Raw genomic sequence first — 107970 nt, 5'->3', positions numbered from 1 at the left:
CCTGCGGCGAGGAATCCGGAGTCGGTTACAAATGGCTAATGAATTAAGTAGGGTGGGGTGAAAGGGTGGCTGAATGGACCAGACGGGGAGCGCCGAGTCCGACCGCGCGCTCGTGCGATACTCCTCGCTCCTCCCGAGGTTGGTGTTCGTCGCCGGCGGGGTCATCTGTCTGTTCGGGATCTCGCGAGTCGCGCTGGAGCTTTTCGGCGGCGGGTCGGTCGTGACCGCGCTCTTCAACCTGGTCTTCGTCGGAATCCCGGGGACGGTCCTCATGTTCGCCGGGTACTGGCTGCCCCGCTCCGACGTCTCGCAGGAGTACTATCCGCGGGTGATCGGGTGGATCGTCGGCAGCGTCGCCGTGATGTTCGGCTTCATCCTGTTGCGTGACCTCCACCCGGGCGTCACCGTCGAGTGGTCGACGGGGACGCAGTCGATCGCGCTGATGATCGGCTCTATTGGGGGGCTGCTGATCGGCGTTCAGGAGTCGAGGGTGCGGATCCGAACGGCGGAACTCGAAGAGCGCACCCGGGAACTGGAGGAGCGCGAGCGACATCTCGAGCGGCAGAACGAGCGGTTAGAACAGTTCTCGAACGTCGTCTCGCACGACCTGCGGAACCCGCTGAACGTCGCGAGCGGGCGTCTGGAGCTGGCCCGGGACGAGTGCGACAGCGAGCACCTCGCGGACGTGGAGCGCGCCCACGGACGCATAGAGGCGCTGATCACCGACCTCCTGACGCTGGCGCGACAGGATCAGTCCCCGGAGCGTCGCAGCGTTCGACTCGCGGACCTGATCGAGAGCTGTTGGATGAACGTCCGGACGGAGGACGCGACGCTCCGTCTCGAGGCCTGCGCGACGATCCGCGCCGACGAGAGCCGAGTCAGGCAGCTGTTCGAGAACCTGTTCAGGAACAGCGTTGAACACGTCGGACCCGCAGTGACGGTGACCGTCGGGGACCTCGACGGCGGGTTCTACGTCGAGGACGACGGCCCGGGGATTCCGCCGGACGAGCGGGACGACGTGTTCGAGACGGGGCACACCACCTCCGACGAGGGGACCGGCTTCGGCCTGAGCATCGCCGAGCGGGTCGCCGAGTCTCACGGATGGGAGATCCGTGTCGTCGATGGCGCGGGTGGCGGGGCGCGCTTCGAGGTCACGGGCGTCGAGTGCCCGGCCGAGTAGCGCCCCCGGCCGACGAGACGTGGCGCCGGACGAACCAGTAGAGAGTCCCGCATACCGGTCGCAAACGACGCACCCGACCCGGGCCGACGAGCGCGGCGGCGCTAACAGCAGAACATGAACGGGTACACCAGGGCGACGCGGTCGCCCTCCTCCAGCTCCGTGTCGAACCCGTTCTCGTTCTCGTTGAAGTGACCGTTCACCAGGATCCGGGCGTACGTCGTCGTCTGTTCCCCGACCGGGTTCTTCGTCCACGTGCCGGGGAGCTCCTCGGGGGTCGGCGCCCAGCCGCTGTGGGTCGCGTCCGCCTCGGTCTCGGCGATGAGCATCTCCTGGAGCTCCGGGTACTCCTCGAACAGCTCGTCGAGGAACGCGCGGAGCGTGTCGCCCGCGAACGTGAACTCGAACTCGTACTCGCCGAGCTCCGTGCGGACGTGGCCGGTACAGCGCACGGTGACGGTCGTCTCGGCCTCGGTCTCGCTCGCCGCCGTCGGCGACGCGTCGCTCTCGGGCTCGGCCGCGGCGTCGCTCTCGGCGTCCGGGTTCTCCTCGACGACGGTCTCCGCCTGCTGACTCGGTGACATGCCCGTCCGTACGTCTTTCCGGGGCGTAAGCGCCCCCACGAACATGTTCGCGGTTCGGTCTCGACGCCGCGGGGCGCGACGGGGGTCCCGGACCGCGGGAACGGCGGCCGAACATGTTGCCGCCAAACGGATAGGACGACCGGAGACAACCCTCCGCCGATGGAGCTCACACGCAAGACCATCGCGAAGGTCATCGTCGCGGCGTTCCTGCTCAACCTGGTCGTGATGGGCGCCGGGGCGTGGTTCGCGTATCAGGAGGCGCCGCCGATCCCCGAGGAGGTCGTCGGACCGGACGGGGAGACGGTCGCGACCGGGGAGTCGATCCGGGACGGGAAGGCGGCGTTCCAGCAGTACGGGCTGATGAACCACGGCTCGATCCTCGGCAACGGGGCGTATTACGGCGAGGACTACACCGCCGACGCGCTCGACCTGAAGGCCGAGCACATGCGCGAGTACCGGGCGCGGGAGCGGTACGGCGCGAGCTACGACTCGCTCGATTCGGCCGAGCGGGCCGCGGTCGCGGAGACCGTCCGCGAGGACCTCGACAGCTCCCACGACGGCGGGGCGATCGAGTACTCCGCCGCCGAGGTGTACGCCCACGAGCGGGTGACCGAGACGTACGTCGAGCGCTACCACGAGGGCGACCACGATCGGGGCGTCCCCGCGGGCATGATCGAGTCCCGCGAGGAGGCCGAGGACTTCGCCGACTTCGCGCTGTGGACGGCGTGGTTCTCGCACACCGACCGGCCGAACTCCGACAACTCCTACACGAACGAGTGGCCCTACTCGCCGCCGGCCGGCAACGACGCCACCGGCGCCGCGATGATCTGGAGCGTGGTCGCGATGGTGCTGCTCGTCGGCGCGGCCGGCGCCGCGATCCTCCTCTACAAGTCGGTGAAGCTCCCGGAGCCGTCTGCCGAGGGGATCTCCGTGCCGGAGCCGGGCGACGTGAGCGTCTTCCCGAGCCAGCGCGCGGCGCTCCGGTTCGTTCCCGTCGCGGCCGGGCTGTTCCTCGCGCAGGTGCTGTTGGGCGGGTTACTGGCGCACTTCTACATCGAGCGGGCCGGCTTCTTCGGGATCGAGCGGATCCTCGGGGTCCACATCCTCCAGCTGCTCCCCTTCTCGATCGCGAAGACGTGGCACATCGACATGGGGATCCTCTGGATCGCGTCGACGTGGCTCGGCGCCGGGCTGTTCCTCCCGCCGCTGTTGACCGGCCACGAGCCGCGGAACCAGGCGCGGTACGTCAACGTCCTGCTCGGCGCGCTCGTCGTCGTGGTCGGCGGGGGGATGGCCGGCATCTGGCTCGGCGCCAACGGCTACCTCCCCGGCGAGCTCTGGTGGCTCCTCGGCAACGAGGGGTTGGAGTACCTCGAAGTCGGGAAGGTGTGGCAGGCCGGCCTGCTGGTGGGGTTCGTCCTGTGGGCGATCCTCGCGATCCGCGGGCTCAAGCCGCTGCTCGACCGCGAGCCGATCTACGGGCTCGCGCACATGATCCTCTACGCGGGCGGCTCGATCACCCTGCTGTTCGTCGCCGGCTTCCTGTTCACGCCGTCGACGAACATCGCCGTCACGGAGTTCTGGCGGTGGTGGGTCGTCCACATGTGGGTCGAGGGCGCCTTCGAGTTCTTCATCGTCGCGATCATCGGGCTCACCCTGGTCTCGATGAACCTCCTCACCCGGCGCAGCGCCGAGAAGGCGGTCATGCTCCAGGCGCTGCTGGTGATGGGGACCGGCGTCATCGGCGTCTCGCACCACTACTGGTGGATCGGGATGCCAGACTACTGGGTGCCGATCGGGAGCGTCTTCTCGACGCTGGAGCTGCTCCCGCTGGTCTTCATCCTCTACGAGGCGATCGGGCAGTACCGGGCGATGACGGAGGCCGGGGGGTTCCCGTACACGCTCCCGTTCATGTTCATCGTCGCCAGCGGGGTGTGGAACTTCGTCGGCGCCGGGGTGCTCGGCTTCTTCATCAACCTCCCGCTGATCAACTACTACGAGCACGGCACCTACCTCACCGTCGGCCACGCCCACGCCGCGATGTTTGGCGCGTTCGGCTTCCTCGCGCTCGGGATGGTGGCGTACATGCTCCAGCTGTCGATCGACCCCGAGCGCTGGGACGGCTCGTGGCTCCGGGCGTCGTTCTGGTGCTGGAACGTCGGGCTCGCGCTGATGGTGTTCGTCTCCGTGCTCCCGGTCGGGTTCCTCCAGCTGGAGGTCGCGTTCACCGACGGGTACGCCGCCGCCCGGAGCCTCGCGTTCTACGAGCGCGACCTCGTCCAGACGCTGTTCTGGGCGCGACTGCCGGGCGACACGCTGATCATCACCGGGACGGCCGTCTACGCCGCCGACCTGATCCGCAAGCGGTTCGTCCTCCGGACCTCCGAGGACGACCCGACCGTCGACGACATGGCCGTCGCGGAGGGGATCGTGGGAAGCGACGACGACTGACGGGGTGCCCGCTTTTTTACACTCCGTACATAGAGCGTCGCCGGGAGGTGACCGCAGGGGAGGCGTCCGCGGTTCCGGCCGCCTAGGTGTACGTCGTTGACCGCGGAGAGACGGCGAACGCCTCCGAAGCCTCTGCCTTGAGGACCCGCACGGCTCGCCGCGCTCCTCGCTCAGTCGCTAACGGTCCTTCCCTTCGTTCCGGTGGCGTCGCTACAGCACCCTCGATTTATAAACCGTCGTCGGTCCTTCCGACCCGTTCCCACGCGAGGTGCGCGACGATTCCGAGCAGGAACGCGACGCCGAGGTTCGTCGCCAGCGCGACGAGGCCGATGGCGACCGAGAGCGCGACGTTCTCCGAGTCGACCGCGTTGCGCGCGAGCGAGACGGCGACGATCGCGAGCAGCGCGCCGAGCATCGCCACCGGGAACGCGCCGAGGAGGGCCGGCGTGGCGAACGGGACGGCGAGGAGGTAGCCGGCGCCGAGGACGACGTTCGCGCCGCCGGTGCGCGCGCCGAACGCGTGCTTGCCGGCGACGCCGTCGCAGCCGTGACACATCGGGATCCCGCCGAGCGGCACCGCGAGCAGGTTCGTCGCGCCCATGCTCGCCGAGAGCTCGTCCGGCGTCACGTCGGCGTCGAACAGGTCGGCGAAGAGGAGCGAGGTCGCGAGCGCGGCGTTGCCGATCGTCATCGCGAACTGCGCGACCACGCCGTCGGCCGTCCGTCGAGTGAGCGCCGCCGAGAACGCCGAGAGCGACGGCGTCGGGGGCGCCCCGGGCCACTGCGGCGCGGGGATCCCGGCGGTGGCGAGGGCGACCGCGACGCCCGCGACCGCCACCGCGAGCGCGCTCGCCTTCGGGTGCCCGGCGAGGGCCGCGAGGGCGGCGATCGCGACGCCGACGGCCGCGAGGACCGGGTCGCCGAGCGCGAGGTCGACGCCGGTTTGGAGGAGGATCAGCCCGACCGCGAACTGCACCCCGCGGATCACCGGCTCGCCGATCCAGCGCTCCGCCCGGGCGAGCGTCCCCGTGAGCCCGACCGCGAGGAGGAGGCCCCCGAGGATCAGCCCGGCCAGCGCGAGCTCGGCGTACGTCAGCGCGCCGGCGATCGCGAGCGCCGCCAGCGCCTTCATCGGCTCGACGGACACCGGGAGCCCGTACCGGACCCCCCAGACGACCTGAAAGACCCCGAAGCCGGCGAGCGCGTGCGGCAGCGACGCGCCGGTCAGCAGCGCCAGCGCGACGACGAGGGGAACGACCGTAATCGAATCCCCTATCGCGCCGGTGAGCGCTCCCGGACCGAGCTCGACCCCGCGCCGCCGCGTTTCGTCGACGATTCCCACCGTGGGCGCCGGTTCGGGTCCGGCACGCTTGAGGCTGTTCAGAAACCGCCGCCGGGATCGCTCTGAGAAAGCGTAACTGGTATAAGTTTATCCATCGGCGTCGAACGTCGGGTCCTCCTCGGAGATCATCGGGCAGTTCCGCACCCGGAACTCGTCGAAACCGACCGCCTCGACGATGCTCGTCCCCTCGTTGTTACACGCGACCTCCGGCGGCGGGGTGAAGTGCGGGCACTGCTGGCAGTACGTCCGCTTCGAGACGACGTGCTCGGCGTCGCCCTCGCCGGGCGCGGACACTGCCTCGCCGGGCGCGTCGGCGACCCCGGCGTCCGAGTCGAGGGACTCCCAGACGTCCTCCTCGGCCGCGCCGCCGACGTCCATCCGCTCGAACGCGTCGTCGAGGTCGCCCGAGTCGGCGGGGCCGAGCTCGTCGAAGGGGTCCGAGTCGCCCGAGTCGTCCGGGTCGAGAGGGTTTCCGACGGCGGACGGACCGGATCCGAGACCGGCCGCGTCGCGGTCGGAGTCGGCGGCGTCGCGGTCGTCCGGACCGAAGCCGTCGAAGTCGGAATCGTCGGATCCGGCCCCCCCGAAGTCGTCGGAGCCGTCGGCGTCGACCCCCGCACCGAGTTCGGCGAAGGGGTCGTCGATCTCCGCGGGCTCGTCGATCCCCGCGCGGTCGTCGCCCTCGGAGGGGTCACCGAGGGCGTCGAACGGGTCGTCCTCGCCGTCCCCGTCGGCGTCGTCCCGCGGTCCGTCTCCATCGTCGCTCATCGGTCGCCTCCGGGGTCTCGGGTGCTCACGTCGCCCGTCTCGTCGTCGACGTCGCCGTCGAGGGCGGGCTGCTCCGCGGCGACGAGCCGCGAGGTGCCGAGGAAGCCGGGGTTCGGCTCCAGCTCGGCGAACTCCCGGCCGCAGTGGGGGCACTCCGGCTCCGTCAACAGCCCGACGTCGACGGTCTCGCCGCAGTCGGTGCAGGCCGCCTTCCGGACCCCGTTCCGGTTCGCGGTCGCCGACAGCGCGTCGAGCCGCTCGCGGTCGGCGCGGTCGCGCTCGGCCGCCTCCAGCCGCCGTCGGACCCGGACGACCGCGCTCGCGACGCGCGAGAGCTTGTCGTCGAGCTCCTCCGCGTCGAGCTCGTCGACGCGCGCCTCCAGCTCGGCGAGGTCGTCCACGCGCGCCTCGACGCTCGCGAGCCGGTCGTCGAGCTCGTCGACGCGCTCCTCGACCGCGTCGTCCGCGGTCGACCGCGCCGCCGCGTCCGCCTCGACCTCGTCGAGCCGCTCGGCGATCCCGTCGAGGTCGGCCGCGAGCGCGTCCAGCCGCTCGGCCGTCTCGGGGTGCGCGTGGTCGGCCGGCGCCGTCGCCTCCAGCTCGCGGTAGAGCTCGACGAACCGCTCCCGGAGGTCCCCGACCTTCTCGTCGACCTCGGCGTCGAGGGCATCCAGCCGGGACTCGAGCGCCGCCACCGCCTCGGCGTCGGCCACGTCGACCCCCTCTGCGTCCGCGAGCGCGACGATCGCGCGCTTCAGGAGCTCCTCGCGGCTCACGCCGGCCTCGTCGGCGGCGGCCTCGACCGCGGCGTCGACCGTCCCGTCGGTCGGATCGAGGTCGCTCATCGGGTGGCCTCCGTCATCTACGACTGATTTAGGGGGGAGACTTAAGTAATCTGTCGCGTCGTTCTCCGGATCGATACTCGGCGTCGGAGCCGGTCGGGCGCGCGGTCCGGTCAGGAGCCGAGACTCCGTCGGGGCCGCGATCCCGTCGGGAGCCGCAACCCCGTCGGGAGCCGTCCCGCCGATCGCCGCGTCGAGGCCTCGTCACCGGATCTTCCGCACGTCGCTGATGTCGAAGCCGCCCTCGTGGATCTCGGTCTCGAACCGGACGATGTTCTCGGCCTCCAGCCGGGACAGGACGCCGCGGAACTCGCGGACGAACATCGTCCGAGCGCGCTGCGAGCCGCCGCTCTCCCACGTGAACTGGAGGGTGCCGCCCGCGGCGTCCATCAGGGCGCCGAACTCGCGGTCGGAGATCGAGTCGGTGTTCACCAGCACGAGGATGAGCCCGCCCCACTCGTAGGCGGCCTTCTTCAGCCCCTTCATCACCATCGCCACGTCGCTCCACTCCGTGTCCTCGTCGACCATCGAGACGAGGTCGGTGACGGAGTCGATACAGACGAGGCTGCCGTCGGCGTTCGCCGAGAGGTAGTCGCCGAACGCCGTGAGCACGTCCTCGTACTCGCCGCGGTCCCCGAGCTCGGTGATCGACGCCGTCTCGTCCTCGTACCAGTCGCGGGGGATCGGGCTCAGCTGGAAGTACTCCGGCGAGAGGTCCCGGAAGGCGATCTCGCCGATCGCGGCGTCGACGATCTCGTCGGCCATCGTGTACCCCATCTCGCGGGTGAGCGCGTCGGTGTCGGCGGTGAACGAGAGGTAGTGGACCTCGCGGGGGAGCTCGGCGCCGGCCGGGAGGTCGCCGTAGTAGAGGTCGAACAGCTCCGCGTCGGCGCGTCCGAGCGCGTTCATCGCCGCGCTGGTGTAGCAGAACTCGCGCGCGCCGGCCCCGGACTCGCCGGCGAGCAGCACGACGTTGCCCGGCGGCGCCCCGCCGCCGAGGATCGAGTCGAGGCGGGCGACGCCGAACGGAACGCTCGTCATGTCCCGTACGGGGTCGCCGCCCCGCTTAGTGTTGTTGCTCGTGGGGAGACGCGGTCGACGAGGGAGGAGTGCGAGGCGGGCGACGACCTCCCTACCCATTCAGCCGCGCGCCGCCGTCGGCCGCGCGGACGACCGCGACCGACCCGGCCACGCCCGCCTCCGCCAGCGCGCGCTCGCCCGCGGCCGCCGCGGCGTCGGCGTTCGCGGCGTCCGTGACGCCGTACACGGTCGGGCCCCACGAGGACTGGCCCGCGCCGAACACCGACGCCGACGCCGACAGCGACGCCACCACGTCGCCGACCGGCGGGCGGTAGACGCCGCCCTGCTCGTCGGCGTACCAGGCGCCGTTGAGTCGGCCGATCTCCGCGACCGCGGCGCCGAACCGCTCGGCGTTCCCGGTCGCCACCGCGGGGAGCACCCGCCGGGTGACGATCCCGCCGATCCGGTCGGCGAGCCCGGGGTCCGCGCGCTCGACCGCGGTCCGCATCGCGTCGTCCTCGGCGTCGCCGCTTCGGCCTGGGGCGACGTCGGGACGCACGAGCAGGAACCGCCAGTCGTCGGGCACGTCGTGGCGGGCCGCCACCGGCGGGACGGTCCACTCGCCGTCCGCGGGGCGGTCGGTCGTGAACCGGGCGGTCGGGTGGCCGGCGTCGAGGACGAACCCGCCCGCCTCGAAGGTCGCGACGCCGACGCCGGAGCGCCCGCCGCGGCCGAGCGCCGGCGCGCGCTCGCGGACCTTCGGTTCCTTCCCGTGAGCGACCGCGATCGCGGCCAGGGTCGCCGCGGCCAATTGGGTCCCGCTCCCGAGGCCGGCGTGACGCGGGAGCGACTCGCGGACGGTGACGCGCGCGCCGTCGACGCCGAGTAGGTCGACGGCGGTGCGGGCGTAGTCGCGGACGTCGGCGGCGATGACTGCGTTGGTAGGATCTGAGTCCGTGGAACCGGCCGCGGGGTCGTCCCCATCGACCGTTTTGACCGTCACCGACTCGGCCGGCTCGGCGTCGACGACGACCCGCGGCTCCGCGAGCCCGAGGCCGAGGGCGCCGTACAGTCGCTCGTGCGAGAGGCTGAGGTTACAGAAGCCGAAGTGGAGCCGGGCCCCGGCGCTCGCGCGTGCCATTGCGTTTCGTCCGCTACGAGAGCGACCGGTAAAGGGGGCGCGACAGTGGCGGGCGTTGCCCCCGACTGCGCTCACCACAATTTGGTCGATCCGGGAATAGCGGGGAATGCCGAATCGGTGACCGCTCGTTTACAAACAGTTGACGACGGATCGACTGTGAACACCTCCAAAGCCCCAGCCGCGACGGCTCGCGCGGCTTGCTGCGCGCTTCGGTCGCTCGCTGCGCTCGCTCCCTGCAGTGCTTACTGCGCCGTGCGTCGCCCTCGCGGCTGCCCCTTTGAGTCCCGCCCCGCACCGCAACTGCACAGCGCCTCACACCTCCCCAGCCTCGCGGCTCACGACTCGCGGCTTCGCCGCTCGCGTTCGCCGCGTCCCTCGCGCGTGCGGTTCGCGGCCTCTCGGCCGCTCACCGGCACGCGCCACCGCACCGCCGTCTGTTAATAAATGGCCGCCTCGTTACTTACTCCTGCCAGTCCGGGTTCGCGCGCGGCGGCGAGAAGATGTCGTACCCCACGACCGTCTCGTCGCCGTCGTTGCGCGCGGCGTGCGGCTCGCCGCCCGGGATGGCGTACGTGTCGCCGGCCTCGACGACCAGTTCCTCGCCGTCGACGACGAAGGTAAGCGCGCCCTCGGTGACCGCGCCGACCTGTTCGTGGGGGTGGTCGTGCTCGGGCACCGTCGCGCCCGGCTCGATGACGAAGCGCTGCACGCTGGTGTCCTCGCCGACCGCGCCCTGGGTGAGGAACACGTCGTCGACCGCCTCGACCGCCTCGACGTCCGCGTCGGGTACGACGTCCATAGGAGAGCCGGCGGCCGGGAGCGACTTAAACGGGACGGGTAGGGGGTGAGTCGGCTACGGGAACGGGTGGTACTCTTTCTCCAGCTCGGGCTCGAACCCCATCGACCGCGGCACGTCGCGGGCGCGGTCGCCGAAGAAGGCGTCGGCGGTGAAGAGGGGCTGCGCGCCCGGCACCAGCACGCGGACCGCCTCGAACCCCATCCCGGCGAGGTCGCGGGTCGTGACGCGGGCGACGAACGGCTCCAACCCGACGGTCTCGACGCGGTCGACGACGGCCTCCAGCTCGTCGATCCCGGAGCGGTCCGGCTCGCCGAGGGCGTCGGCGGCGACGCTCGCGTCCGGGTCGAAGAACGCCCGCGTCTCGTCGGGGAAGTCGGCGTGATGGCCGATCGCGGCGCCCTCCTCCGCGGCCGCCTCCGGCCCCATCGACCGGAGCTCCGTCCAGTTCTGGAGCGCCTCCGCGAGCGCGCTCCGGGCCGCGGCGACCGGGTCGAGGTCGGCGCCCGACCCCGCCGCGAACCGCGGCCAGTCCCCGTCGCGGTGAACGCCGACCGCGACGACGGGCACGTCGACGTCGGTCGTCACGAGCAGCGGCGTCACGGAGAGCGACTCGGCCCGCGCGCGCTTCTCCAGCTCGGCGAACGTCGGGTCGTCGACCGCCAGTCCGAGCGGCTCCGTCGTCGAGTACCAGCTGATCATCGTCGCGTCGCGCTCTATCGCCTCGTACAGCCCCGACAGCGCGGCCTCCGGCCCGGAGTTCCCGAGTCCGAGCCCGGTCGTGATCGCGGGGCGGTACCGGCGCTCCGGCGGCGGGAAGTGGACGAACTCCGCCGGGAGGCTCGCGGGCTCGCCGGTCCCGAGGGACTCGCCAGTCACCCACGCGAGCCGGTCGTCGCGGTCGTACGCCTCGCGGTCGTCGGGGCGCACGAACGCGTCGGGCGTCACCGGGTTCGCGACGTTCGCGGCCGGCGCGCGCGTGAACGACGCCTCGCGGTAGACGCCCGCCGCGTACCGCTCTAACCCCTCGCCGAGCGCCTTCATGAACGCCGCGTCCCAGCCGGCGGCGACGCCGCCGCCGAACTCGGCGGCCCGGGCGTCGGAGAAGGGGGTCGTGTCCGCGACGCGCGCGACGTAGTACGGCACCGGGAACGACTCCCGCTCGCCGACCTCGGAGAGCGCCCCGATCCGGGGGTCGACCGCCCGCTCCGCGCGGTCGATCGACTCGTCGAGCGCGCGGTCCGCGCCGTCCCGCGGGAGCGCGTCGCCGGGGTCGTCGCCGCAGTCGCAGCCGGGAACCGGGAGGAGGGTCCGCTCCGCGCCGGGCACCTCGACGACCGCGTCGGCGACCCGGTCGCCGGCGAGGAGCCGGATGACGCGGCGCCCGGCGAGCGCGCCCGCGTAGCGCACGGCCGACCGGCGGCCCTGCGCGGCGTCCGCCGGCTCCGCCCCGCCGCTCGCGACCCGAGCGCGGAGGCAGTCGTAGCAGGCCTCGTCGAAGACGGTGACGGCGGCGTCGACGCCGTCGAGGGGGACCCCGCCGAGCCCGCCGACCTCGATCGCGACCCAGCGGTCGAGGGCGTCGTTCGCGGCCGCGAACGCGGACGAGCCGGCGGTGTCGGCGACGACGGCGAGGTCGAAGCCGTCCAGCAGCCCCGGCTCGACCGGCATCACGTTCACGTCGACGTCGCCGAGCGCGGCCCCGACGGCGTCGACCGCGGGGCCGTCGCCGACAAGTGCGATGTCCATGCCCCGTCCGACGCGAAGCAGCGAAAAAAAGGCGCGGGTCGCGGCGTCGGCGGAAATCGAGGTCCTCTACGCCAGCAGGTCGCTCGCGACCGCGGCGAGCTCGTCGGCGTCGACGCCGTGGAGGCGCTCGTCGCCGAGCTTGAGCCGGAGCCGCGGGCGACCGACGTCGATCGGGACCTTCTCGGTGTCGATGACCCCCTGGTCCTCCAGCCGGGTCTTCGTCCGAGAGAACGTCGCCTTCGAGGCGATCCCGACGTCCTCGCCCCACTTCGAGATGTCGTAGAGGAGCACGTCGTTCTTCGCGGCGACGAGCAGCGCGACGGTCACCTCGTCGAGCGCGGCGTCCGCCGACTCCATCGACGCGAGCACGGCGTCGAAGTCGTCGCGGGCGTCCTCGCCGATCTCGGCCGCCATCGTCTCCCGGACGCGGCCGAGCGCCGGGGTCCGGAGCCCGTACTCCTCGGCGGCCTCGAAGGCGTCGCGGTGCGTCGCGAACACCTCGTCGACGAAGTCGCCGTCCTCGGTCGAGAGCGCGGCGACGTGCTCGCCCGCGCTCACGAGGACGACCACCCGCGAGGGCGAGACGAACAGCGCGTTGTCGACGTCGGCCGAGAGCACGCGGAGGCCGAGCGAGCCGTCGGCGACGAGGTCGGCCGCCTTCGACGCGACGAGGAAGTCGTCGGTCACGTCCTTCAGCGTGCGTTCGTCCGCCAGCATCGACAGGGTCGGTAGGTCGTCGCGGCCGGTCGCGGCCTCGACGAGCGATACGATCGTCTCCGCGGACGGGTCGACAACGAGGAGCTCCTCGTCGGCGCCGGCGAAGGCCGTATCGAGGACGTTCTCGACGTCCGTCTCCAGTAAATTCGATACCATATTTATCTCTCCGGATAAAAGCCAGATGTCTATTTAATATTAACGGGATTCGAAGAGTGAACAACGGGCTTTCAGCCTCTGAGCCGCCCGAAAACGGCGGATTCGCGGATTAGGGCTGATATCGGCGGGAGGGGTGGGTCGGAGGTCGGGAACCGGGCGGCGCGCGGCGAGAGCGGAGACGGCGCGCGGCGGGGGAGGGGACCCCCCGAGCGCGGCGAGGGCGACGCCGCGACGGAAGGATTAATGCGCGATCGCACCCGCGTTCGTACATGGACAACGAGCACGTCCGGGAGGTCGATCCGGCGGTCGCCGACGCGCTGGCCGGCGAGCGCGACAGACAGGAGCAGACGCTCGCGATGATCGCCAGCGAGAACCACGTCAGCGAGGCGGTACTGGAGGCGCAGGGGAGCGTCCTCACGAACAAGTACGCAGAGGGGTACCCGGGCGCCCGGTACTACGCCGGCTGCGAGTACGCCGACGAGGTCGAGGAGCTCGCGATCGAGCGCGCGAAGGAGCTGTGGGGCGCCGACCACGTCAACGTCCAGCCGCACTCGGGGACGCAGGCGAACCAGGCGGTGTACTACGCGACGCTCGACCCCGGCGACAAGATCCTCTCGCTGGAGCTGAGCCACGGCGGCCACCTCTCACACGGCCACCCCGCGAACTTCACCGGCCAGATGTACGAGGTCGAGCAGTACGAGGTCGACCCCGAGACGGGGTACATCGACTACGAGGGCCTCCGGGAGACGGCCGAGGAGTTCGAGCCGGACATCGTCGTCTCCGGCTACTCCGCGTACCCCCGGACCGTCGACTGGGAGGAGATCCAGGCGGCCGCGGACGCGGTCGACGCCTACCACCTCGCCGACATCGCCCACATCACCGGGCTCGTCGCCGCCGGCGTCCACCCCTCGCCGGTCGGCGTCGCCGACTTCGTTACCGGCTCGACCCACAAGACGATCCGGGCCGGCCGCGGCGGGATCGTGATGTGCGACGCGGAGCACGCCGACGACATCGACAAGGCCGTCTTCCCCGGCGGGCAGGGCGGCCCCCTGATGCACAACGTCGCCGGCAAGGCGGTCGGGTTCAAGGAGGCGCTCGAACCCGAGTTCGAGGACTACGCGCGCCGCGTGGTCGACAACGCCGAGGTCCTCGCCGAGACGCTTCGGGGGCACGGCCTCTCTCTCGTCTCCGGCGGCACGGACAACCACCTCGTGCTGGTCGACCTCCGCGACTCGCACCCCGACCTGCCGGGCGGCGACGCCGAGGACGCGCTCGCGGCCGCGAACGTCGTGCTCAACGGGAACACCGTCCCCGGCGAGACGCGCTCGCCGTTCAACCCCTCGGGGATCCGCGCCGGCACGGCCGGCCTCACGACCCGCGGGTTCGACGAGGCGGCGATCGAGGAGGTCGGCGACCTCATCTACCGCGTCGTCGACAACGTCGACAGCGACGACGTCATCTACGAGGTCGGCGAGCGCGTCGTCGAGCTCTGCGAGGCGAACCCGCTGTACGAGTGAGGGCCTCGTCGGGGTCGCCGACGCGTCGCCGTCGGGCGAGACCGCTCCGCCCGACCGAATCCGTGCGTACAAAGTAGGGGCGTCTCGGACTGGTCGACATGGCCGACTCGTCGTTCCTCTCGAACCGCCTCGACCGCGCCGCCGCCCCGTTCGTGATCGGCGACCTGCTCGCGCTGATCGTCATGCTGACTCTCGGAACGTTGAACCACACCTCGGTCGAGTTCCTCGCGGCGAACCCGTTATACCTGCCCGGCGTCTACGCGCCGTTCCTGATCGCCTGGGGCCTGGTCGCGCCGGTCGTCGGCGCGTACTCCGCCGGCGCCGCGGAGACGGCGAAGTCGTCGGTGCCGCTCGCGGTCCGGTCGTGGATCCCGGCCGCCGTCCTCGGGCTGGCGCTCCGCGCGTTCGTCTTCCGGGGCGGCGCCGAGCTGAGCTTCGCCGTCGTCATGCTCGTGGCGGGATCGGTGTTCCTCGGCGGCTGGCGCGCGCTGTACTTCCGCCTCCGGTAGACCGCCGGGATCGGCGGCTTCGACCGTCGACCGCGCGGGTTTCGGATCGGCCCGCTGCGTCGCTTTCGGACTTCAATTCTCGCGTCGCTCTCGAACTCCATTCCCCGCGTCGGTCCCGAACGCTATCCCTCGGGTCGGCCCCGGCTCAACCCGAGTGTAGTCCCCACCTCTCTGTCGCCGCTTCGCGAGGAATACGTCTGCATAACTTATGAGAACGTTTGAAGTGATCACGTGAGGTGTCACGGGGAACCCTGAGAAAAATTTAATAGTGATTCCGTAGTAGTGTCAATCGGAGCATGACTGGGTACTACGACTACGTTCTCGGGCTCATTCCGGCCGCGTTGATCGGTGTGACCGCCTTCCTCAACCTGGTCGGGCTGTCGTTGACGGCCGCGCTTCCCGGGGGCGCGCTCGTCGCGGGGGGCGTCATGGTCCACGCGATGTTCGTCCGGAACCCAGTCGAGGACGTTCGCGGCGGCGTCGACCGGTCCGCGGCCGGCTCCGTCGGCGACTCGCTCGACCGCGCGGTCGAGGGATCGCGGACCGGCCGGTCCGGGGCCGGCGGGTCCGACTGACGGGCTCGGGGCCGCGTGTCGACGAGCGCGCTCGATAGCGACCGGTCCCCGGCGCGCTCGACCGCCGGGCCGGCGACGCCGCCTCGCGTTCCGGTTCCCTGTACGGTTTAGTCCCCCGCACCCGAGGGGACCGGTATGACAGAGACGCTGTTCCTCACGAGCGCCGACGTCGACGACCTCGCCGAGCCGGCGGAGTACGTCGCCGCCGTCCGCGACGCGTACCGCCAGGTCGGCGAGGGCGCGCCCGCGGAGCCGCGGACGAAGCTGCTCAACCGCGACCCGCCGGGGATGCTGACGACCTACGCCGCGCTGCTGCCGGAGACGGGCGCGATGGGCGGCTACACCTACTCCGCGGGCTTCGGCGCCGGCGACGCGTGGTTCGTGACGCCGCTGTTCGACGCGGAGTCAGGCGAGCCGCTCGCGGTGCTCGACGGCGCCTCGATGAACCCGTTCAAGACGGGGGCCGCGGGGGCGACCGCGGTCGACGCGCTCGCCCGCGACGACGCGACGGAGGTCGCCGTGATCGGGAGCGGCGCGCAGGCCCGCGGCCAGCTCGCGACGACCGCGACCGTCCGGGAGTTCGAGTCGGTCCGGGTGTTCTCGCCGACCGCCGAGCACCGCGAGGCGTTCGCCGAGGAGTTCGCCGACCGGATCGACGCCGCGGTCTCGGCGGTCGACAGCGCGAGCGCGGCGGTCGCCGGCGCCGACGTGGTGATCACGGCGACGAACGCGAGCGGCCCCGTGATCGACGACGCCGACGTCGAGCCCGGGACGCACGTCACGGCGATGGGGCAGTACCACCCGGAGAAGAACGAGCTCCCGCCCGAGCTGGTCGCCCGGGCGACGTACGTCCCCGACATCCGCGAGCGGGCGGCGCAGGACGCGGGGTCGTTCCTCGCCGCGGTCGAGGCCGGGCTCGTCGACGAGGACCACGTCGCGGCAGATTTGGGTGAGGTCGTCGCCGGCGAGCATCCGGGCCGGACGAGCGAGGAGGAAATCACGGTCTTCGACTCCGGCGGGACCGGAATCGAGACCGTGGCCGCCGCGCATATGCTATATAAGCGGGCGAGCGAGAGGGGACGGGGTCAGACGATCGAGCTCGCGCCCGCGAGCGAGGCGCTTACTGGAGAGTGAACTGACGGGGATGTCGCTTCGGTGACTGCGAGGCCGCTCCGAGTGCTCATTTACAAATAACCGACAATGAGTTGACGGTGAACACCTCCAAAGCCCCAGCCGTGAGGCGTGCGCACGCTCGCTGCGCTCCTCGTCACTCGCGTTGCTCGTTCCTGCGGTGCTCGCGTCGTCATCAGAACGCGAAGCGTTCTGATTGGCTCACGAGAGCGGAGCTCTCGTGAACGCCTCCGCACGCCTCACGGCTGCCCTTTGAGTCCCGCCCAGCACCGCCCCGCACCGCTCCGCACGGCACCTCACTCCTCCCCAGCCTCGCGGCTCCCTTCGGTCGCCGCGTCCCTCGCGCGGGCGGTTCGCGGCCCTACGGGCCGCTCACGGCACGCGCCACCGCACATCATATATAAACAGGCGTTGCGTCGCTCTCGACGCTCACTCCAGCCGATATCGCAGGATCGCGGCGATCCCGCCGAGGTTCGAGAGCTGCTCGCCGGGGGCGAACTCCGAGGAGAAGACGACCACGTCGCCGCCCTGCTGCTCGACCGACTCGATCACCTCGTTGACGTCGATCGGCCAGTCGCCCTCGTTCTGTCGCTCCTGCCGGAGTCGCTCGTCGACCACGAGGAGCGTTTCGATCGCGCCGAACTCGGCGGCCTCGGCCACGTCCTCGGGGCCGTACGTCGCCTTCGCCCCCTGCGCGATGTTCTCGGTGAGCTCGTCGATGAGGCTCGCCTCCTTCGAGATCCGCGTCTCCTTCTGCACCTCGTCGACCGCGCCGCGCTTCAGGACCTCGTGGACCCCGCGGTCGCCCGCGGCCGAGGTGTCGACGGTGGTGATCCGGTCGGGGAGGTCGCGGTACTCCTCCTCGACGTAGTCGCGCGCGTCCTGCTTCGTGAACCCCGGCCCGGCGAGGATGACGGCGTCGGCGTCGAGGTGCGCGAGCGCCTCGCCGAGCTCCGCGAACAGCTCCTCGCGGGGCCGCGAGTACTCCCCCTTCCCGGTCGGCTTCGTGAACGAGGCGTACTCCTCGGTGCCGTACTGCTGGACCGTGTGGACGTAGGCGGCCCCCTCCTCGACGGTCGCGATGGCGACGTCGGGGTTCTCGGCGGCCTCCGTCGCCTCCTCCAACCGCTCCGTCTGGTCCGGCTTGAAGTGCTTCTCGACGGTTATCTCGTCGTGCGCCTCGACGTTGAGCGTGTGGTGGGCGTTGAGCTGGTCCTCGCGGGAGCAGGCGACGATCACGCCGGAGACGCGGAGCCGGTTGGCGAACCGGGCGAACTCCACGTCGTCGACCTCCAGCGTGACGAACAGGTGCTCGCGCTGGCCGCCGGTGTCCCGCATCTGGTCATCGTTCCGCTGGATCCGGCGGGTGGTGTCGCCCTCGACGAGGTCCCCCGGTTCGAGGACGTGCGCGAGGTGCCAGAGGTCGTCGACGTTCTCGGGGACGAGCGTGAGCCGCTCCCGGCCCTCCTCGCCGTAGCCCCGGTCGGAGATGCGCATACGCGACCGTTCGCCGCCGCTCGTATCAACTCTTGTCTTCCGGGCCGACGCCGGCGCCCCACTCGAAGCCGCCGTCGACCGGCGGTCGCCGCCTCTCACCGTCGCCGCCGGTCGAGGGGCCGCGCTCCTCGCCGTCGACCTCGACGTTCCACTCGAAGCCGTCGGCGTCCCCGACGCCGCCCGCGTCGCTCGGCGGCGCTCGGTCGTCCCCGAACGGGACCGTCCGGCCGGTCTGTACCGACGCCGGCGCCTCGGACATCGCCCGGCGGAACCCGCCGTCGAGGCGGTCCGGAGCGCGTTCGACGACCGGTGCGGACGACGCCGAAGGGGCGGCCGTCTCGACCGGCTCCGCGGCGCCGAACCCGATCGCTCCCGCGGCGCCGCGGCCGTAGAGGGCGTGCGCGACGACCCGCGCGGCGAAGACGAACGCGACGCCGACCGCGAGCGGGACGAACGGCGCGGCGAGCGCGTACCCCGCGCCGAGCGCCGCGACCGCGACGGCCCACGCCGTCGCGTACTCGCCCGACCCGGCGACGGCGGCGACCCGCCCCGGACGGAGACCGTCGCGGAGCCGCCCGGACGCGGCGAACGCGGCCAGCGCGGCCGGCCTGACGTACGCGAACGCGAGGAGGTACGCCGCGGCGGCGACCGCCAGGGACCCGCCGCCGGCGACGGCGACGGCGGGGGCTCCGGCCGGGCCGAGCGCGCGCTCCGCGAGGTCGAGCGCCGGCCCGAGGTCGACGAGCCCCGCTTCGGCGACGAACCCGGCGAGCGCGGCGGCCGCGACGAACAGCGCCAGCGGCGCGAGCAGCAGCGCGCTCAGCAGGGCCGACTTGAGCCCGTGTCGGTAGAGCTCGTTCCACCCGACGAACGGGGGCGCGCCGTCGCGGTTCCCGGCCGCGCCCCCGGCGGCGACGACCCGGGCGAAGTACCCGCGGGCGACGAAGGCCGGCGCGAGCGCGAGCGGCGCGAGGACGGCCAGCGGGGGGAACAGCAGGGCGCCCGCGACCCACGCGGGCGTGACGACCCACGTCAGGAGGGTCAGGAGGCCGCCGACGACGAGGACGCCGAGGGCGTCGGGAGACCGCGACAGCGCCGACGACACGCCCCGGATCATATCCGATCCTGTTTCGCGACGGCAATAAAGGATGTCCGGTCGGCGACCGCGTCGGGTCGACGCCCGTTCCGATCGCGTCGGATCGGGGACCGTCCCGGCCGCGTCGGGGGGCCGTCCCGATCGCGTCGGCTCGGCGAGTCCCGGAGCAGCGAACCCGAAACGCTGCCTCCCGAGCGTTTATATGATTTCACGGAGTACGACAGACCGGCCGCGCGGGACAATCGTGTGCCTCTGACAACTCCGATTACGGCCGCCGTCCGCGGCGGCCGCTCCCCGTCCGCGGCTTTCGCCGGACCGGCCCGCTCCCTCCCCCCGCGAGCGACGCCGGTAGCGATTTATCCCGCCCGGTCGACCGTCCCGTATGACCGGCGACGAGCAGACGGCCGAGGTGGAGCCGGCGCTCCGCAGCTACGGGATCAGCGTCGAGGAGATCGACGGGGGGGACCCGCTGGATCTCACGTACATGACGGCGTTCCCCGGGCGCGAGGTGCACCACGGGGAGATCGGGCGCGCCCTCAACGCGCTCATCGACGAGGCCGAGGCCGACGAGTGGGAGCCCGTCCGGGTCGAGGCGACGGTCGTCCGCGCGCCCGGCGACGTCCTCGGGACGTGGCGCGCCGAGCCGGAGTGGTTCGAGGCGCTGGCCGCGTACGAGATCTCGGAGACGGAGTTCTCCTCGCGCGTGCTGGAGACGCTGTCGCACGCGGACGAGCCCGCGGAAGCGAACGGCGACGCCGACGACTCCGCCGCGGCGGACGGCGACGTTGACCCCGCCGACGGCAACGACTCCGCGGCGTCCGGGGACTCGACGTGACCCGACGGAAGCCGGTGAACCGCGCGCAGCGCCGGCTCGACCGGCCGCCCCGCGAGCGGTTCGCCACCCGCGCGCTCGCCTTCGAGGTCGACGGCGACACCTGCCGCGGGACCCTCTACCTGCCGGGCGGCGACGCCGGCGATCCGCCGGCGATCGTGATGGCCCCCGGGCTCGGCGCGGAGCGGACCTTCGGCTACCCGGCGGTCGCGGAGCGGTTCGCCGACGCCGGCTACGCCGCGTTCTGCTTCGACTACCGCGAGTTCGGCGCCTCCGACGGCGACTCGCAGGCGGTCCGTCCCGCCGCCCAGCGCGCCGACTACGCGGCCGCGATCGACCGCGTCCGCCGCGTCGACGCCGTCGGCCCCGACCTCGTGCTCTGGGGCGCGTCGCTGTCGGCCGCGCACGTGCTCACGCTCGCCGCCGAGCGCGCCGACGTCGACGCCGTGATCGGCGCGGTCCCGATGCTCGACGGGCGGGCGATCGCCCGTCGCCGAGGCTGGAAGTACCTCGCGCGGTCGGGGGCCGCCGGGCTTCGCGACCTGATCGGGAACCGGTTCGGCCGCGGTCGGACCGTCCCGATCGTCGGGAGCGCCGAGGAGCTCGCGGCGATCACGGAGCCGGGGACGAAGCGGAAGTACCTCGACCTGGTCGACCGGGAATCGACGTGGCGCAACGAGACGCCGGCGCGGTCGCTGCTGCGCGTCGCGAGCTACCGTCCGGTCGAGCGGCTCGGCGAGATCCGCGCGCCGACCCTCCTCCTGGCGGGGACCGACGACGCGATCGTCGACAGCGAGGCGGTCGTCGACGCGGGCGAGGCGCTCTCGCGCGGGACCGTCGTCACGATGCCCGCGGACCACTTCTCCCCGCTCGGCGAGGACTTCGAGCCCGCGGTCGGGCATCAGCTGTCGTTCCTCAAAGACGCGCTGGAGTGACCCCCTCCAGTGGTTCGACCCGAGTCAATCCCCGGCGGTGGCGCGTGCCTCCGAGGCCGCCTCGCGGCCGAGGCGCGACGCGCCTCTGGCAGCCGGCGGCTCCGCCGCCGGCGACGAGGCTGGGGAGGCGTGAGGCGCGGTGCTGTGCGGGCGGAACTCAAAGGGGCACCGCGAGGAGTGCGCAGGCGACGCAAGCAGCGTGGCGCTACGCGCCACTGGCAGCCGGCGACGGAGTCGCCGGCGACGCCGCAACGAGGGCGCGAACGAAGTGAGCGACCGAGTGAGGCGCACAGCGAGCGTGCGCACTCCTCGCGGCCGGGGCTTTCGGAGGTCCTAGCAGTCTCGTCGGTAGCAACGGTGTATCGCCGAGCAGTCGGGGCTTTTGGAAGTATTGACCGCCGATCCGCCATCACTCACGTATAGTCGACCGTTCGTGACTCGTTCGCGTGGTCGCTCCCGTCTCTGACGACCGCTTAAGTGCTCGGACGACGCACTCACGCCCATGACCACGGTCGCGCTGCTGAGCGTCGCACCGGTGATCGAGGGGAGCATGGCCGGCGAGGTCGCGAAGGCCGTCGCCGCGCTCGACGAGTTCGACGTGAGCTACGAGACGAACCCGATGGGCACCGTGATCGAGGCCGACGACGCCGAGACGGTGTTCGCCGCGGCCGCGGCGGCCCACGGCGCCGTCGACGGCGACCGCGTCTCGACGGTGCTGAAGATCGACGACAAGCGGACCGCGGAGACGAGCGCCGACCGGAAGGTCGAGGCCGTCGAAGAGGAGCTCGGGCGCGAGGCGAAGCGGGAGCGCTGACCGGGTCGGAACTCCGACCGCGACCGAGCGAATTCGCCGGTGTGTATTCGTTAGTGGTATTAGTAAGTAATTACACGTGCGGGTATGGCGATACTGGTCACCGGCGGCAGTCGCGGAATCGGACGGGCGATCGCGGTCGAGCTGGCCGAGCGCGACGTGGTCGTCGACTACCGGTCGGACGAGGAGGCCGCGGCCGAGACGGCGGAGCGCGTCCGCGAGGCGGGCGGCGAGGTGGTCACGGTGCGGGCCGACGTCTCCGAGCCCGCGGCCGCGGACCGGCTGATCGAGCGGGCGGTCGAGGCGTTCGGGTCGCTCGACGCGGTCGTCAACAACGCCGGGATCGCGCGCCCGAACCGCCTTGAGGAGACGAGCGACGCGGAGTGGGAGTCGGTGATCGACACCAACCTCTCCGGGGCGTTCCGCGTCACCCGCGCGGCGGCGCCGCACCTCCGCGAGAGCGGCGGCGACGTCGTCTTCCTCTCCAGCGTCGGCGGCACGCTGGGGACGGTCGACGCGAGCTACGCGGCGAGCAAGGCCGGGCTCCACGGGCTGACTCGCGCGCTCGCCCGAGAGCTCGGCCCGGACGGCGTGCAGGTCAACGCCGTCGCGCCGGGCCCCGTCGAGACCGACCTCAACGACGTCATCTTGGAGTACCTCGAAGCGATCGAGTTCCGCGGCCACGAGAACGTCGACACGCACCTCCCCGAGTACGCCTGCGAGCCGGACGACGTGGCCGACGCGGTCCGCTACCTGATCGACAACGGGCACGTCCACGGCGAGATACTGGAGGTCGACGGCGGGATGCACCTCTGACGGCCCGGGGGGACTGGCCGGACCGGATCGATGCGGACCGCACCGACCGGATCGATGCGGACCGCACCGACCGGATCGATGCGGACCGCACCGACCGGCCCGATCCGGCCCGCCGATCGGTCGAGTCGCCGCGTCAGCCCTTGATGTTACAGACGGGGAACGTCCGCGCCACCTTGTCGCCGATTCCCAGCTCGTCGCTCACGCGGATCACCTCGTCGATGTCCTTGTAGACGCCGGGCGCCTCCTCGGCGATCGTCGCGCCCGACTGCGCCTTCACGTAGATCCGCTGTCCGTCTTCGAGGTCGTCCTGCACGTCGCCGCCCCAGAACTCCTGTTTCGCCTGCGTCCGGCTCATCAGCCGGCCGGCGCCGTGGGCGGTCGAGCCGAACGAGACCGACATCGACTCGTCGCCGCCGCGGAGGACGTACGACCCGGCGCCCATGCTGCCGGGGATGATCACGGGCTGGCCGACGCCGCGGTACGCCTCGGGCACGTCCCCGTGGCCCGCGGGGAACGCGCGCGTCGCGCCCTTCCGGTGGACGTACAGTTCGCGCTCCGCGCGGTCGACCGCCTCGTCGCCGACCGCGGGGAGCCCGTCGGCGTCGACGCCGACCTCGTGGGTCTCCTTCTTCGCGATGTTGTGCGCCACGTCGTACAAGAGCTCCATCCCGAGGTCGTCGATCGGGTCGGCGTCGAACACCTCGCCGAACGTCTCGCGGGTCTGATGGGTGATCAGCTGGCGGTTCACCCACGCGAAGTTGATGCACGCGCCCATCGCCCCGTAGTACTCGTCGGCCAGCTCGGAGCCGGCGGGCGCGGCCGCGAGCTCCTTGTCGGGCAGCGAGTCGAGCAGGTCGCCGTGCTCCTTCTCGATCCGCCGCAGGTAGTCGTTACACGTCTGGTGGCCGAGCCCGCGACTCCCGCAGTGGATCAGGACGACGATCCCGTCCTCCGCCAGGCCGTACGCCTCCGCCACGTCCTCGCGGAACACGTTCGTGACGCGCTGGACCTCCAGGAAGTGGTTGCCCGAGCCGAGCGATCCCATCTGGTTGCGCCCGCGGTCCATCGCCTTCTGGGAGACGTACTCCGGCCGGGCGTCGGGGCGGCGTCCCTCGTCCTCGCAGCGCGCGAGGTCGCTCTCGATCCCGTACCCCTCATCGACGGCCCACTCGACGCCGCGTTCTAAGGCGCCCTCGATCGCGTCGGCGTCGCCGCCGATCACGCCGCCGCCGCCCAGCCCCGAGGGGACCGCCTCGAAGAGGGCGTCGACGAGCTCCTCCTCGCGGCCGCGCACGTCGTCGTAGGTGAGGTTCGTGTTCACCATTCTGACGCCGCAATTCACGTCGTAACCGACCGCTCCGGGCGAAATACAACCGATACGGGCGTCGATGGCTCCGACGCCGCCGACGGGGAAGCCGTACCCCTGGTGGCCGTCGGGCATACAGAGCGCGGGCTCGACGATCCCCGGGAGGTGCGTCGCGTTCTTCAGCTGCTGGAGCGAGTCGTCGTCGCCGATCGCCTCCAGCAGCGACTCGCTGGCGAGAACCCGCGCGGGAACGTTCATGTCGCCCTCGCGGGGGATCTCCCAGACGTGCTCGCGCACCTTCTCAAGCCGGATCCCGTCGAACTCGCGCGTGGTCATACCCCGCCGTTCGACGCGGGGGGGCAAGGGCGTTGCGAGAGGCGGACGCGGGTCGACGGCCGTCACGGGTCGCTCGCGTCGAGCGCGGCGACCCGCCTACCGGTCGACCGGGTCGAACGGCAGCCAGCCGATCGCGCCCTCGGCGAGCGTGAGCGCGGCGAAGACGCGACCGAGCACGAGCCCGTAGATCAGGTGCGCGACGGCGATCACCGCGCCGAACTCGAAGCTCGCCGTGAGCCCGGGAACCGGCAGCGTGGGGACCGGCAGCGACGTGGCCCCTTCGAGCGCGATCGCGGTCGGCAGCAGCAGTCCGCCCGTGATCACCCCGAGCAGCGCCGAGTGGACGACGCCCAGTGAGAGGCAGCCGCCGACGTCGGCCCGGAGGTCGTCGAAGAACGCGCGGTCGAAGACCGCGGCGAACAGGGCCCCGAAGAGGGCGCTGTTGAACAGGTGGACCGCCCAGCCGACGAGGACCGCCTCGACGCCGACGAGCGCGCCGATAGTCGGCATGAGCCCCAGTATCCCGTGTAACACGACGCCCATCGCGACGCCGGCGACGAGGCCGCCGAGCGCGCCCGCCCGCCAGCGCCGGTCCGCCGTCGCCGTCGCTCCCGTTTGTGACATACGGTAACAAGGAACTCGGTACTGAAAATCGTTTCCACCGATCTCCGTTCTATCGGGGTTCCGTCCCCGTTCAGACGTCGAACACGACGTATGCGTACCACCCGTCGTCGCGGCGGTCGAGGGCCATCTCCGAGTAGGTGACCGCCTTGATCTCGCGGGCCGCGACGTCGCCGAGCGGGACGCCGCGGGCGGACGCCTCGACGGTCCAGGCGTCGGTGTCGTCCGGGTCGTTCGGGTCGTCGCTCTCGGAGCCCTCGTCGTCGGGCCCCGAGACCGCACACCGGTGGTCGGCCGGGAGGACGAGCCGCACGTCGCGCTCGTAGATAAGACGGTCGAGGTAGTCGAAGAGGAGCGCCTCGCGGCCCTCGGCGGTCACGGTGAACTTGAACCGCTCGCCGGTCTCCGGGACCGCCTCACAGCTCGCGGCGGTGAGCCCGTCGGCGACCGACTCGAACAGCGCCGCGAGGGTCGGCGCGGTCGCCTCGACCGCGACGTCGGCCGTGTGGTCCCGGAGGTCGAAGGTCACGTCTCGTCACCGGGCTCGTCGGGCGCGATCCGCTCGTCGCTCCGTCCGCTCCGACCGCCGTCGCGGGGACCGCGACCGCCGCCCCGGTCGCCGCCCGGCGCGTCGCTCGGTCGGTCGGTCTCGCCGCCCGACCGCTTGGCGACGTCCGACGTGGAGGAGTGGTACGAGCCGATCGGGCCCTCCGGATCGGGCTCGCGAACCTGCGACGGCGACACGCCGTCGGCGTCGGCGGCGGCGCGTTCGAGGGCGACGCCGCTCGTCACCAGCGCCCGGATCCCCTCCTCGACGCTCAGGTCGACCTCGACGATCCGGCGCTCGGGGACGAACAGGACGTGCCCGCCCATCACCGGGTTCGGGGCCATCGGCATGAACAGCGTCCGCATCTCCCCGCCCTCGGCCGGACCGGCGACCCTGTCCGGGGTGTCGCTCGTGACGAACGCGAGGGTGTAGACGTCCTCGGTCGGGAACTCGACGAGGACCACCTCCTGAAAGTTGCCGCCGTCCGACTCCAGCATGGCGTCGCTCATCTGCCGGAACCCCTGGTAGACGGAGCCGACGCCGGGGATCTGCTCGATGGCGTAGTCGGCGTAGTCGACCGCGCGCTCGCCGTACCGCGTCGACTCGACGGCGAGGCCGATGAGGAGGATCGTCCCGACGAAGACGACCGGCGTGGCGACCTCGATGGCGACCTCGCGGTCGACCGGGAGCGCCGACGGCGGCAGCAGCGGCAGGATCGCGGTGGAGAAGGCGTCCAGGTAGTCGTAGATCGCGTTGAAGACGAACCCCAGCACCGCGAGCGTGATGACGGAGGGGACGATGACGGCGACGCCGGTCAGCAGGGCCCGTCTGAGGCGCCCGCGGTCCGGCGGGGACTCGGCGGCCATTATCAGCTTCCACGAACGACCGACTCAAAACGCTTCCGTCGGTGAGCGGGGCCACGAGGGCGCTCCCCGGAGCGGTCCGACCGCAACCCCACCCGGGTCCGACGCGCCTTTTTAATTGATGACGCGGTGGCGCGTGCCGGTGAGCGCCGCAGCGCGGCGCGAACCGCACGCGCGAGGGAGTCGGTCGCCCGGAGCAACGCGGAGGGCGACCGACGAGGCTGGGGAGGCGTGAGGCCGCGGTGCTGTGCGGGGCGGGGTGGGACTCAAACGGGCAGCCGCGACGACTCGCGCGGCTCGGTGCGCTCCTCAGTCGCTCGTTTCACTCGCTTCTTGCGGTGCTATCGTCGCCGTGCTTCGTCGTCGCGGCCGGGGCTTTGGAGGCGTTCACCACCGATCCGAAGTCATCTATTTACGAATAAGCAGCCGGGATTTCGTGGGCGTTCTCCGCATCGTCGTCACCGGTTACTCTTAAATAAACAGCATATGCGATCGAGCGCAGTCAGGGAAGCTAAACCGCTCGACACCCTATCGCGACGCATATATGCAGTTCTGCGACGACTGCGGCTCGATGATGGTCTCCGTCGACGGGGAGATGGTGTGTCAGAACGACGACTGCGGCGCCACGACCGAGCGCGACGAGTCGCTCGCCGCCGACTTCGAGTCGACCACGGAACAGACCGGCGACGAGGTGATCGAGACGGAGGAGGGCGCGAACTTCGAGGGGAAGCCCACCGCGACCGACGTCGTCTGCGACGAGTGCGGCCACGGCGAGGCGTGGTACACGATCAAACAGACCGGCGCCGCCGACGAGCCGCCGACGCGATTCTTCAAGTGCAAGGAGTGCGGTCGCCGCTGGCGCGGCTACAACTGATACGTTCCGACCCGCCGCCCTCGGCGGCACTCAGTCGGGGCATCGTCTCGATACCGTCACGCGATCGCTCTCGGTCCACGAGGCGATCCCCCGCTTAGCCGAGCCGGCCGACGCCCTCCCTCAGTCGAACCGACCGCGCCGGTACTGCACCGGCCACTCGACGTCCGCGCCGAGCTCGTGGGCCGCCTCCAGCGGCCAGTACGGGTGCCGGAGCATCTCGCGGCCGAGCGCGACGAGGTCGGCCCGCCCGTTCCGGACGAGAGCGTCGGCGTGCGTCGGCTCCGTGATCCCGCCGACCGCGGCGACGGGCACGTCGGTGCCCTCGCGGATCGCCTCGGCGTACGGCACCTGGTATCCCGGACCGGTTTCGGGGAGCTGCTGGTCGGGGTGGATCCCGCCGCCGGAGACGTCGACCAGGTCGGCGCCGGCCTCCGCGAGCAGCGGGGCCAGTCGCACGGAGTCGTCGACGTCCCACGAGTCGCGGTCGGGCAGCCAGTCGGTCGCGGAGATCCGGACGAACACCGGCTTGCCGTCGGGCCAGACGTCCCGCACGGCCGCGACGACCTCGCGGACGAGCCGCGTCCGGTCCGCGAAGCTCCCGCCGTACTCGTCGTCGCGGTCGTTGGTGACCGGCGAGAGGAACTGGTGGAGCAGGTAGCCGTGGGCCGCGTGGACCTCGGCGATCTCGAAGCCGGCGTCGAGGGCGCGCGCCGCGGCGTCGGCGAACGACTCGATCACCTCGTCGATATCGCCGTTGTCCATCCGGCGCGTCGCCGCGGGCTCGCCGGTCTCCGCGCGGTCGCCGTCGGGGTACGGCGCGTCGCTCGCCGATATCGTCTCCCACCCCGCCGGGTCGTCCTCCGGGATCGGGTCGCCGCCCTCGGCCGGCGGCCGATGCGACCCCTTGCGGCCGGCGTGCGCCAGCTGGATCCCGGGCGTCGCGCCCTGCGACCGAACGAAGTCGACGATCGGCTCGATCGCCTCGGCGTGCTCGTCGGACCAGATCCCGAGGCAGCCCGGGGTGATCCGGCCGCGCTCCTCGACGGCGGTCGCCTCGGTCATCACGGCGCCGGCCCCGCCGACGGCGCGCGAGCCGAGGTGGATCCGGTGCCAGTCGTTCGCGAGCCCGCCGTCCGCGGAGTACTGGCACATGGGCGACAGCATCACGCGGTTCCGAAGCTCGGTGTCGCGCAGCGTCAGCGGCGTGAAGAGCGAGTCCGTCATCGTCAGTGTCGAGGGGCGCCGCCGGGTAATGGGCTCCGATCCCCCGCGCGGGTCGCCGCGATCGGACCGGACCGCCGACCGCGGCGCGGCGGACCGCGGCGCGGCGGGCCCGGCTCCGCGCGTCGCGGTCGCGGCGCGCGGGGTTTAGGTCGACCGAAACCTATAACCTCCCGTACCCCTGACGAGGTGGTAATGAGCACTGGGGACCGGATCGAGCGCGGCGCCGAGGAGTCGGCGGACGCACGGCCGATCGTCGCGGCGAGTCGCTGCTCGCCCGACCGAACCGTCTTCGCGGAGCAGGGCAACACGGACGCGTGGATCGCGACCGACCTCACGGTCGATCTGGAACGGTAGCGCGAGCCGAACGGAGCGGCCTCTCTTCCCCTTCCGACCGACCGATCGAACGGTTACTCGGCGGCCTGAGGACCCCGGGCGACCGCTCGACGATCCCCGTTACTCGATGTCGGGCGCGCGCTCGCCGGCCGGCACGACGATCTCCAGCCAGTTCTCCTCGGGCGGGAGCGGGCAGGCGAACGCCTCGCTGTACGCGCAGAAGGGGCTGTACGCGAGGTTGAAATCGAGGGTGACGACGTCGCCGTCGGCGAGCTCGCCCTCCGGCTCCAGCTCCATGTACCGGCCCCGATGGTACGTCTGCTGGCCGGTCGTCTTGTCGCGGAAGGGGACGAAGATCTCGCCGTCCTCGCCCGCCTGCCGGTAGCCGGCGAGCGCGTGTTCCTCGCCGTCGACCTCGAACGCGAAGGTGACGACCCGGAGGTACCGGACCGGGTTGCTCGCCGTGGTCTCCATCTCGACGGGCTCGGGGTCGTCGTGGACCGTCACGGTCGCCTCGACGCGGTACGTCTCGTCCGGCGGGAAGTAGTCGAGCCCGTCGAACCCGTCGCGGTGCTCGGGCGGGATCGGCGACTGCGGGTGGTCGGCGAAGAACTCGTCCTTCTCGCGGCGGTTGGCGCGGAGGCGCTCGGCGTACTCGTCGGTCATACCTGGCCCGAGAGGCGCCGGCGGCTTCAGGGCCGCGGTTCGGGCGGGCCCGGAGGCTCACGGGGTGCGCCGGCTCTCAGGGTCGCCCCCGCCGGATCCCGGAGTCGCCCTCGCCGACTCCCGGAGTCGCCCTCGCCGACTCCCGGAGTCGCCCCCGCCGGATCCCGCGCCGTCCCGCTCCCTCCGAAGGAGGGCGGCACCGCGTTTTTGTCTCCGAAGCGCGTAGATTCGAACGGTGGTGGTACCATGATCGGCGACCAGTGGCAGTTCGGGATCCTGATCGGATGGATCGCGATCAACGCGCTGCTCGCGTACTCCGGGTATCGCCTCCGCGAGCGACGCGCGGCGACCGGAACCGGCGCGCCCGGCGGCGGCGCCGACCCCGTCGACGCCGACGACGGCGTCGTCGAGTGCCCCGACTGCGGCACCGCGAACGAGCTCGGCTATCGCTTCTGTCGGTCGTGCGTGAGTGAGCTGCCGGGGACGATGGCGTTCGACCGCGACGCCGACGGCCCGCTCGGTCGCGTCGCCCGGTGACGACCCGTCGCCGTCGTCTTCTTCGTCGCGGACCGACGACGGTCAGAGCGTCCGCCGGCGGTCAGAGCGCCCGGCGGCGGTCAGAGCGCCTGCAGGTCGGCGAGGCAGTCGTCGAGGTCGCGGGTCGACGTCGCCAGCGAGAAGCGGTCGACGCGCGCGAGGTCGGCGGCGTGCTCCCACAGGTCCTCGGCCTCGATCCCGTGGAGGACGACCGCGTTCGGCGTCGGGCTCACGACGCGGAGCGCGACCAGCGGCGACTCGCCGCGGGTCACGCCCGTGAACACGAGCGCGCGGTCGGTCGACTGGCCGTACAGCCGGTAGAACTCCTCGCTTGAGAGCCGCGTGATCGCCTCGATGGAGTTGATCACGGTGTGGCCGTTGACGGTGTCGCGATCCCCGCGGACGACCTCCGTGGCGTCCATCGCCTCGTAGAACTCCCCGACCGGCACCGCGGTGGCGTACTCGCGGAGGTCGTGGACGATGTCGCTCTCGAAGCCCGCCGAGAGCACGCGGGCGTACTGGCGGAGGCGCCCGCCGCCGCGCCGCTCGTCGATGTCCAAGAGCCCGTCGACGATCCGGCGCACGACGCCGATCCCGGGGCTCTCGCGTCGCCCGCTCTCGTAGTCGGAGATCACCGACGAGGAGACGTCGAGCTGGTCGGCGAGCTCGGTCTGTGAGACGTCGAAGTCGGTCCGCCACTTCCGGAGCGTCGCCCCGGGGTCGTCGCTGAGCGTTATCTCGCCGGCGATCCGGCGAGAGAGCTCCTCGCGTGCGTCGCTCATTACCCGGTCCGAGGGCGGAACGCCGCAAAAGGCTACCGAAAACGGGGTTCGTCGGACGTCGACATCCCTCCGCGGACTCGACGGTGGTCCCGGGGCGAAACCACGCCCCCCAAGAGCGACGCCGACGGCGTCACTCCACGTACAGCGAGTAGACGATGACGCCGAAGCCGACCGCGGTCAGCAGGCTGTTGATCGCGATCCCGACCGCCAGGGACGCGCCGATGACCTGGTGGGAGACGCCGCCGATCAGCGCGCCGACGGTCACGATCCCGAAGCCGATCCCGAGCGCGCGCAGCGAGGGGTCGCCCGTCCTGCCGTACGCGCGGAGCGCGTAGTAGGTGATGCTGCCACCGAGCACGAGGATGGCGGTCTTTGCCACGATGATGGCGAGGTCGATGTGCGTTGTCATGTTTCCTCTCGCAGTTCCGACCACAGGTCGGCCAGCCGTTCGTCCCGCGTGCGCTCCGGGCGGGAGAACTCGACGGTGAGCTCGCGGGGGGCGTCTCCCCCCTCGTCCGCGTCGTCGATCGAGACCGTCACGGCGTCGAACGAGACGGAGTAGCGCGTGGTGTGCTGTCCGTCGCGGCGGATGTCCGTCGACTCCCGGAGCAGGGAGGCGTCGGTGAGCTTCTCTAGCTTCCGGTACGTCGTCGACAGGGGGATGTCGCACTCCTCGGAGAGGTCGCTCGCCGTCTTCGGCTCGGTGAGCGCCGCCACGATCCGGCGCGCGGCGTCGTCGGCCAGCGCGTCCAGCACGTCGTCGACCGACGGGGGGTCCTCCTCGCGCGACGGGTCCCGCACCATGGCTTCCACTTGGATCCCCCCGCGTCTTAAACCATCGAACTTCGGCCGTGCCGCGCGCGGCGCGGCGTCGAGCGCGCGCGGCACCGTCGGCGACGCCGCCGGACCGCGGCGTCATTTGACCGCGGCGTCGCCGGACCCGCGACGACGCCGGACGCATCCCGTTTTTGTGAGTGGGTCGCGTACGTCGGGTCGATGGACTCGTGGAAGCGCCGCGTCGGCGGGTACTTCGGCTTCGTCCTCTTCGTGCTGATCTTCACCGCAGTCGTCTACCGCTACGGGATGCGGGTTTACGAGGGCGACGCGGTCACGATGATCGAGGCGCTGCGCTTCTCGGTCGAGATGTTCACCACCACCGGGTTCGGCGGGGACGCGCCGTGGGAGAGCCAGCGGATGAACGCGTTCATCGCCGTGATGGACCTCGTGGGCATGGTCCTCCTCATCGGCGCGCTCCCGGTGGTGGTGACGCCGCTCCTGGAGGAGGCGTTCTCGACGACGGCTCCCGCGTCGCTGGACGACGGCCTGTCCGGCCACGTCGTCGTCTGCTCCGACACCTCGCGGTCGGCGGCGCTCATCGCGGAGTTCGACTCCCACGGGATCCCCTACGTGATCGTCGAGCCGGACGGCGACCGGGCCGCGGCGCTTCAGGAGGCGGGCCGGACGGTGATCCGCGCGGACCCGGAGTCGACGGAGGGGCTGGCGGCCGCGAACCTCGCCGACGCGCGGGCGCTGGTGACGGACGTCTCCGACCAGGTGGACGCGAGCATCGTGCTCGCCGCCAAGGAGCTGTCGCCGGACGTGCGCGTCATCAGCGTCGTCGAGGACCCGGACCGCGAGCGGTACCACCGGCTCGCGGGCGCGGACGAGGTGCTCTCCCCGCGGTCGCTGCTCGGCGAGAGCCTCGCCGCGAAGGTGACGACCGCGCTCCGGACCGACCTCGACGAGGCGGTCGCGATCGGCGACTCCCTGCGGCTCGCGGAGGTGGCGGTCCCGCACGGGAGCCCGCTCGCCGGCTCGACGCTCGCCGACAGCGGGATCCGCGAGCGCGCCGGCGTCAACGTGATCGGGATGTGGGTCGACGGCGAGTTCGACGCGGCGCCCCCGCCGGACGCGACGCTGTCGGCCGGGACGGTGCTGCTCGTCTCCGGGCGGTCGGACCAGCTCGAACGGCTCGTCGAGCTGACGAACTCCGCGACCCGGCGGTTCGGCGCCGGCGAGACCGTGGTCGTCGGGTACGGGCAGGTCGGCCGCGCGGTCGCCGAGACGGTCACGGCGGCCGACCTCCCCGTCACGGTCGTCGACCGCGAGGACGCGGAGGGCGTCGACGTGGTCGGCGACGCGACCGATCCCGAGACGCTGCGCGCCGCGGGCGTCGAGGCGGCGCAGACGGTCGTGCTCGCGCTCCCCGACGACACCACGACGGAGTTCACGACGCTCGTGGTCCGCGACCTGGCGCCGGACACGCAGGTGCTCGCCCGGGTCGAGGAGCCCGCGAGCGTCCGGAAGATGCACCGAGCGGGCGCCGACTACGTGCTCTCGCTCGCGACCGTCACCGGGCGGCTGTCCGCCTCCACCGTCATCGAGGACCGCGACGTGCTCTCGCTCGACCAGCGGATCGAGGTCGTCAGGAGGCGCGTGCCGCGCCTCGCCGGCCGGACGATCGGGCGGGCGAACGTCCGGGAGGCGACCGGCTGCACCGTCATCGCGATCGAGCGCGACGACGAGACCGTGACGGAGATCGGTCCCGACACCCGGGTCGGTCCGGACGACGAGCTCGTCGTCGTCGGCACCGACGAGGGGATCCGCGAGTTCGAACGACGGTTCGCGTGAGCGCCCTCCGCTCCCGAGGGCCTCGCGCCGCGCCGTGACGGGGCGTCGACCCGTCACGCGGCGGCTCGGCGCCGGGGCGAGTCGAACGCTTCAAGTATTCGCTGGCTGTTCGTCCCTGTATGAAAGACCAGGGACGCTCCACGCGCAAGCGGACGGGCGGCCGACTCAAGCACGCCTCGAACAAGAAGCGCCACCAGCTCGGCCGCGAGCCCGCCGAGACCACGGTCGGCGAGACGCGCGTCCAGTACATCGACTCCCGCGGCACCGAGAAGAAGGTCCGCGCGCTCTCGACGAACGTCGCGCAGGTCGCCGACGGCGGCGAGGTCAGCGAGGCCGAGATCGAGAACGTCGTCGACAACCCATCCAACGTCAACTACGCCCGCCGGAACATCGTCACCAAGGGCGCCGTCATCGACACGTCCGCCGGCCGCGCCCGCGTCACCTCCCGCCCCGGCCAGACCGGCCAGGTCAACGCGGTCCTCATCGACTGAACGGCGTCCCGGTCGACCGCCGCCGACCCGCTTTCTGAACGTATTTACCCCTCGACGACGACGAGCGACGCGTGTACCTCGGCGTCGACGAGGCGGGGAAGGGCCCGGTGCTCGGGCCGATGGTCGCCGCGGCCGTGCTCGCGGCCCCGTCGAGCCTCCCGGCCGACGTCGACGACTCGAAGCGGCTCTCCTCCGAGCGGCGCGAGGCGATAGCCGAGGCGGTCCGCGGGAGCGACCGCGTCGCCGTCGGCGTCGCGACCGTCGAGCCCGCGGAGATCGACCGCCCCGACACCGACATGAACACGCTCACGGTCCGCGGACAGGCGCGGGCGGTGCGGGCCGCGCTCGCCGGGATCGGGGGACTCGCCGGCGGCGAACGGCCAGAGCGCCCCGTCCGCGTCGTCGCCGACGCGGGCGACACGAGCGAGGCGCGGTTCGCGCGGCGGCTCGCCGAGTTCGTGGAGAACGGCGACGGTTCCGACGACGGTGACCCCGAGAGCGACGACCCCGGCGGCGGTCCCGGGGGCACCGCCGGCCCCGCGGTCGACGTCGAGGCCTTCCACGGCGCCGACGAGGCGGACCCCGTCGTCGGCGCGGCGAGCGTGGTCGCCAAGGTGGCCCGCGACGCCCGGATGGCGGCGATCGACGACCGATACCCGGCGTACGACGGCGTCGGGAGCGGCTACCCGAGCGACCCGACGACGCGGTCGTTCCTGCGCGCGTACGTCGCCGACCGGGGCGACGTTCCCGACTGCGCCCGGCGGTCGTGGGCGACCTGCGACGACGTGCTGGAAGCGGCCGAGCAGTCGGCGTTAGACGAGTTCTAGCCGGGGGTCGACCCGGGCCCTACGCCAGCGTCGAGACCGCCCCGTTCACGGCGCCGATGAACGTCTCCCAGACGGAGACGCCGGCGACGATCGAGAGGACGGTGTCGGCGCCGAAGAAGGCGAACAGCGCCGCGGACGCGATGTGCGCCCGCCGCACGTCGAACCGGTGGGCGAACGTGTGGAAGAAGTAGGCGTTCGCGAGGCTGATCGGGATGATCGCGAGCATCTCGCCGACCCAGATGGCGGAGGTCACGCCGTACTGCGCCGCCAGTCCGATCGTGACGAGCTGCGTCTTGTCGCCGAACTCGCCCGTGGCCATGAGCACAAAGATCGGGAGGAACCCCCCGAGAGACCCCCGGTACCTGTCGAGCGGTCCCGGAAGCGTCACCGAGTCGAGGTCGGCGTAGTCGGCGTCGGCCGCCGAGGGGCTCGGGGCGTCGGCGCCGGCGGCCGGTGCCTCCGTGCCGCCGTCGCTGGACGCGATCCGGGCCGCGTCGCGGTCGGGCATCGACCGGTACAGCAGGTACGCGAACGCGAAGAACAGGGCCGCGGTCACCGCGTCGAGCACGACCCCCGGCAGCGTCGCCTGCAGCGCCTGTCCGAAGGCGATCTCGACGGCCGTCCAGCCGGCGAACGCCGACGCGGCGGCCGCGACGACCACCTTCGGGTCGTACCGCGTCGACAGCGCGGCGATCATGAATTGCACCTTCTCGCCCGGAAGCACGGCCAGCTGAGCCGCGAAGGCGACGATCAGTATCTCGGCGTATGTCATGCGTTCCCGTCCTCCCGACGCTCGTCGGTCGAGCCCCCCGCTCCGGGGCGGCCGCCGGTCCTCATGGGCGGTTTAGAGGAGTCTAAATTAAGAGTTTGTCGGCTCTCTATTATCGGTGGTGACCCGATCGACATGGTCGAAACGCGACGGAGCGGCGACGGGGCGGTCGACCGCTCCCGCGACGCCTCACCGGATCGTCAGCAGGCGGCGCAGGATGTCGCCGTACGCCGGTCGGGTGATCAGGACGCCGATCAGGACGCCGAGGATGGTGAAGATCGCGAACCCGGAGAGGTCCCCGAGCGAGAGCACCATGAGCGGCGACATCGCGACGATCGTCGTCGCGGCGGCGGCGCCGATGACCCAGAAGGCCCGGCGGAACCGGGAGTTGAACACCTTCCGGGAGTTCACCTCGCCCTCGCTCATCACCTCGTCGGCGATGATCACGAGGTCGTCGACGCCGGTCCCGACGACCGCGATGAAGCCGGCGATGACCGCCAGCTCGATCGGGTAGCTCACGAGGGCGGCGAAGCCGAGCAGCGCGTACACCTCCGCGAGCGCCGTGACGATCATCGGCAGCGCCACCGCGGGCTCGCGGTAGCGCAGGAACACCATGCCCGCGACCGCGAACACCGCGAGGATCCCCGTCACCAGCGAGTAGTTCTTGTAGTTCTCCCCCTGCGCGGCCGAGATTGTGCTCGACGTCCCCTCGCCGCTGATGTCGAGCTCCGCCGGCAGCGCGCCGGCGCGCAGGTTGACCGAGATCTCCTGGGCCGTCGAGAACTCGGGCGTGGTCAGCCGGAAGTTCGGGGTGTCGGCCCACGAGCCGCTCGCCATGCTGTCGGCGAGCTCCGGGTCCATCCCGAAGGAGTTGACGACCTCGCCGTCGACGGTGAGCAGGAGGCACGGGTTCGAGTTCTCGATCTCGCCCGTCTCGGGGTTGTACTGACAGCGGTCCGCCTCGGACTGGTACGCCGAGGGGAAGCCGCGGTCGACGACCGCCTGCTGGAACGTCGCGGCGGGCGACTGCTGACCGCCGGAGGCGGTGTTCCGCACGTTCACCGGCACGTACGAGCCCGTGCCGCGGTCCCGCTGGGAGGCCGTCCCGATGTTCTCGAAGTCGTCCTGCGTGAGCACCCCCTCCTCGACGGCGGTGCCGTTCCCGCTCGGGTACGCGATGTCTATCTGCACCGTCCCGCGCTCCTGGAGCAGCGAGACCACGTCGCTCCGGTTCTCGCCGGGCACCTCGACGAGGATGAAGTACTCGCCGCCGAGGGACTGGACCTGCTGGACGCTCCCGCCCGAGAGCCCCGCCTCGTTGATCTTCCCCTCGATGATGCTCTGCGTGAGGTCGCGGGTCTCCGCGGTCACGCCGGGACGGATGCTCTCGTAGGAGTACCCCGAGGCGTCCATCGCCGCTCGGAACTCCTCCTCGCTCACGGACGGGTCGGTGACCTCGACCGCCCGCACGTCCTCGCCGACGCTCGACCCCACGTCGCGGAGCTGCACGCCGTCGAGCTCGTCGGCGACCGCCTGCTCGACCGTCACGGGATCGTCCCCGCCGAAGTCGACGCCGGTGGCGGTGTACCCTTCGAGCGGGGCCCGGACGCGGGTGCCGCCCTCCAGGTCAAGCCCGTACTGGAGGTTCGTGATCCCCTGGCTCACCTCGCTCTGGTTCTCGCCCGGCGCGGTCTCGGGACCGAACTGCGGGGCGAACAGCGCGACCGACGCGCCGACCACGACCACGACCAAGAGCAGGATGCGCCAGTTGTTCCTGATCGGCTCAAGCATTAGCGCTTCACCCCCTCGAACTTGTACCAGCGGAGCAGCGAGACGTTCAGCAGGTACGTGTTCATCAGGTCGGCACAGAGCCCGACCGCGAGGATGATGCCGATGTTCCGCAGGAGGTCGACCCCGAAGACGGTCGCGACGATCGCCATCACGATCATCGCCGCCATCGAGGTGAGCGTCATCGTGACCCCGGTCCGCATCGCGCGGCTCACCGACTCGTAGAAGTCGCCCGTCCGACGCAGCACGGAGTTGTTCAGCAGGATGTCGGAGTCGACGCTGTACCCGATGATCATCAGCAGCGCGGCGATCGTTCCCAGCGTCATCTGGATCCCGAGGAGGTTCATCACGGCGACGGGGATGACCAGGTCGGAGAACGCAGAGGCGACGACCGCGAGCGACGGGACGAACGTCCGGAACAGCGCGAACACGAGCACGCTCATCCCGAGGAACGCCAGCGCGACCCCGAACACCGCGGTCCGCGCCGTGTCGCCCGCGAAGCTCGGGGACACCTGGTCGATCGCCGTCGTTGTCAGTCCCGCGTCGTCGGCCTGTTGCGAGAGCCCCTCGGCCAGCCCTTCGGGGTCCTCGTCGGCCGCGCGGAAGGTGACGACGAACACGTCGTCCGCGGGGATCGACCGGATCGAGTCGGGCTGCCTGTCGAACTCGGTCTCGATTCGTTCCTCGACGTTACCACCGTCGTCGGCGATCCGGAGCTCGACGCCGCCCGTGAACGCCAGCCCGAGGTTCGCCGGCGCCCCCGTGACGAGGTACCAGCCGAGGATGATCGCGAGCGCGAGAACGAGGACCGCGAGCGGGATCGCCACGAGCTGCCGGTTCGAGTACTCGGTGTAGTTGACCTCCGGTACGTCGATCGCTACCATAAATAGCGGTTCCTGCGCGGGCGCGAATAAGCCTTCTCACTCGCCCGCGACCCGACGCCCCCGAGACCGCCTCACGGCATGTACCGAACGCTGACGATCCCCGGCTCGGAGCGGACCTCGACGCGGTTCACGCCGAGCCGGGCGGCCCGGGACAGCGTCGCCTCGCGGTCCTCGATCACGTCGGCGACCGCGTCCTCGGTGTCCGACTCGGGCGGCGTCAGCACGTGGACCTCGCCCTCGCCCGCGCGGGGCTCGCGGGCGAGCTCCCCCGTCGGCGTCTCCGCCGCGAGCTCGCGCTCGTGGACGGTCGGCGGCTCCTCGCTCTCCTCGATCGAGAGGGGTCGCCGCTCCGTCACGTCGACCACCCGGTACGTGACCTCCATCGGCGGGTCTGGGGCGACGGTCGCCTCGACCGCGTCGTCGACGTCGAGTCCGGGGTTCGAGCTCAGCGTGTGGACCTGGCCGTCGTGAACGTCTTTCAGCACCGCCGAGTCGCTCTCGACGTGCGTGACGAGGAAGGTGCTCTCCTTGCCGTCCGTCCCGTCGCTCGTTTCCGTTCCGTCGGCCGTCTCCGTCCCGCTCGCGCCCTCCGATGCGTCCGCGTCGGTGCGCTCTGGCTCGTCGGTCATTGCACCGTGGTATGCGACCGACCCTTTTCGGGGTTTCGAGGCGCGTCAGTCGTCGACCGCGGGATCGTCGGCCGCGGTCGCCGGCTCGTCCGCGGCCGCCGCGTCGGCTGCCGCGCCGCCCGCGCCGCCCGCGTCGTCGGTGCCGTCGCCGGTCACGCGAAGCCGGTAGTGGACCGCGAACACGACGAGCGCGGCGGCGACCGGCGGGACGATCCCGACCGGTTGCGGGAGGGCGTAGAGCGCGCCGACGACCGCGGACTCGGTCGGGTCCCGGAGCTCCGCCGGCGCGGAGATCACGAGGCCGACGTACAGCGAGCAGAGGAAGAGGAAGCCGCCGTACGCCAGCTTCCGGTCGTACCCCGGCTTCACCGGGTCGCCGCGGCGGTGGCGGCGCGCGACGAACAGCAGCGGCGCGAGCAGCGGCGCGACCGCGGCGAAGCCGGCGATCACGTACAGCGAGCGCGAGAACAGGAACGTGCCGCCCTGCACGTCGGCCGTCTCCGCCATCCAGACGACGAGCGCGAGGGTGACGACCGTCGCGATCAGCCCGGCCGCGAGCGCGCCGACGACGCCGTACACGCGCATGGTCCACGAGTCGGTGTGGCGGATCGCGTAGGGGATCGCGCCGAACACCCCGCGGTAGCTGTCTGCCATCGCCGCAGTTAGGGCCGACGGCGAATTAAACCCCTCGTCGGTGGACGTGAGCTTTTAGCCCCGGCGACGGGACCACCCCACGTGGGCCTGTACGACGCGTACCTCGCCGTTCGCCACCGGCTCCACGACGGGGAGCCCCCGGAACACGTCGCGATCGTCGTCACCGAGCGCGACCTCCTCGCCGACGGGGCGTTCGACACCCTCGCCGAGGCGCTCGGGTGGGCGCTGGAGTACGGCGCCGAGCGAGTCACCGTCTCGGTCTCGGTGCTCGACGAGTCCGTGGTCCCCACGCTCATCCGCGAGCTCCGTCGGCTCGACGCCCCCGTCCCGTTCGTCGTTCGGGGTCCGGACGACGTCGACGGCGGGAGCAACGACCACGCCGACGGCGACGAAGGGGACGACCACGCCGACGGCGACGAGGGGGACGTCCCCGTCAGGATCACCGTCGGACTCGGCGGCAAGGCGGAGTTCGCGGCCGCGGTCCGCGAGATCGCGAGCGACGTCGACGCGGGCGAGCTCGACCCGGCCGAGATCGACGCGGACGACGTCGCCGACCGACTCGTGTTCCCGGAGGAGCCGGACCTCGTCATCAAGACCGGCGCGGAGCGGCTCTCCGACTTCGCGATCTGGCAGTCGGTGTACGCCGAGCTCTACTTCACCGACGTGAACTGGCGCGACTTCAGGAGGCGGGACTACCTGCGCGCGGTCCTCGACTTCCAGGACCGACAGCGTCGGTTCGGTCGGTGAGGGGGAAAGGGCCGCCCGCCTCACCAGACGAACCGGAACAACAGCGTGAACGTGACGAGCGCCCCGACGGTCGAGAGGATCGGGACGACGTTCTGCATCAGGACGACGCGCGCGCTCGTGCTCGGATTGAACAGGTCAGACGCCGAGGGGACGTCGGTCGGGTCCCCCTCGCCGATCGGGGCCGTCTCGTCGGTCTTCAGCGCGCCGACGGACACCTTCGGCTCCTTCTCCCCGCTGATCCCCTGTCTCACCGTGACGCTCCGCGTCGCGCGCCCCCAGCCGAGCCCGACGATCGACATCGTCGCGATGATGACGAACGAGGCCGGGATCCCGACCGCCGAGAGGCTGATGACGATCCCGGAGGAGACGCAGGCGACGACGATCGCCGCGGTCAGCGGGAGGTCGGTGATGTCGTTGCCGAGCGTGTCGAGCGTCCGCCGGGCGATCGTGAACGCGCCGACCGCGACCGCGGCGCTCCCGAGCAGGATCATCGGCGTCATCTCGACGTTGTCGAGCGCGACGAGCGGCGCGATCGCGTTCGCGATGTTCGAGGTCCCGGAGGAGAAGGCCATCAGACAGCCGATGGCGATGACGACGAAGCCGCCCACGAGCTCGCGCCGGGTCGTGTTCGGGCCCGGGACGGGCTTCGGGATCGGGCCGGAGCGATCGAACTCGAACAGCGCCCCCTCGGTGCTGTCGATCGCCACCCAGCTGTCGATGGCCGGGTAGAAGTAGCGCCCGACGACCCCGGAGACCCAGAAGCCGATGATCGGCGCGACGATCCACCAGATGGCGATCTCGCCCATCACCGCCCGGTCGAGGGTGCCCGTCGCGAGCCCGAGCCCCGCGATCGCCCCGACTGCCGTCATCGACGTCGACGCGGGGACGCCGGCGAAGTTCCCGACGAACAGCGCGCCCCCGATGAAGAAGAGGACCACGATGCTCGTCTCCAGCGTGAACACGCTGCCCCCGGTGACGAGGTCCTCCCCGAGCGTCGTCACGACGCGCTGCCCGAGCGTGCCGGCGCCGACGAAGAAGAACACCGACATCAGCGCCGCGGCACCCGACTTCGAGAGCACGCCCGACCCGACGGCCGGCCCGAACGCCGGACCGGTCGTGGCGCCACCGATGTTGTACCCGACGAACGCCGCGACCGCGAACCCGATGAGAAGTAAGGCCTCAACCATATACTCGCTACAACACGGCACGACCGGTTAAGCGAACAGGTTCGCGCCGGGGACGGAAGTTCGAGAAATGCACCGGCCGAGACTCCCGCGAGCAGAGAGGGACCGGAGATCCCTCTTGCAGCCGGCGCGTAGCGCCGGCGACGCAGCGAGTGGGAGTCAGGCCGGTGCACGACCGCAGGGAGTGCACCGGCCGAGATTTGAACTCGGGTTGCAACCATGGCAAGGTTGCGTGATACCACTACACTACCGGTGCGTGCGTCGCGTATCCAACTTGCTCGGAGGTCCACTTAAGCTTGTCACATCGGGACCGCGCCGGGGGCGGGCCGCGCGCTCCGGGGGGTTCACTCCCTCCTCGACGCCGCGATCTCCCCGCCGTGCGCCCGGACGAGGGCGGCGAACGCTTCGACCTCCGCGTCCTCCTGCGTCGCGTCGTCCCGGCGGTCGCGCACCCGCCGCTTGATCGCCCGCAGCGCGTCCGGCTCCCCGGTCGCGATCGCGTCGGCGACCGCGCGCGGATCGTCGACGACGCGGGAGACGAGCCCGGTCCGGAGCGCCTCGTCGGCGTCGAGGACGCGGCCCGAGAGCGCGAAGTCGAGGGCGTCGCCCTCGCGCATCACCCGCGGGAGTCGGACCGTGCCGCCCCACGCGCCGAACAGCCCGAACTCGACGCCGGGCTCGGCGAACGTCGCCGCCGGGGTGGCGATCCGGACGTCGGCGGCGAGCGCGATCTCGACGCCGCCGCCGCGGGCCGCGCCGTCGACCCCGCAGACGACGACCGCGTCGGCGCCCGCGATCGCCGCGGCGGTGCGCTGGCCCTCCCGGGCGAACGACGCCGGGCCGTCCGCGTCGCCGCCCTCGACGTCCGCGTCGGCGAGCCCGGCGACGGCGTCGAGGTCGGCGCCGGCACAGAAGGCGTCGCCGGCGCCGCGGAGGTACGCGACCGGGGCGTCGGCGTCGGTGACGGCGCGTCGGAGCGCGCGCAGGTCCTCGGGGCGGAGCGCGTTCCGCCGCTCGGGGCGATCGATCGTGACGACGCGGACGCGGTCGTCGGTGCGGGTGCGGATCACGGCGTCGTATCCCGGTCGTTTCCAAAGGTCTTTGCCCTTCGCTCGACTACCTGACGGCAATGGACGATGCCGCGCGAGCGCGTGAGGCCGCTCACGAGGCGCTCGCGGACGTCGAGCCCGAGCAGCTGCGCGAGGCCCTCGAACGCCGCATCCTGGACGCCGCCGTGACGCCCGGGGTGCTGGCGCTGGTCACGGCCCGCGCGGTCGACCCCGAGGTGAACCCCGACGAGGTCGTCGACCGCGCGGCCGGCGTGCAGCTCATCTACGAGGGGCTCCGGCTCACCCGCGCGGTGGCCCACGAGGAGCCGTGGGTGACCGCGCCGACGCGCGAGACCGACATCGACGCCGACATGGACGTGCTCACGGCCGACGTGCTCGTCTCGCGCGGCTTCTCGCTGCTGGCGTGCACCGAGGCGGCCGGCGCCGCGGTCGAGGTCGTGCGCGCGTTCGGCCGCGACCAGACCCTCCGCGACCGCGAGGGGACCGACCCCGCGGCGGCGACCGCGCTCGACCGGAACCTGGAGGTCGACGCCCTCGAACTGGCGGTTGTCGCCGGCACCACCGCCGTCGGCGGCGAGCCCCCGGAGGAGCTGCTGACGTACGCCCGCGAGCTCGCGGCCGACTACGACGGCGAGTTCCCGCCGCCGGGGCGCGCGCTCCCGGACGCGACCGCCGACCGGATCGCCGACATCTCCGACCGCGCTGTGAGCGCGACGGACCGGTAGGCGAGCGGAACCCGGCGACCCGTCGTCACTGCCTCGGATCGGGCGACGACTCGGCGGCGGATCGAAACCCATAAAGTCGAATCCGGTCAACGACAGGTTGCGCGCCTGGGTAGCTTAGCGGTAAAGCGCGTCCTTGGTAAGGACGAGACCCCGAGTTCAAATCTCGGCCTAGGCTCTTCCGAGTTTTGTCGTCCCGACAATGACCTTCGCCGACCTCTTCGATCGAGCCGCCGAGCACGACGCGGACGCCGACGCGGTGAGCGCGGCGCTCGCGGAGCGTCGGTCGGTCGCTGACGACTCCGAGGACTCGGCGGGCGACACCGCCGAGAGCGACCCCGACGTCTCCCCGCTCGACCGCGAGCCCAGCCCCGCCCGGGTCGTCGCCGACGCCGACGCCCTCGCGGCCGACCTCCTCGTCGGCGGCGCGGCCCGCGAGGCGCTCGACGCGCTGCGCGCGCACTCGTGGACGACGCTCGTCGCCAGCGACGCGCTCCTCGACGACGCCGAGGCGGTGATCGCCGCGCTCGCGGACGCCGCTCTCGCGGCCGACTGGCGCGAGGCGGTCGAGGCGTGGCGCGAGCCGGTCGCGCATCCCGCCGGCGACCACCCGGCGCTCGGGTCGGCGTACCGCGGCGCCGCGATGCAGGTCGTGAGCCTCGACCCGTCGCTCACGGGAGCGCGGGCCGCGGCCGGGCTCCGCGACCGACTGCCGGTGAGCGTGCGGGAGCCGCGGGCGTTCGCGACCGTCTTCTCGGCCGAGAAGCTCCACCCAGAAACGGTCGGCGGCGAGTACCCCGGCCCCGACCGCGACCCGCGCTCGATGGCGCCGGTCCGGGGCGACGGGGACCAGCACCGATAAGCGACCGCCGACCCCAGCACCGGTAATGACCGATCCGGACGCGACCGCGGGGGAGACCGGGAGGGGCGACGGGATTCCCCGCACCGACGGCGGCACGGAGGGGATCGCCGAGGGCGACGCCCCCGAGCTCCCGGCCGACCTCGACGCGGTCCGCGAGGCGCTCGTGGAGTGGTACGAGGCCGACCACCGCGACTTCCCGTGGCGGCGCACCGAGGACCCCTACGAGGTCCTCGTCAGCGAGGTGATGAGCCAGCAGACGCAGCTCGACCGCGTCGTCCCCGCGTGGGAGGACTTCCTCGACGAGTGGCCGACGACCGCCGACCTGGCCGCCGCCGACCGCGGCGACGTGGTCGCGTTCTGGTCCGACCACTCGCTCGGCTACAACAACCGCGCGAAGTACCTCCACGAGGCCGCCGGACAGGTCGAGGACGACTACGGCGGGGAGTTCCCGGAGTCGCCCGACGAGCTGCGGGAGCTGATGGGCGTCGGCCCGTACACCGCGAACGCCGTCGCCTCGTTCGCGTTCAACGACGGCGACGCCGTCGTCGACACCAACGTGAAGCGCGTGCTCCACCGCGCCTTCGCGGTCCCCGACGACGACGCGGCGTTCGAGCGCGTCGCCTCGCTCGCCATGCCCGACGGCGAGTCCCGGGTCTGGAACAACGCGATCATGGAGCTCGGCGGCGTCGCCTGCGGGACGACCCCGCGATGCGACGAGGCGGGCTGCCCGTGGCGCGGGTGGTGCCACGCCTACGAGACGGGCGATTTCACCGCGCCCGACGTGCCGGAACAGCCCGACTTCGAGGGGAGCCGCCGGCAGTTCCGCGGTCGCGTGGTCCGGACGCTCGGCGAGTACGACGAGCTGGCGCTGGACGAGCTCGGCCCGCGGGTCCGGGTCGACTACGCGCCGGACGGCGAACACGGCCGGGAGTGGCTCCGCGGGCTCGTCGACGACCTCGCGGACGACGGGCTGGTCGCGGTCGACGAGAGCGGCGACGAGCCGGCGGTTCGGCTCAGGGACTGAGTCGGTTCGGGTCGTCTCGCGGCCGGATAAGTACCCCCGACGTGTGAACCGTCACCCGTTTATCAGCGGAGCCGGAACCGACGGGTATGAGCGAGACCGTCGACTCCGACCTCTACGCGCGGACGAAGGCGCTGCTGGAGCCGGGCGACATCGAACTCCTGGGCTGTATCGTCCACACGACGCTCGGCGGGGAGGAGGACCTGGAGATGCACGAGCTCACGGTCGCGATCAACGAGGTCATCGCCGACCACGCCGGGAAGGGCGAGGCGTACATCGAGGCCGGCAACGACGACACGAGCTTCTCCTCGAACCAGTTCCAGGGGCGCACCCTCGACGGCGAGGAGTTCGTCTGGGAGTGCCAGCAGCTCCTCCGGGACGGCAGCTTCGACATCGTCTTCTACTACGAGGCCGGCGTCGACCAGGCGGCCCTCGCCGACGACCTCGCGGCCCTCAACGACGTCGACCGCGTGACGCGGGTGCCCTGAGGCGGCGGCGGTTCCTCCACTCGTGAGCGACACCGTCCTCGTTCCCGGCGGCCGCGACGTGCGCGCCACCCTCGACGCCGCCGCGAGCGACGGGGCCGGATCGGACCGCGACGACCCCCGGGCCGACGCGGTCGTCGTCGCCTGCCCGCCCCACCCGCAGCAGCGCGGCCACCGCGGCGACGAGCGGCTGCGGGCGGTGAGCGACGCCCTGACCGACCGCGGGATCGACTGCCTCCGGTTCGACTACGGCGACTGGGACGAGGGGTACGGCGAAAGCACCGACGCCGACAACGCGGTCGGCTGGGCGGCCGAGCGCTACGACCGCGTCGGGCTGTTCGGCTTCTCGTTCGGGGCGACGGTCGCGCTCGTCGCGGCCGCCTCGCGCCCCGGCCTCGCCGGCGTCTGCGCGCTCGCGCCGACGGCCCGGCTGACCCCCGACGTCGACGCGGTCGCGGCGCTCGGCGACCTGGTCGGCATGGGCGTGCCGACGCTGATCGCGTACGCGACCCGCGACTCGACGGCCGACTGGGCGCCCGTCGCGGAGCGGGCCGAGGAGCTGGGGATCGAGACGGCGGCGTTCGAGTCGGACCACTTCCTCGTGGGACGCGCGGGGGAAGCGGGCGAGCGCGCGGCGGCGTTCTTCGAGCCGCGGCTGCGGACGGATCGCGGGTGACCGCCGGTCGTCGCCCGGGAAGACTTATTCCGCTCCCGCGAGCCGACCGCGTATGGAGTACCGACCCTTCCCGGAGGAGCGCGCCGACGAGTTCGGCGCGTTCATGCGGTACGCGTTCGCCCCCGCCGAGGGCCCGTACGACCCCGACGAGGCGGAGGGCCACGACACGATCGCCGAGCGGCGCGGGCTCTTCGACGCGGCCGACGACCCCGTGGCGGTGTGCGCGCACCACTTCTTCCCGCTGCGGATCCGCGGCGCCGACCGCGAGGTCGCCGGGCTCTCGGCGGTCGCCTCGCCGCCGGAGCACCGGCGGCGCGGGAACGTCGCCCGCGTGCTCCGGGAGTCGCTGGCGGAGTACCGCGAGCGGGGCGTCGCCGTCTCGACGCTGTGGCCCTTCGAGCACTCCTTTTACGCGGGCTACGGCTGGGCGACCGCGAGCCGCTACCGCTCGCTCGCCGCGCCGCCCGATCAGCTCGGGTTCGTCGACGACCTGATCGCGACCGACGGCGACGCGGCCGGGTCCTTCCGCCGGCTCGGCGAGGGCGACTACGGGGCCGTGCGACCCCTGCTCGCGGCGACGGCGGAGCGCTACGACCTCACGATGGACTGGAGCGAGGCGTGGTGGCGAGAGCGCGTCGTCCGGGGCTGGAAGACCGACCCGTTCGTCTACGGCTGGGCGCGCGGCGGGGAGCTCCGGGGGCTCTGCCGGTACTCGTTCGACGACGACGCGGACGAGGCGGACGACACCGTCATGCGCGTCTCCGACGTCGCCGTCGCGGACGACGAGGCGTGGTTCCAGCTCCTGCGCTTCTGCCGCAACCACGACTCGCAGGTCGCCGAGGTCCGGATCCGGGCCCCGCCGGACGCCCCCCTGCTCGACCTCGTCGAGGACCCCCGCGCGGTCGACTGCGAGGTCCGGACCGGCCCGATGGTCCGGCTCGTCGACGTCGCCGCCGCCCTCGGAGCGCTCGACCCGGACCCCGGCGTCGAGGCGGCGCTCTCGCTCGCGGTCGACGACCCCCTCGTCCCGCGGAACGACGCGACGTTCCGGGTCGCGGTCGCCGACGGGAGCGTCGCGGTCGAGCCGGTCGACGGGGGCGAGGGTGACGCCCTCGACGACGCCGCGGACCCGGGCGCCGCCGGCGACGCCGCGGACCCGGACGCCGCCGGTGCCGAAATCGACGTCGGCGCCCTCTCCCAGCTGTACGTCGGCTATCGGTCCGTCGACGAGGTCGTCCGAGCGGGCCGGCTCGGAGGTCCCGGCGACCGCCCCCTCGACGGCGACGCCGCCGCCTCTCTCCGCGCGCTGTTCCCGCCGCGAACGACGCACCTCCGCGAGGGGTTCTGAGCCCCGCTTCGGCGCCCTCGCCGGCCGGGCTTTTTATTCGCGCGCCGCGTACCCCGTGACATGAGTTCCCGCGACGACCGACGCGAGGACGAGCTCGAAGAGCGGCTCGACGAGCTCGAAGACGTGCTGGGCGAGCTCCGCCGCGACCTCGAGGAGACCGACCGGGACCGCCGCGGGCCGCCGCGGCCGCCCAGCCTCTCGGACCTGGTCCGGTTCACCGAGCAGTACACCATCCCGACGGTCATCGCCCTCCTGGAGACGACGATCAAGTCGCTCGAACTGCTCCGTGGGACCCTCCGGCTCGCCGACCCCGGGCGGAGCGTCGCCGGGGACGCCGACGGGACCGCCGACCGCCTCGCCGACGTCCGCGACGGCGCGAGCGCCGGCCTCGCGCGGTCGCTCTCGGAGCTCCGGACCGCGCTCTCCGAGGCCGACCTCCCCGAGGAGGCCGCCTCGCGCTCGATCATCGCCGACGCCCGCGACCTCACGGCCGAGATCGAGTCGCGGATCGAGGAGGGCCGGAGAGAGGCCGACGCCGCGCGACGGGAGGACCGGCGCGACGACCGCCGAAGCGGTCGAGACGACGACGGCGAACGCGAGACCGGCGGACGCGAGACGGCCGACCGGGACGAGCGCGGCGGGCGCGACGACCCCTCCGCCGGCGGCCGCGGGATCCGGATCGACGTGACCGATCCCGACGCGGACTCCGGGGAGGCGGCCGACGACGAGCCCGAGGACGACCCGGCGCCCGAGGTCGACGTCGAGTCGGAACTGGAGTCGATCAAGCGGCAGATCGACGGCGACGCCGCGGACGGCGAGCCCGACCCCGACGGAGACGGCGCGGACGGCGAGGCCGGCGACTCCGCGACCGAGGGGGAGGCCGGCGGCGACGACCCGGACGACGCGGGCGACCGCGACGCGGACTGATCCCCCGCGAGACGCACCGTCACGGTCGTTCGCCCTCAGAACTCCGCGCCGAGCCGGTCGGCGACGCGCTCCGCGGAGTCGACGAGCAGGGCGTCGTCGTCGGTGAACACCTCCAGCGCGACGGTGCCGTCGAACCCGTCGAGCTCGGCCGCCACGGCCCCGTAGTCCACCTCGCCGGCGCCGATCGGGAGGTGGGTGTCGCCCCGGCGGCGCACGTCGTGGCAGTGGAGGTGCGAGACGCGGTCCCCGTGGGCGCGGAGGAACCGCGCGATCGCCTTGTCGCCGCCCTCCATGTACGCGTGGCCCACGTCGAAGCAGATCGGGGTGTCGGTGTCGCGCGCCGTCTCGCCGAGCACGGAGAGCTGGAGCCCCGCGTGCTGGTGGCCGACGTTCTCGACGACGACCTCGACGCCCGCCTCGCGGCCGGCGTCCGCGACCCGGCGGAGCTGCTCGGCGGCGACCTCGCGGAACGCGACGTCGTCGCGGTCGGCGGAGGTGGCGTGGAGGACGGCCTTCTCGGCGCCGAGGCCGCCCGCCGCTTCCAGGAGCCGCCGCTGGTAGTCGACGATGGCGTCGTTCACCTCGGGGACGTAGGTGGCCAGCCGCTGGCCGTACGGGAGGTGGACGAGCAGGTCGCGACCGTCGAGCGCGTCCGCGAGCCGGTCCGGGTCGATCTCCCCGGGCGCGAGCGTCGGCTCGCCGACGCCGAGCTCGCAGAAGTCGAACCGCGTCGGCGACGCTTCGAGCCGGTCGAGGTCGTCGCCGACGGTGAGACCGATCTCCATGTCGGCGGTGGGGACGGCGGCCACGTATAGGTGGCGCCGGGGCGACGCGTGACGAGGAAGAGCTATCCGGTCCGCCCACGGAATGGTACCATGACACAAAGTGACCGCGAGGCGGTCGAGCGGACGGTCAAGCGGCTCGTCGACGACGTCGGGTCGTGGCCCGGCGTGACCGTCGGAGAGCATCGGTTCGGGGGGACAGAGTGGCTGGTCGGACCGCGAGAGGTCGGTCACGTCCACGCGTGGGGGATGCTCGACATCGCCTACCTCCGCGCGCTCCGCGACGCGCTGGTCGAAACGGACCAGACGGGCGTCCACCACCTCCTCGACGACTCGGGGTGGACCACGTTCTACATCGAGCGTCCGGGGGACTACGATCACGCCCGGTGGCTCGTCAGGCTGTCGTACCTGTACCACGTGAACGTCCTCAAGAAGACTCCCGCCGGCGCCGAGGAGTACACCGCCGTGGACGTCGATTCCGAGCTCGACGCCCTCGACCCCTCGGAGTCCGTCCGGAGCGCTTTCGAACGTCGTCGCCCCGGGAGAGTCGGCGCACCGGAAGAGTAGCCGCGCCGGCCCGGGATTCGGGGCCTCCGACGTCACCGATCCGGAAGCTACCGAAACGGCGCCTCAGTCGTCGAGCGGATTATCCACGTCGATCGCGCCGGAATCGATCTCGGCCTCGACCTCGCGGACCGCGGTCACCATGTTCTCCGTCTTGCCGTACGCGACCTCGCGCGGCAGGAGCTTCAGCCCGCAGTCGGGCGAGACCGTGAGCTTCTCCGGCGGGACGACGCGCAGCCCCTGCCGGATGTTCTCCTTGATCTCCTCGATCGGCTCGACCTCGGCGGTGTGAGCGTCGACGACGCCGAGCGCGAGGTCGGGCTCGAATGTCGGCTCGGTGAACGTCGGGATCTGCTCGTACTCGCCGTTACACAGCTCGACGTCGAACTCGTCGATCGGGTAGTCGTTGATCTCGGGGTAGATCCGCGAGTAGTCGCCGTAACAGACGTGGAGGCCGATCCGGACCTCCTCGTCGATGCCCGAGACGATGCGTTCGAGGGCCTCGCCGACGATAGCGTGGTCCTCTGGCGTCGTCGCCAGCGCGGGCTCGTCTATCTGGATGTAGCGCGCGCCGGCCTCGACGAGCTTCTCGACCTCCTCGTTGACGAGGTCGGCGAGGTCGTAGACGAGCTCCTCGGTGGAGGGGTACGCCTCGTTGAACGCCCAGAAGCCGAGCGTGTACGGCCCCGTGATCGGGACCTTGACGGGGCGCTCGGAGACGTCGGACGTGAACTCGAACTCGTCGACGAGCCACGGCTCGTCGTACGCGACCTCCTCGACGACGCTCGGCTTGTCGAAGTAGTTGTGGCCCCACACCTTCACGGGGCCGTTGAACTCGTAGCCGTCGATGCGGTCGGCGAAGAACTCCACCATCTCGTTGCGGCGCATCTCGCCGTCGACGACCGTGTCGAGCCCCGCGCGCTCGTGCTCGCGGGTGATGAGCCGGCAGGCGTCGTCGTGGGCCTCATCGAGGTCGGACTCGTCGAACTTCGAGTCGGGGTCGTCGACCAGCTCGTCGGCGCGGTTCAGCCACTTCGGCTTCGGGTACGAGCCGACGACGGTCGTCAGCAGGAACGCGTCGTTCGGGTGGTCGTGCGGGCGGAACTGGTCGCGGTTGGCGTCGGGGTTTCGGACCATCAGTCGAGCACCTCCGCGGCGGCGGCCAGCGCGTTCAGCTTCGCGCGGTACTTGTTGGCGGGCAGGTAGAACAGCTCGGTGTTCGGCGTCAGGTAGGTCCGGTCGAACCCCTCCGCGGGGACCTGCGACTCGAACCACTCGACCCGCTCCGCGACCGTCTCCGGCTCCTCGACGAGCGTGTTCTGCCCGTCGACGAGCCCGAGCGACAGCGAGTCGGTCGCGCCGAACTCCTGGACGTTGTAGACGGTGTCGTCGCGGTCGCCGGCGACGAGGTCGAGCCCGAGCGCGTCCGCGCCCGCCTCGTCGACGAGGTGGGCGTACAGCTTCTCGCCGAGCGCGCCGTACGAGGTCTGGACGACCACGTCGGCGTCGGTCGCGTCGGCGACCGCCGCGATCGCGTCCGTCGCGGTCGACTCCTCGCCCTCGGCGGGCGGGCTCGTGACGAGCGACGGTTCGAGGAGGAACAGCGTCTCGTGGGCGGGGAACGCCGCCACCTCGCCCGCGAGGAACTCGGCGACCGCGGCCTGGAAGTCGGCCTCGTCGCCGTAGCGCTCGTCCGTCGCGAGGTCGGCCAGCGAGTACGGGCCGGGGAGCGTCGCCGCGAGGGGCGCGTCGGCGGCGCCGTCGGCGTCGGCGAGCAGACCGGCGGCCGCCTCCAGCTCGCGCGCCACGTCGCCGGAGAAGCCGAGGTCGTCGACGACGCGGGGGTCGCGGTAGAAGTTGTTGTTGTCGTAGTACCGCACGATCCCGCCGGTCTCGACGCCGTCGTGCACCGTCAGCGGGTGCGCGATCATGTCGTCCCAGCGGCCCTGCCCCTCGACGACGCGGTCGAGGCCGGCGTCCAGCTGGTCGTCGACGAACTCCGCGCGGACCTCGTCGTACTGCTCGACGATCGCCTCGCCCTCGTCGCCGCTCAGCAGGTCGCCCTTCTGGTGGCCCTTGAGGTCCGAGAGCGTCTCTTTCGCCCGGTCCGGGAGCGGGTACAGCCCCGGCGTGGCCGCGACACGTTGAGTCATCACCAGAAGTTCGATATGCCGCCGTATAATATTTGCTAATGTATTTTATGCTCAATAGTTATTTCTCCACACACGGCCGAACGGTTAAGCCGACCCTCGCGGATCCGTACCCATGACCGTCGTCTCCCTGTTTCCCTCCGCCACCGAGCTGGCGGCCGCGCTCGGCGCGGTCCCGGCCGCGGTCTCGCACCAGTGCGACCGCCCGCCCGCGGTCGACGACCGGCCGACGCTCACCGGGCTCGTCCGCGACCTCGACGGCGACCCCGGCGACCTCGACCGGGTCGCCGCCCGCGACGACACGTATTACCTCGACGGCGACCGCCTCGCCGCGGCCGACCCCGACGTGATCTTAACCCAGGGCGTCTGCGCCGTCTGCGCGCTCGACGCGGGGCTCGCGCGCCGCGCGGTCGAGCGCCTCGACCTCGACGCGGCGGTGCTCGACGTCCACGCCGCCGACCTCGACGACGTCCTCGCGAACGTCGAGCGCGTCGGCGAGGCGGTCGGCCGGCCGGCGGCCGCGGCCGCCCTCCGCGACGACCTCGACGCCCGGATCGACGCTGTCGCCGACGCGGTGCCGTCGGACGACCCCGCCTCTCCCGGCAGCTCTCGCCCCCGCGTCGCCGTCCTCGACTGGACCGACCCGCTCCGCCACGCCGGGCTCTGGGTTCCCGATCTGGTCCGGACCGCCGGCGGGGAGCCCGGGCTCGTCGCGTCGGGCGAGCGGTCGCGGAGGATCGATCCCGACGACCTGCGCGCCTTCGACCCGCAGGTCGTCGTGGTCGGTCCCTGCGCCGCCGACGTCGACGAGGCCGAGCGCGCGGCCCGCGACCTGCTGGCCCGCGAGCCGCTCGACGGCGTGTCCGCGGCGCGCGAGGGTCGGGTGTACGCGATGGACGGCACCGCCTACCTGAACCGCCACAGCCACCGCGTCGTCGACGCGCTGGAGGCGCTGGCGGCCGTGATCCACCCGGATCGATTCGAGGGATCGGACGAGAAGGTGCGGCGCGTCGACCCGGCGGCGGCCGAGGCCTCGCGCGACGCGTGAGCGCGCCTCACTCCCGGCGTTCGAGCCGCAACACGGTGAGCGTCTCGAACGGGAACGACTCCTCGACGACGGGCTCGCCCTCGAACCCCGCGTCCTCGATCAGCGCGAGCACCTCGTCGTAGCCCGTCAGCGAGGAAACGAGCAGGAGGACGACGCCGCCCGGCGCGAGCACGCGTCCCACGTCGGCGAGGAACGGCTCGATCAGCTCGCGGCTCGACTCCCCGCCCGAGAGCGCGCGCTCCATCCAGTCGCCCCACTCGTTGTCGGGGTCGGTCGGGAGGTACGGCGGGTTGAAACAGACGGTGTCGAACGCGCCCGCGCGGAACGGGGCACAGAGGTCGGCGACGACGGCCTCGACGCCGCGCTCGCGGGCCTCCCGCGCCGCGTGCGGGTTGAGGTCCGCGCCGACCACGTCCAGGTCGCGCTCCGCGGCGATCCGCGCCGCGACCCAGCCGGAGCCGGTGCCCACCTCCAGCACCCGACCGCGCGCCGCTTCGAGGGCGGCCTCGGCGAGGAGCCCGGAGTCCTCGGCGGGCTGGTAGACGACCGCGTCGTCGACGCCGCGGCGCGCCGCGAGGTCGGACCCGGAGTCGGGGGCCGCGTCCGGACCGTTCGAGTCGCTCACTCGTCCGTCCCCTCGCCGCCGTCGCCTCCGCCGTTCGCGTCGCCGCTCCCGTCGCCCCGCTCGCCGCCGTCGCTCCGCCCGCCGCCGCGCGTCGCCGCTCGCCCCTCGACCGACGCGTCGAGCTGGGGGCCGGACGTCCCCTCCTCCCGCGCCGAGAGCGTCTGCTGCGGGAACGGGATGACGATGCCCGCGTCCTCCAGCGCCGACTTGACCGCGCCCATCGCGGCCGTCTGGGTGCGCCAGCGCTTCCGCATGCTCGGGTTCCGGATCCAGTAGCGGGCGCCGAGGACGACCGCCGAGTCGTCGAACCGCTTCGTCACGACGTCCGGCTCCGGCATCGCGGCGATGTCGTCGATATCGGCGATCGCCTCCTCGATCACCGCCGCCGCGCGGTCGAGGTCGGTCGCGTAGTCCACGCCGACCTCGACCTCGATCCGCAGGCGGTTCCGGCGCGACCGGTCGATTATCGACCCCGAGCGCACGTCGTCGTTCGGCAGCGTGACGACCTCGCCGTCGAACGACCGGAGGCGGGTGCTCATGATCGAGATCTCCGTGACGGTCCCCTCGTGGTCGCCGACCTCGACCCAGTCGCCGACCTCGAACGGGCGGGAGAACATCAGCACGAACCCGGCGAGGATCGCCCCGAGCGTCTGGCGCGCCGCCATCCCGACCACGATCCCGAGGAAGCCGGCGCCGACGAGGAGGCCACCGACGTTGTCGGTGAACAGCCCGACGACGACGAGCAGGGCGAAGGTGTACACCGTCAGCTGCGTGAGCCGCCGGACCACCTCCTCCTGGTGGTCGGTGAGGACGCTGCTCTCGGCGGATATCTCGCGGATGACGCCCCCGAGGAAGTCGGTGATCGCGTAGGCGCTGGCCAGGAGCACCACCGCGATCACGACGTTCGACAGCTGGTCCGTGACCGCGGCCGCCTCGAACGCGCCCAGCAGCGCGCCGCTCCGGTCCCACACGAACAGAAGCGAGAGCGCCCCGACCGCGGTGGCGGCGCCGACGGACGCCGAGAGCAGCAGCCGCCGCGTCGAGGAGATGTCCCCGTTCCGCCGCTTCGCCCACGCGGTGAGCACCCGCACGCCGAGCACGGCCGCGACGATCAGCGCCGAGGCGATGGTCCGCCTGACGTTCTCGGTCAGCGCGCCGTAGAGGTCGCCGAGGGGACCGCCGGCGGTCCCGGCGGCGAGGAGCTCCGGGACCGGGGCGACCGAACCCGCCGCCGCGGCGAGGGACCCGATCGCGAGCGCGACGTCTGCGAGCGTCATCGGCGCGGTCACACCTCGGTCGGCGCGCCGTGCTCGCGGGCCAGCTCCGCCAGCGCGGCGAACGCGCTCGGCTCCAGCGCGCCGGGCCGCCGGCGGAGCACCGCCTCGTCGGCGGCCTCGACGACGGCCTCGGGCTCGTCCAGCCCGGAGATGTGGCCGGTGTTCCGGACCGCGTTCCGCACCGTCTTGCGCCGCTGGGTGAACAGCGCCTTCACGAACCGGAGGAAGAACGCCTCGTCGCCGACCGCGTAGTCGGGGTCGCGCGGCGTACACCTGACGACGGCGCTCTCGACGGCGGGCCGCGGGTCGAACGCCTCCTTCGGGACGCGCTCGACGATCTCGACGGCGGCGTAGTGCTGGGCGGACACCGAGAGCCGACCGTACTCCGACTCGCCGGCGGACGCCACCATCCGGTCGGCGAACTCGGCCTGAAACATCAACACGAGCGGCTTCTTCGCCGGCAGCAGCCGGAAGGCGATCTCCGAGGAGACGCCGTACGGGAGGTTGGCGACGCAGGCGGTAAAGGGCGGGAGCTCGACATCGAGCGCGTCCCCCTCGATCACGTCGAGGCGGCCGTCGTCGACCGCGGTCGCGAACTCCTCGCGGAGGAAGTCGGCGAAGGTCCCGTCGCGCTCGATTACGGAGAGGCGACCGGGGACGGCGCCGCGGTCGCCGGCCGCGTCGCGGTTCCCGGAGGCGTCGGCGTCCTCCGCGACGATCGCCGCCAGCAGCCGGTCGGTGAGCGCGCCCGCGCCCCCGCCGATCTCCAGGAGGTGACTCCGGTCCGCGTCGTCGGGGAGGTACCCCGGGATCCGGTCGAGCACGCGGTCGTCGACGAGGAAGTGCTGGTCGCGGTCCGGGTCCGCGCGCTCCCCGGCCCGCCGCGCGAGGGCGTCGGGGTCGCGGTCCCCGTACCCCGCGGTCTCACCCGTCGATAGGTCGGTCATGGCCGCGATACGCCGGCGTTCCGGGTAAAAGTCCCGTTTCGGCTCACTCCTCGCGCCCGGCGAACGTCCGGTACTTCAGGTCGTCCTCGCGGATCTCCTCGACGATCCGCTCGACGATCACCTCCCGCGGGCGGTGGAGCCCGGAGACGCGCTCGGACACCTCCTCGAAGCTCTCGAAGGGCCCGCGCTTGCGCTCGTCGAGAACGTTGTTCCGGAGCTGCTTGCCCACCCCCGGGAGGAGGTTGAGCTGGTGGAGCCGGAGCGTGATCGGGCCGGCCTCGTTGTAGAAGTCGACGAAGCGCCTCTCGTCGGCGTCGACGATCGCCTCGACGGCGTACTCCACCTCCGCGGCCGCGTTCCGGGTGAGGTCGTCGTACTCCACCTCGCGGTACCGGCCGACCCCGGGGCCGTCGAGTTCGACCCGGTCGCCCACCGACGCGTCCGCGCCCTCGTCGAGTCCGAGCTCGTACAGCCGGAACGAGTCGGTCCCGAGGCCGTACGCCACCGGCGTCTTCCGCGACGGCGGCCGGTCGTCGTCCGGCCGCCCGTTCGGGAGCACGTCCAGCAGGACGGCGACGGGGCCGCCGTCGTCGTCCGCCGCGTCGGGCGCGTCGGAGTCGGGGTCGCTCATACTCGTTTTACGCCACCGAACGGTGAAAAAACCGCTGCCGCGTCGACCTATCGCGAGAACTCGATCGCGGCCCCCTGCCCGAAGCCGACGCAGAGGGTCGCGAGCCCGCGGTCGGCGTCCCGCTTCTCCATCTCGTGGAGCAGCGTGACGGGGAGGCGCGCCCCGGAGGCGCCGAGCGGGTGACCGAGCGCGATGGCGCCGCCGTTGACGTTGTAGACGTCCTCGTCGATCTCGAGCTCGCGCCGCGAGTACTCGCACTGGGAGGCGAACGCCTCGTTGAGCTCGACGAGGTCGTAGTCGTCGATCGACCGCCCGGCGCGGTCGAGCAGGCCCCGCGTCGCGGGCACCGGGCCGATCCCCATCACGGTGGGGTCGACGCCCGCGACGTTGTTCGCGCCGACCTCCGCGAGCACGTCGAGCCCGTGGTCCTCGGCGAACGCCTCGCTCGTCACCAGCGTCAGCGACGCGCCGTCGGAGATCTGCGAGGCGTTCCCGGCCGTCACCGTCCCGTCGCCCGTGAACGCGGGCGGGAGCTCGGCGAGCGTCTCGGGCGTCGTGTCGGGGCGGATCCCCTCGTCTTCCTCGACGAGCCCCTCCTCGGTCTCCACGGGAACGATCTCGTCGTCGAACCGGCCGGCGTCGGTCGCCTCCGCGGCGCGCCGGTGGCTCCGGGCGGCGTACTCGTCCTGGGCCTCGCGGCTCACGCCGTACTCCTCGGCCACCTTCTCGGCCGTCATCCCCATCTGGAGCTGGAAGACGTCGTACTCCTCCGACAGCTCCGGGTGGAGGTGCTCGTAGGCGTCGCCGTCCATCGGGACGCGGCTCATGTTCTCGACCCCGCCGGCGATGACGCAGTCGCGGTTCCCGGCCGCGACCGCGTCCGACGCCGAGATGATCGCCTGCATCGAGGAGGCGCACCAGCGGTTGATCGAGGTCGCGGGCACGGACTCGCCGAGCTCCGAGAGCAGCGCGATGACCCGGGCGACGTTGTTGTCCTGCTCGGTGCGCTGCTGGGCGACCCCCCACATCAGGTCGTCGACGTGGTCGCCCGTCAGCCCGGTCTCCGCGAGGACGTGGTCGATGAGCCGCGTCGAGAGGTCCTCGCTGCGGGTGTCGGCGTAGACGCCCCCGTCTCTCCCCTGCGGCGTCCGGTAGGCGGCGGCGATCACCGGCGTGGTCTCGTCTGTCATGACCGATCAGAGACCGGTGACGTTCTTAAAGGGCCGTGGAACCGCCGGGAATCCGGCCGCGGTTTACGGCCCGTCCGCGAGGAGCGGTTCGCCGGTCATCTCCGCCGGGCGGTCGAGCCCGATCAGCTCCACGAGCGTCGGCGCGACGTCGCAGAGCGAGCCGCCCTCGCGGACCGCGCGCCCGCCGCCGTCGCCGTCGGGGGTCAGGTAGACGAACGGGACCGGGTTGAACGTGTGGGCGGTGTGGGGGTCCTCGGGCGTCCCCATGTCGTCGGCGTTGCCGTGGTCGGCGGTCACGACGGCGTGCCCGCCCGCGTCGGCGACCGCGTCGAGGAGCCGGTCGAGCTGCGCGTCGACCGCCTCGACCGCCGCGACGGCCGCGTCGAAGTCGCCGGTGTGGCCCACCATGTCCGGGTTCGCGTAGTTGAGGACCATCAGGTCCGGGTCCGCGTCCCCGATGATCTCGATCGCCTCGTCGGTGAGCTCGGGCGCCGACATCTCCGGCTGTTGATCGTACGTGGAGACGTCGGGGCTCGCCACGATCTCGCGCAGCTCGCCGTCGAACGCCACCTCGCGGCCGCCGTTGAGGAAGTAGGTCACGTGCGGGTACTTCTCCGACTCGGCGATCCGGAGCTGCGTGAGCCCCGCGTCGGCGACGACCTCGCCGATCGTGTTCTCGGGGACCTCCGGCGGAAACGCGACCGGGAAGTCGAACGTCTCGTCGTACTCGGTCACCGTCGTCATCCGGATCTCGGGCTGGTCGAGCTCGAACGCCCACTCGGGCCGGGTGTCGGTGAGCAGCCGGACGAGCTGGCGGGCGCGGTCCGCCCGGAAGTTGAAGAAGATCACGGCGTCGCCGTCGGCGAGCGCCGGCCCGTCGCCGACGAGGGTCGGCTCGATGAACTCGTCCGTCTCGCCCCGGGCGTGGGCCTCGGTCGCGGCCTCGACCGCCGTCTCGGCCTCGTGCGGCGCCTCGCGCTCGACGATCGCGTCGTACGCCGTCCGCGTCCGCTCCCAGTTCTCGTCGCGGTCCATCGCGTGGTACCGCCCCGTGACGGTCGCGACGTCTCCGGTCCCGCGCTCCGCGGCCTTCGCCTCCACCTCGGCGAGGAAGCGGTCGGCGATCTCCGGGGCCGTGTCGCGGCCGTCCGTGAACGCGTGGGTCGTCGCCGGCACCCCCGCGTCGGCCGCGGCGTCGATCAGCGCGAGCAGGTGTTCGACGTCGGAGTGGACGCCGCCGTCGGAGACGAGCCCCATGAGGTGGACCCGCCCGCCGGTCGACTTCGCGTGTTCGAGCGCCCCCGCGATCGCGTCGTTGTCGGAGAGCGACCCCTCCGCGAGCGCGTCGGTGATCCGGGTGTACGCCTGCTTGACGACGCGGCCCGCGCCGATGTTCAGGTGGCCGACCTCCGAGTTCCCCATCTGGCCCTCGGGGAGCCCCACGCGCCGCCCGTGGACGACGAGGCGGCCGTCGGCGCCGCGCGCGGTCGCGTCGTCGAACGCGGGCGTGTCGGCGGCCGCGACCGCGTCCCGGCCGGCCGGCCGCCCCGAGGGGTCGACCGTCTCGCCGTCAGCGCCGTCGCCCCCGCTAGCGCCGCTCCCGAGTCCCCAGCCGTCGAGGACGATGAGTGCCGTCTCCATACGCCCCGTTCCGCTCCCCGGGGTAACTACCCTTCGCTCCGGGGGCCTCCGAGCGCCGGTCGGCGGATCCCCCGACAACGAGCCGACCGCGGCCCGGAAGTCAGCCTTTTACCCTCCGGAGGCTAACCATACGTTAATGGACTCCGCGGTACTGCTCGATCTCCTCGGGAACGAGAACCGGCGGCGCATCCTCCGGCTGCTCGCGACCAAGCCCTGCTACGTCACGGAGATCTCGGAGTACCTCGACGTGAGCCCGAAGGCCGTCATCGACCACCTGCGCAAGCTGGAGGAGGCCGGCCTGATCGAGTCGACGACCGACGACCAGCGCCGGAAGTACTTCCGGATCACCCGCAGCCTCCGGCTGGAGGTCAGCGTCTCCCCGTACGGCTTCGGCGCGAAGAGCGCCTACCCCGCCAAGAACAGCCTCGACATGTCGGGCCGCTGTCCCCACCTCACCATCGAGGCGCCCGACGGCTCGGGGGCGTCGAACGACATCGCCGACCTCGCGGGCGAGTACGCCCGCCTCCAGGACCTCGACCGCGAGCTCTCGCTGGCCCAGCGGTGGGTGCAGGGCCGGGTCGAGGACACCCTCGCGCGGATCGACGAGCGGCTCGGCACCGAGGCCGACAGCCGCTTCTACGCAGCGATCCTCGCCGCGGTGATCGAGACGGACGGGACGCCCGCGGCCGTGGCCGACGAGGTCGGGGCCCGCGAGGCGGCCGTCGGCGACGCGCTCGGCCGCCTCGCCGACGTCGGCGTGCTCGCCCGCGAGGCCGACGGCGACGCCGAGCGATACCGCGTCCGGTAGCGGGCCGGCGCCCCGCGCTCTCCCTCGCCGCTCGCGCTCCCGTCGCCCGCGTCCCCGTCGCCTCCGGTCTTTCGCATCCCCGGTCCCTCGCATCCCTGTCTCCCGTGTCCCCGGTCCCTCGCGTCCCCGTCTCCCGACCCTTCCTCTCCGCACGGCCGGCCGCTTCCGGAACCTTTTGGACCGCGCCCGGAGGAGGACGCGTGTGAGCAGAGCACGGGACCTCGCGCTGTTCCTGATCCTCGCCGCGGTCTGGGGCTCCGCGTTCATGGCGATCAAGGCCGGGCTGGCGTACTTCCCCCCGGTGCTGTTCGCCGCGCTCAGGTACGATGTCGCCGGCGTCGTCATGCTCGGGTACGCCGCGTACGTCGTCGACGACCCGGTCCCCCGCGGGCGCGACGAGTGGACGGTCGTCGCGGTGGGCGCGACGCTGATCATCGCCGCCTACCACGCGTTCCTCTTCATCGGCGAGACGGACCCCGCCGTGACGAGCGCGGTCGCGGCCGTGATCGTCAGTCTCTCGCCCGTGCTGACGACCGTCTTCGCGCGCGCCTTCCTCCCCTCCGAACGCCTGACCGTCGTCGGCGTGATCGGGCTCCTCGTCGGCCTCGTCGGGGCGATCGTGCTGGCCGCGCCCGACCCCGGGAACCTGACCGGCGGCGGCACGGTCGCGAAGCTCCTCGTGCTGCTGGCGGCGGCCTCGTTCGCGCTCGGGTCGGTGCTCACCCGCGCGTCGGACGCCGACCTCCCGATCGAGACGATGGAGGCGTGGTCGATGCTCCTCGGCGCGCTGCTGATGCACCTGCTGGCGGCCGGGCTGGGCGAGTCGGTCGCCGACGTCTCGTGGACCACCGAGGCGATCGCGGCGCTAGCGTACCTGTCGATCGCCGCCAGCGGCCTCGGCTTCCTCATCTACTTCGACCTGCTCGACCGGCTCGGGCCGATCGAGATCAACCTCGTCTCGTACGTCGCGCCGATATTCGCCGCGGTCGCCGGCTGGCTCTTCCTGAGCGAGGTGATCTCGCTCAACACGGTCGCCGGCTTCCTGATCATCTGCGTCGGGTTCGCCCTGGTGAAGCGGGCCGCGCTGCGGTCGGCGCTCCGCGAGTACGGCGTCGTCGACTGAGCCCGCCGGTCGCCGGCGTGCCACCGCGACGCACGCCCGGGAACCATTTTTGTCGGCCCCCCGAGACGGGCCGTCGTGTTCCCCGAAGCGATCGAGACGGACCGGCTGCGACTGAAGCCCCGGCGACCCGAGAACGTCGATCTCGACGCGTGCTACCGGATCTGCTCGTCGGACCCCGGGATCGACGAGGTGACCGCGCACGTCGCGTGGGACCCCCACGAGACGAAGAAGGAGACCCGCGAGTTCCTCGAACGCGGCCGCGAGCGGTGGGAGAGCGGGGAGGCCGCGAGCTACGTCATCCGCCCCCGCGAGGGCGAGGACGGCGCCGGGGAGATAGCCGGTTTCGGCGGCCTCTCCGTCGACTGGGAGACCCGGACCGCCGAGCTCGGCACGTGGCTCCGCAAGCGGTTCTGGGGCCGGGGGTACTCCGGCGAGCGCGCCGCGGCGCTCGTCGGGGTCGCGTTCGACGACTTAGACCTGGAGGTCGTCGCCGTGAGCCACCACCCCGACAACGACAACTCGCGGCGCGCGGTCGAGAGGTACGTCGACCGGTTCGGCGGGCGCCGCGAGGGGCGCCTGCGGAACACGCTCGCCCTCCCCGACGGGAGCGTCCACGACGAGGTGCGCTACACGGTCTCGCGGGCGGAGTGGCGCGAGGCGACGAGCTGACCCAGTATCGGTCTGAACGGTCGCAATCAGCTCTGAAACGCCACGTTCCGCACTCCGTCCCGAGCCAACAAACACTTACCACCGCCGAAACGACTCGGGGTATATGTCAGTCCCCGACCGAACGAGCGGCCCGAACGCAACGAGCGGAATCGTCGGCGGCGCGGCCGCGGGCGCCGCCGCGTACGTGCTCGGCTACCTGTTCGCGTACCTCACGCAGCGGTCGGCGGTCGAGAGCCAGCTGGAGGGGTTCAACTTCTTCGCCGACCTGTTCGGCGGGGACCCGATCCCGACGTGGCAGGCGATCGGCTGGGTGTTCTACAACGGGCACTTCGTCGACACGCAGATCCCGTCGCTGGTCGGCGGCTCGCAGCTCACGAACCTCATCTCGCAGGCCGACGGCGGGTCGCTGACGCTGCTGTTCGTCGTCCCGCCCGTCCTGTTGACCCTCGCCGGGCTCGCCGCGAGCCGGGTCGCCGGGGCGAGTGAGCCGGCGGACGGCGCGAAGGCCGGCGCGGCCGTCCTCGTCGGCTACCTCCCGCCGGCCGTGATCGGCGCGTTCCTCTTCCGCTACTCGGTCGGCGACGGGGCGGTCGCGCCCGACCTCGTCACGGCCGTCCTCCTCGCCGGCGCGGTGTACCCGGCGGCCTTCGGCGCGGTCGGCGGCGCGGGCGCGACGCTGCTGAGCGACTGACCGATCGAAACGGCGGCCCGGCGAGCGCCGGGCGCTCAGTAGTCGCCCTCGTCGGGCTCGACGCGGTCGCCGTACTCCCGGACGGGATCGACCGGTCGCCCCTCGTCGGTCTCGGGCGCGACGTAGTCGACGAACGACTCGACGTCGGGCTCGCGGACGCGGACGTCGACGTCGATCTCGCCGAGCTCGTCCGACTCGCCGACGGCGAAGTTGACGATCCCCTCGAACGCGGCCTGCTTCTTCAGCGAGAACGAGAACCCCTCGTCGTCGCTGTTCCGCAGGAACACCCGGCGGGCCGTGTCGAGGATCTCCTGCTCGTGGAGCACGTCCGAGAAGGCGTCGAGGGTGTGCGCCTCGGCGACGAGCCGACCGTCCTCGTGGACCGGCTCCGCGTCCGGGAACACGTTCCGCACCGCGTCGTCGACTCGGTCCGTGACCTCCGTGTCGCGGACCAGGACCTCGATCCGCACGTCGATGCTGTAGATCACGCGCCGTCACCCCCGGCGTTCGCGGTCGCCGCCGACCCCTCGCCCGCATCTCCTTCCTCTCCCTCCTCCCGCTCCGCGTCGACCCCCAGCACCGCCCGGACGCGGCTCCGGAACTCGTCGAGCGTCCCGGTGTTGTCGATCTCGACGTCGGCGCGCTCTAGGGTGTCGCCGAGGCCGAGGTCGATCTCGCGCGCGTCGCGCTCGCGGAGCGCCTCCAGATCGGAGTCGGAGTCGTCGCGCCCGCGGGCGTCGAGGCGCTCGGCGCGCAGCTCGAACGGCGCCCGGATCGCGACGAGCGTGAAGCCGTCGCCGAACGCCTCGCGGAAGCGCTCCATCTCGACGGTGGAGCGCAGCCCGTCGACGAGGACGGTCTCGCCGCGGTCGCTCTCGGCGGCGGCCTCGCGGATGCGCGGGAGCGTGCGGGCGGCGATGGCGTCGTCGCCCTCCTCCTCGCGGAGCGCCCCCGCGATCCGGCCGTGGTGCTCGGCGGGGTCGAGCCCGCGGCGGCGGCACTCCGCGCGGATCACGTCGCCCATGACGACGACCGGGATCCCGGCCGCCTCGGCCACGTTCGCCGCCTCCCCCTTCCCGCTCCCGGGGAGCCCGACGGTTCCGATGACGTTCATTGGCGGCGAGTAGTCCCGTGCCGGACTTAGGTCTGCTGTTGGCGCGATCGGCCGGTTCGAACCGTCGGCGTTTTTTATATCGGGCGGTAGAGAACGAGGCGAGGGCACGTAGCTCAGCCAGGATAGAGCGTCGGACTTCTAATCCGATGGTCGTGGGTTCGAATCCCACCGTGTCCGTTCGTTCCCTGCGGTCACTCACGGACACGGTTTACTCCCACTCGCTCCCTGCGGTCGCTCGCGGGAGTCCCACCGTGTCCGCTCTCCGCGAGCGGAGCGAGGGGTAGCGGCACGGGGATTCGAGTCCCGCCGTGGTCGTGAAGCCGCGAGACGACACGACGCGCACCGGGTGAACCGGGGCGTCACTCGTTTCACACGAATAACGTATTTACCGGAGCCCGGCGTCATCAGTTGGTATGAACCCTCCAGCCGGATTCCTCGCCCGTCAGAAGCTAGTCGCCGGGGTCGTCACCGCGGCGTTGTTAGCGCTCGGGGGCGCCCTGTACGGCGCGCTCCCGGATCAGATGGCGATCCACTGGAACGCCGCCGGCCAGCCCGACAACGTCGTCGAGAAACCGATCGCGGTCCTGATGATGCCCGCGATCGTCGTGTTCGTGAGCGTGCTGTTCGAGGTGACCGGCAGCGACGTCGGCGAGCGCATCGTCGGCTCGCTGGCGATGATCCTGCTGTTCGTCGTGCAGCTGATGGTGTTCGGGGTCAACCTCGGCTACGACGTGCCGATCGTCCCCGTTGCGCTGGCGCTTGCGGGCGGGCTGGTGGCCGTGGCCGTCTGGTTCGAGACGCGGTAGAGAGGGTCGGCGCCGTTAACCTTGGCGGCGGAGTCGAGACGTTCGCGTCTCAGTCCGCTACGCTCGGCGTCCCCAGATACTCCTCGTTGATCTCGTACTCGCCCTCGTCGTTCTCGACGAGGTACTCGCCGTAGTAGGGCACGCGGTTCGCCACGACCGCCTCGAACGTCTCCGCGATCTCCGCGCGGGTCATCTCGCCCATCGACCGGAGGTCGTCGTTGCGGTTGAGACACCCCTTCAGGTACCCCTCGTGGGTGACGCGGACGCGGCCGCAGTTGGCGCAAAAGTCCTCGTTCTCGACGGGGTCGACGATCTCGACCATGCCGCCGCCCTCGCCGTCGGCGTCCTCGCCGACGAAGTACCGCTTGCGGTCGTGCATCTCGCGGTGCTCGACCCGGTCCGCCTCCTCGGCGAGCCAGTCGTGGACGCGCCCGATGTCGATGTTCCACTCCGGCTTGCCCGTCAGTTCGGGCATGTACTCGATGAGCTGGAGCTGGAGCCCCTCGTTGTCGGCGACGTGCTCGACCATCTCCTCGACGTAGCCCGCGGTGTGCGTGAACACGACCATGTTGAGCTTCACGGGGTCGAGCCCGGCGTCGACGGCGGCTCTGACGCCCTCCAGCACCTGCTCGTAGGCGCCGGACTTCGTCACTTCCGCGAAGTCGTCGGGGTCGAGCGCGTCCTGCGAGACGTTGACGCGGTCGAGCCCGGCCGCCTTCAGATCCTCGGCGCGCCCGGGGAGGAACGTGCCGTTCGTCGTCATCGACACCTCCATCGAGTCGGGCGTGCGCTCGACGATCTCCTCGAGGTCCTGCCGGAGCATCGGCTCGCCGCCGGTGAACTTCACCGAGTCGACGCCGTACCCCTCGACGACCTCCAGGAAGCGGACCACGTCGTCCGCGCTCATCTCGTCGTCGCTCGGCTCCATCGGCCCCCGCGTGTCGCCTAGCCCCTCGTTGTGACAGTAGACGCAGTCGAAGTTACAGCGGTCGGTCAGCGAGACCCGCACCCCCGTCACCTCCCGCCCGAAGTCGTCCGCGAGTGGCCCGGTCATGTCCGAACGGAGCGGGTGGGATCGCTTAAGGGTCCGGGTCGATCGCGCCGGCGCGTAACTCTCGGCGGTTACGTCCTCTCGCCGGCGGCGTCGACCTCGCCGGGCGTCCCGGTCACGGGTCCCCTCCGTCGACGGCCTCGGTCGCCCACTCCTCCCCGGCGTACGCCATCTCCCAGAACGCGAGTTCGAGGCGGGCGCTCGTGAGGAACGCCTCGCGCATCGCCTCTCGGTGTTCGGGGTACGTCTCCCCGTAGTCGTCGAGGAGGTCGCCAATCGACGCGGTCTCGGCGCGGAACGCGTCGCTCGTGTACGTCTCGATGAACGGCGTGTACCGGTGCTCAGCGTCGGCGAGCTCCGCCATGTGGTCCGCCACGTCGAGATACCCTCGCATGCAGGGGAAAAGCGCCGCGACCGCGACCGGGACGGGCCGCTCGTACGCCGTCCGAACGAGGAAGCTCGTGTACGCCTCGCAGGTCGGGCGCTTCCGGACGGCGGCTAACTCGTCCGGCGTGACGCCGTACTCGCCGGCGAACGACCGGTGGAGGTCGAGCTCCTCGTTCAACACGGCGTCCGCCCCGCCGAGGAGCGTCGCCATCGCCGCCTCGTCCCTCGCCTTCGCGCCCGCGACGGCGTACGTCCGGGCGTAGTCGAAGAGGTACCGGTAGTCCTGTTCGAGCCACCGGCGGAACGCCGCCTCGTCGAGGTCGCCGGCGGCCAGCTCGCGGACGAACGGGTGCTCGAACTGGGCCGCCCAGATGTCCGCCCCCGCCGCCAGCAGGTCGTCGCTGAACGCCATGGGCGCCCCCTCGGCGCGCCGGCGTATAAGTCTGTGGTATTACTTACTAATCACCGTCCGCGAGCGCCAGGCGCAGCCCGTCGCTCGCGACCTCGACCTCGCCCTCGAACCCCGCCTCGCGGACGCTCCGAGCCATCTCGCGCTCCCGGCCGCCCGTGTGCGGGTAGAGGTGCGACAGGAGGAGCGTGTCGACGTCGACGCCCGCGAGCGACTCGCCGAGCGCCGTGGGGTTCGGGTGGTTCGACACGTCGGTGCCGTCCGGGAACGAGCAGTCGTGGACGAGGACCTCGCTCCCGTCGGCGAACGACGCCATCCCCGCGAACGCCTCGGTGTCGCCCGAGAGCGTGAGCGGGCCGTCCGCGGGATCCGCGTCGGAACTCGGGGGCGAGAACCGGTAGGCGAGCCCGTCCATCGAGTGGCGCGTCTCGCGCGCGGCGACGCCGAACCCGGCCGCCGCGAAGGGACGCGCCGCCGACACCTCCCGGACCGCGAGGTCGACCCGCCCGTCGAGGTAGTCGTGGACGTCGAGGAGCCCGTCGACGAGCGACTTCGTTCCCGCCGGACCGACCACTTCGAGGTGCTCGGCCCCCGCGAGCCACCGCGCTTTCAGCAGGGGGAGGAGCGCTGCGACGTGGTCGAGGTGGTGGTGCGTGAGGAGGACGGTCGAGGCGCCCTCGTAGCCGGTGTCGGTGGCCGCGAGCCGCTGGAGGACGCCGCTGCCGCAGTCGACGAGCAGCGAGCGGTCGCCGTCGTCGAGGAGGTAGCCCGCCTGCGCGCGGTCGGGGACGGGCATCGCGCTGCCGGAGCCGAGGACGGTGAGCTCCATGCGAGTCACTTGATCAGGAACACCGGGACGCTCGCGTCGTCGGCGACGCGGTCGGAGACGCTGCCGAGCGACCGGATCCGCTCGCGGGGCGACTTCCCCTCCGGGCTCATCACGATCACGTCGATCCCGCGCTCGTCGGCGTACGAGACGATCTCCGTGTCGGGCGTCCCCCGCACGACGCTCGTCTCGACGGCGAGGCCCGCCGCCTCGGCGCGCTCGGCGACGGCGCCCACCGCCTCCCGCCCCTGCGCCTCCAGGTCCTCGACGATCTCGTCGTGGAGGTCGCCCGAGTTCGCCGTCGCGATCCGTCGGTCGACCACGTACAGCGCGTGGACCGTCGCGTCGTGGTCGCTCGCCAGCCGCAGGGCGTGATCGAGCGCGCGGTCGACCGCCTCGCTCCCGTCCGTCGGCACCAGGATCTCGTCGTACATACCCGACGGTTTGACGGGCGGCCCATTAACGATGGGGCCTCGCGCTCGGAGATCGAGACGGCGGTCGATCGGATCAAAAGCGGATCCGACTGGCCCCGTCGAAACCCCTCGCCGACGTGGTACGAAACCGACCGCGAGCGACGGGGAGCATCGAGGATAAAGGACGATGCGGTCGGCGCGTGCCTCCGAGCGCCCAGCGGGCGCGAGGAGCACGCGCGAGGGACGCGGCGACCGAAGGGAGCCGCGAGGCTGGGGAGGCGTGAGGCCGCGGTCTCGTGAGCGACCGGAGGGAGCGAGCGAGAGCACGGAAGTCGCAGCCCGCGCAGCGAACGGAGTGAGCGAGCAGGAACGTCTTCCGGCGGTGCTGTGCGGTCGGGTGGGACTCAAAGGGGCAGCCGGGAGGACGAAGCACGGCGCAGTAAGCACCACAGCGAGGGAGCGAACGAAGTGAGCGACCGAGCGAGGAGCGCAGCAAGCCGCGCGAGTCCTCCCGGCTGGGGCTTTGGAGGTGTTCTCCGGCGTCGAGTCACTGATCGCGCACAGCCGGGCGGCCGGGACTTCTAGGGTGTTCACCGTAGAGCGAGCGGTCACGTACGAACGACCGCTCGACCGATTCGCGCTCCGATTCCTCTCTCAACCAGGAGTCACCGCACGGTGACCGGCCGTTTCAGACGAGGACCCATCCGAGGAGGCGGACCGTAACGGAACCCGTTTTATTTCCTATTCGACGCGCCACTCGCCGCCGAGCTCGTGGCGCCGCATCGACGTCGCCTCGCCGTCGCGGAAGACGCTCACGCGCCCCGTCTCCTCGCTCAGCGTCACCGTCGCCACGACCTCCGGGCGCACCGAGGTCTCGATCGCGCTCATGTGTCGCGACCCCATCCACGGCTCGTACGCCACGTCGTCGACGAGGTCGGACTCCCCGCTCCGGGTGCCGAGGTCGCGGAACCGGACCATCTGCGCCTCGATCTCGCCGTCGACGGCGACGACGATCCCGCCGTCCTGCTCGACGCTCACCGTCCCGACGGCGTCGACGAACGCCCCCTCGTCGAACACGGACGCGCAGCCCTCCCGCGGCCAGCGGTTGTCGCCCATCGGGTCGGCGTACTCGCCGTAGTCGCGGTCGGCGACGACCGCGAAGTACAGCCCCGGCCCCTTGACGTGCGGCTCCTCCCACCCGTCGAACGCGACGCTGACGTGCTCGGCGCAGTAGGTCAGCCGGTCGACGACCTCACGGACGCGCTCGTGGTCGCCGTACTCGATCGCCAGCCGACTCATTCGCCCCCCTCGCCGTGCCGCCCGTGACGCTCCTGAACGCTCATACCGGAGAGAGGCGACGGGCGTATTTAAGCGACACCGAGTCGCGTCGGGGAGTCACCCCCGCGGCGAGTCATCCCCACGGCGAGAACACCCGCGCGTCGAACCGGTCCGCGCGGACGAGCCCGAGGCCGAACGCGGCGGCGACGGCGACCGGCAGGGGGTTCCCGTACCAGAGGTTGATGCCGCCCCAGAGGATCACGAAGCTCACCATGTCGTCGAGCATGAACTCGCAGTCGCGCAGCCGGTCGCGGAGCGTCGTCCCCGCGAACGCGCGGTCGAGGGTGACGACCGCGACCGTCGCCGACACCACCCAGCCGGCGTAGTTCGAGAGCGGGACGCCGTAGAAGCTCCCGCCGCCGAAGCTCCAGAAGCCGAGCGCGACCGCGCCCGGGTCGAGCACCACGTCCATCGCGACGACCGCGGCGATCACCGTCGCCAGCCGGAGCCAGCCGTTCGACGCCCGCGAGCCGAGGAGGAGGAGGCAGAGCAGGTAGGCGTTGACCACGAGCGGGATGAAGAAGACCGGGAGCGCGACCGGCACGCCGGCGAGCATCGGCCCGAGGTCCACGGTGTACTCGAAGCTCCCGTACGGCCAGCCCGTGGCGACGCCGACCAGCTCGACGGCGTAGGTGTACGCGATCAGGACGCCGACCCACCCGACCGCGCGCCGGTCGATCGCGGGGAGGGTCCCGACGACGAGCGGCGAGCGCATCACCAGCACGCCGAACAGCACGAACCACGGGTGGAAGGCGAACGGCTCCGGCACCCACCCCTCCGCGCTGCCGACTAAGGCGAGCGCGCCGACGAGCGGGAACAACACGGCGATGGTGAACCGGTTCTCGCGGACGGTCCGGTCGAGCAGGGCCTCCGCGCCGCGGCGGGTGTCGGGGAGCCGCGCGCGGAGCGCGTCGACGCCGCCTACGGTCGACCCGGTCGACTCCGGCGACCCCGCCGAGCCGGCCGACCCGTCCGGGTCGCTCACGCGAGCACCTCCGTGACCGGGTAGACGCGCCAGAGGCCGCCCATCGCCAGCAGGGTTCCGACGGCGGTGTTCAGCGCCGGGAACCACCAGTACGCGCGGTCGACCGACACCGACGAGGCGGCGACCCACGCGACGAAGACCGGGTAGACGCCGAGCAGCGCGCCGAGCCGGAGGTCGACCGCGGCGAACGCGGCCGCGGCGGCCGCCCAGCAGGCGAAGCAGTAGGCGTACGTCCGCCCCTCGCCGAGCAGCGTCGCCGTCGTCCGGATCCCGGCGGCGCGGTCGGGCTCGATGTCGGGGATCGCGGAGAACGTGTGCATCCCCATCGTCCAGAGCCACGCCCCCGCGAGCGCCGCGAGCGGCGGGTGGGCGCCCGCGACGGTCGCGTACGCGGCCGCGCCGGGCAGGATGTAGAGGCCGTTCGAGACGGAGTCGAGGAACGGCGTCGTCTTGAACCGCACCGGCGGGGCGCTGTAGCCGACCGACAGCAGGAGGAAGCCGGCGAGGTACGGCCACGCGACCCGCGGCGTGAGCGCGAAGGTCGCGAGCCCCGCCAGCGCCGACGCGAGCACCGCGACCGAGACGAGCCGGTCCCCCTGCCAGCGCGCCTCGCGCTCCTCCTTCTTCGGGTTCAGCTCGTCGATGTCGGCGTCGAACGCGTCGTTGACGCCGTAGAGGAACACGTTCGCGGGCACGAGGAAGTACGCCGCCAGCGCCACCGTGGTCGGCGTGAACAGCCCGCTCACGTCGCCGATCCCGTACGTGACGCCGACCGCGACGGGGCCCGCGAGGTACAGCCAGAAGCGCGGCCGCGACAGCACCAGCAGGTACCGGAGGTCGGCGGCGATCGACCGTCGGTCGGCGTCGGTCGCTGTGTCGGTCACGGCGTTCCTCACGTCGGCTTCGAGACCGCCTCGGCCGTTATCTGCCCGCTGATGAGACACATCGGGACCCCGATGCCGGGCGTCGTCGTCGACCCCGTGAAGTAGAGCCCGTCGACCGCGTCGGACTCGTGGGACGGCCGGAGCAGCGAGGTCTGTCGCAGCGTGTGCGCCAGCCCGAGCGCGCTCCCGCGGTAGCTGTTGTAGCGGTCGGCGAAGTCGTCGACGCAGAACGTCTCCTCGAAGACGATCCGGTCGCGCAGCTCCGTCCCGGTGTTTTCCGCGACGTCGTCCAACACGAGGTCGCGGTACTCCTCGCGCAGCTCGGGGGTGTCCTCCAGCCCGGGCGCGATGGGGACCAGCGCGAAGAGGTTGCTGTGGCCCTCGGGCGCCACGGTGTCGTCGGTCTCGGAGGGGACGCAGAGGTAGTAGGCGGGGTCGTCGGGCCACGAGGGGTCGTCGAAGATCTGTTCGAAGTGCCCGTCCCAGTCGGTCGGTAGCACGAGCGTGTGGTGTTCGAGTTCCGGCACGTCGCCCTCGACGCCGAGGTACAGCAGGAACGCCGAGGGGGCGTACGTCCGCGACTCCCAGTACTCCTCGGCGTACTGCCGCTTGCGCGGCGGGAGCAGCTCCTGCTCGGTGTGCGCGTAGTCGGCGTCGGAGACGACGACGTCCGAGAGGTAGCGCTCCCCGTCGGCGGTGTCGACCGCGAACCCGCCGTAGCGCCCCTCGATCCCCGTCACCTCGGCGTCGGTGACGTACTCCACGCCGAGGTCGGCGCCGAGCTCGGCGATCCCGTCGACGACGGCGCCGATCCCGCCCTCGGGGTAGTAGACGCCCATGTTGTAGTCCACGTGGCTCATCAGGTTGTACAGCGCCGGCGTGTTGTACGGCGAGCCGCCGAGGAAGACGAGGGTGTACTGCATCAGCTGCTGGAGCTTCGGGTGGTCGAAGTAGCTCTCGACGTGCCCCTGCATCTTCCCGAGCAGCGAGAGCCCCCACGAGTACCGGAGCACGTCTTTGTCCACGTAGTCGCGGAGTCGGGGGCGGTCCTCGTAGACGAAGTGCTCCATCCCGATCTCGTAGGTGCGCTCCGACTCCTCCAGGTAGGCGTCGAACGCGTCGCCCGCGCCGGGCTCGTACTCCTCGAACAGCTCGCGGTTCGCCTCGCGGTCCGGGAGCACGTCGACCATGTCGCCGTCCTTCCAGAACACGCGGTAGTGCGGGTCGAGCCGCTCCAGCTCGTAGAACTCGTCCGGCGACCGGCCGAAGTGGCCGAAGAAGCGCTCGAACACGTCCGGCATCAGGTACCACGAGGGGCCCATGTCGAACCGGAAGCCGTCGGCCTCGAGTCGGCTCGCCCGCCCGCCGAGCTGCTCGTTCTTCTCCAACAGGGTCACGTCCGCGCCGGCGTCCGCGAGGTAACACGCGGTCGAGAGGCCGCCGAACCCGCCGCCGATCACGACGACGGACTCGCCGGCCGCGGCGTCGATGTCCGGGGCCACGTCCATGGGGGATCGTAGGGGCGGCGACGGTATAAATACCGGCCAGACGCGGCGACGGCGGCCCGGTCTCCGGCCGCGGCGCGGGCCCGCCGGCGCCGCGAGTGAGTACGCCTAAGTCGCGGCCGCCCCTACCGATCCCCATATGGAACCGACGGTCGCGATCACCGGCGCAACGAGCGGGATCGGGCGGGCTGTGGCCGAGGCGTTCGTCGAGGCGGGGGCGTTCGTCGCCGTCTCCGGCCGCGACGGCGACGCCGTCGATCGGACCGTCGCGGAGCTGAACGGTGAGGACGGCGACGGGGACGACGGCGACGGCAGTTCCGACGGTCCCGGAGACGGCGCCGGGGACGCCGAGAGCGCCGGGGATGCCGCGGACGCCGATGACGCCGATGACGCTCCCGACGCCCCCGACACGGCCGGCACCGCCTGGGGCGAACGCGTCGACGTCCGCGACGAGTTCGACCTCGAACGCTTCTTCCAGCGGGCCGCCCGCGAGGGCGGTCCGATCGACGTCGTGCTCGCGAACGCCGCGGTCTTCCACGGCGCGCCCGGCGGGCGGCCGACGGACGAGGTCTCGTACGCCGACTACGACGACACCATGCGCACCAACGCCCGCGGCGTCTTCGCGACGATCGGCGAAGCGGTCCCGCACCTCGCCGACGGCGCGCGGGTGATCGTTCCCTCCGGGTCGGTCGCGCACGAGTCGACGCCCGGGATGGGGGCGTACGCGGTCTCGAAGGCCGCGGCCGAGGCGGTCGCGCGGGGATTCGCCGCCGACCTCGACGCGGCGGTCGGCGTCGTCGACCCCGGGCTCGTCGCGACCGACCTCACCGGGAAGGAGCGCGCCCGCGACCCCGAGAGCGTCGCGCCGCTGTTCGTCTGGGCGGCCACCGAGGCGCCCGCCGAGGACCTGAACGGGGAGCGGCTCGGGCTCCGCGAGTGGAAGTCGGCGACGCGGTAGGTGCCCTCCGAAACCCGGTGGTGCGGTCTCAGACCTCCTCGACCCGCGACGCGAGGTCGGGCGCGGGCCGCTCCGCCGCCACCGCGGCGACCGCGTCCATGAACGCCGTCCGGTAGCTCGCCGGTCCCGCCGGGTCGGACGCCGCGGCGCGCTCCCCGGCCAGGCCGTACGCCGCGCACGCGGCGAGCGCGGCCTCGGTCGTCGACGCCGGCGCCCCGTCGCCCTCGCCGACGACCGCCGCGAACGTCCCGAGGGTGCTCGCGAGCATGCAGCCCGAGCCGACGAACGACCCCATGCGCTCGTGGCCGGCCGTCACCCCGAAGGCGCGCTCGCCGTCGGCGACGACGTCGGTCGGGCCGGACGCGACGACGACGGCCCCGGTCTCCGCGGCGAGCGCCCGCGCCGCGTCCGCGACGTTGGCGTCGCCCTCGTCGACCGACTCCACGCCCCGGACCGCCGCCTCCTCTCCGGCGAGCCCGCGGACCTCGCCGACGTTCCCCTTGATCGCGTCGAACGCGACCGCGTCGAGCAGCCGCCCCGCCGACTCGACGCGGTGCGGAGTCGCGCCGTATCCCACCGGGTCGAGGACGACCGGGACCCCGGCCTCGTTCGCCGACCGCCCCGCGTCGACCATGGCGCCGATGTCGGGCCGCGACGCGGTTCCGGTGTTGATCACGACCGCGTCCGCGCCGGCGGCCATGTCGCCCGCCTCCGCCGGCGCGTCGGCCATCACCGGGAGCCCGCCCCAGTGGAGCGTGACGTTCGCGGTCTCGCTCGTCGTCACGGCGTTCGTGAGGTGGTGCACCAGCGGCGAGGCCGCCCCGACCGCCGACAGCGCGTCGGCGACGAGCGCGCCGTCGATCGGGGCGTCGGTCGGATCGTCGGTCGTCGGGTCGCCGGTCGTCAGGTCGTCGCCCGTCGGCTCACCGCTCATCTCCTCCCCGCCCGTCTGCTCACCGCGCATCGTCGACCACCTCCCGGAGCGCCGCCGTCGCCGCGCGCGGGTCGTCCGCGGCCGTGATCGCCGAGACGACGGCGACCCCGGTCGCGCCCGCCGCCGCGACCGCACCCGCGTTGTCGGCGTCGATCCCGCCGATCCCGATCACCGGAAGGTCGACGGCCTCCGCGATCTCCCGGATCCGGTCCGTCCCGATCCCGTCCTTCGCGTCCGGCACGTCCTTCGTCCCCGTCCCGTACACCGCCCCGACGCCGACGTAGTCGGCCCCCGCCTCCGCGGCCGCCCGCGCCTCGCCGACCGTCGACGTCGAGCGTCCCACGACCGCCTCCTCGCCGAGCCGCTCGCGCGCCACCGCGACCGGGAGGTCGGACTGGCCGAGGTGGACGCCGTCGGCGTCGACCGCGCCGGCGATGTCGACCCGGTCGTTGACGAGCAGCGGGACGCCGGCGTCGGCCGTGAGCTCGCGGAGCCGTCGGCCGAGTTCGTACCGCTCCGCGTCGCTCACGCCCTTCTCGCGGAGCTGCACGGCGTCGACGCCGCCGTCGAGCGCCGCCTCGACGATCGCCTCGGTGTCGCGGCCCGCCGACCGACTCCCCTGCGTCACGAGGTACGTCCGCCACTCCTTGGGATTCATTGGTGATACCTTCTGGTGGTCGCCGTGAAAAGCTGTCGTTCGCGCGGCGGCTCCGGGTCGGTCGCCGCGGGTCCCGGCGGCCTGCCGAGGTGAACAGACCCAAGCCGCCCCGGTCCGTACCGCAGTCGATGCGATCACGACTCCGGGCGGCGGCCCTCCGGCTCCGCGTCGCCCTCTCCCGGATCGGGTCGGCGGCGGCCGGCGGCCTCGACCGCGCCGGCGTCATCGACCGAGACCGGCTCGGCGAGACGCTCGACCTGGCGTGGCCCCGGATCGTCACCGGGTTCGCGATCATGTCGAAGAACACGGTGGACCTGGCGGTCGTCGGGATCGCCCTGGGGGCGCCGTCCGTCGCCGGGCTGGCGTTCGCGTTCGCCTACTGGCAGCTCGCGAAGTTCGTCTCCATCGGGCTCGCCGGCGGGACGGTGTCGCTCGTCTCGCAGAACTACGGCGGCGGCGAGGGCGGCCGCGCCGCGCTCGTCGTCAAGGGGTCGCTCCTCGTCGCGCTGGCGCTCGTCGCCCCCATCGTCGTCGGCCTCGTCGCCCTCGCGGAGCCGCTGATCGCGCTCGTCGGCGGCGAGGGGACCGCGCTCCGGGCCGGCACCGTCTACCTCGTCGTCACCGCGCCGGCGCTCGCCTTCGAGTTCTTCAACATGATCGCGAGCCGCACCTACGCCGGCGTCGGCGACACGTTCACGCCGATGGTGGTCCGGGCCGGCGGCGCCCTCCTCAACGTCGTCCTCACGGTCTGGCTCGTGCTCGGCGTCGGCCTCGGCGTGCTCGGCGCGGCGCTCGGCACCGCCGTCTCCATCGCCGCGGTCGGAGTCGCGCTCTCGTGGGGGATGACCGGCCGGTCGTACTTCGGCCGCGGCGCCTCGCCGGTCCCGATCGGGCGCGCCGGGCCGTGGGTCGACGCCGGCCTGATCCGGCAGCTCCTCCGGGTCTCCGCGCCCCTGATCGGGCGCCGCGTGGCCGAGGGGGTCGCCGTCTTCCCGCTGTTGTGGGTCGCCTCCTCGTTCGGCTCCGCGACCGTCGCGGCCCTCGAAGTCGGCCGCCGCGTCCGGGCGCTGCTCGGGAGCTTCAGCTGGGGCTTCTCCATCGCCGCGAGCACGCTCGTCGGCCAGCGGCTCGGCGCGGGCGAGGAGGCGCTCGCGACCGAGTACGGCCGCGACGTGATCCGGCTGTCGGCGGTCGTCTACGTGGCCGCGTCCGCGGTCGTCGCCGTCGCGGCCGACCCGATCGCCGGCGTGTTCGTCGACGACCCGGCCGCCGTGGCCGCGACCGCCGCCTTCGTCGTCGTCGCCGCGGTCTCGGCGATCCCGCTCGGCGTCGACGGCTCCGTGACCGGGTCGCTCCGGGGCGCGGGCGACACCCGGTGGCCCTTCCTCGCGTCGATGGTCGGGCTGTACGTCGTCGCGCTCCCGGCCGCGCTGCTCGGGCTGGCGACGCCGCTCGGCGTCGGCGGGCTGTACGCGGCGGTGATCGCGGAGAAGCTGGTGCCGGCCGGACTCAACCTCTCGCGGTTCCGGTCGGACCGGTGGCAGGCCGTCAGTCGACAGTACCGGCCGGACGCGGCCGAGGGCGACGCGTCGACGGAGTGAGGGCGTTCGCCGCGGCGGCCCTACTCCCCGTCGACGGCCGATTCGAGGACCTCGACGCTGCCGGTGAGCTGCCGGTGGACGTACGGCATGTCGATGCCGGCCTCGTCGAACGCCTCCTTCACCGCGGTGACGTACTCGGAGCGCACGCGGACGAAGTCGCCGCGGTCGGGGTCGGCGATCCACCAGCGCGACTGGAGCCCCACGGCCGAGTCGCCGAGCTCGACGAGCCGGACCGAGACGCCCGGGTCGTCGAGGATCTCCCCGTGGGCCTCGGCCTCCTCGACGATGATGTCCGTCGCCTCGGCGATGTCGTCGTCGTAGCCGATCCCGAAGACGAACTTCTGTCTGAGCGTGTCGTAGGCGACGGGGTTCGTGACGGCGCTGTTCGCGAGGTCGCCGTTCGGCACCGTGACCAGCTCGTTGTCGAACGTCCGGACGCGCGAGACCCGCAGGTCGATCTCCTCGACGCGGCCTGACTCCCCGTCCCACTCGATCCAGTCGCCGACCTCGAACGGCTTGTCCTTGAGGATGAACACGCCGGCGACGAAGTTGCCGAGGAGGTCCTGCGCCGCGAAGCCGACGGCGAGCGCGATGGCGCCGCCGAACACCGCGAACGCCGAGAGGAAGCTCCCGTAGCCGGCCACGGCGAAGCCGATCGCGATCGCGGCCACCCAGACGACGGCGTTGAGGACGTTCGTCCCGAGGCTCAACACGGCCTCGTCGAACCCGCGCGACCGGACGACCCGCCGAAGCCCGGGGATCAGGACGAGCTTTCCGAGCAGCAGCACCGCGAGGAAGCCGGCGACGAATCGGAGCGCCGTGGTCGCGATCGCCGCCACGTCGACGGCGTTCGCGATCGCGTCGAGCTGTAAGGGGTACATCGTCCCGTCCTTGCGGCGACTATATAAAGAAGGTACTGGCACCGCGGTTGTTTACGTCCGGTTCGGGAGTCGGACGCTCCGCGTCACGGGCACTCAGTCGCTCCGGACCGCGAGCGGCCCGTCGCCGCGGGCGACCCCGCGCAGCCGCCGCCCGTGGACGTCGCCGTCGCGGATCCGGTCGCGGACCGCCGGCGGGAGCCACGCGTCGCGGTCCGTCGGCGGCGGCGCGGGGTCGACGCCCGCCGGTCGGAGGTCGTCCGGGAGGTATCGGGCGTGGGTCGGGAGCCGCTCGCGCAGGGGCATCCCGCCGGCGTCGGCGACCGCGCGGAGCCCGTCGAGGTCGGGCCACTCGTAGGCGGGGTTGATGTAGTCGTCCGTCACCGGCGAGACGCCCCCGAGGTCGTCGATCCCGCAGTCGACGAGGTCGGCCGCGGGCGAGAGGTTCGGGGGGACCTGGACCGACACCTCGGGCGGGAGCGCCGCGCGCGCCATCGCGACGACCCGGCGCATCGTCGCGAGGTCGGGCCTCGCGAAGTCCGACCGCTCGTTCGGCACGACGTTCTGGACGATCACCTCCTGGACGTGGCCGTGGCGCTCGTGGAGCTCGCGGATCGCCAGCAGGCTCTCCGCGCGGTCGCGCCACCCCTCGCCGATCCCGACCAGGATGCCGGTGGTGAACGGGACCCCCTGCCGGCCCGCCGCCCGGATCGTGTTGAGCCGCTGGCCGGGAGTCTTTCGGCGGCCCCCCGAGTGCGCGTCGACGTCGGCGGTCGTCTCCAGCATGACGCCCATCGAGGCGTTCACCTCCCGCAGGTCGGCGAACCGCGCCTCGGTGAGGTCGCCCGGGTTCGAATGCGGGAGCAGCCCCTCCTCCAAGGCGATCTCGCAGGCCCGGTAGAGGTAGTCGTGGACCGAGTCGAACCCCCACTCGCCGAGCCGGTCGTGAATCGCGGTGTACCGGTCGTCCGGCTCGTCGCCGAAGGTGAACAGCGCCTCCGTGCAGCCGGCGTCGGCGCCGACGCGGCAGCGCTCGCGGACCTCCTCGGGCGAGAGCAGGGAGGCCTCGCCCGGCACGTCGTAGTAGGTGCAGTAGGTGCAGGTGTACCGGCAGGCGGTCGTCAGCGGGACGAAGACGTTCCGCGCGAAGGTGAGGCGGTCGGCGGGCTCGACGTCCGCGGGCGTCACCGAGAGCAGTCGCTCGACCGCCCGCTCGTCGATCGACAGGTCGATCCCGTACTCGTCGGCCGCCGTGAACACGTCCGCACCTCGCGCTCGCGGTTCAAAAAGGATCGCGGTCCCGGATCCGGGCGGGAACCGTCGGCCGGCCCCCTACCCCCGCTCGACGCCGACCCGCCCGTTTCCCGCGTCGAGCGCGAAGCCGGCGTCGCGGAGCCACCGGGCCGCGCGCCCGCCGTCGGCCGCGTCATCGGCTTCCGCGTGGATCAGGAGCTCCGCGAGGTCGGCGGGCTCGTCCACGTCGGTCGCGAGCCGGTGGGAGTCGACGACGGCGACGCTCGCGCCGATCTCCGCGGCGATCCGCCGGTGGTCGAGGTAGGAGGCGCCGTGGTAGTCGACCCGGAACTCGGGGCGGCTCGCGACGAACGCGTTCGTCCCCCCGCCGCGGCCGGGGGCGATCGCGATATCGGCCTCGCGGCCGGCCGCGAACAGCTCCCGGAGCGCTTCCGGGGTGGCGAGGGCGAGGTCGGCCATCGCGACCGCGACGGGCTCCGGGCCGTCCGCGTTCCCCTCGCCGCCGTCGCCTCCCAGCCGCGCGTCCAGCGCCGCGTTCACGGCGTCGGTCAGGGGACGCCCGTCGACCGCGACGGGACACCCCAAGTCGGCGTCGACCGGTCCGGTAGCGAGGACCCGCGGGTCGCCGCCGGCGCCCTCGACGGCGGCGAGCACGTCGCGGAGCATCGCCCGCGCGAACGCCGCCCGCTCGTCGGGGTCGAGGACGGCGGAGAGTCGCGACTTGGGGCGGTCGGTCGAAAAGGGGACGATGACCTCCATCGGGAGGGTCGCCCTAGAACAGGGATTCCAGCTCGTCGCTGTCGTCGCTGACGAGCTCGTCGAGGTTCTCCTCGCTCTCCTCGCGGATCTCGTCTAAGTTGTCCTGCGCCTCGATGGCGACCTGCTGGAGCTCCTTGATCCGCGGGACGTTCGTGACGCCCGCGAGCAGGATCACGGTCGCGACGAAGCCGGCGCCGCGGTACGGGTAGTCCCCGCCCCGGACCTCCATCGAGCCGGTCTGCTCTTCGAGCCACTTGCGGCCGCGCTCGATCCCCTTCCGGTTGAGGTAATCCGGCGGGCCGGCGAGCACGAGCAGCGCGCGCTCCGCGCCCTCGATCTCGCAGGGGAGTGTGAGCCGGCCGAGCGCCGCCTTGCGGACGAGGCTGGTGATGCGGTTGGTCGTGTGCGCGCTGTCGAGCTCGTCCTCGTCCCCGTCGTCGTTGCGCAGCCGCGAGAGCAGGCCGCCGGAGGAGCGCTCCTCCACCTCCTCCTCCGCGTAGCCGACGGTGGAGACGCCCCCGCCGGAGAGCGTGTTGATGATCTCCGAGGAGTCGACGACGCTCTCGGCGACCTCCTGACCCTCCCGGATCTCGCCGGCCCCGAAGAGGATGCCGAACCGCCGGACGATCTCTTCGTTGATCTCCTCGTAGCCGCCCTGGACGGACTCGCCCGTCTTCCGCCAGGCGTCGTTGTCGAACACCATCAGGTTGTCCACCTCGCGGACGAACGTCTGGAACGAGCGGGCCGCGTTGAGGGTGTAGATGCCCCCCTCGTCGCTGCCCGGCAGGATGCCGAGCCCGTAGACGGGCTCGGTGTAGATCCGCTTGAGGTGTTTCGCCAGCACCGGCGCCCCCCCGGAGCCGGTGCCGCCGCCGAGCCCGGCGACGACGAGGAACGCGTCGACCTCGTGGACCGGGATCGAGTCGATCGCGCCCTGGACCTCGTCGATGTCCTCCTCGGCGATCTCCGCGCCGAGCTCGTTGTCCGCGCCGACCCCGTGGCCCTTCACGCGGGACTGGCCGATGAGGACGCGCTGCTCCTCGGTGATGTGTTCGAGTCCCATGAGATCGGCCTTCGCCGTGTTGACGGCGGCGGCCGCGCGGACGATCTCCGACCCCGTCCGCTTGTCGTACTCCAGGAACTTGTCGACGACTTTTCCCCCCGCCTGTCCGAATCCGATCATTGCAAGTTTCATCGTGTGCTCCCTCCGCCTTTGAAATGAACAGAACGTGATGGCATACTTAATCCTTCGGTTGCCGTTACCATCGCTGATATCCGACTGAGTGACACGAACGACCCCGCGCCCTCGGGTCGGCCCGCAGAACCGCCGCCCCGCCTCGCGATCGACCGCGTCATCGGACCCCCAGATGCGCGCCGAGCGTGGTCAGTTCGTCCGGGTCGACGCCGAACGCGGCGACGTCGTTGTCGGCCGTCGTGTTGTCGAACTGTAACGACCGGTACTGGTCGGGCCCCATCGGGAAGCCGGGGACGGCGCCGAGCACCGTCAGCCCGACCTTCGCGAGCGGCATCGGCAGCGGGACGATCGTGACGCCCTTGCGCTCGGCCTCGTACACGAGGTCGGTCACCTGCCGGAGCGTCAGCGTCTCCGGGCCGCCGATCTCGTAGGTCTCGCCGACGTGCTCGTCGCCCTCCAGCGCCGCCACCAGCATCGGGACGAGGTCCTCGACGTGGATCGGCTGGAACCGGGTCTTCCCGCCGCCGGGCAGCGGGTACAGCGGGACGACGGGCGCGAACATCCCCTTCAGCCGCTTCGTGAAGGAGACGAACTCCCCGCCCTCGCCGAAGACGACCGAGGGCCGGAATATCGTCCAGTCGAGGCCGCTCTCCCGGACGATCTCCTCCGCCTGTCCCTTCGCGCGGATGTAGGCGGTGTCGCCGTCGGGGTCGGCCCCGAGCGCGCTCAGTTGGAGGAACCCCTCGACGTCGGCCGCCTCGGCGGCGTCGACGAGGTTCGCCGTCCCGCCGCGGTGGATCCGGTCGTGCATCACGTTGCCGCCCTTCGGCTCGAACAGCGGCGAGAGCGCGACGAGGTTCACCACGGCGTCCTGCCCCTCGACGGCCCCGGCGATCGAGTCGTAGTCCGTGACGTCGCCCGTCGCGACGTCGACCCCGTCCGGCGTCTCTCCGCCCGAGCGGGAGAGGGCCGTCACGTCGTGACCCCCGTCGGCGAGCGCGCGACAGAGGTACGACCCGATGAACCCGGTCCCGCCGGCTACCAATACCTTCATGCACGGCTCAACGCGAGGAACCCCCGTAAACCTACCGCGGCGTCAGACGCCGCCGAGCGGAGCGGTGCCGCGGTTTCGAACCGGCGACCGACCCCGGTCGACCGCGGTGGCCGGCGTCAGTCGACGGGGCGACCGTCCTTCTGTCGGGTCCGCCGCCGTTCTCACTCCGACCCGTCGCCCGGCACGGTCAGCACCGGGACCGGCGAGGTCCGGACCGTGCGCTCCGCGACGCTCCCGAGCAGGTAGCGCTCGACGCCCGTCAGCCCGCGGGTGCCCATGACGACGAGGTCGACGTCGCGGTCCGCGAGGTACGCCCGGATCCCGCGGACCGCCGACGAGCCGACCTCGACGTGCTCGACCGTCTCCACGCCCGCCGCCTCGGCGACGGCGGCGGCCTCGGCGACCGCCTCCTCCGCCGCCGACACGAGCGCGTCGGTGCCCGAGTACGCCTCGGCCCCGACGCTCCCGACGTCGACGACCGAGAGGACGTGGAGCGTCGCGCCGCTCCGCGCCGCCAGCGACGCGGCGCGGTCGACCGCGTCGCCGGCCCGCTCGCTCCCGTCGGTCGGGACGAGGACGTCCCGGTACGGGTACCGCGCCGGCTCGCCGTCCGGCCGGAGGCTGAGCACCGGGACCGTCGACCGGCGCACGACCCGCTCGGTCGTGCTCCCGAGGAGCAGTCGGTCGAGCCCCGTCCGCCCGCGCGTGGGCATCGCGACGAGGTCGACGTCGCGCTCCGCCGCGTACGCGACGATCGTCTCCGCGACGCCGCCCTGGAGCACCGCCGTGACGGTCTCGACGCCGCGGTCCGCGGCCCGCTCCGCGGCCGCCTCCACGACGCCCTCGCCCTCCTCTTCGAGCACGTCGACCACGTCGCGGCCGACCCGCGTGACGCTGTCGTGGGTCGTGTCGGCGACGTTGAGCACGTGGACCGTCGCGTCGTGGTCCGCCGCCAGGTCGAGGACGTGGCCGAACGTCGCCGCCGCGCCCTCGCCGCCGTCGGTCGGGAACAGGATCCGGTCGAACATGGGCGGAGGGTCGCGGTCGACCCGTAAAAAACGCCCGTGCGGCCCCGGGTCGCTTCGCGTCCCACCGTCCGACTCGCTCGCGCCGTCTCGCGTCCCGCCACCCTACTCGCTCGCGCCGCCTCGCGTCTCGCCATCCTACTCGCCGCCGCGCTCGTCGGCGTCGCTCGCGCCGCCGCCCGCTCCGGGGCCGCTCGCGCCCCCGTCTCCGTCGCCCTCGATCCGGTCGATCCGAACCGTCGAGATCCGCGCGCCGTCGACCGCGGTGACCTCGAAGCGGTGCCCGCCGGCCTCGACGACGTCGGCCGCTTCCGGGGTGCGACCGAGCCGGTCCAACACGAGCCCGCCGAGCGTGTCGTAGCCGTTGCCTTCGAGGTCGGTCCCGAGGGCGTCGTTGACGGCGGGGAGGGAGACGGAGCCGTCGGCCTCGTACGCGCCGCCCTCCAGCGCCCGGATCGTGTGCTCGCCGCGGCCGTCGTCGAACTCGTCGCGGAGGTCGCCGACGAGCGCCTCCGTCACGTCCTCGACGGTGACGATCCCCTCGAAGGCGCCCCACTCGTCGACGACGGCGGCCATCTGCCGGCGCTCCTCGCGGAACTGGACGAGGAGGTCGCCGACCGCCGTCGTCTCGGGCACGACGACGAGCTCCCGCGCGAGGTCCGCCGCAGTCGCCGACTCGTCGCCGGCCTCCCCGGCGCGCAGCACGTCCTTCACGTCGACGAAGCCGACCACGCGGTCGGCGTCCTCGTCGGCCACGACCGGGTAGCGGGTGTGGCCCGCCTCCAGCACGGTCTCGCGGATCTCGGGGAGCGCCCGGTCGGCGGCGAGCGTCACCACGTCCGGCCGCGGCACCATCACCTCGCGCACGACGGTGTCGTCGAGCTCGAAGACGCCCTCGATCATGTCGACCTCGGCGGGGTCGATGCGGCCGGCCTCGCCGGAGCGCGCGATGACGCGCCGGATCTCGCGCTCGCCCATCGTCTCGTCGGTCTCCGAGGCGGGCGGGATCCCGATGGCGCGGGTGAAGGCGTTCGCGGCCCCGTTGAAGACGACGATGCCGGGCGAGAAGAGGCGGTAGGCGAGCTTCATCGGCGGGGCGAGCAGCAGCGCCATGCGCTCGGCCCGCGCGATGGCGATCGTCTTCGGCGCCAGCTCGCCGAACACCACGTGGAGGAACGTGACGACGCCGAACGCGATCGCGAACGCGACGAGGCGGACCGCGCTCTCGGGGAGCACCGAGCCGAGCGCCGGCTCGATGAGCGCGGCCACCGCGGGCTCGCCGATCCAGCCGAGCCCGAGCGAGGCGAGCGTGATCCCGAGCTGGGTCGCCGCGAGGTAGTCGTCGAGGCTCCCCATCACGTCCCGGAGCGCCGCCGACCCGGCGCGGCCCTCGGCGGCGAGCCCCTCGACCGACGTCGACCGGACCCGGACGAACGCGAACTCCGAGGCGACGAAGAACCCGTTCAGGGCGACCAGCGCCAGCGCCGCGGCCACCCGAGCGACCGAGACCGCGACGGCTACCATCGGTGCCTCCGTGTCGCCCGCGGCGCGGGGGAGTCGCCGACCATGGCGCCGGTTCGCCGCCCCGCGGTAAAAATGGCCGCGCTCGCGCCCCCCGGGAGCCTCGGACGCGCGCTCGCGTCCCCGGAACCCGGACGGTTTATTCCCCGCCGCGTCCGAGCGCGACCATGCTGATCACGCTGGAGGGGCTCGACGGGAGCGGGAAGACGACCGTCTGGGAGGCGCTCCGCGAGCGTCACCCCGACGCGACGTTCACCCGCGAGCCCACGGACAGCTGGTACGGCGAGGCGGTGGCCCGCTCGATCGCGGCCGACGACGCCGATCCGCTCGCGGAGCTGTTCCTGTACACCGCCGACCACGCGAACCACCTCTCCGAGACGGTCCGGCCCGCGCTCGACGACGGCGACCTCGTCGTCTCCGACCGCTACTCCGACTCCCGGTTCGCCTATCAGGCCGCGACGCTCGCCGCGAGCGATATCGCCCTCGACGGCCGGGACCCCCTCGAATACGTCAAATCGATCCACGCCCCCTTCTCGCGGCCGCCCGACGCGACGATATACCTCGACCTGGACCCCCGGACCGCCGCCGAGCGCGCGGGCCGCACGAACAAGTTCGAGCGGGACGGCTACCTTGCCGCGGTCCGCGACAACTACGAGCGGCTGATCGACGCGGAGCCGGAGCGGTTCGTGCGCGTCGACGCGACGCGGTCGCCGGAGGCGGTCACGGCCCGGGTCGCCGAGGTCGTCGCCGACCTGATCGAGAACTGATTCGCAGTCGTCCTACCGCGTGTCCGGCAGCTCGTACTCCTCCGGCGAGGGGACGTAGAGGTAGTCGATGGCCGCGCCGAGCACGACCGGGAGGAAGACGAGCAGTCCGAAGAGGACGGTCGTGCTGCCGAGGTTGACGCCGGCGCCGACGTTGAGCGCGCCGGTGAACACGAGCGTCGAGACCAGGAGGAGCATCGGGGTCAAGACGATCGTGTACACCACCGACCCCCACGACGTCGACAGCCGAAGCCGGAAGAAGCGGGTCGTCACCCCGGCGACGAGCGTGTGGAACGCCACCAGCGCGAGGAGGCTGACGAACCCGATCAGCGCGAGCATACCTCCGGTACGGGCTCCCGGCATTTGCCCCTATCGGCCGACGCGCCCGACGCCTCGCCCGCCGATCGCCGACTCCGACCGCCGATCGCCGACTCCGACCGCCGGCCGCGACCGCCGGCCGCGACCGCGGTCAGAACGCGCCGTCGTTCCCCTGCTGGCGCGCCGCCGACAGCAGCCCCGCAACGGGGTCGACGTACTCGTAGCCGGGGATGACGCCCTGCACGTAGGTCCCCTCGACGAAGTCGATGAGCGCCCCCGCGTCGTCGACGCCGCGCCGCTCGTTGATGTCGGTCAGCTCGAACTCGACGGCGATCTCGTCGTCCCCCACGGTGACCGCCGGGTCGAACTCGCGCTCGGCGCGCGTCACACCGCCGACGTCGACGACGCGGAGCTCGAACGTCTCGATCCACCCCTCCTCGACCACGTCGGCGACCTCGTCGGCGGTCGCCGCGGAGAGGGTCGGTACCCGGACGGTCACCGCGAACCGGACGCGGCCGTCCGCGGCGGGCTCGGCGCGCACTTCCCCGTCGAACGCGGTCGTCTCGGAGGTCCAGGCGCCCGCCTCGCCGGCGGGTTCGAAGGAGCCGTGGTCCGCGAACGCGCGGCGGACCCGGCCGGGCAGCTCTGTCTCGCTCATACCGAGGGGAAGGCGCGGCGGGACCAAAAGCGCGTTGCGTCACCGGTAGTGGCACGCCGAGCCGATACTGGTGCGCCTTTGTGTCCGGACGGCCAACGCCGGGTATGGCAGACCAGTTCCGCTCGACGGAGGCGCTGACCGACGCGCTCGCGGACGCGTCGTTCGACCGCCCGCCGGCCCTCGTCAGCAACGCCCACGTGACCGGACTCGGCGTCGCCCGCGCGCTCGACGCGCACGGCGTGCCCGTCATCGCGCTCGACCGCGCCGGCGACGGCGTCGGCGAGGCGGTCGGCGCGGACGACGGGAGCGGGTCGGTCCGCCACGACGGCCTCGCCCCGCCATCCGACGCGGTCGACTTCGCGGGCGCGGTCACGTACCCCCTCGACGACCTCGACGGGTTCCGCGAGGACGTGGAGGCGGTCGTCGACGCCGCGGGGACCGAGGCGGTCGCGTTCGGCTGCATGGACGAGTGGGCGCTGGCGTACGCCGAGGCCGACCCCGACGGCGTCCGGCTCCCCTTTTCCGGGAGCGACACGCTCGACGACGTGTTGAACAAGTCCGAGCTGTACGCGACCTGCGAGGCGCTCGGCGTGCCGTACCCCGAGACGTACCGGCTGACGGAGACCGCCGCGGCGGCGACGCGGGAGCCCGACGCGACGGTCGACGAGGCCGCCGACGCGCTCGGCTTCCCCTTGGTCGTGAAGCCCGAGCTCAAGCGCGACTTCGAGGAGGCGTTCGGCACCAACGTGATCGAGGTCGCCGACCGCGGGGAGTTCGAGGACGTCGCCGCGGCCGCGAGCGACGAGGGGATCGCCGTGATGGCGCAGAAGCGCGTCGACATCGCGACGGGGCGGGACCACTCGCTCGCGTCGTACGTCCCGCCCTCCGGGACCGGCGACGCGCTCGCGGTCGTCGGCAACGCGGCGGTGCGGTACCCGCGGCAGTTCGGCACCTCCTGTCTGGTCGAGACGGCCGACGAGCCGGCGATCGAGGAGCGCGCGCTCGCGGTGCTCGACGACGCCGGCTACCACGGGATCAGCGAGTCGGAGTTCGTCTACGACGCCGACCGCGAGGAGTTCCTCCTCCTCGACGTCAACACCCGCCCGTGGAAGTGGATCTCGATGCCCGTCGCCGCGGGCGCGAACCTCCCGATGGCGGCGTACGCCGCGGTCACCGACGCCGACTACGAGTCAGAGGGCGTCGAGCCGACGCGGTGGGTGTACCTCCGCGACTACCTCTCGCTGCTCGCTGGCGACGACGCCTTCTGGGACCGGCTGTCGGCCGCCGACTGGCGCCGGCTCGTCTCCGGCGCCTTCGAGCGCGAGGGCGACCTGACGACCGGGGCGTACCGCCCCACCGACCCCGGCCCGGCCGCGAAGCTGTTCGAGACCGAGTTCGTCGACCGGGAGTACTACTGCTCCTGTTGACGGGCCGGCGGCGACGTCGAACGGCGGCGGCGACGTCGAACGGCGGAAAATAGCGGTCGGCCGCGACCTACGACGACGACGGCGACATCTGGATGTTGAGGCTCTTCTGGACGAGCTGGGTGAACGCCATCGAGCAGAGGAAGTACCAGAGGATCCACATCTGGATCGGGCCGACGATCCCCGTGTCCCAGGTGACCTCGCCGGCGAGCGGCACGACGATCGCCTGCCGAGCGACCATCTCGTACTCGGCGGTCGAGCCGCGGTAGCCGATCACCCAGAACATCCAGAGGAACGCCGGGATGGTGAGGAACATGATCCACACCATCGGGCGGAACTGCTCTTTGAACATCCCGAGCTGGTCGCCCATCGCGTCCATCTGCTCCTCCTGGATGGCGTCGAGCGCCGCGTCGTCGTCGCGCTCCTTCGCCTCCTTCCGGCGCTCCTGGATGTCCTGCATCCGCTCCTGGTACTGGCTCATCTTCTCCATGTCCATGAGCCCCGCGCGCAGCAGCGTGGAGTACAGCCCGGTCCCGAGCGCGATCACCATGATGACGACGTAGAAGGGGACGACGTTCAGCAGGGGCCCGAGGACGACGTCGATCGTGCCCGCGATCGCGTCGCGGACGGGACCGACGGCGTAGCCGACGAAGGCGCCGATGGTCGCGACGGCGGCGAGCTTGTCCCACTTCGTCCACGAGGTCGTCTCCGGGGTCTCGACGTCGCTGCCGCCGCCGCTCCCGCCGTCCTCGCTCATGCCCGCCTCGATCTCGTCGGGGTCGGCGAGCGCGAAGCCGGACTCGCCGTCGTCGACGAGGATCTCCTTCTCGATGAGGCGGCCCCACTGGCCGCTGGTGATCTCGTCGCGGACGTCGACCCACTGGACCTCGCCGTCGGTGGCGCGGTCGAGGACGACCTCCAGGGCGTCCCGCATCTCGCCGTCCTCGTTGACGAGCGAGCGGACTCTCCGTTCGACCTTGCTCATTATCGGTCGGTTGGCGGCCGACGGTTAAGAACCTTGTAGGATCGGCGGCGCGGATCGCCGCCGACGAGGCGCGGCCCGCTGCGGCGAGAGCCGCGTCCCTACGCCTCGACGACGTCGCGGATCCGGTCGAAGACCTCGTCCGGCGTCGCCTCGCCGTCGACCTCGACGAGGACGCCCTCGTCGCGGAAGTGGTCGACCACGGGCTCGGTGTTGTCGTAGAACACCTGGAGGCGCTCCCGCGCGGTCTCCTCGGTGTCGTCCTCGCGCTGGATCAGCTCGCCGCCGCAGTCGTCGCAGACGCCCGCCTCCTCGGGGGGTTGGAAGTCGACGTGGTAGTTCGCGCCGCAGTCGTCGCACACCCGGCGGCCGGTGAGCCGGTCGACGAGCACCTCCTCGTCGACGTCGAGGTAGATCACGGCGTCGAGGTCGCTGATCTCCGAGAGGTACTCGGCCTGGTCGAGGTTGCGCGGGTAGCCGTCGAGCACGAACCCGTCGGCGTCGTCGAGCGCGGCCCGGACGATCTCGTTGACGACCGGGTCGGGGACGAGCTCGCCCGCCTCCATGAACGAGCGCGGCGTGCCGTACTCCGTCTCCATGTCCTTGTTCGCGCGGAGCGCGTCGCCCGTCGTGACGTGCTCGACCCCGTACTCGTCCGCGAGCTTCGCGCTCTGCGTCCCCTTCCCGGCGCCGGGCGCCCCCAACAGAAGAATTCGGTGACCCATACCGGAGCGCTCGCCCGCCGCACGTAAAGGCTTGAAGATCCCGGCGAGCGAGGGCCGTCGGGTCGACAGTCCTGCCGCGTTCGTCCTCTCACTCCCCGCCGGCATCGTCGTCTCCGGCCTCGTCCTCTCTGCCCTCGTCGTCCCCGTCGTCCGCGTCCGCGTTCAGCCGGAGCCCCATCTCCAGCTCGAAGCTCTCGGCGTCCGAGGTCTCGAAGCCGATCTTCTTGTACAGCGAGACGGCCGCGCGGTTCCAGCGCTCGACGGTGAGCCACACCTTCTCGACCCCCTCGGCCTGCCCGTGGCCGAGCAGCCCGCGGATGAGGTGGGTCCCGATCCCGGCGCGCTGGTACTCCTGGTGGACGAAGATCGCCAGCTCGTAGGCGTCGCCGTCGGGGACCAGCGTCGCGTGGCCCGCGACCTCGTCGCCGCACCACGCGATCACGTTGTGGCAGTCGTCGGCGAGGATCGCGTCCAGCCACTCGCGGATGCGCTCCTCCCCGCCCGGCGGGATCCCCTGCGCGCGGTCGGACGGGTCGAAGTCGTCGTACATCCCGACGAGCGACTCGTAGGCCGCCTCGCTGCCGTCGTACGGCCGGATCTCGACGGTCCGGTCCTCCCGGTCGGTGAACTCGGTGGGGGGGACCGGGAACGCGTCGGCGACCGCCGCCGGGTAGCGTCGGTCGCTCATCTGACCAGCGTGACCGTCGTCTTGGCGTTCAACAGGACGAACTCGGCGATCGATCCGATCGTGATCTTCCCCATCGGGCTCGTGTGCCCGCCGCCGAGGACGATCTCCTCGAACGCCTCCCGCTCGGCGATCTCTATCAGCCGGCTTCCGGGGTCGCCCTCGACCCGCCTGACCTCGGCGTCGATCCCCGCGTCGTCGACCGCCTCGCGGGCCCGTTCCATCACGTCGTCCGGCGCGACCGAGGAGTCCTCGTTGTCGACCACCGCCACGGTCAGGTCGTCGTTCGCGACCGCCGCCCGCTCGACGGTCCGGTCGAGCGCGCGGAACGAGTCGTCGCTGCCGCCGATCCCGCAGAGCACCTTCATACGAGCCGTGTCTGCACGGCGGTACAAAAGTGGATCTCCCCGGGACGGGCCGGGACCGCGCCGCCGATCCGACCGCCCGCAGCGACAACCCTTTTGGTCGGGCGCGGGGTTGGTACCGACATGAACGACCAGCCCGGTCCCGCGTCGGACGACGCCGACGGGGGGGCGGACCCCGACCGCGAGCCCTCTGCCGGCGACGCGGGGGCCCCGGGATCCCTCGACGAGGCGTCTCCGCCGAGCGATGCCGACGGCGACGCGACCGCCGCCACCGACGGCGACGGGGCCGACGCGGGCACGGACGACGACGGGGCCGACGGGGTCGACGCGGGCACCGACGCCGACGGCGCGACCGGCGAGGACGGGGGCACCGACGACGCCGGGACGGCCGCCGACGCCGACACCACCGCGGACGCCGACGCCGCCGACGACGTCCCCCCGGAGGTCCGCAAGTACGAGCGGTTCAAGAAGATGGACGGCGCCCGGTACGAGCGCGTCAACGAGTTCCTCCGGGACCGGACGTACGTCACGGCGCGCGAGTGGGCGATCGCGCGGCTCTGCGCCGACTTCCGCACCGAGACGGGCGTCGAGATGACGAAGATCGGCGAGAACCTTCCGGAGCTCGTCCCCTTCATGACGGACACGTACACGCCCCAGGCCGTCAACCAGGCGCGCTACTCCTTCGAGGAGAAGGTGACGAAGGCGGGCGCGACGTTCCTCTACGGGGCGATGTCGGGCTTCTTCACCGCCGAGGACCTCGACGAGATGATGTACGAGGTGACGGAGGTCGCGAAGTTCCTCCTGGAGGTCGAGGGCGTCGACCTCGCGGTCGCCGACGAGCTGGAGGCCGAGGACAAGATCAGCGAGGTGATGCGCGAGGTGCGCGCCTCCTCGGCCGACCTCCGCGGCGAGGAGGTCCGGTGCCCCGAGTGCGGACACGTCCACGAGCCGGCAGAGGACTGAGATGGAGCGGTTCCCCGAGGCCCTCGACGGCATCCCGGACGCGGTGCTGATCGTCGACGGCGAGGGGGTCGTCCGGGCGGCGAACGAGCGCGTCGAGCGGGTGCTCGGGTACGCCCCGGACGACCTGGAGGGAAGGGACTTCGAGTCGCTGCTCTTCGACCCGGGCGACGGCGCCGCCGGCCGGGAGCTCCACCGCTACGTCGTCGACCCGGAGCCCCGGTCGATGTCCGCGAGCCTCGACCTGTGCGTCCGCCGCGCGGACGGCACCGATGCGCCCGTGACGCTCAGCCTCGGGCCGTTCGAGAAGGGCGGCGAGACGTACCTCGTCGTCACGCTCGTCGACGTGCGGGCGGAGCGCGCCGAGCAGGCCGAGCTGCACCGCCGGACGCAGACGCTGGAGGCGCTCCACGAGGCGACCCAGGACCTGCTGAAGACGACCGACCGGGAGGTCGCCGCGGCGGCGGCGGTCGAGTACGTCGAGGAGGTGCTCGGCCACCCGATCGCTGGGATCTGGCTGTACGACGAGGAGCGGGACGCCCTCGATCCTCACGTGTGGACCGACGCGGCCGACGAGGTCGTCGGCGAGCACCCCGTCTTCGCGGCCGACGGCCGGAGCATCTCCTGGCAGGTGTTCGACTCCGGGACGCCGGAGTACGTCGCCGACACGCGCTCGGACCCGGACCGGTACAACCCCGACTCGCCGATCCGGAGCGAGCTCGTGCTCCCGCTCGGCCGGTACGGGATCATCAACGTCGGCGCGACGGAGCCCGACGCGTTCGACGACTCCGACCTCGCGGTCGCGCGGATCTGGGCCGCGACGGTGACGATGGTGTTCGTCCGGATCGAGCGGGAGCGCCAGCTCCGGGCCCGCGAGGACGAGGTCGCCCGCGAGCGCGACCGGCTGGAGGAGTTCGCCAGCCTCGTCTCCCACGACCTCCGGAGCCCGCTCAACGTCGCGGCCGGGAACCTCGACCTGGTCCGTGACCGCCTCCGCGCGGCCGACGTCGAGGTCGACGAGGTCGACGCCGTCGCCCGCGCGCTCGACCGGATGGAGGCGCTCGTCGACGACATGCTGACGCTCGCCAGGCAGGGGTCCGGGATCGACGAGACGGAGCCCCTCTCGCTCCGCGCCGTCGCCGAGGAGTCGTGGGAGAGCGTCGACGCCGCGGCCGCGGCCCTGGTCGTCGCCGGCGACGTCCGGTTCCGCGCCGACCGGAGCCGGTTCCGGCAGGCCCTCGAAAACCTGTTCGCCAACGCGGTCGCTCACGCCGGCGCGGACGTCCGCGTCGAGGTCGGGCCGCTCGGCGACGCCGGGGACGCCGCGAACGCCGGCGACGGCGACGCCGACGGTTCCGGCGCCCCCGGCTTCTACGTCGCCGACGACGGACCGGGGATCCCCGACGACGTGCGCGATCAGGTCTTCGACGCCGGCGTCTCGACCGACCCCGACGGCACCGGTTTCGGGCTGAAGATCGTCGCGGAGGTCGCCGACGCGCACGGCTGGTCGGTCGCGCTCGGCGACGCCGAGACCGGCGGCGCGCGCTTCGAGTTCCGCGGGATCGAGACCGTCGACGCCGACGAGGTCCCCGAGTCCGAGGGCGTCGGCGCCCCCGACGACGACGCTTCCGAGCCCGACGACGGCGAGGAGTGACTCACGGGTCGAGCTCGTGGTGCGTCACCGCGTCGGCGCCGTCGGCGTCCGCCCCGACGTCGAGGACCGCGACGCGGAAGACGTCGTCCGCGCCGTCGACCGGAATCGGGAGTCCGCCGGGGTTCACCCGGACCGTGCCGTCGCGCTCCTCGGCGGCGTGCGCGTGCGTGTGGCCGTGGAACACGTAGTCGTAGTCGCCGCAGTCGACGAGGGCGTCGACGACGACGCCGCTCGTCCCGTGGGTGACCGCGACGTCGACGGGGTCCGCGGCGTCGTCGCCGTCCGCGCCGCCGAACGAGAGCGTCCCGGCCTCGCCGAGGTAGGTGCCGAACGCCTCGACGGTCGACGCCACCGCCCACTCCCCGTCGTTGTTCCCGCGGACGGCGTAAAAGTCGAAGCCGGCGTCGGGGTCGTCGTCACCGCCAGCGGAGTCGCCGTCCCCGGAGTCGCCGCCGACGTCGAACGGGGTGACGGAGAAGGGCGCGACGAAGTCGCCGCAGTGGACGACGGCGTCGACGCCCTCGCGGTCGAACAGCGCTACGGCCGCCTCGACGGCGGCGAGGTCGTCGTGGGTGTCGGAGACGATGCCGACGCGCATTGGTCGCGTCGACACTCGCGTCCCGGGATAATAAACCTCGGCCGCGCCGTTCAGACGCTCGACGGTACATAAACGAACCGACCGGAGACCGCGTTCTCACGATCCGTGGATCCGCGTCTCTTCTTAACCCGATTCCCCGTTCATGTTCGGGCATGGCAAGAGAAAACGACGACGCGGGTCGGCGCACCGGTTCCAGACGCGGGTTCCTCTCGGCGGCCGCGGCGCTCGGGACGGTCGGGCTCGCGGGCTGTGGCGCGCCGCGGGCCGACAGCGCCGGGGGCGCGGAGAACGCGGCCGGCGGCGGGGCGGCGGCCCAGCAGGTCGAGGAGTGGGCCGGCAGCGACTCCACCGGCGTGGAGACGGACCACCCGTACACGACCCCGCGGACGACGATCGACCTCGACGAGCGCGACGGGCAGCTCACGGTGTCGACGACGCCGTGTCGCCACCAGTTGCTCGGCGACGAGTCGCAGGGCGGCCCGTGGGAGCTCCCCGAGGTGTGGGCGTGGCAGACGCCGGACACGGACCCGAGCATCCCCGGGCCCCTGCTCCGGGTGACCGAGGGGACCGACCTGGAGATCACCTACGACAACTCGGACCACAACCGGCCGCACACCTTCCACGTCCACGGGCTCTCGAAGAGCTGGATGGACGACGGCGTCCCGACGACGACGGGGCAGCAGGTCGCGCCGGGCGAGGAGTACACCTACGAGATCAGCGCGAACCAGCCCGGCACGCACCTCTACCACTGTCACTACCAGACGCAGAACCACCTCGACATGGGGATGTTCGGGATCCTCCGCGTCGATCCGGAGGGGTACGAGGCGCCGGACAAGGAGGCGTTCATGACGATCAAAGACTGGGACACGCGCCTGTCGGCCTCGATGGCCGGCGGCGACGTCGACTTCAGCCACCGCGACCGCAACCCGGACGCGTTCACGGTCAACGGCCGCTGCGCGCCGTACACCTTCCACCCCGAGCAGGGGTCGCCGCTGATCGTCGAGGAGGGCGACCGAGTCCGGATCCACTACGTCAACGCCGGCTACGAGTCGCACGCGATGCACACGCACAACCACGGGTTCACCGTCGTCGAGAAGGACGGCGGCGTCATCCCCGAGGCCGCCCGGCACCGCGAGGACGTGGTCCCCATCGCGCCCGCCGAGCGGAAGACGATCGAGTTCACCGCGAGCGCCGACCCCGGCGTCTACGCGCTCCACTGCCACAAGGTGAACCACGCGATGAACGGCGACACCTACCCCGGCGGGATGATCGGCGGGATGGCCTACGAGAGCGTCACGGACACGGAGCAGTTCGCGTCCGTGATGGAGCTGGCCGGCTACGAGGCCTGACGGGAGCGACCCCGGAGGGTCGCCCGCCCCGCCCGCGACCGGCTCGCCGCCGCGTCGCCCCGTTCGGCCCGATACCGCCGACCTCGATCAGGCCGAGTCGGCGCCGGAGGCGACCTCAGTCGGGTCCGGTTCCGCGCTGGTCCCGGCTCCCTCGTTGCCTTCGAGGTCGGCCTTCCGACGGTTCCGCAGGGCCAGCAGCGCGAACAGCGCGAGCCCGGCGCCGCGCAGCGTCAGGTCGAGCAGGAGCGCGTCGACCGAGACGGTCACGCCGACGAGCCCGAGCACGTCGAAGACGCTCTCGGAGAGGAGCCCCGGCGCCATCAGCAGCAGCGAACTGAGCGCGAACGCGCCGCGGGCGACCCGGCCGACGCGCGCGTACAGCGTCCCGATGACGGTCGCGCCGAGCGCGATCACGCCGAGGAAGACCCCGACGACGGGGACGAGGATCTCGGGGACCGAGTAGGAGAGCTCGGCGAGGTCCTCGAACCCGATCACGCGGTACCGCTCGCGAAGCGGCAGGTCGGCGGCGTTCGCCTTCTCGCGCAGCAGGACGATCCCCGGCGCGAGCACGAACGCGAAGGGGACGATCGCCTTGTTCAGCGACAGCGAGAACGCCTTCACCCCGGTCTCGAAGGGGTCGGACTTGGCGACCCCGCTGGCCGCGTACGCCGCCACGGCCACCGGCGGCGTGATGTCGGCGATCACGCCGAAGTAGAGGATGAACAGGTGAGCGGCCAGGAGCGGGATGCCGAACTCCACGAGCGGCGTCGCGAGCATCGAGATGAGGATGATGTAGGTGACCGTCGTCGGCATCCCCATCCCGAGGATGATGCTCGACACGGCCGTCACGAGCAGCATGACCACGATCGACCCGCCCGAGAGGGCCAACAGCAGCGAGGTCAGGTTGGGACCGAGCCCGGAGACGCTGATGACGCCGGGGATGATCCCGGCGGCCGCGACCGCGACCACGACCGGGACCGCGGTGCGCGCGCCCTGCTCCATCGACGTGACAACGAAGGCGCCGAGCTTGAACGGCTGGCTGTCCCCCAAGTCGCGGCCGGTCCGGTCGCCGATCGTCTCGGCGGTGTCCCGGACCGAGGGGTTCAGGTCGAGCAGCGACGCGTCGAGGTCGGGCTTGGACAGCAGCGTGAGCGCGCCCGCGAGCATCGCGTACCACTCGATCCCCGCGAGCAGGGCGGCGGCCGCCTCGCGGGGCGGGAGCCCCGCTCCACCGGAGCCGGCGAGGAGGCCCCCGACGTTCACGCCGGCCAGCGCGTGGCTCGCGAACTCGACCCCGACGATCGCCGCGAAGACGGCGAGGAGGCGCAGCCGCGTCTCCTCGCTGTACGCCGAGACGAGCGCGATCAGCCCGACGAGCGCCACGAGCGTGAACCACGCCGACCGGGAGACCGAGAGCCGCTCGACGATGAGGTAGTAGAGGAGGAGCCCGATCGGGACGAGGTAGAACCAGCCGCGCTTGAGGTGGTTCCAGAGCCCGACGGTGTCCTCCCCGGAGACGCCGCCGATCCCCTCCTGTACCGCCTTGAGGTGGACCATCACCCAGACGCCGAAGAAGAAGACGATCGCCGGGATCGTCGCGATGATGATGATGTCGGCGAACGGCGTCGCCGTGTACTGGACCATGAGGAAGGCGGCCGCCCCCATCACCGGCGGGAGGATCTGCCCGCCGGAGGAGGCGGACGACTCGACCGCCCCGGAGAACTCCGGCGAGTAGCCCGACCGCTTCATCAGCGGGATGGTGAACGCGCCGGTCGTGACCGTGTTGGCGATGGACGACCCCGAGATCGTCCCCATGAACCCGCTGGCGAGGATGCTCGCCTTGGCGGGGCCGCCCTTGCGTCCCCCGGTGAGCGCGTACGCGAGGTCGATGAACCACTGGCCGGCCCCGCTCATCTCCAGGAACGAGCCGAACAGGATGAAGATGTAGATGAAGCTCACCGACACCGTCACCGGGATGCCGAACACCCCGTTCTCGGTGTTGTACCAGAGGTTCTGGACGATGTCCGGCCACGTGAGCTCCGGGATCGCGAGCAGCCCGATAAACGGCGTGCCCGAGCTGATGAGGTACCCCCACCGAGCGTAGACGATGAACGTGGCGACGATGATCATCAGCGGGAGGCCGAGGGTCCGCCGGGTGCCCTCCAACACCAACAGCACGCCGGCCACGCCCAGAAGCATCGCGTAGGAGTACTCGCTGATGAAGGGGACGCCGCCGAGCAGGGGTTGGAGGAACGCGTACACCTCGGTGACGGGGCGCCCCGAGTCGACCCCGAAGACGCGCATGTTCTGGATCTCCGAGAACTCCGTCATGAAGTAGAACGCCGAGAGGAACGCCACGGCGACGAACGCCAGGTCGACCGGGGTCACCCGCTCTCGGTCGGGGTCGAGGAGAGCCCAGCGGACCCCCGCCCGGACCCCTTCGAGCGCCCGCGTGACGGGACTGCGCTCGCCGAGGCGGCGCGACGCCGCGGGGACGACCCGACCGAGGTTGCGGGCGAAGAGCCCGTCGCCGGTGCTCACCGGGAACAGCAGGAAGGTGAGGACGAGCGCGAAGGCGACGTGGATCGCGTTCGCCTGCAGCAGCTGGAGCGAGACCTGCCAGGGGGCGATCGAGATCCCCGCGACCTCGACGGTCGGGAGCCAGACCGTGAACGTGTAGCTCCGGGCCGCGAGGAACAGCTGGAAGACGGAGAACGCGATCCCGATGACCGCGACCGCCACCGCGGCGACCCCCCGGAGCGAGCGGCGGCGCTCGATCTCCTGTATCAGCTCGTCCGCCTCCTCGCGGGAGAGCCCCTCGTCGCCGCCGTCCGGCGGCTCGTCGCCGCTCCGACCGCCGCCGGAGCCGCCGGGAGGCGGTCCCCCCGGGCCGCCGTCGTTCGGGTCGTCGATACCGCCGTCGGTTCGGGTGGTCGTGGTCATAGGATCCTCTGGAGAAGCGACCGTCGTTCGATGTGCATCCTCACGTCGTTGCCGTCGGTCACCGCGACGAGGTCGTACCGCCGGTCGTCGACGATCAGCGCGTGGTCGGCGATCCGCCCCGGCGAGACGAGGAGCTCGTCGAGCTCGGTTATCGGCTCCGCGGGGTCGTACACGAGCGTCCCGTTGACGTTCGTGACGTCGACCCGCGCGGGGAGCCCCCAGCCGTAGGACTCGAACTCCATCCGCGTGTTCACGAGCGTCCGTCCGTCGACGCGGTACTCGTCGTACACGCGGGACTTCTCGACGCTGTGGGTGTATTCGAGCGCCACCGTGCTCCCGTCGTTCACCGGCTCGGCGACGTACCGCTCGCCCGTGTCGATATCCTCGACGACGAGGACGGCCCCGATCGGCGCGGTCACCGCGACGGCGACGAACGCGAGCACCGCGAGCGCGAGTACCGCGGCCCCGAGGGTCGACTGAGAAGAGCGGCCCATGTGTTCGGGTGGTCCTTGTTGTGGTGAGTTCGAACGGCCGGCGAGCCGGGGTCAAACGAGGGGCGGCGCGTCCTCTGGGACGCGTCCGGCAGCCGTCGGGGGTCTACGCGTCGAAGTAGGCCGCGGCGCCCTCGTGCAGCTCGATCGACATCCCGTCCTGCGCGCTGTCGACGGTGATGAAGTCGGTCTTGATCGTGAGCTCGTCGAGGTTGTCGAAGATGGCCGCGGTGACCGTCTCGACGGTGTCGGCCGGGACCTCGGCGTTCGTGGCGATCATCGCCTGCACGGCGACGGTCTCGACGTCCTCCTCGACGCCGCTGTACGTGCCGCCGGGGATGGTGTCGTCCGCGAACCAGGAGGCGTCCTCCTTGACCGCCGCGCGGTTGTCGCCCGCGATCGGGACGATCTCGATGTCGTTCGTGTTCGCGAGCTCCTCGATCGCGCCGACCGGCCAGCCGCCGACGACGAAGGCCGCGTCGATGTCGCCGTTAGCGAGCTGCTCGGACGCCTGCGAGAAGCCGGCGTTCTGCTCGTTGTAGTCGGAGATCCCGAGCGACTCCAGGATCTGCTGCGCGTTGACCTGCGTCCCCGACCCGAGGTCGCCGGTGTTGATCGTCGCGCCGCTGAGGTCGCCGACGGCGGAGATGTCGCTCTCGGCCAGCGTGACGAGCGTGATCGTCTCCGGGTACAGCGTCGCGACGCCCTGGAGGTTCTCGATCGCGTTGTCCTGGAAGGCGTCGATGCCCGTTCCGTTCTTCGCGAACGAGGCGATGTCGTTCTGGATCAGCGCGAAGTCGGCCGACCCGTCGGCGAGGCTGCCGACGTTCTCGACGCTCGCGCCCGTGGACTGGACGTTCAGCGTGAAGTCGGTGTTGGCGTCGACGACCGTCTTGAACTCGTTCGAGAGCGGGAAGTAGGTCCCGCCGGTCCCGCCGGCGTGCCAGCTCAGGCGCGTCCCGGAACCGCCGTCGGAGCCGTCGGAGCCGTCGGACCCGTCGTCGCCGTCCATGCCGTCGCCGCCGTCGGAGCCATCCGAGCCGTCGGACCCGTCCGAGCCGTCCGAGCCGCCGCCGTCTCCCGAACACCCGGCGAGGCCGATCAGGCCGGCGGCCGCGGTTCCCTTGAGGATCTGACGACGATCGATGCTGTCGACGTTGTAATCGCGCGACATAGAGTTGTAGACTGATCGCTTCCGTATGTAGCTGTCGGTGGAATCCCACCCGAAAGGGATTAGTTTGCGCACATACGATCCGTCCGCTATCGACCGCCTCCGCCGCTAACACCGGCGATCCCCCGTCGACGACGACGGGTTCGCGGACGCCGGGAGGGGAGGCGCCCTCGTTCCGGGCGCCGGTTCGGCCCCCCTCGCCGCCTCAGGCCTGCTCGGCGCCGTAGACGACGTTGACGCTGACGCGCACGCTCACGTCGCCGGTCTCGATCCCGGTCGCGGCGTCGCCGCCGCCGGCGTCGGCCGTCGCGGCCTCGGCGACGCGGTACGGCGTCACCCCGGCGTCCGCGGTGGAGACGCTGTACGCGCCCGTGACCTCCAGCCCGCTGGAGTTCGCCAGCACGGCCGCGTCGGCGTCGGCGTTCGCCATCGCGTTCTCGATCGCCGCCGCGCGCACCTCGCTCTCGCGCTCCTCGCTCAGCCCGAACTCGATCCGCTCCACCTCGTCGGCGCCCGCGCCGATCGCGACGTCGACGACCTCGCCCACCGCCGCCACGTCGTCGACCGTGAGCTCGTAGCTGTGGACGCCCCGGTACGTCGTTCGGTTCGGATCGTCCCGCGTCTCGAATGACTCGCGCACGTCGTAGCGCTCGGTCCGGATGTCGTCCTCGGTGAGCCCCCAGTCGGTCAGCGCCGCCCGGAGCGACTCGTCCGCGGCGGAGAGCTCGTCGCGGACCGCCGCCGAGTCGTCGCCGGTCGCGGTCACCGCCACGACCAGCGTGGCGCGGTCCGGCTCGGCCGTGGCCTCGCCGGTCGCGGTCACCTCGATGCTCCTGTCGAGCGCCTCGCCCGGGGCGTTCGCGCCCGGCCCGCCGTCGCCGGTCGTCCCGGCGAGCCCCGCACAGCCCGCCAGCGCGACGAGCAGCGCGAGCCCGGCCGCGGTCGCCAGTTTTCGGTCCATGTTCGCCCCCTCGCCCGGAGGCCGTAATAAGTCGCCGATGGGACAAACAGCCGTTTGCGCTATCGCGCGCACAGCCCCGCGGCGGGGTCGGTCGCGCCGCCGCGGGGTCCGAGCCGGCCACGCGGCGTCGCCCGGCTTTCACCCTCCGTCGCCGTCCCGCTCGACGTCGTCGCTCGCCTCGTCCGCCTCCGCGTCGTCCGGGTCGTCGTGGTCGGTGACGACCGACCGCTCCGGCGACGGGCCCTCGCCGCCGTCGACGTCCGCGCTCCCGTCCGCCGCCGCGTCGTCGCCGCGCTCCCCCCCGTCCGGGTCGTCGTGGTCGGCTATCACCGTCGAGTCGGCGTCGCCGTCCGCCTCGGCGGACGCGTCGCTCCCGTCGTCCGAACCGCTGACCGCGAGGGGCGCGGGGCCGGAGTCGTCCGGGCCGGAGAGCGCCGCCCCCTGCGACGCGTCGGGGTCACGCTCGACCCCGCCGTCCGGGGGCCCGGTGACCCGCCGTCCCGAGCCGAACAGCCGGTTGCGGATCGACCGGCTGCTGGGGCGCTCGGCGAGCAGCACCGAGCAGTCCACGTCGTGGATCACGTCCAGGTGGAGCGAGTCCGCGACGAGCCGCGAGAGGAGCCCCTTCTCCGTCGCGCCGATGACGACGAGCGTGCTGTCCGCCGCCTCCCGCGCGATGGCGCCCTCGACGTCACCGCCGTCGTCGACGACGCGCTCCGCGTCGGCGAGGCCGTGCTCGGTCGCCCACCCGGCGAGGAACTCCTCGCCCGCGGCGCGCGCTCCGGCCCCGTCGACGACGTGTAACAGCGTCACCTCGGCGCCGGCCGTCCGCGAGAGCACGCCCGCCACCTCCGCGCCGAGCGCCGAGTCCGGGCCGCCGGAGGTCGGGAGGAGGACCTTCGAGGTGTCGAGGTCGCTCTCGCTCAGGATGAGGAAGTCGCAGGGGAGCTGGTTGGTGAGCTCGTCGATGGGGCGCTCCGCGCGGGCGGCGCTCCACAGCTGGTCCTCGCCCCACCCCATCAGCACCGCCTCCGGACGGGTCCGGCGGGCCATGTTGAACACCTCCTCGAACGACCGGTGCGAGACGACGGTCGACGTTGAGACGTCGACGCCGTGTCCCTCGGCGGTCTCGCGGAGCCCCTCCATCCCCTCCTCCGAGACGTCGGCGATCCGGCCTGCCCCGGCCGCCAGCGACATGCGCTCCGGCGCCTGCACGACGTGGACGATGTGGACGAGCCCGTCCTCGTGGTCGCTGGCGAGGCGGCTCGCGAGCTCGACGATCGGCCCGTCGGTCCGCGGGTTCGTGATCGGGACCATGATCCGGTACCCCTCGTTGGCGAACAGCGTCGCCTCCGTGGCGTCCAGGATCGGGACGTACGAGCGCCCCGCGGCCCGGCCGAGCGCCCACTCGGGCACTGTCAGCCGGCGGGTCATCCCCTCGAAGCGCGCCTCTTCGAGCCGCTCCTCGCTGGTCTGGAAGTAGTTCACCAGCGTGACGAGGACCACCCCGCCGATCGTGTTCCCGAGCAGCACCGGGAGGACGAAGCCGCCGAGCCCGCCGACGAGGGTGACCTCGCCGGCGTACAGCCCGAGCCGCTGCGCGAACAGCAGGTACAGCACCTCGGTGAAGGAGACGACGACGTGGTAGAGGTCCCCGAGCGGGATCGCGAGGAACGCGAGGTAGACGACGAGCAGGCGGGTGACGGAGTTCGTGGAGGCGAACCCGACCCAGACGACGCCGGCGACGATGAGCCCGGCCATCGCGGCCTTGAAGAAGAGCGGCCAGAAGCCGACGTCGAGCCCGCCGGCCGAGATGTAGATCGCCGAGTCGACCGTGTCGCCCGAGAAGACGCCGCCGTACGAGAGCACGACCGCCCCGAACGCGCCGCCGGTGAAGTTCCCCGCGAGCACGATGGTCCAGTGGCGGAGCAGGGTCGGGAGGCTCGCGAGCCGCTCCAGCGTCAGCGCGACCGGCGGGAGCGTGTTCTCCGTGTACAGCTGGTAACCCCCGATGATGATGTAGACGAACCCGAGCGGGTACAGCAGGACGCTCAGGATGGGATGGCCGTCGGTCGACGCCGTCAGCGAGGCGTACAGCATGAAGGTGATCGTGATCGCCAGCCCCGCGGCGACGCCGCTGAAGAACAGCTCGCGTCCGCCGGAGGTCACCTCCTCGTCGGCGGCGGCGATGATCCGCTGGAACACCTCGTCCGACGAGAAGCGGTCCCGGACCGCCTCGCCGACCGCCGGTGCTCCGCTCTGCGAGCGCTCGACGACCTCGCGTATCGAGTCGTCGTCGTCGGGCCCTGTCGAATCGGTCACTGTCCCTACCGTCTGCGGCGGCGTTGAAAAGTACTTCCTCTCACGCTACCGGCCGGCGGAACCGTCGAACGTCGCGTTTCGGCGCGAGAACGCGTCCGTTTCCACACAAACGCGAACCGATCGGGGTCGAACGCCCGAACTCGGGGGCGCCCGATCGTCGACGAGCCCGGGCGTCAGGCGCGCTCGACCGTCACGAACCGCACCTCCACCCGCACCTCCTCGCCGGTCGTCGCCTCGATCCGGCGGTCGAGCGCCTCGGCCACGCCCCCGACGCCGGCGCCCGGCGGCGCCCCGACGGTGACCACCACGCGTTCGGTGTCGAGCGGCGGGACCGTTCCGCCGCGCTCGACGTCGAGTTCGAGGAGCTCCATCCCGGAGCCCGTCGCCGCCAGCTCGTCGCCGACGGCGCTCCGGACGTCGGTCTCCGTCGTCGAGGCGACGTACGACTCGTAGGTGACGCCGCCGAGGAACACCGACAGCACCGCGATTGCGGCGACGAGGACCGCGACGCGCTTCACGAAGGCGGCCCGGGCGTCGTCCTCGCGGAACCACCGCTGCGGCCGGTACCCCTCGTACCACAGCACGACGAGCGCGGAGAGGTTGATCGAGAGGACGTTCACCGCGACGATCACGCCGGCGCCGACCACGAGCCGGGGGATCCGAAACGCGATCCCGATGCCGACGGCGGCCGCCGGCGGGATGAGTGCCACCGCGATCATCACACCGACCAGCGTCGCGGAGACGCCCGTCATCAGCGAGACGATCCCGGCAATTCCGGCGCCGATCGCCACGACGAGCACGAGGACGTTCGGGGCGACCCGCTCCGAGACCTCGGCGAGTTCGAGCGGGTCGAGCCCGGGCGGGACCAGGGCGAGGGTCCGCAGGGCGAACGCGAACAGCGTCGCGGCGGCGACCGCGACGACGACGCCGAGCACCTGCATCCGCACGCCGCGCCGGAACATCTCCTCGTCGTCGACGACGGTGCCGATCGCGGCCGACATCGCGGGGCCGATCAGGGGGGCGATCACCATCGACCCCACCACGGTCGCCGGCGAGTCGAGCAGGAGGCCGGCGGTCGCGATCACCGCCGAGATCACCGTCATCAGCACGTACGTGCCGAGCCCGGAGGCGAGGTCGTCCGCCTTCGCCTGCAGCTCCTCCCGCGAGATCCGGTCGCCGCCGCGCTCGGCGTCCGCCTCGTACTCGTCTTCGAGCGCCTCGAACCGGCGCGAGATGACGGTCTCGGCGGCGACGATGACGGTGTAGGTGCTCTCGTCGATCCCCGCCTCGCGGAGGCGTTCGAGGACGGGCTCGACCGCGGCGGTCGGGAGCGGGAACGTCGCGACCGCGGTGTACTCGCGCCCGCTCGTCTCGTCGGTGACCACGTAGTCCACCCCCTCCTCGTCGAGCGCGCGCACGACGGCCGCGCGCTTCCCCGCCGGGATCATGACCTGAACGAGTCGCACGGTTGGCGGTCACGCCGCCGGTCCTTATAACGGGCGGTGGGGGACGCGGACCGGATCGAGGCGGACCGAGCCGCGGCGGACCGGGCCGCGGCGGACCGAGCCCCCGCCGGTCTCGCGAGAAACGGAACTTTAATGCGCGAATCCCTCGCACCTTCGGACAAGAATGCTCTCGCCGCTGGCTATCGACACGTTCCTGCTCGACTACCACCTCGGGCACGTCATACTGCTCGGGTTCATCCTCTCGCTGCTGGGCGCCGCGCCGCTGAAGTCCCAGCGCGTGATCGCCTCCGTCTTCGCCGGCTTCGGGCTGATCTTCTTCATGTCGCCGTACACGACGATGCCCAAGACGTACATCCTGATCGGCATCCCGCTGATCCTCATCGGGACGCTGCTGTGGACGATGGCCGACGGTTGACCGGCGCGCGCGGCGCCGATTCGGTTCTCCCTCAAGTTCTCTCGTTCCTCGCTATTTCCTCGCCGGCGACGCGTCCCGGATCGGTCGCTCCCGGCGCCGCCGTTCGATCCCGCTCCTTTTTGCACCCCCGGCGACACTCCCCGGCATGGTCACGGTACGGGCGCCCGCCACGAGCGCGAACCTCGGCAGCGGGTTCGACGTGTTCGGGGCGGCGCTCACGCGGCCGGCCGACGTCGTCACCGTCGAGAAGGCGGCGGAGACGACGATCGAGGTCACGGGCGTCGGCGCGCAGTACATCCCGGAGGACCCCGAGAAGAACACGGTCGGCGCGGTCGTCGAGGCCCTCGACGCGCCCGCGCGCATCCACATCGACAAGGGGGTCCGCCCGGCATCCGGGCTCGGCTCGTCGGCCGCCAGCGCCGCCGGCGCCGCGGTCGCGCTCAACCGGCTGTACGACCGCGGGCTCTCCCGCTCCGAGCTCGTCCCGGTCGCCGCGGAGGGCGAGGCGGTCGTCTCCGGCGTCGCCCACTCGGACAACGTCGCGCCCTCGATCCTCGGCGGCTTCACGGTGACGACGAGCGAGACCACCCACGCGGTCGACGCCGCGGTCCCGCTCGTCGTCTGCCTCCCCGACGTCGCCGTCTCCACCCGCGACGCGCGGCGGGTCGTCCCCGAGCGCGCGCCGATGGAGGACCTCGTCGAGACCGTCGGCAACGCGGCGACGCTCGCGATCGGGATGTGCCGCTCCGACCCCGACCTCGTCGGCGCCGGCATGAGCGACCCCGTGGTCACCCCGGAGCGCGCCCGCCTGATCACGGGCTACGACGAGGTGCGCGCCGCCGCCTTCGACGCCGGCGCCGCGGGCGTCACCGTCAGCGGCGCCGGCCCCGCCATCATCGCGGTCTGCCGCGAGGACCGTCGCCGGGGGGTCGCCGCCGCGATGCTCGACGCGTTCGCCGAGGCCGGGATCGACGCCCGCGCCTACCAGACCCGGATCGGGAAGGGATCGACGGTGCTGGAGGAGTAGGGACGGGCGACGAGACGGTAACCGAGCCGCGCTCAGCAGTTGCTCTCGGTCTCGGCGGTGTCCCACACCCCGTCGACGAAGGCCTCCCGGTCGAGTTCCCCGCGCCCGAATGCCGCCGCGGCGTCGGCGCAGACGTGCCACGTCCCGGTCATGCACTCGTGGAGCGACGTGGCCCGCAGCGACGCGCCGTCGGGCCGGTGCGACGCGAACGCCGCGGCGAGCGCCGCGACCTCCTCCCGGAACCGCTCCTCCCCGGCGTGGGGGGTTCCGCGATACCTGAGCACCCAGACGTCCCCCGCGTCGCTGAACCCGATCCGCTCGACGCCGTCGTCGCCCGTGAACCGGGTCGGCCCGTCGGTCTCGGCCTCGACGGTCGCCAGCAGCTCTCGGGCGGCGGGGCTCTCCGGGGTCTCGCCCGCCTCGAGGAACCGCTCCTCGGAGTCGGCGGTGGTCGCCAAACTCCGCGCACAGCCATCGTTAGGGGGTCCGCCGTCCGCTCCGCTCCCTCCGAGACACCCGGCTAGCGTCGCCGCGAGACACCCCGCGGCTCCGGCGAGGCAGGCTCGTCGGTTCATACGCCTGCCGTTCCATCTCCGGTAAGTAACCGATTCCGGTGGCTAAAACGTCCGTTTCGGCCTCGTGACGACGGGTCGCTCGTCTCCGGCGCTCCCGTCGTTCGCGGATACCGCACCGAAATCGAGAGACGCTAGCTAAACGCCGCGGCCCTGCAGCTTCTCCTCTTCGGCCATGTCGGCGTTCGACTGGCCCTTCATCCCCTTGCCCGGGCTCTTCGCAATCTCCTTGAGCGTCTCGGGGTCGTCGTAGTTGTTGACCGCTGCGACGACGGACTCGCCCATCGCCGGGGGGTTCTCCGCGCCGAAGATGCCGGAGCCGACGAAGATACCGTCACAACCGTGCTGCATCATGAGCGCGGCGTCGGCGGGCGTCGCGATACCGCCGGCCGCGAAGTTGACCACCGGGAGGCGACCGCGGTCCGCCGTCTCGTGGACGAGCTCTCTGGGAGCGCCGTGTTCGCGGGCCCACTCGTCGCGCTCCTCGTACGCCATCCCCTCGAGCTGGCCGATGGCGCGCTGGATGTTGCGCTGGTGGGTGACCGCCTGGTTCACGTCGCCGGTCCCCGCCTCGCCCTTCGTGCGGATCATCGCCGCGCCCTCGTCGATGCGGCGGAGCGCCTCGGGGAGGTTCCGGGCCCCGCAGACGAACGGAGCGGTGAACTCGCGCTTGTCGATGTGGTAGCGGTCGTCGGCCTGCGTCAGCACCTCGGACTCGTCGACCATGTCGGCGCCCGCGGCCTCCAGGATCTGTGCCTCGGCGGTGTGGCCGATCCGGGCCTTCCCCATCACCGGGATCGACACCTCTTCGATGATCTCTTCGAGTTTCCCGGGATCGGCCATCCGAGCGACGCCGCCGCGCTTCCGGATGTCGGCCGGGACCGATTCGAGGTGCATCACGGCGACCGCGCCGGCGTCCTCGGCGATCCGGGCCTGCTCGCGGTTGACGACGTCCATGATGACTCCGCCCTTCTGCATCTGTGCGAAGCCGCGCTTGACTAGGTCAGTCCCGCGCTTTAGCCCCTCGAGATCCGTGTCCTCTGCCATACGAGATCCATGGGTCGCCGACCACTTAACGGGTCGCTTTCGGCCGGAACGGGACGCGTCCGGGATCGCCGCGATCGCCGCTCCGTCGCCACCGCAACGCCGAAGTCCTCGGCCGACGGAGACCCGTCTGTGACTACCGGAGCCGTCGTCGCGGGCGGGCGCTCGACCCGCTTCGGCGACCGCGACAAGGCCGTCGCCGAGCTCGCCGGCGTCCCCATGATCCGCCGGGTCGCGGACCGGCTCGCGGGGACGGACGATCCGGTCCCGCCGGGCGCGGCCCGCGCCGCGGGCGGCGACCCCGTCGTCGACGAGCTCGTGATCAACTGCCGGCCCGACCAGCGCGAGGCCATCGCCGCGGCGCTGGCGGGGACCGCCCTCCCGGTGACGTGGGCGCTCGACGACGAGCCCGACCTCGGGCCGACGGCCGGGATCCGCAACGCCTGTCGGGCGGCCCCGTCGGGGTACGTCGCCGTCGTCGCCTGCGACACCCCGTTCGTCGACCCCGGGTTCCTCGCGTCGCTCCGGGAGGACGCCGCGGGTCACGACGCCGCGGTGCCGCGGCTCGACGACCGCTGGTTCCAGACGACGCAGGCCGTCTACCGCGCCGACGCGATGGCCGACGCCTGCGATCGCGCGCTCGCCCGCGGCGACCGGAAGGTGGTGGCGGCGCTCGACGAGCTGGACCGCGTCGTCGTCGACGACGAGACCATCCGGTCGCGGACGACGGACCGGACGTTCACGAACCTCAACACGCGGGAGGAATTCGCCGAGGCCGAGGCCGCGATCGCCGAGGCGCTCGGGACGGGCGACGACGACGGTCGGGAGTGATACCGATCACTCCTTCAGGAGCTCGTACGCCTCGTTCAGCTCCTTGAACGCCTCCTCGTCGCCGTCCTCGCCGTCGGGGTGAAGCCGCTTCGCCCGCTCGCGGTAGGTCTCGCGGATCGCCTCCTGGTCCGCGGTCCGGTCGAGGCCGAGCGCCTCGTACGCGTCGCGCTCGGTCATCCCGCGGGCCGGCGGCGCGCGGTCTCGGGGGTCGCGTCGCCCGCCGGCGGCGCCCCCGCCGGGACCGCGCGCGCCCCGGGAGCCGCCGGCCGCCGCGCCGC

112 protein-coding genes and 3 tRNA genes are annotated in these 107970 nt (G+C 72.1%); 43 read left to right on the top strand and 72 right to left on the bottom strand.

The genetic code is table 11. The features are described from left to right. Positions 1 to 73: 73 nt before the first annotated feature. Positions 74 to 1180 (top strand): sensor histidine kinase, encoded by a 1107-nt coding sequence (locus ACFQMF_RS11975; protein WP_256408030.1) that lies wholly within the window; start codon positions 74 to 76, stop codon positions 1178 to 1180. 101 nt (positions 1181 to 1281) lie between these two features. Here the strand turns inward: ACFQMF_RS11975 and ACFQMF_RS11970 are convergent, their stop codons facing one another. Beyond that, a complete protein-coding gene (locus tag ACFQMF_RS11970; protein ID WP_256408029.1) occupies positions 1282 to 1761 on the bottom strand; it encodes a MoaD/ThiS family protein in 480 nt (159 codons plus the stop codon). 159 nt (positions 1762 to 1920) lie between these two features. On the opposite strand from ACFQMF_RS11970, the gene ACFQMF_RS11965 reads away from it, so the two are divergent. After that, entirely contained in the window at positions 1921 to 4212 is a 2292-nt protein-coding gene (locus ACFQMF_RS11965) for a nitric-oxide reductase large subunit (protein ID WP_256408028.1), read from the top strand. Positions 4213 to 4438: 226 nt separating this feature from the next. On the opposite strand, the gene ACFQMF_RS11960 is transcribed toward ACFQMF_RS11965, so the two are convergent. From ACFQMF_RS11960 to tbsP, 8 genes are all read right to left on the bottom strand, one after another. Continuing rightward, entirely contained in the window at positions 4439 to 5554 is a 1116-nt protein-coding gene (locus tag ACFQMF_RS11960; RefSeq protein ID WP_256408027.1) for a putative sulfate/molybdate transporter, read from the bottom strand. Between the two features lie 87 nt (positions 5555 to 5641). Then, entirely contained in the window at positions 5642 to 6322 is a 681-nt protein-coding gene (locus ACFQMF_RS11955; RefSeq protein ID WP_256408026.1) for a DUF8135 domain-containing protein, read from the bottom strand. Continuing rightward, positions 6319 to 7167 carry a hypothetical protein gene (locus ACFQMF_RS11950; protein ID WP_256408025.1) on the bottom strand — a complete coding sequence of 283 codons (849 nt, stop codon included), beginning with the start codon at positions 7165 to 7167 and terminating at the stop codon, positions 6319 to 6321. The genes ACFQMF_RS11955 and ACFQMF_RS11950 overlap by 4 nt, the downstream gene beginning before the upstream one ends. Positions 7168 to 7368: 201 nt before the next feature. Next, the gene (locus ACFQMF_RS11945; RefSeq protein WP_256408024.1) at positions 7369 to 8205 is read right to left on the bottom strand and encodes an RAD55 family ATPase; all 837 of its coding nucleotides are present in this window, start codon (positions 8203 to 8205) and stop codon (positions 7369 to 7371) included. Between the two features lie 91 nt (positions 8206 to 8296). Continuing rightward, positions 8297 to 9325 (bottom strand): beta-ribofuranosylaminobenzene 5'-phosphate synthase family protein, encoded by a 1029-nt coding sequence (locus tag ACFQMF_RS11940; RefSeq protein ID WP_256408023.1) that lies wholly within the window; start codon positions 9323 to 9325, stop codon positions 8297 to 8299. 460 nt (positions 9326 to 9785) lie between these two features. Further along, on the bottom strand, positions 9786 to 10124 hold the full coding sequence (locus ACFQMF_RS11935; protein ID WP_256408021.1) for a cupin domain-containing protein: 339 nt from the start codon (positions 10122 to 10124) through the stop codon (positions 9786 to 9788). A 54-nt stretch (positions 10125 to 10178) separates the two neighbouring features. Next, positions 10179 to 11870, bottom strand: coding sequence for a YcaO-like family protein (locus tag ACFQMF_RS11930; RefSeq protein ID WP_256408020.1), 1692 nt, complete (start codon positions 11868 to 11870; stop codon positions 10179 to 10181). Positions 11871 to 11936: 66 nt separating this feature from the next. Then, positions 11937 to 12743: a transcriptional regulator TbsP gene (tbsP, locus tag ACFQMF_RS11925; RefSeq protein WP_256408019.1), complete on the bottom strand. Its 807-nt coding sequence runs from the start codon at positions 12741 to 12743 to the stop codon at positions 11937 to 11939. A gap of 269 nt (positions 12744 to 13012) precedes the next feature. Between tbsP and glyA the strand changes: the two genes are divergently transcribed. From glyA to ACFQMF_RS11905, 4 genes are all read left to right on the top strand, one after another. Beyond that, positions 13013 to 14260: a serine hydroxymethyltransferase gene (gene glyA / locus ACFQMF_RS11920; RefSeq protein WP_256408018.1), complete on the top strand. Its 1248-nt coding sequence runs from the start codon at positions 13013 to 13015 to the stop codon at positions 14258 to 14260. Between the two features lie 98 nt (positions 14261 to 14358). After that, positions 14359 to 14769 (top strand): DUF3054 domain-containing protein, encoded by a 411-nt coding sequence (locus ACFQMF_RS11915; protein ID WP_256408017.1) that lies wholly within the window; start codon positions 14359 to 14361, stop codon positions 14767 to 14769. A 296-nt stretch (positions 14770 to 15065) separates the two neighbouring features. After that, positions 15066 to 15344: a DUF8015 family protein gene (locus ACFQMF_RS11910; RefSeq protein WP_256408016.1), complete on the top strand. Its 279-nt coding sequence runs from the start codon at positions 15066 to 15068 to the stop codon at positions 15342 to 15344. Positions 15345 to 15479: 135 nt separating this feature from the next. Next, positions 15480 to 16478: an ornithine cyclodeaminase family protein gene (locus ACFQMF_RS11905; RefSeq protein WP_256408015.1), complete on the top strand. Its 999-nt coding sequence runs from the start codon at positions 15480 to 15482 to the stop codon at positions 16476 to 16478. Positions 16479 to 16904: 426 nt separating this feature from the next. On the opposite strand, the gene ACFQMF_RS11900 is transcribed toward ACFQMF_RS11905, so the two are convergent. Then, positions 16905 to 17972 carry an mRNA surveillance protein pelota gene (locus tag ACFQMF_RS11900; RefSeq protein ID WP_256408014.1) on the bottom strand — a complete coding sequence of 356 codons (1068 nt, stop codon included), beginning with the start codon at positions 17970 to 17972 and terminating at the stop codon, positions 16905 to 16907. A 25-nt stretch (positions 17973 to 17997) separates the two neighbouring features. After that, the gene (locus tag ACFQMF_RS11895; protein WP_256408013.1) at positions 17998 to 19089 is read right to left on the bottom strand and encodes a DUF4013 domain-containing protein; all 1092 of its coding nucleotides are present in this window, start codon (positions 19087 to 19089) and stop codon (positions 17998 to 18000) included. Between the two features lie 361 nt (positions 19090 to 19450). On the opposite strand from ACFQMF_RS11895, the gene ACFQMF_RS11890 reads away from it, so the two are divergent. The 4 genes from ACFQMF_RS11890 (at position 19451) to ACFQMF_RS11875 (ending at position 22462) form a co-directional block, all read left to right on the top strand. After that, positions 19451 to 19903, top strand: coding sequence for a DUF8159 domain-containing protein (locus ACFQMF_RS11890; RefSeq protein ID WP_256408012.1), 453 nt, complete (start codon positions 19451 to 19453; stop codon positions 19901 to 19903). After that, a complete protein-coding gene (locus ACFQMF_RS11885; RefSeq protein WP_256408011.1) occupies positions 19900 to 20835 on the top strand; it encodes an alpha/beta hydrolase in 936 nt (311 codons plus the stop codon). The genes ACFQMF_RS11890 and ACFQMF_RS11885 overlap by 4 nt, the downstream gene beginning before the upstream one ends. Before the next feature lie 502 nt (positions 20836 to 21337). Next, positions 21338 to 21649 (top strand): thiamine-binding protein, encoded by a 312-nt coding sequence (locus tag ACFQMF_RS11880; protein WP_256408010.1) that lies wholly within the window; start codon positions 21338 to 21340, stop codon positions 21647 to 21649. A gap of 84 nt (positions 21650 to 21733) precedes the next feature. Next, positions 21734 to 22462: an SDR family NAD(P)-dependent oxidoreductase gene (locus ACFQMF_RS11875; RefSeq protein ID WP_256408009.1), complete on the top strand. Its 729-nt coding sequence runs from the start codon at positions 21734 to 21736 to the stop codon at positions 22460 to 22462. A gap of 133 nt (positions 22463 to 22595) precedes the next feature. Here ACFQMF_RS11875 and ACFQMF_RS11870 read toward each other — a convergent pair whose 3' ends face one another. From ACFQMF_RS11870 to ACFQMF_RS11855, 4 genes are all read right to left on the bottom strand, one after another. Further along, positions 22596 to 24104 carry an RtcB family protein gene (locus ACFQMF_RS11870; protein ID WP_256408008.1) on the bottom strand — a complete coding sequence of 503 codons (1509 nt, stop codon included), beginning with the start codon at positions 24102 to 24104 and terminating at the stop codon, positions 22596 to 22598. 96 nt (positions 24105 to 24200) lie between these two features. Beyond that, complete coding sequence (locus ACFQMF_RS11865; RefSeq protein ID WP_256408007.1) at positions 24201 to 24728, bottom strand: hypothetical protein; 528 nt, start codon at positions 24726 to 24728, stop codon at positions 24201 to 24203. A 70-nt stretch (positions 24729 to 24798) separates the two neighbouring features. Beyond that, positions 24799 to 25254, bottom strand: a complete 456-nt coding sequence (locus ACFQMF_RS11860; protein WP_256408006.1) for an archease — start codon at positions 25252 to 25254, stop codon at positions 24799 to 24801. Then, entirely contained in the window at positions 25251 to 26138 is an 888-nt protein-coding gene (locus tag ACFQMF_RS11855) for a DUF502 domain-containing protein (RefSeq protein WP_256408005.1), read from the bottom strand. The genes ACFQMF_RS11860 and ACFQMF_RS11855 overlap by 4 nt, the downstream gene beginning before the upstream one ends. Before the next feature lie 541 nt (positions 26139 to 26679). Here ACFQMF_RS11855 and ACFQMF_RS11850 point away from each other — a divergent pair. Then, on the top strand, positions 26680 to 27009 hold the full coding sequence (locus ACFQMF_RS11850; RefSeq protein WP_256408004.1) for a transcription factor S: 330 nt from the start codon (positions 26680 to 26682) through the stop codon (positions 27007 to 27009). Positions 27010 to 27129: 120 nt separating this feature from the next. Here ACFQMF_RS11850 and ACFQMF_RS11845 read toward each other — a convergent pair whose 3' ends face one another. Next, positions 27130 to 28233: an NADH:flavin oxidoreductase/NADH oxidase gene (locus ACFQMF_RS11845; protein ID WP_256408003.1), complete on the bottom strand. Its 1104-nt coding sequence runs from the start codon at positions 28231 to 28233 to the stop codon at positions 27130 to 27132. A 192-nt stretch (positions 28234 to 28425) separates the two neighbouring features. Here ACFQMF_RS11845 and ACFQMF_RS11840 point away from each other — a divergent pair, with 192 nt between their 5' ends. Then, a complete protein-coding gene (locus ACFQMF_RS11840; RefSeq protein WP_256408002.1) occupies positions 28426 to 28587 on the top strand; it encodes a hypothetical protein in 162 nt (53 codons plus the stop codon). 99 nt (positions 28588 to 28686) lie between these two features. Here ACFQMF_RS11840 and ACFQMF_RS11835 read toward each other — a convergent pair whose 3' ends face one another. Then, entirely contained in the window at positions 28687 to 29232 is a 546-nt protein-coding gene (locus tag ACFQMF_RS11835) for a DUF1684 domain-containing protein (RefSeq protein WP_256408001.1), read from the bottom strand. Positions 29233 to 29478: 246 nt separating this feature from the next. Between ACFQMF_RS11835 and ACFQMF_RS11830 the strand changes: the two genes are divergently transcribed. After that, positions 29479 to 29769 (top strand): DUF7577 domain-containing protein, encoded by a 291-nt coding sequence (locus ACFQMF_RS11830; protein WP_256408000.1) that lies wholly within the window; start codon positions 29479 to 29481, stop codon positions 29767 to 29769. Between the two features lie 80 nt (positions 29770 to 29849). Here the strand turns inward: ACFQMF_RS11830 and ACFQMF_RS11825 are convergent, their stop codons facing one another. The 3 genes from ACFQMF_RS11825 to ACFQMF_RS11815 form a co-directional block, all read right to left on the bottom strand. Further along, a complete protein-coding gene (locus ACFQMF_RS11825) occupies positions 29850 to 30551 on the bottom strand; it encodes a helix-turn-helix domain-containing protein (RefSeq protein WP_256407999.1) in 702 nt (233 codons plus the stop codon). Positions 30552 to 30681: 130 nt separating this feature from the next. Further along, on the bottom strand, positions 30682 to 30960 hold the full coding sequence (locus tag ACFQMF_RS11820; protein WP_256407998.1) for a DUF7521 family protein: 279 nt from the start codon (positions 30958 to 30960) through the stop codon (positions 30682 to 30684). Beyond that, positions 30957 to 31355, bottom strand: coding sequence for a winged helix-turn-helix domain-containing protein (locus tag ACFQMF_RS11815; RefSeq protein WP_256407997.1), 399 nt, complete (start codon positions 31353 to 31355; stop codon positions 30957 to 30959). The genes ACFQMF_RS11820 and ACFQMF_RS11815 overlap by 4 nt, the downstream gene beginning before the upstream one ends. Before the next feature lie 192 nt (positions 31356 to 31547). On the opposite strand from ACFQMF_RS11815, the gene ACFQMF_RS11810 reads away from it, so the two are divergent. From ACFQMF_RS11810 to ACFQMF_RS11800, 3 genes are all read left to right on the top strand, one after another. Beyond that, the gene (locus ACFQMF_RS11810) at positions 31548 to 33182 is read left to right on the top strand and encodes a potassium channel family protein (protein WP_256407996.1); all 1635 of its coding nucleotides are present in this window, start codon (positions 31548 to 31550) and stop codon (positions 33180 to 33182) included. Positions 33183 to 33301: 119 nt separating this feature from the next. Continuing rightward, on the top strand, positions 33302 to 33673 hold the full coding sequence (locus ACFQMF_RS11805) for a 30S ribosomal protein S8e (RefSeq protein WP_144797511.1): 372 nt from the start codon (positions 33302 to 33304) through the stop codon (positions 33671 to 33673). Between the two features lie 71 nt (positions 33674 to 33744). Beyond that, positions 33745 to 34500: a ribonuclease HII gene (locus ACFQMF_RS11800; protein ID WP_256407995.1), complete on the top strand. Its 756-nt coding sequence runs from the start codon at positions 33745 to 33747 to the stop codon at positions 34498 to 34500. A gap of 19 nt (positions 34501 to 34519) precedes the next feature. Here the strand turns inward: ACFQMF_RS11800 and ACFQMF_RS11795 are convergent, their stop codons facing one another. From ACFQMF_RS11795 to ACFQMF_RS11775, 5 genes are all read right to left on the bottom strand, one after another. After that, on the bottom strand, positions 34520 to 35272 hold the full coding sequence (locus tag ACFQMF_RS11795) for a TMEM165/GDT1 family protein (RefSeq protein ID WP_256407994.1): 753 nt from the start codon (positions 35270 to 35272) through the stop codon (positions 34520 to 34522). A 186-nt stretch (positions 35273 to 35458) separates the two neighbouring features. Beyond that, positions 35459 to 37060 (bottom strand): preprotein translocase subunit SecD, encoded by a 1602-nt coding sequence (locus ACFQMF_RS11790; protein ID WP_256407993.1) that lies wholly within the window; start codon positions 37058 to 37060, stop codon positions 35459 to 35461. Next, on the bottom strand, positions 37060 to 37941 hold the full coding sequence (secF, locus tag ACFQMF_RS11785; RefSeq protein ID WP_256407992.1) for a protein translocase subunit SecF: 882 nt from the start codon (positions 37939 to 37941) through the stop codon (positions 37060 to 37062). The genes ACFQMF_RS11790 and secF overlap by 1 nt, the downstream gene beginning before the upstream one ends. A gap of 71 nt (positions 37942 to 38012) precedes the next feature. Further along, entirely contained in the window at positions 38013 to 38570 is a 558-nt protein-coding gene (locus ACFQMF_RS11780; RefSeq protein WP_256407991.1) for a DUF5812 family protein, read from the bottom strand. A gap of 45 nt (positions 38571 to 38615) precedes the next feature. After that, positions 38616 to 39224 (bottom strand): hypothetical protein, encoded by a 609-nt coding sequence (locus ACFQMF_RS11775; protein WP_256407990.1) that lies wholly within the window; start codon positions 39222 to 39224, stop codon positions 38616 to 38618. Positions 39225 to 39305: 81 nt separating this feature from the next. Here ACFQMF_RS11775 and ACFQMF_RS11770 point away from each other — a divergent pair, with 81 nt between their 5' ends. Beyond that, the gene (locus ACFQMF_RS11770) at positions 39306 to 39971 is read left to right on the top strand and encodes an undecaprenyl diphosphate synthase family protein (protein WP_256407989.1); all 666 of its coding nucleotides are present in this window, start codon (positions 39306 to 39308) and stop codon (positions 39969 to 39971) included. A gap of 20 nt (positions 39972 to 39991) precedes the next feature. On the opposite strand, the gene ACFQMF_RS11765 is transcribed toward ACFQMF_RS11770, so the two are convergent. The 3 genes from ACFQMF_RS11765 to ACFQMF_RS11755 form a co-directional block, all read right to left on the bottom strand. Next, on the bottom strand, positions 39992 to 41158 hold the full coding sequence (locus tag ACFQMF_RS11765) for an inorganic phosphate transporter (RefSeq protein WP_256407988.1): 1167 nt from the start codon (positions 41156 to 41158) through the stop codon (positions 39992 to 39994). A 182-nt stretch (positions 41159 to 41340) separates the two neighbouring features. Further along, a tRNA-Gly gene (locus tag ACFQMF_RS11760) sits at positions 41341 to 41411 on the bottom strand. An 88-nt stretch (positions 41412 to 41499) separates the two neighbouring features. Next, positions 41500 to 42225 carry an enoyl-CoA hydratase/isomerase family protein gene (locus ACFQMF_RS11755; protein ID WP_379792014.1) on the bottom strand — a complete coding sequence of 242 codons (726 nt, stop codon included), beginning with the start codon at positions 42223 to 42225 and terminating at the stop codon, positions 41500 to 41502. A 59-nt stretch (positions 42226 to 42284) separates the two neighbouring features. Here ACFQMF_RS11755 and ACFQMF_RS11750 point away from each other — a divergent pair, with 59 nt between their 5' ends. From ACFQMF_RS11750 to ACFQMF_RS11715, 8 genes are all read left to right on the top strand, one after another. Further along, on the top strand, positions 42285 to 42950 hold the full coding sequence (locus tag ACFQMF_RS11750) for a DUF7114 family protein (RefSeq protein ID WP_256407986.1): 666 nt from the start codon (positions 42285 to 42287) through the stop codon (positions 42948 to 42950). 103 nt (positions 42951 to 43053) lie between these two features. After that, positions 43054 to 43125 (top strand) — tRNA-Thr (locus ACFQMF_RS11745). Positions 43126 to 43149: 24 nt separating this feature from the next. Further along, positions 43150 to 43809 carry a DUF7384 family protein gene (locus tag ACFQMF_RS11740; protein WP_256407985.1) on the top strand — a complete coding sequence of 220 codons (660 nt, stop codon included), beginning with the start codon at positions 43150 to 43152 and terminating at the stop codon, positions 43807 to 43809. 25 nt (positions 43810 to 43834) lie between these two features. Beyond that, the gene (locus ACFQMF_RS11735) at positions 43835 to 44833 is read left to right on the top strand and encodes an HhH-GPD family protein (protein WP_256407984.1); all 999 of its coding nucleotides are present in this window, start codon (positions 43835 to 43837) and stop codon (positions 44831 to 44833) included. An 86-nt stretch (positions 44834 to 44919) separates the two neighbouring features. Beyond that, positions 44920 to 45318 (top strand): DUF5778 family protein, encoded by a 399-nt coding sequence (locus ACFQMF_RS11730; RefSeq protein WP_256407983.1) that lies wholly within the window; start codon positions 44920 to 44922, stop codon positions 45316 to 45318. A 22-nt stretch (positions 45319 to 45340) separates the two neighbouring features. Further along, positions 45341 to 45991 carry a CocE/NonD family hydrolase gene (locus ACFQMF_RS11725; protein ID WP_256407982.1) on the top strand — a complete coding sequence of 217 codons (651 nt, stop codon included), beginning with the start codon at positions 45341 to 45343 and terminating at the stop codon, positions 45989 to 45991. A 52-nt stretch (positions 45992 to 46043) separates the two neighbouring features. After that, the gene (locus ACFQMF_RS11720) at positions 46044 to 47339 is read left to right on the top strand and encodes a GNAT family N-acetyltransferase (protein WP_256407981.1); all 1296 of its coding nucleotides are present in this window, start codon (positions 46044 to 46046) and stop codon (positions 47337 to 47339) included. Positions 47340 to 47399: 60 nt separating this feature from the next. Further along, a complete protein-coding gene (locus ACFQMF_RS11715) occupies positions 47400 to 48266 on the top strand; it encodes a DUF7547 family protein (protein ID WP_256407980.1) in 867 nt (288 codons plus the stop codon). A 35-nt stretch (positions 48267 to 48301) separates the two neighbouring features. Here the strand turns inward: ACFQMF_RS11715 and ACFQMF_RS11710 are convergent, their stop codons facing one another. Beyond that, complete coding sequence (locus ACFQMF_RS11710; protein WP_256407979.1) at positions 48302 to 49051, bottom strand: sugar phosphate isomerase/epimerase family protein; 750 nt, start codon at positions 49049 to 49051, stop codon at positions 48302 to 48304. Positions 49052 to 49141: 90 nt separating this feature from the next. Here ACFQMF_RS11710 and ACFQMF_RS11705 point away from each other — a divergent pair, with 90 nt between their 5' ends. Next, the gene (locus ACFQMF_RS11705) at positions 49142 to 49615 is read left to right on the top strand and encodes a luciferase domain-containing protein (protein ID WP_256407978.1); all 474 of its coding nucleotides are present in this window, start codon (positions 49142 to 49144) and stop codon (positions 49613 to 49615) included. Positions 49616 to 49678: 63 nt separating this feature from the next. On the opposite strand, the gene ACFQMF_RS11700 is transcribed toward ACFQMF_RS11705, so the two are convergent. Further along, positions 49679 to 50749 (bottom strand): methionine synthase, encoded by a 1071-nt coding sequence (locus tag ACFQMF_RS11700; RefSeq protein ID WP_256407977.1) that lies wholly within the window; start codon positions 50747 to 50749, stop codon positions 49679 to 49681. Then, complete coding sequence (locus ACFQMF_RS11695; protein ID WP_256407976.1) at positions 50749 to 51765, bottom strand: 5-methyltetrahydropteroyltriglutamate--homocysteine methyltransferase; 1017 nt, start codon at positions 51763 to 51765, stop codon at positions 50749 to 50751. The genes ACFQMF_RS11700 and ACFQMF_RS11695 overlap by 1 nt, the downstream gene beginning before the upstream one ends. 112 nt (positions 51766 to 51877) lie before the next feature. Here ACFQMF_RS11695 and ACFQMF_RS11690 point away from each other — a divergent pair, with 112 nt between their 5' ends. Beyond that, on the top strand, positions 51878 to 52810 hold the full coding sequence (locus tag ACFQMF_RS11690; RefSeq protein ID WP_256407975.1) for an ABC transporter substrate-binding protein: 933 nt from the start codon (positions 51878 to 51880) through the stop codon (positions 52808 to 52810). A 7-nt stretch (positions 52811 to 52817) separates the two neighbouring features. Here the strand turns inward: ACFQMF_RS11690 and ACFQMF_RS11685 are convergent, their stop codons facing one another. The 6 genes from ACFQMF_RS11685 to gpmI all read right to left on the bottom strand — a co-directional run bounded on the left by ACFQMF_RS11685 (position 52818) and on the right by gpmI (position 59121). Further along, on the bottom strand, positions 52818 to 53435 hold the full coding sequence (locus ACFQMF_RS11685) for a HemK2/MTQ2 family protein methyltransferase (protein WP_256407974.1): 618 nt from the start codon (positions 53433 to 53435) through the stop codon (positions 52818 to 52820). Further along, positions 53432 to 54712, bottom strand: a complete 1281-nt coding sequence (locus tag ACFQMF_RS11680; protein ID WP_256407973.1) for a mechanosensitive ion channel family protein — start codon at positions 54710 to 54712, stop codon at positions 53432 to 53434. The genes ACFQMF_RS11685 and ACFQMF_RS11680 overlap by 4 nt, the downstream gene beginning before the upstream one ends. A gap of 8 nt (positions 54713 to 54720) precedes the next feature. Continuing rightward, positions 54721 to 55659 (bottom strand): 16S ribosomal RNA methyltransferase A, encoded by a 939-nt coding sequence (locus ACFQMF_RS11675; protein ID WP_256407972.1) that lies wholly within the window; start codon positions 55657 to 55659, stop codon positions 54721 to 54723. A gap of 43 nt (positions 55660 to 55702) precedes the next feature. Further along, positions 55703 to 56290, bottom strand: a complete 588-nt coding sequence (locus tag ACFQMF_RS11670; RefSeq protein WP_256407971.1) for a DUF655 domain-containing protein — start codon at positions 56288 to 56290, stop codon at positions 55703 to 55705. A gap of 47 nt (positions 56291 to 56337) precedes the next feature. After that, positions 56338 to 57480 (bottom strand): thiolase family protein, encoded by a 1143-nt coding sequence (locus tag ACFQMF_RS11665; protein ID WP_256407970.1) that lies wholly within the window; start codon positions 57478 to 57480, stop codon positions 56338 to 56340. 63 nt (positions 57481 to 57543) lie between these two features. Continuing rightward, positions 57544 to 59121, bottom strand: coding sequence for a 2,3-bisphosphoglycerate-independent phosphoglycerate mutase (gpmI, locus tag ACFQMF_RS11660; protein WP_256407969.1), 1578 nt, complete (start codon positions 59119 to 59121; stop codon positions 57544 to 57546). A 136-nt stretch (positions 59122 to 59257) separates the two neighbouring features. On the opposite strand from gpmI, the gene ACFQMF_RS11655 reads away from it, so the two are divergent. The 4 genes from ACFQMF_RS11655 (at position 59258) to ACFQMF_RS11640 (ending at position 62412) form a co-directional block, all read left to right on the top strand. Continuing rightward, the gene (locus ACFQMF_RS11655) at positions 59258 to 59929 is read left to right on the top strand and encodes an ArsR/SmtB family transcription factor (protein WP_256407968.1); all 672 of its coding nucleotides are present in this window, start codon (positions 59258 to 59260) and stop codon (positions 59927 to 59929) included. 202 nt (positions 59930 to 60131) lie between these two features. Beyond that, a complete protein-coding gene (locus ACFQMF_RS11650; RefSeq protein WP_256407967.1) occupies positions 60132 to 61052 on the top strand; it encodes a DMT family transporter in 921 nt (306 codons plus the stop codon). A 75-nt stretch (positions 61053 to 61127) separates the two neighbouring features. Next, positions 61128 to 61721 (top strand): GNAT family N-acetyltransferase, encoded by a 594-nt coding sequence (locus tag ACFQMF_RS11645; protein ID WP_256407966.1) that lies wholly within the window; start codon positions 61128 to 61130, stop codon positions 61719 to 61721. 103 nt (positions 61722 to 61824) lie between these two features. After that, the gene (locus ACFQMF_RS11640; protein WP_256407965.1) at positions 61825 to 62412 is read left to right on the top strand and encodes a DUF7978 family protein; all 588 of its coding nucleotides are present in this window, start codon (positions 61825 to 61827) and stop codon (positions 62410 to 62412) included. A 35-nt stretch (positions 62413 to 62447) separates the two neighbouring features. Here ACFQMF_RS11640 and ACFQMF_RS11635 read toward each other — a convergent pair whose 3' ends face one another. Both ACFQMF_RS11635 and ACFQMF_RS11630 read right to left on the bottom strand, forming a co-directional pair. Further along, positions 62448 to 62900, bottom strand: a complete 453-nt coding sequence (locus ACFQMF_RS11635; protein ID WP_256407964.1) for an RNA-binding domain-containing protein — start codon at positions 62898 to 62900, stop codon at positions 62448 to 62450. Further along, positions 62897 to 63526 carry an AAA family ATPase gene (locus tag ACFQMF_RS11630; RefSeq protein WP_256407963.1) on the bottom strand — a complete coding sequence of 210 codons (630 nt, stop codon included), beginning with the start codon at positions 63524 to 63526 and terminating at the stop codon, positions 62897 to 62899. The genes ACFQMF_RS11635 and ACFQMF_RS11630 overlap by 4 nt, the downstream gene beginning before the upstream one ends. A 102-nt stretch (positions 63527 to 63628) precedes the next feature. On the opposite strand from ACFQMF_RS11630, the gene ACFQMF_RS11625 reads away from it, so the two are divergent. Together ACFQMF_RS11625 and ACFQMF_RS11620 are read left to right on the top strand one after the other, a co-directional pair. Then, positions 63629 to 63703: transfer RNA gene (locus ACFQMF_RS11625), tRNA-Arg, on the top strand. A 236-nt stretch (positions 63704 to 63939) separates the two neighbouring features. After that, positions 63940 to 64332: a DUF1648 domain-containing protein gene (locus tag ACFQMF_RS11620; RefSeq protein WP_256407962.1), complete on the top strand. Its 393-nt coding sequence runs from the start codon at positions 63940 to 63942 to the stop codon at positions 64330 to 64332. Positions 64333 to 64381: 49 nt separating this feature from the next. On the opposite strand, the gene moaA is transcribed toward ACFQMF_RS11620, so the two are convergent. From moaA to ACFQMF_RS11580, 8 genes are all read right to left on the bottom strand, one after another. Beyond that, positions 64382 to 65386, bottom strand: a complete 1005-nt coding sequence (gene moaA / locus ACFQMF_RS11615; RefSeq protein ID WP_256407961.1) for a GTP 3',8-cyclase MoaA — start codon at positions 65384 to 65386, stop codon at positions 64382 to 64384. 112 nt (positions 65387 to 65498) lie between these two features. Beyond that, the gene (gene tenA, locus ACFQMF_RS11610; protein WP_256407960.1) at positions 65499 to 66182 is read right to left on the bottom strand and encodes a thiaminase II; all 684 of its coding nucleotides are present in this window, start codon (positions 66180 to 66182) and stop codon (positions 65499 to 65501) included. Between the two features lie 46 nt (positions 66183 to 66228). Next, on the bottom strand, positions 66229 to 67008 hold the full coding sequence (locus ACFQMF_RS11605; RefSeq protein WP_256407959.1) for an MBL fold metallo-hydrolase: 780 nt from the start codon (positions 67006 to 67008) through the stop codon (positions 66229 to 66231). Between the two features lie 5 nt (positions 67009 to 67013). Beyond that, on the bottom strand, positions 67014 to 67439 hold the full coding sequence (locus tag ACFQMF_RS11600) for a universal stress protein (protein ID WP_256407958.1): 426 nt from the start codon (positions 67437 to 67439) through the stop codon (positions 67014 to 67016). A 720-nt stretch (positions 67440 to 68159) separates the two neighbouring features. Beyond that, positions 68160 to 68717 (bottom strand): diadenylate cyclase, encoded by a 558-nt coding sequence (locus ACFQMF_RS11595; protein WP_256407957.1) that lies wholly within the window; start codon positions 68715 to 68717, stop codon positions 68160 to 68162. 112 nt (positions 68718 to 68829) lie between these two features. Further along, a complete protein-coding gene (cruF, locus tag ACFQMF_RS11590) occupies positions 68830 to 69741 on the bottom strand; it encodes a bisanhydrobacterioruberin hydratase (RefSeq protein ID WP_321169210.1) in 912 nt (303 codons plus the stop codon). Continuing rightward, positions 69738 to 70637: a prenyltransferase gene (locus tag ACFQMF_RS11585; RefSeq protein ID WP_256407956.1), complete on the bottom strand. Its 900-nt coding sequence runs from the start codon at positions 70635 to 70637 to the stop codon at positions 69738 to 69740. Before ACFQMF_RS11585 ends, cruF begins: the two co-directional genes overlap by 4 nt. Beyond that, complete coding sequence (locus ACFQMF_RS11580) at positions 70634 to 72133, bottom strand: phytoene desaturase family protein (protein ID WP_256407955.1); 1500 nt, start codon at positions 72131 to 72133, stop codon at positions 70634 to 70636. Before ACFQMF_RS11580 ends, ACFQMF_RS11585 begins: the two co-directional genes overlap by 4 nt. A 136-nt stretch (positions 72134 to 72269) precedes the next feature. Between ACFQMF_RS11580 and ACFQMF_RS11575 the strand changes: the two genes are divergently transcribed. Beyond that, on the top strand, positions 72270 to 73088 hold the full coding sequence (locus ACFQMF_RS11575) for an SDR family oxidoreductase (protein ID WP_256407954.1): 819 nt from the start codon (positions 72270 to 72272) through the stop codon (positions 73086 to 73088). 28 nt (positions 73089 to 73116) lie between these two features. Here ACFQMF_RS11575 and thiM read toward each other — a convergent pair whose 3' ends face one another. Together thiM and thiE are read right to left on the bottom strand one after the other, a co-directional pair. Beyond that, entirely contained in the window at positions 73117 to 74022 is a 906-nt protein-coding gene (gene thiM, locus ACFQMF_RS11570; protein ID WP_379792125.1) for a hydroxyethylthiazole kinase, read from the bottom strand. A 19-nt stretch (positions 74023 to 74041) separates the two neighbouring features. Beyond that, positions 74042 to 74680: a thiamine phosphate synthase gene (gene thiE / locus ACFQMF_RS11565; RefSeq protein ID WP_256407952.1), complete on the bottom strand. Its 639-nt coding sequence runs from the start codon at positions 74678 to 74680 to the stop codon at positions 74042 to 74044. 128 nt (positions 74681 to 74808) lie between these two features. Here thiE and ACFQMF_RS11560 point away from each other — a divergent pair, with 128 nt between their 5' ends. Further along, entirely contained in the window at positions 74809 to 76281 is a 1473-nt protein-coding gene (locus ACFQMF_RS11560; protein ID WP_256407951.1) for an MATE family efflux transporter, read from the top strand. Between the two features lie 20 nt (positions 76282 to 76301). On the opposite strand, the gene ACFQMF_RS11555 is transcribed toward ACFQMF_RS11560, so the two are convergent. The 7 genes from ACFQMF_RS11555 to ACFQMF_RS11525 all read right to left on the bottom strand — a co-directional run bounded on the left by ACFQMF_RS11555 (position 76302) and on the right by ACFQMF_RS11525 (position 83970). Continuing rightward, entirely contained in the window at positions 76302 to 77162 is an 861-nt protein-coding gene (locus ACFQMF_RS11555; protein ID WP_256407950.1) for a mechanosensitive ion channel family protein, read from the bottom strand. Positions 77163 to 77255: 93 nt separating this feature from the next. Beyond that, positions 77256 to 78419, bottom strand: coding sequence for a 7,8-didemethyl-8-hydroxy-5-deazariboflavin synthase subunit CofG (gene cofG, locus ACFQMF_RS11550; RefSeq protein WP_256407949.1), 1164 nt, complete (start codon positions 78417 to 78419; stop codon positions 77256 to 77258). A 72-nt stretch (positions 78420 to 78491) separates the two neighbouring features. Next, entirely contained in the window at positions 78492 to 79172 is a 681-nt protein-coding gene (gene cofC, locus ACFQMF_RS11545; RefSeq protein ID WP_256407948.1) for a 2-phospho-L-lactate guanylyltransferase, read from the bottom strand. Between the two features lie 13 nt (positions 79173 to 79185). Beyond that, entirely contained in the window at positions 79186 to 80367 is a 1182-nt protein-coding gene (locus tag ACFQMF_RS11540; RefSeq protein WP_256407947.1) for a tubulin/FtsZ family protein, read from the bottom strand. 157 nt (positions 80368 to 80524) lie between these two features. Beyond that, positions 80525 to 81421, bottom strand: a complete 897-nt coding sequence (locus ACFQMF_RS11535) for a complex I NDUFA9 subunit family protein (protein WP_256407946.1) — start codon at positions 81419 to 81421, stop codon at positions 80525 to 80527. Between the two features lie 161 nt (positions 81422 to 81582). Then, positions 81583 to 82449: a universal stress protein gene (locus tag ACFQMF_RS11530; RefSeq protein ID WP_256407945.1), complete on the bottom strand. Its 867-nt coding sequence runs from the start codon at positions 82447 to 82449 to the stop codon at positions 81583 to 81585. A gap of 135 nt (positions 82450 to 82584) precedes the next feature. Next, positions 82585 to 83970 carry a hemolysin family protein gene (locus ACFQMF_RS11525; protein ID WP_256407944.1) on the bottom strand — a complete coding sequence of 462 codons (1386 nt, stop codon included), beginning with the start codon at positions 83968 to 83970 and terminating at the stop codon, positions 82585 to 82587. 164 nt (positions 83971 to 84134) lie between these two features. Between ACFQMF_RS11525 and tmk the strand changes: the two genes are divergently transcribed. Then, positions 84135 to 84734, top strand: coding sequence for a dTMP kinase (gene tmk, locus ACFQMF_RS11520; protein ID WP_256407943.1), 600 nt, complete (start codon positions 84135 to 84137; stop codon positions 84732 to 84734). Positions 84735 to 84746: 12 nt separating this feature from the next. Here tmk and ACFQMF_RS11515 read toward each other — a convergent pair whose 3' ends face one another. Both ACFQMF_RS11515 and ACFQMF_RS11510 read right to left on the bottom strand, forming a co-directional pair. Further along, on the bottom strand, positions 84747 to 85070 hold the full coding sequence (locus ACFQMF_RS11515; protein WP_256407942.1) for a hypothetical protein: 324 nt from the start codon (positions 85068 to 85070) through the stop codon (positions 84747 to 84749). Between the two features lie 130 nt (positions 85071 to 85200). Beyond that, positions 85201 to 85707 (bottom strand): DUF5813 family protein, encoded by a 507-nt coding sequence (locus ACFQMF_RS11510; RefSeq protein WP_256407941.1) that lies wholly within the window; start codon positions 85705 to 85707, stop codon positions 85201 to 85203. 104 nt (positions 85708 to 85811) lie between these two features. Between ACFQMF_RS11510 and ACFQMF_RS11505 the strand changes: the two genes are divergently transcribed. Further along, positions 85812 to 87134, top strand: coding sequence for a carboxylate--amine ligase (locus ACFQMF_RS11505; protein WP_256407940.1), 1323 nt, complete (start codon positions 85812 to 85814; stop codon positions 87132 to 87134). Between the two features lie 67 nt (positions 87135 to 87201). Here the strand turns inward: ACFQMF_RS11505 and ACFQMF_RS11500 are convergent, their stop codons facing one another. The 4 genes from ACFQMF_RS11500 to ACFQMF_RS11485 form a co-directional block, all read right to left on the bottom strand. After that, a complete protein-coding gene (locus ACFQMF_RS11500) occupies positions 87202 to 88116 on the bottom strand; it encodes a DUF106 domain-containing protein (protein WP_256407939.1) in 915 nt (304 codons plus the stop codon). Positions 88117 to 88214: 98 nt separating this feature from the next. After that, positions 88215 to 88838, bottom strand: a complete 624-nt coding sequence (locus tag ACFQMF_RS11495; RefSeq protein WP_256407938.1) for an adenylate kinase — start codon at positions 88836 to 88838, stop codon at positions 88215 to 88217. An 88-nt stretch (positions 88839 to 88926) separates the two neighbouring features. Next, positions 88927 to 89526 (bottom strand): GNAT family N-acetyltransferase, encoded by a 600-nt coding sequence (locus ACFQMF_RS11490; RefSeq protein WP_256407937.1) that lies wholly within the window; start codon positions 89524 to 89526, stop codon positions 88927 to 88929. Then, complete coding sequence (locus ACFQMF_RS11485; protein ID WP_256407936.1) at positions 89523 to 89891, bottom strand: universal stress protein; 369 nt, start codon at positions 89889 to 89891, stop codon at positions 89523 to 89525. The genes ACFQMF_RS11490 and ACFQMF_RS11485 overlap by 4 nt, the downstream gene beginning before the upstream one ends. Positions 89892 to 90011: 120 nt before the next feature. Here ACFQMF_RS11485 and ACFQMF_RS11480 point away from each other — a divergent pair, with 120 nt between their 5' ends. Beyond that, a complete protein-coding gene (locus ACFQMF_RS11480) occupies positions 90012 to 90851 on the top strand; it encodes a DUF5806 family protein (RefSeq protein ID WP_256407935.1) in 840 nt (279 codons plus the stop codon). 1 nt (position 90852) lies between these two features. Continuing rightward, positions 90853 to 92502: a sensor histidine kinase gene (locus ACFQMF_RS11475; RefSeq protein ID WP_256407934.1), complete on the top strand. Its 1650-nt coding sequence runs from the start codon at positions 90853 to 90855 to the stop codon at positions 92500 to 92502. A 1-nt stretch (position 92503) separates the two neighbouring features. On the opposite strand, the gene ACFQMF_RS11470 is transcribed toward ACFQMF_RS11475, so the two are convergent. After that, positions 92504 to 93100: a YfcE family phosphodiesterase gene (locus tag ACFQMF_RS11470; protein WP_256407933.1), complete on the bottom strand. Its 597-nt coding sequence runs from the start codon at positions 93098 to 93100 to the stop codon at positions 92504 to 92506. Between the two features lie 152 nt (positions 93101 to 93252). Here ACFQMF_RS11470 and ACFQMF_RS11465 point away from each other — a divergent pair, with 152 nt between their 5' ends. Further along, complete coding sequence (locus tag ACFQMF_RS11465) at positions 93253 to 94449, top strand: multicopper oxidase domain-containing protein (RefSeq protein ID WP_256407932.1); 1197 nt, start codon at positions 93253 to 93255, stop codon at positions 94447 to 94449. Positions 94450 to 94536: 87 nt separating this feature from the next. Here ACFQMF_RS11465 and ACFQMF_RS11460 read toward each other — a convergent pair whose 3' ends face one another. The 6 genes from ACFQMF_RS11460 to ACFQMF_RS11435 all read right to left on the bottom strand — a co-directional run bounded on the left by ACFQMF_RS11460 (position 94537) and on the right by ACFQMF_RS11435 (position 103785). Beyond that, positions 94537 to 97392, bottom strand: coding sequence for a TRAP transporter permease (locus ACFQMF_RS11460; RefSeq protein ID WP_256407931.1), 2856 nt, complete (start codon positions 97390 to 97392; stop codon positions 94537 to 94539). After that, on the bottom strand, positions 97389 to 97886 hold the full coding sequence (locus ACFQMF_RS11455; protein WP_256407930.1) for a DUF1850 domain-containing protein: 498 nt from the start codon (positions 97884 to 97886) through the stop codon (positions 97389 to 97391). The genes ACFQMF_RS11460 and ACFQMF_RS11455 overlap by 4 nt, the downstream gene beginning before the upstream one ends. Before the next feature lie 103 nt (positions 97887 to 97989). Then, positions 97990 to 99057, bottom strand: a complete 1068-nt coding sequence (locus tag ACFQMF_RS11450) for a TAXI family TRAP transporter solute-binding subunit (RefSeq protein WP_256407929.1) — start codon at positions 99055 to 99057, stop codon at positions 97990 to 97992. A gap of 202 nt (positions 99058 to 99259) precedes the next feature. Beyond that, positions 99260 to 100015 (bottom strand): SIMPL domain-containing protein, encoded by a 756-nt coding sequence (locus tag ACFQMF_RS11445; protein ID WP_256407928.1) that lies wholly within the window; start codon positions 100013 to 100015, stop codon positions 99260 to 99262. Between the two features lie 138 nt (positions 100016 to 100153). Further along, positions 100154 to 102337: a formate/nitrite transporter family protein gene (locus ACFQMF_RS11440; RefSeq protein ID WP_256407927.1), complete on the bottom strand. Its 2184-nt coding sequence runs from the start codon at positions 102335 to 102337 to the stop codon at positions 100154 to 100156. A gap of 173 nt (positions 102338 to 102510) precedes the next feature. Then, on the bottom strand, positions 102511 to 103785 hold the full coding sequence (locus ACFQMF_RS11435) for a TIGR00341 family protein (protein WP_256408416.1): 1275 nt from the start codon (positions 103783 to 103785) through the stop codon (positions 102511 to 102513). A gap of 181 nt (positions 103786 to 103966) precedes the next feature. Here ACFQMF_RS11435 and ACFQMF_RS11430 point away from each other — a divergent pair, with 181 nt between their 5' ends. Next, positions 103967 to 104218, top strand: a complete 252-nt coding sequence (locus ACFQMF_RS11430; protein ID WP_256407926.1) for a hypothetical protein — start codon at positions 103967 to 103969, stop codon at positions 104216 to 104218. A 145-nt stretch (positions 104219 to 104363) separates the two neighbouring features. Next, on the top strand, positions 104364 to 105245 hold the full coding sequence (locus tag ACFQMF_RS11425; RefSeq protein WP_256407925.1) for a homoserine kinase: 882 nt from the start codon (positions 104364 to 104366) through the stop codon (positions 105243 to 105245). Positions 105246 to 105277: 32 nt separating this feature from the next. Here ACFQMF_RS11425 and ACFQMF_RS11420 read toward each other — a convergent pair whose 3' ends face one another. Further along, the gene (locus tag ACFQMF_RS11420) at positions 105278 to 105703 is read right to left on the bottom strand and encodes a DUF8159 domain-containing protein (RefSeq protein ID WP_256407924.1); all 426 of its coding nucleotides are present in this window, start codon (positions 105701 to 105703) and stop codon (positions 105278 to 105280) included. 252 nt (positions 105704 to 105955) lie between these two features. Next, a complete protein-coding gene (gene pdxS / locus ACFQMF_RS11415; RefSeq protein ID WP_256407923.1) occupies positions 105956 to 106864 on the bottom strand; it encodes a pyridoxal 5'-phosphate synthase lyase subunit PdxS in 909 nt (302 codons plus the stop codon). 129 nt (positions 106865 to 106993) lie between these two features. Here pdxS and ACFQMF_RS11410 point away from each other — a divergent pair, with 129 nt between their 5' ends. Beyond that, the gene (locus ACFQMF_RS11410) at positions 106994 to 107692 is read left to right on the top strand and encodes a molybdenum cofactor guanylyltransferase (protein ID WP_256407922.1); all 699 of its coding nucleotides are present in this window, start codon (positions 106994 to 106996) and stop codon (positions 107690 to 107692) included. A 6-nt stretch (positions 107693 to 107698) separates the two neighbouring features. On the opposite strand, the gene ACFQMF_RS11405 is transcribed toward ACFQMF_RS11410, so the two are convergent. Further along, the coding region (locus tag ACFQMF_RS11405; protein ID WP_379792000.1) for a DnaJ domain-containing protein at positions 107699 to 107970 on the bottom strand (272 nt) is incomplete at its 5' end.

The sequence above is a fragment of the Halorubrum rutilum genome (genome assembly GCF_042665015.1).
Taxonomy (GTDB): Archaea; Halobacteriota; Halobacteria; order Halobacteriales; family Haloferacaceae; genus Halorubrum; species Halorubrum rutilum.
This window is presented reverse-complemented; position numbering and strand designations above follow the sequence as displayed.

Excerpts from the sequence above, each read along its gene's own strand:
- ACFQMF_RS11690 (WP_256407975.1), top strand. The coding sequence starts at position 51,878 with ATGACCGTCGTCTCCCTGTTTCCCTCCGCCACCGAGCTGGCGGCCGCG.
- ACFQMF_RS11835 (WP_256408001.1), bottom strand. The coding sequence starts at position 29,232 with ATGACCGACGAGTACGCCGAGCGCCTCCGCGCCAACCGCCGCGAGAAG.
- ACFQMF_RS11805 (WP_144797511.1), top strand. The coding sequence starts at position 33,302 with ATGAAAGACCAGGGACGCTCCACGCGCAAGCGGACGGGCGGCCGACTC.
- moaA (WP_256407961.1), bottom strand. The coding sequence starts at position 65,386 with ATGACCGGGCCACTCGCGGACGACTTCGGGCGGGAGGTGACGGGGGTG.
- ACFQMF_RS11970 (WP_256408029.1), bottom strand. The coding sequence starts at position 1,761 with ATGTCACCGAGTCAGCAGGCGGAGACCGTCGTCGAGGAGAACCCGGAC.
- ACFQMF_RS11810 (WP_256407996.1), top strand. The coding sequence starts at position 31,548 with ATGGACTCGTGGAAGCGCCGCGTCGGCGGGTACTTCGGCTTCGTCCTC.
- ACFQMF_RS11600 (WP_256407958.1), bottom strand. The coding sequence starts at position 67,439 with ATGTACGACGAGATCCTGGTGCCGACGGACGGGAGCGAGGCGGTCGAC.
- ACFQMF_RS11510 (WP_256407941.1), bottom strand. The coding sequence starts at position 85,707 with ATGAGCGAGACAGAGCTGCCCGGCCGGGTCCGCCGCGCGTTCGCGGAC.
- ACFQMF_RS11845 (WP_256408003.1), bottom strand. The coding sequence starts at position 28,233 with ATGACGGACTCGCTCTTCACGCCGCTGACGCTGCGCGACACCGAGCTT.
- ACFQMF_RS11740 (WP_256407985.1), top strand. The coding sequence starts at position 43,150 with ATGACCTTCGCCGACCTCTTCGATCGAGCCGCCGAGCACGACGCGGAC.
- ACFQMF_RS11840 (WP_256408002.1), top strand. The coding sequence starts at position 28,426 with ATGAGCACTGGGGACCGGATCGAGCGCGGCGCCGAGGAGTCGGCGGAC.
- ACFQMF_RS11495 (WP_256407938.1), bottom strand. The coding sequence starts at position 88,838 with ATGGGTCACCGAATTCTTCTGTTGGGGGCGCCCGGCGCCGGGAAGGGG.
- ACFQMF_RS11620 (WP_256407962.1), top strand. The coding sequence starts at position 63,940 with ATGAACCCTCCAGCCGGATTCCTCGCCCGTCAGAAGCTAGTCGCCGGG.
- ACFQMF_RS11480 (WP_256407935.1), top strand. The coding sequence starts at position 90,012 with ATGAACGACCAGCCCGGTCCCGCGTCGGACGACGCCGACGGGGGGGCG.
- ACFQMF_RS11450 (WP_256407929.1), bottom strand. The coding sequence starts at position 99,057 with ATGTCGCGCGATTACAACGTCGACAGCATCGATCGTCGTCAGATCCTC.
- ACFQMF_RS11820 (WP_256407998.1), bottom strand. The coding sequence starts at position 30,960 with ATGACAACGCACATCGACCTCGCCATCATCGTGGCAAAGACCGCCATC.
- ACFQMF_RS11825 (WP_256407999.1), bottom strand. The coding sequence starts at position 30,551 with ATGAGCGACGCACGCGAGGAGCTCTCTCGCCGGATCGCCGGCGAGATA.
- secF (WP_256407992.1), bottom strand. The coding sequence starts at position 37,941 with ATGGTAGCGATCGACGTACCGGAGGTCAACTACACCGAGTACTCGAAC.
- ACFQMF_RS11665 (WP_256407970.1), bottom strand. The coding sequence starts at position 57,480 with ATGACAGACGAGACCACGCCGGTGATCGCCGCCGCCTACCGGACGCCG.
- ACFQMF_RS11955 (WP_256408026.1), bottom strand. The coding sequence starts at position 6,322 with ATGAGCGACGATGGAGACGGACCGCGGGACGACGCCGACGGGGACGGC.
- ACFQMF_RS11670 (WP_256407971.1), bottom strand. The coding sequence starts at position 56,290 with ATGAGCGACCCCGACTCCGACGCGCCCGACGCGGCGGACGACGACGGC.
- ACFQMF_RS11470 (WP_256407933.1), bottom strand. The coding sequence starts at position 93,100 with ATGCGCGTCGGCATCGTCTCCGACACCCACGACGACCTCGCCGCCGTC.
- ACFQMF_RS11680 (WP_256407973.1), bottom strand. The coding sequence starts at position 54,712 with ATGACGCTCGCAGACGTCGCGCTCGCGATCGGGTCCCTCGCCGCGGCG.
- ACFQMF_RS11525 (WP_256407944.1), bottom strand. The coding sequence starts at position 83,970 with ATGGTAGCCGTCGCGGTCTCGGTCGCTCGGGTGGCCGCGGCGCTGGCG.
- ACFQMF_RS11870 (WP_256408008.1), bottom strand. The coding sequence starts at position 24,104 with ATGACCACGCGCGAGTTCGACGGGATCCGGCTTGAGAAGGTGCGCGAG.
- tenA (WP_256407960.1), bottom strand. The coding sequence starts at position 66,182 with ATGGCGTTCAGCGACGACCTGCTGGCGGCGGGGGCGGACATCTGGGCG.
- ACFQMF_RS11730 (WP_256407983.1), top strand. The coding sequence starts at position 44,920 with ATGAGCGAGACCGTCGACTCCGACCTCTACGCGCGGACGAAGGCGCTG.
- ACFQMF_RS11715 (WP_256407980.1), top strand. The coding sequence starts at position 47,400 with ATGAGTTCCCGCGACGACCGACGCGAGGACGAGCTCGAAGAGCGGCTC.
- ACFQMF_RS11905 (WP_256408015.1), top strand. The coding sequence starts at position 15,480 with ATGACAGAGACGCTGTTCCTCACGAGCGCCGACGTCGACGACCTCGCC.
- ACFQMF_RS11555 (WP_256407950.1), bottom strand. The coding sequence starts at position 77,162 with ATGTACCCCTTACAGCTCGACGCGATCGCGAACGCCGTCGACGTGGCG.
- ACFQMF_RS11435 (WP_256408416.1), bottom strand. The coding sequence starts at position 103,785 with ATGATCCCGGCGGGGAAGCGCGCGGCCGTCGTGCGCGCGCTCGACGAG.
- ACFQMF_RS11865 (WP_256408007.1), bottom strand. The coding sequence starts at position 24,728 with ATGTCACAAACGGGAGCGACGGCGACGGCGGACCGGCGCTGGCGGGCG.
- pdxS (WP_256407923.1), bottom strand. The coding sequence starts at position 106,864 with ATGGCAGAGGACACGGATCTCGAGGGGCTAAAGCGCGGGACTGACCTA.
- thiE (WP_256407952.1), bottom strand. The coding sequence starts at position 74,680 with ATGAATCCCAAGGAGTGGCGGACGTACCTCGTGACGCAGGGGAGTCGG.
- ACFQMF_RS11880 (WP_256408010.1), top strand. The coding sequence starts at position 21,338 with ATGACCACGGTCGCGCTGCTGAGCGTCGCACCGGTGATCGAGGGGAGC.
- ACFQMF_RS11455 (WP_256407930.1), bottom strand. The coding sequence starts at position 97,886 with ATGGGCCGCTCTTCTCAGTCGACCCTCGGGGCCGCGGTACTCGCGCTC.
- ACFQMF_RS11575 (WP_256407954.1), top strand. The coding sequence starts at position 72,270 with ATGGAACCGACGGTCGCGATCACCGGCGCAACGAGCGGGATCGGGCGG.
- ACFQMF_RS11540 (WP_256407947.1), bottom strand. The coding sequence starts at position 80,367 with ATGAAACTTGCAATGATCGGATTCGGACAGGCGGGGGGAAAAGTCGTC.
- ACFQMF_RS11640 (WP_256407965.1), top strand. The coding sequence starts at position 61,825 with ATGTCAGTCCCCGACCGAACGAGCGGCCCGAACGCAACGAGCGGAATC.
- ACFQMF_RS11700 (WP_256407977.1), bottom strand. The coding sequence starts at position 50,749 with ATGGTCCGAAACCCCGACGCCAACCGCGACCAGTTCCGCCCGCACGAC.
- ACFQMF_RS11940 (WP_256408023.1), bottom strand. The coding sequence starts at position 9,325 with ATGGCACGCGCGAGCGCCGGGGCCCGGCTCCACTTCGGCTTCTGTAAC.
- ACFQMF_RS11580 (WP_256407955.1), bottom strand. The coding sequence starts at position 72,133 with ATGGACGTGGCCCCGGACATCGACGCCGCGGCCGGCGAGTCCGTCGTC.
- ACFQMF_RS11445 (WP_256407928.1), bottom strand. The coding sequence starts at position 100,015 with ATGGACCGAAAACTGGCGACCGCGGCCGGGCTCGCGCTGCTCGTCGCG.
- ACFQMF_RS11935 (WP_256408021.1), bottom strand. The coding sequence starts at position 10,124 with ATGGACGTCGTACCCGACGCGGACGTCGAGGCGGTCGAGGCGGTCGAC.
- ACFQMF_RS11750 (WP_256407986.1), top strand. The coding sequence starts at position 42,285 with ATGGACGATGCCGCGCGAGCGCGTGAGGCCGCTCACGAGGCGCTCGCG.
- thiM (WP_379792125.1), bottom strand. The coding sequence starts at position 74,022 with ATGAGCGGTGAGCCGACGGGCGACGACCTGACGACCGGCGACCCGACG.
- ACFQMF_RS11630 (WP_256407963.1), bottom strand. The coding sequence starts at position 63,526 with ATGAACGTCATCGGAACCGTCGGGCTCCCCGGGAGCGGGAAGGGGGAG.
- ACFQMF_RS11505 (WP_256407940.1), top strand. The coding sequence starts at position 85,812 with ATGGCAGACCAGTTCCGCTCGACGGAGGCGCTGACCGACGCGCTCGCG.
- tbsP (WP_256408019.1), bottom strand. The coding sequence starts at position 12,743 with ATGGTATCGAATTTACTGGAGACGGACGTCGAGAACGTCCTCGATACG.
- ACFQMF_RS11945 (WP_256408024.1), bottom strand. The coding sequence starts at position 8,205 with ATGACGAGCGTTCCGTTCGGCGTCGCCCGCCTCGACTCGATCCTCGGC.
- ACFQMF_RS11605 (WP_256407959.1), bottom strand. The coding sequence starts at position 67,008 with ATGGAGCTCACCGTCCTCGGCTCCGGCAGCGCGATGCCCGTCCCCGAC.
- ACFQMF_RS11560 (WP_256407951.1), top strand. The coding sequence starts at position 74,809 with ATGCGATCACGACTCCGGGCGGCGGCCCTCCGGCTCCGCGTCGCCCTC.
- ACFQMF_RS11655 (WP_256407968.1), top strand. The coding sequence starts at position 59,258 with ATGGACTCCGCGGTACTGCTCGATCTCCTCGGGAACGAGAACCGGCGG.
- ACFQMF_RS11875 (WP_256408009.1), top strand. The coding sequence starts at position 21,734 with ATGGCGATACTGGTCACCGGCGGCAGTCGCGGAATCGGACGGGCGATC.
- ACFQMF_RS11705 (WP_256407978.1), top strand. The coding sequence starts at position 49,142 with ATGACACAAAGTGACCGCGAGGCGGTCGAGCGGACGGTCAAGCGGCTC.
- ACFQMF_RS11695 (WP_256407976.1), bottom strand. The coding sequence starts at position 51,765 with ATGACTCAACGTGTCGCGGCCACGCCGGGGCTGTACCCGCTCCCGGAC.
- ACFQMF_RS11890 (WP_256408012.1), top strand. The coding sequence starts at position 19,451 with ATGACCGGCGACGAGCAGACGGCCGAGGTGGAGCCGGCGCTCCGCAGC.
- ACFQMF_RS11720 (WP_256407981.1), top strand. The coding sequence starts at position 46,044 with ATGGAGTACCGACCCTTCCCGGAGGAGCGCGCCGACGAGTTCGGCGCG.
- ACFQMF_RS11900 (WP_256408014.1), bottom strand. The coding sequence starts at position 17,972 with ATGCGCATCTCCGACCGGGGCTACGGCGAGGAGGGCCGGGAGCGGCTC.
- ACFQMF_RS11780 (WP_256407991.1), bottom strand. The coding sequence starts at position 38,570 with ATGACCGACGAGCCAGAGCGCACCGACGCGGACGCATCGGAGGGCGCG.
- ACFQMF_RS11765 (WP_256407988.1), bottom strand. The coding sequence starts at position 41,158 with ATGGTTGAGGCCTTACTTCTCATCGGGTTCGCGGTCGCGGCGTTCGTC.
- ACFQMF_RS11710 (WP_256407979.1), bottom strand. The coding sequence starts at position 49,051 with ATGGAGATCGGTCTCACCGTCGGCGACGACCTCGACCGGCTCGAAGCG.
- ACFQMF_RS11430 (WP_256407926.1), top strand. The coding sequence starts at position 103,967 with ATGCTCTCGCCGCTGGCTATCGACACGTTCCTGCTCGACTACCACCTC.
- ACFQMF_RS11515 (WP_256407942.1), bottom strand. The coding sequence starts at position 85,070 with ATGCTCGCGCTGATCGGGTTCGTCAGCCTCCTCGCGCTGGTGGCGTTC.
- ACFQMF_RS11530 (WP_256407945.1), bottom strand. The coding sequence starts at position 82,449 with ATGTTCGACCGGATCCTGTTCCCGACCGACGGCGGCGAGGGCGCGGCG.
- ACFQMF_RS11775 (WP_256407990.1), bottom strand. The coding sequence starts at position 39,224 with ATGGCAGACAGCTACCGCGGGGTGTTCGGCGCGATCCCCTACGCGATC.
- tmk (WP_256407943.1), top strand. The coding sequence starts at position 84,135 with ATGCTGATCACGCTGGAGGGGCTCGACGGGAGCGGGAAGACGACCGTC.
- glyA (WP_256408018.1), top strand. The coding sequence starts at position 13,013 with ATGGACAACGAGCACGTCCGGGAGGTCGATCCGGCGGTCGCCGACGCG.
- ACFQMF_RS11475 (WP_256407934.1), top strand. The coding sequence starts at position 90,853 with ATGGAGCGGTTCCCCGAGGCCCTCGACGGCATCCCGGACGCGGTGCTG.
- ACFQMF_RS11460 (WP_256407931.1), bottom strand. The coding sequence starts at position 97,392 with ATGACCACGACCACCCGAACCGACGGCGGTATCGACGACCCGAACGAC.
- ACFQMF_RS11930 (WP_256408020.1), bottom strand. The coding sequence starts at position 11,870 with ATGGACATCGCACTTGTCGGCGACGGCCCCGCGGTCGACGCCGTCGGG.
- ACFQMF_RS11965 (WP_256408028.1), top strand. The coding sequence starts at position 1,921 with ATGGAGCTCACACGCAAGACCATCGCGAAGGTCATCGTCGCGGCGTTC.
- ACFQMF_RS11815 (WP_256407997.1), bottom strand. The coding sequence starts at position 31,355 with ATGGTGCGGGACCCGTCGCGCGAGGAGGACCCCCCGTCGGTCGACGAC.
- ACFQMF_RS11855 (WP_256408005.1), bottom strand. The coding sequence starts at position 26,138 with ATGGCCGCCGAGTCCCCGCCGGACCGCGGGCGCCTCAGACGGGCCCTG.
- ACFQMF_RS11490 (WP_256407937.1), bottom strand. The coding sequence starts at position 89,526 with ATGAGCGACCGACGCTACCCGGCGGCGGTCGCCGACGCGTTCCCGGTC.
- ACFQMF_RS11465 (WP_256407932.1), top strand. The coding sequence starts at position 93,253 with ATGGCAAGAGAAAACGACGACGCGGGTCGGCGCACCGGTTCCAGACGC.
- ACFQMF_RS11830 (WP_256408000.1), top strand. The coding sequence starts at position 29,479 with ATGATCGGCGACCAGTGGCAGTTCGGGATCCTGATCGGATGGATCGCG.
- ACFQMF_RS11915 (WP_256408017.1), top strand. The coding sequence starts at position 14,359 with ATGGCCGACTCGTCGTTCCTCTCGAACCGCCTCGACCGCGCCGCCGCC.
- ACFQMF_RS11910 (WP_256408016.1), top strand. The coding sequence starts at position 15,066 with ATGACTGGGTACTACGACTACGTTCTCGGGCTCATTCCGGCCGCGTTG.
- cofC (WP_256407948.1), bottom strand. The coding sequence starts at position 79,172 with ATGGAGGTCATCGTCCCCTTTTCGACCGACCGCCCCAAGTCGCGACTC.
- ACFQMF_RS11595 (WP_256407957.1), bottom strand. The coding sequence starts at position 68,717 with ATGAGTCGGCTGGCGATCGAGTACGGCGACCACGAGCGCGTCCGTGAG.
- ACFQMF_RS11500 (WP_256407939.1), bottom strand. The coding sequence starts at position 88,116 with ATGAGCAAGGTCGAACGGAGAGTCCGCTCGCTCGTCAACGAGGACGGC.
- ACFQMF_RS11975 (WP_256408030.1), top strand. The coding sequence starts at position 74 with ATGGACCAGACGGGGAGCGCCGAGTCCGACCGCGCGCTCGTGCGATAC.
- ACFQMF_RS11795 (WP_256407994.1), bottom strand. The coding sequence starts at position 35,272 with ATGACATACGCCGAGATACTGATCGTCGCCTTCGCGGCTCAGCTGGCC.
- ACFQMF_RS11535 (WP_256407946.1), bottom strand. The coding sequence starts at position 81,421 with ATGAAGGTATTGGTAGCCGGCGGGACCGGGTTCATCGGGTCGTACCTC.
- ACFQMF_RS11950 (WP_256408025.1), bottom strand. The coding sequence starts at position 7,167 with ATGAGCGACCTCGATCCGACCGACGGGACGGTCGACGCCGCGGTCGAG.
- ACFQMF_RS11485 (WP_256407936.1), bottom strand. The coding sequence starts at position 89,891 with ATGAAGGTGCTCTGCGGGATCGGCGGCAGCGACGACTCGTTCCGCGCG.
- ACFQMF_RS11895 (WP_256408013.1), bottom strand. The coding sequence starts at position 19,089 with ATGATCCGGGGCGTGTCGTCGGCGCTGTCGCGGTCTCCCGACGCCCTC.
- ACFQMF_RS11790 (WP_256407993.1), bottom strand. The coding sequence starts at position 37,060 with ATGCTTGAGCCGATCAGGAACAACTGGCGCATCCTGCTCTTGGTCGTG.
- ACFQMF_RS11850 (WP_256408004.1), top strand. The coding sequence starts at position 26,680 with ATGCAGTTCTGCGACGACTGCGGCTCGATGATGGTCTCCGTCGACGGG.
- ACFQMF_RS11425 (WP_256407925.1), top strand. The coding sequence starts at position 104,364 with ATGGTCACGGTACGGGCGCCCGCCACGAGCGCGAACCTCGGCAGCGGG.
- ACFQMF_RS11735 (WP_256407984.1), top strand. The coding sequence starts at position 43,835 with ATGACCGATCCGGACGCGACCGCGGGGGAGACCGGGAGGGGCGACGGG.
- ACFQMF_RS11675 (WP_256407972.1), bottom strand. The coding sequence starts at position 55,659 with ATGACCGACCTATCGACGGGTGAGACCGCGGGGTACGGGGACCGCGAC.
- gpmI (WP_256407969.1), bottom strand. The coding sequence starts at position 59,121 with ATGGAGACGGCACTCATCGTCCTCGACGGCTGGGGACTCGGGAGCGGC.